This is a genomic window from Streptomyces sp. NPDC034099 (assembly GCF_055575415.1).
The window spans coordinates 7,727-123,069 of record NZ_JBVISR010000012.1; the positions used below are offsets into that span (position 1 = coordinate 7,727).

Sequence of the window (115,343 nt, forward strand, 5' to 3'; positions counted from 1 at the left end):
GTCGGGAGCGCCCGACCCTCGCGCGCCACAGTGACCGGCACCGCCCTCGGACCACTCCGCGCACCGACCCGCCCGACCCTCACCCGACCCCTCCCCGACGCCGGGAGCAGGCCACTCGACAGGACCCACGGCAACCGGGCCCGCACCGGAGACAACGGCGCCCGCCGAGTCGGGAGCGCCCGACCCTCGCGCGCCACAGTGACCGGCACCGCCCTCGGACCACTCCGCGCACCGACCCGCCCGACCCTCACCCGACCCGCCCCCGGCGTCGGGAGCGAGCCCCTCGACAGGACCCGCGGCGACCCGGTGGGCCGCACTCGCGCCGGGGACGGCGGCGTCCACGGTGTCGGGGGCGTCCTGGGGGCCCGGCTGGGCCGGGATGGCGCCCGGGGCCGGTGCGGGGGGCTTCCTCGCGTTCATGCCGCCCTCCCCGGTTCGCCCGGCAGCCGGCGCAGTACGCCGGCCAGGCTCTGGGCCGTGCTCGCCCAGCCGTTCAGGGCGGCACGGCGACCGCGGGCGGCGGCCTTCAGCCGGCGTCGCACGTCCGCCTCGCCGAACCAGCCGCGCAGCTCCGCGGCGAGCGCGACGGGGTCCTCCGGCGGGACGAGGATGCCGGGCACCCCGCCGTCGGGTGCGCGCCCGACCGCCTCCGGGAGGCCGCCGACGTCCGTGGCCAGCACGGGAATGCCGCGCGCGAGGGCCTCGGTCACCGCCATGCCGTACGTCTCGGCGTAGGAGGTGAGGACCATCAGGTCGGCGGAGGCGTAGGTGGCGTCCAGGTCGGCTCCGGCTCGCGGCCCGGCGAGCACCAGCCGCTCCTCCAGGCCGTGCCGTGCGATCAGCGACCGCAGGCGGTCGACGTACTCCGGGTCCTGTCCGAGCCCGCCGACGCACACACAGCTCCACGGCAGGTCGGCCACGGCCGCCAGCGCCTCCACCAGCCGGTGCTGGCCCTTGCGGGGCGTGACCGCGGCGACGCACACCAGCCGGGAGACGCCGTCGGTGCCGGGCGCGAGGGGCGCGATGTCGGCGCCGGGGGCGGCGACGTGGACCCGGCCCGGGTCGAGGCCGTGGTGGGAGACGAGGCGGCGCACCGCCCAGTCGCTGGTGGCGATGACGGCCGGGACGGCACGCAGCACCGTGCGCTCGCGGGCGTCCAGTTCGGCGGCCACCGCGGGATCGAGGCCGGTCTCGTCGCCGAGCGGGAGGTGGACGAGGACGGCCATGCGCAGCCGCTCGGCCTCCGGCACGACGATCTCCGGCACCCCGCAGGCGACCAGGCCGTCGAGGAGGACGACCGCGCCGTCCGGCAACCGCCGCAGGACGCGGGCGAGTTCCGTGCGGGCCGCGTCGTCCGGCCGGGGCCAGTCGCCGGGCACGGGCAGCCCCCGTACCCGCCAGCCGAAGCCGGGCAGGTCGAGCCGCACCCGCCGGTCGTAGGCGTTGCCGCCGCTCGGCGCGGCCGGGTCGTCGACCCCGCCCGGCATGACGAAGTGCACGGAGCGCAGGGACATGGGGACGATCCCCCCGTTCCTCGGAGCCGGGACCGGGACCGGAACAGCCCCGGACAACTGCGCGGGGACGTAGGCGAGCCGGGCCCGCCCGGCGGGCGCGCCGGTCGTCGCCTCCACGGAGGTACCGGTCGTCGCTTCCACGGACGCGCCGGTCACAGCGCACGCTCGTAACTCGCCCACGCCACGTGCGACTCGTGCAGCGTGACGGTGAGCCCGGCCAGGCTCTTGGCCCCCTCGCCGAGCGCGCCCTTGTGCACACGCTCGGCGAGCCGGTCGGCGATGACCTTGGCCAGGAACTCGGTGGAGGTGTTGAGGCCGGCGAAGTCGGGTTCGTTGTCGAGGTTGCGGTAGTTCAGTGCGCCCACGACGGCACCCAGCTCCTGGGTGGCCAGGCCGATGTCGACGACGATGTTGTCCTCGTCCAGCTGCTCGCGCCGGAAGGTGGCGTCCACCAGGAACGTCGCCCCGTGCAGGCGTTGCGCGGGCCCGAAGACGTCGCCGCGGAAGCTGTGGGCGATCATGATGTGATCGCGGACGGTGATGCTGAACAACGGACGACCCTCCAGGTGTGGCACGTCTGGTCCCCCGCCGGTCGCTGCGCGGGGTGCCGTCTATTACGGCTGGATGCCTTCCCCTGTTCAGTGGGCCGTACGTGTTTCCCGCAAGGTCAGGCGCCGGTGTCGGCGCCCGGGTCGGTCCCGGTGCCGGGCTCCTCCCGGTCGTAACGGATCCGGTGGCACAGTGCGGGGACCTCGCCGGAGGCCAACCGCGGCATCAGGTCCGGCAGTTCGGTGAACGCGGACTCGCCGGTGACGAGCGCGTCCAGCGCCGGGTCGGCGAGCAGTTCGAGGGCGAGGGCGAGCCGGTCGGCGTAGCCGCGGGTGGCGGCGCGGGCCGGGGAGACGGTGCCGACCTGGCTGCCGCGCAGGGTCAGCCGCCGGGAGTGGAAGGCCTCGCCGAGCGGCAGGGCGACGCGCCGGTCGCCGTACCAGCTCAGTTCGACGACGGTGCCTTCGGGGCGCAGCAGCTCCAGTGACCGGGCCAGCCCCGCTTCCGTCGCACTGGCGTGCACGACGAGATCACGGTCGCCGACGGCGTCGCCCGGGGAGGCGAAACCGACGCCGAGCGCCTCGGCGGCCTTCGCCCGGGTCGGGTCGGCGTCGACCAACTCGACGCGGACGCCGGGGAAACGGGCCAGCAGGGCCGCCACCGAGCAGCCGACCATGCCACCGCCGACCACGGTGACCCGGTCGCCGACCAGCGGTGCCGCGTCCCACAGGGCGTTGACGGCGGTCTCGACGGTGCCGGCGAGCACGGCCCGCCCGGCGGGGACCTCCGCGGGGACGGGGGTGACGGCGGCGGCCGGGACGACATACCGCGTCTGGTGCGGATGGAGACAGAACACGGTGCGCCCGACGAGACGCCCGGGCCCCTCTTCCACCACACCGACGCTGAGGTAGCCGTACTTCACCGGCCCGGGGAAGTCGCCCTCCTGGAACGGCGCGCGCATGGCCGTGTACTGGTTCCCGGGCACCCGGCCGTCGAAGACAAGGGTCTCGGTGCCGCGGCTGACCCCGCTGAAGAGCGTGCGCACCAGCACCTCGTCGGCGCCCGGTGCCGGCAGCTCCACCTCGCGGATCGCGCCCCGGCCCGGCGCTTCGAGCCAGAACGCACGTGCCCTGCGTGTCATCTCACGTCCTCCTGAACGATCGGGAAGCCACTCACGTACCGAGGGATGCACGAGCCGCGCACAAGGTAGCGGCGTTGATCGACTCTGTCACACGGCCGGAGGATGTTCGGTGGCCCTGAACAACACGTACGACGCGTGCGAGGCGTATGACGTCTGTGCCGCGAGGTCCGTACAGCAGGAGACGGCGGTGGGGGCCGGCGCGCAGGTCCTGCTGCTGGCGCTGCTCGGTACCGCGATCGGCATGGGCACGGCGGGCTGGCTGACCGGCCTGGTGTTCGCGTTCGCGAGCTGGGCGGTGCTCTCCCGGGCCCTGCACCGCTCCCGGCTGCCGGCGTTCGGCCCGGCCAACCGGGTCACCCTGGGCCGGGCCACCCTGGTCGGCGGGGTCACCGCCCTGGTCGCCGACTCCTTCCGCAGCGCGCCGCCGGTCTCCCTGCTCGTCGGTCTGACGGCCGTGGCCCTGGTCCTGGACGGCGTGGACGGCAAGGTCGCCCGCCGCACCGGCACGTCCACCCCGCTGGGCGCGCGCTTCGACATGGAGGTCGACGCGTTCCTGATCCTGGTGCTCAGCGTGTACGTCGCGATGGACCTGGGCCCGTGGGTGCTGCTGATCGGCGGCATGCGGTACGTGTTCGTGGCGGCGGCCCGGGTGTGGCCGTGGCTGACCGCCGCGCTGCCGCCGAGCACGGCCCGCAAGACGGTGGCCGCGCTGCAGGGCGTCCTGCTGCTCCTCGCGGGCGCGGACCTGCTGCCGCGCGGGGGGAACGCCGGGGTGGCCGCGGTGGCGCTGGGCCTGCTGGTGTGGTCGTTCGGGCGGGATGTGCGGTGGCTGTGGCGCCGGTCGCGGGTTCCCGCGGCGCCGGTCACGGCGCTGCGGGAACTCGTGGTCCAGTGAGGTCCGGCGGGGGCCGGTGGTCCCCCGTGTCGCCACCCGTACGCGTCAGCCGCGGCGGGGCAGCAGCCCCACCGCGCCCAGTGGTACGGCGGCCAGCACCAGCCACGGCACCGCGACCGGCAGCCCGTTGTCCATCAGCAGACCGGTCGCGGAGCTGCCGGCCAGCACGACGAGCCCGGAGACCGAGGACAGCGCCCCGGTGTACAGACCGAGCCGTCCGTCCTCGGCGAGGTCCGGCACCCAGGCGCGGGCGACGGGCGCGACGAGCATCTGCCCGAGGGTGAGCAGGACGACGAACCCGGCGGCGGGCACCAGCCCACCCGTCCCCGTCCACCCCGCGGGCCGCGCGAGGCCGACCACGGCGAACCCGACGGCGATGAGCACCAGCCCCGCCGCCATCGACCGGCGCGGCGCCAGCCGCTCCCCCGCCCACCGGGTCACCGGCAACTGCGCGGTCACCACCAGCAGCGACGACAGCGCGAACAGCCAGGCCAGCGGCGCCTGCGAACCGGCGGCCCGCTCCACCTCGGCGGGCAGGGCCAGGTAGAGCTGGTTGTAGGCGAGCAGGTAGGCGCCGTAGGCGCAACACAGGGCGAGGAAGCGCCGGTTGCGCAGCACCAGTCGCGCCCCGCCCTTCATCCGGACCTGGGCCCGCCCCGGCACGCGCTGCGGCAGCAGCCACGCGTGCCCGACGAGGACCAGCACGAAGACCCCGGCCCCGGCGAGGCAGGCGGTGCGGAAGTCGACGGCGAGCAGCAGCGCTCCCAGCAGCGGCCCGGCGAAGGCACCGGCCTGTCCGGCGACCGTGAACAGCGCGAGCACCCGCGTCCGGTCCCCGCCCCTTTCTTCCTCCCACACGACGGCCTGCCGGGCGACCTCGGACTCGACGGCCGGCGAGAAGAGCGCGGCGGCGAACCCGATCAGCAGCACGGCACCGACCACGGTCCAGATCCGCTCGGCGAACCCGAGCCAGACGAACCCGGCGATCCGCAGCAGGCACCCGGCGAGCACGACGGGCCGGATGCCGTACCGGTCGGCGAGCGCCCCGCCGACCACGAACAGCCCCTGCTGGCTGAAGGTACGCAGCCCGAGCACGAACCCGACCAGCCACCCCGCCACGCCGACGGACTGCCCCAGGTGCTCGGAGAGGAAGGGCAGTACGGCGAAGAAGCCGATGTTGAAGGCAAGTTGGGTGAGGATGAGCAGCCGGAGCAGCGGGGAGAGCGTGCCGAGCGGGGCGGTACGGCGGCCGGATGCCCGCCGGGATCGGGATCGCCCGGCGGAGGCGGGTGCGGAGGTCATGTCACCGGGCTCCGGCCGGTTCCGTCTCGGCAGCCGGGACGGGCCGCCGCTCGGCCCCGTTGCCGTTGTCGGCCCCGCCGGCGGACGGTGCGGGGCGTCGCCGGGCCGGTCGGCGTATTCCGCCCGCGGCGCTGACGGCCAGCGCGCCGAGCAGGGCGAGGACGGCGGCGGGGGCGAGGACGGCCCAGGGGGCGCGCTCGGCGTAGGGCTGGTTCTCGGCGAGGAGCAGGCCCCACTCGGGGGACGGCGGCTGGGCGCCGAGGCCGAGGAAGCCGAGCGAGGCGAGCGCGAGGGCGACACCGGGCAGCCGCAGCAGGGCGTGCCGGAGGACCGGCGGCACCACGGCGGGCAACAGCTCGTACCGCAGCAGATGGACCCGCCCCGCGCCCAGCCCCTTGGTGGCGGTGATGTGCAGCGTGGCGCGCTCCTGGCGCAGCAGGGAGGAGGTGTGCGCGGCGAGCGGTGCCCAGGCGACGGCGCCCACGGCGAGCGCGGGGGTGGCCGCTCCGCTCCCGGCGACAGCGGTGACGAGCAGCGCGACGAGCACCGGCGGTACGGCGTTGACCGTGTCGACGAGCGGCGCGGAGACCCGGGGCACGAGTCCGAGCAGTACGCCCGCGAGCAGGGCGGCGGCACTGATGGCGGCGGCGAGGAGCAGCGTGTCCAGCGCCCCGTGGCCGACGCGGGCGAGCAGGTCGCGCCCGAGGGCGTCGGTGCCGAAGGGATGGTCGAGGGAGGGTGCCCGCAGCCGCTGCCCCGTGTCGAGGGCGAGCGGATCACGGGCCAGCCCGCACCCGACGACGGCGAGCAGGAGGGCACCGTAGAGGAACGGCAGCAGCCCGCCGGCGGGCGGAGTGGGCCGGTGCAGCGAGGACAGGGCGCCGTCACGCAGCGCGGGCCCGGTGAGCAGCCGGGCGGCGACACGGGTGGCACCGGTCGCGAGCGCGGCGAGCAGGACGAGGACGAGGGTGCCGGCCTGGAGGACGGGGAGGTCCTGGGCGAGGGCGGCCTGGAGGGTGGTGCGCCCGAGCCCGGGGATGTCGAAGACCTGCTCGACGGCAACGGCCCCACCGGTCAACCCGACGACGAACAGTCCGAGGTTGGGCAGCAGCGCGGGCACGCACCGCCGTACGGCCTGGCGGGCGATGGACCGCCCGGTCAGCCCGCGGGCCGCGGCGGCCAGCGCCCAGGGCTCGCCGAAGGCACCGGGCAGCAGGTCGTCGAGCAGCCGTCCGAGCACGGCTCCCGCGGGCAGCCCGAGGGCGAGCGCGGGCAGCACGGTCCACTGGGGGCCGTACCATCCCAGCGCGGGCAGCCAGCCCAGCTGCACCCCGACGACGGTGGCGAGCACGGAGGCGACGAGGAACTCGGGCAGCGAGGCGAGTACGGCGGACAGGCTCCCGCCCCCGCGCCGCCCACCGAGCCGCCGCCGGGCCCCGAGCCGCAGGGTGCGCGCGCAGATCGCTCCGGCGGTGAGGACGGCGACGAGCAGCGCGACACACATGAGCAGCAGCGAGGCACCGAGCGCCCGGAGCACGTCGGGCAGTACGTCGGCCCCGGAGATCCACGACCGCCCGGCGTCCCCGCGCACGAGACCGCCCAGCCAGCCGGTGAGCACGTGCGCGGGCCCGCCGTCGATCCCGAGCTGCCGCCGGATGTCGGCGAGCACCTCGGGCGTGGGCTCACGCTCGGCGGACCGCGCCTTGAGGACGGTGTACGCGGGGTCGGTGCGGGTGAGCCAGGGCAACAGCCCGACCCCGCACACGAGCCCGCCGGCGAGCAGGACCCGCCACACCAGGGTGGCCACGCGCTGCCGCACGGTTCAGCGCCGGGTGCCGGTGCCGACGAGGGTGCGCTCGTACGGGTCGAGGATCACGCCCTGCACGGAGTCGGCGACGCCGGTGATGATGCGCTGGTGCACGAGCGGCACGACGGCGTCGCTGCCGAGGATGCGGGCCTCGGCGGCCATGGCGGCGTCCTGTCGCGCGGCGGTGTCGGCGGTCTTCTCGGCGTCGGCGACGGCACGGTCGACGCCCTTGTCGCAGAGCTGGGCGATGTTGAAGCCGCCGTCGCAGGTGTAGTCGCTGGCGAGGACGGCGACGGGGTCACCGGTGTCGAGGAGCGTGTTCCGGGCGAGCACGAAGGCGTCGAACTTCCCGTCCAGGGCGTCGCCTTCGAGCCGCGAGTACTCCCGCACGGTGAGCTTGACCGTGAACCCGGCCTTCTCCAGCTGCTGCTTGACCACCTGGGCGACCTCGGGCAGTTCGGGCCGGTTGTCGTAGGTGGCGAGGGTGATGGTGTCGCCGTCGGCCTTCTTGGCCGCCGCCCGCCCGACCGGCTTGCTCCGCTTCCCCTCCGCCCAGGTGACGGCCGGCCCGTAGACACCGGCACCGGGATCGCCGTACCCCTCGTACACGTCCTTGGCGAACACGGAGGCGTCGAGGCCCTTTCGGGCGGCGGCCCGCAGCCCGGCGTCCTTGAAGGGCCCGGAGGAGGCGTTGAGGAGCAGGCTGGTGGTCCGGGTGGTGGCGGTGTCGCGCCGCGTCTCCTTGTCGAGCGACGCCGCCTGGGCGACCGGAACGGCCTCGGCGATGTCGAGTTCCCCGGTCCGCAGGGCGTTGGCACGGGCGGTGCCGTCGGCGATGAAGCGCGCGTCGACGCCGGAGGCCTGCGCGCGACCGCCCCAGTAGTCGTCGAACCGGTCGAGGGAGGCGGAGGTGGCGCCGTTGACCTCGGTCAGCTCGAAGGGCCCGGTGGCGTGGCCGACGGGGTCGACGCGGTCGCTCTTGCCGTATGCGTCCTTGGACAGGATCGCGAGGCTGGGGCTGGAGAGCCGCAGCGGCAGTACCGGGTCGGGCTCGGCGGTGGTGATCCTCACGACCCGGTCGCCGCTCGCCTCGGCGCTGAGGGTGACACCGGCGAGGGCGGCGGGGGCCGGCGCGGCGTCGGTGGCGTGCGTGAGGGAGTCGGCGACGGAGGCGGGGGTCACTTCGCTGCCGTCCTGGAAGGTCGCGTCGCGGAGGCTGAACTCCCAGGTCTTCTCCCCGTCCCTGCGCCAGGACTCGGCGAGCGCGGGGGCGGCGGAGCCGTTGGCGTCGAGCGCGGTGAGGCCCTCGGTGACACCGAGACGGCTCAGCAGGGTGGCGTCGGCGCCGTACGGGGACAGGTTCTCGGCGGGCGGAAAGGCGAGGGCGACGCGCAGACGGGCGCCGTCACCGTCCTTGCCGCCACCGGATCCGGAATCGTCACCGCCTCCGGAGGCGAAGCAGCTCGATACGAGCGGGATCAGCAGGAGCGGGGCGAGCAGCCGGGGGCGGCGGTGGGAGCGCATGGTCCTCGGATCGATCAGGTTCGGGACGGGCGGGCGGACGAGGCAGGTAGGCGCGAAAGCGAACCGAGACTACATGAAAACGATTTCCATGCCTACCTCACCCCAGGGGAACATCGAAGTGCACGATCCCCTGCCCACCGCCCGCGTCCTCCCGCTCGTCGTGCACGACCTTGGCCAACGACCGCCAGAAGGGCTCCGCCCCGGTGACGGCGGGGTCGGTGTGCAGATAGACGGCCCGGTATCCCCCGTCGGCGAGGGCGAACGCCAGCAACTCGTCGACGAGCTTCCGCGCCAGCCCCCGCCTGCGGTGCTCGGGCCGTACGTACACGCGACGCAGCTGCGCGGTCACACCGGAGGGGTAGCGCTCGGCGACGTGCGCGGGATTCGGCGGGTGCGCGGGCCCCCGGGAGTCGAGCGCACCGGTACCCACGACCTCACCGTCCGCGTCGACGGCGACGAGGAGCGTATGCCGGGCGGGGGTCAGATAGGCCCCGGCCAGATCGATGACATCGGCATGCCAGCGCGGGACATACCCGGTACCGAAGTCCCGGTAGACGGTGTCGAGCATGACGGCCCGGGCGGAGTCCAGGTCGGCGGGGGTTGCTGTCCGGATGGTGTAGTCACTGGTGCGCACTTGCACATCGTACGCATTAACTGAAACCGGGCATCACCGGCCCCGTCGACCGCTTCGCCTTCGGCCGCACCAGTCACTCTCGCCCCTGGTGATCGCATCCAGCAGGGCGTGCCGCAGTGGCTCCCCGCCCCGCGTCCGGTCAGCGTGGCTTTCGGATGCTGTCGATGATGCGGGTCCAGTTGTCGCCGCCGTGGCCGTTCTCGATTGCTCGTCGGTAGTGGCTCTGGACGGCCGTCGGGAGGGCGAGGTCGAGGCCGAGTGATGTGCTGGTGTCGACGATGTGGTCGGACGTCGCGCCCATCATGGTGACCGTGCTGAGGTGGCCGGGGTGTTCGCCGGCGTCGAGCGCGGCGCCAGGGCGTTCCTCGCCCGCCCTCAGCATGTCGCCGATGGAGTCGGCGGTGGAGAGCAACTCCGGCAGCGCCTCCGCGGCCTCCATGCCCGCGGTGCCCAGCATCGCGGTGGCGTGCATCAGGCTGGACAAAGTGGTGAGGAACACCGCCAGTTGGGCCTGGTACATCAGCTGGGCGAGGCCCGGGTCCCCGCCCAGGTACTTTGGTGTGCCCAGCGGTTGCAGGGTGGCCCGGTGCCTGTCCAGCAGGTCCTCGGGGCCGCTGTAGTAGATGTGGGCCGCGTCGGTGCCGACCATGGGCGCGGGGACCATGATGCCGCCGGTGAGGAAGGCGGCGCCGTGGCCTGTGGCCCACGCTGCTGCCTCGCGGGTGCGATCGGGGGTGTCGGAGCTGAGGTTGACCAGGGTGCGTCCGGCGAGCGCTTCGGTGGCGTCGTCGAGGATGTCGTACATCGCCCGGTAGTCGGTCAGGCTGAGCAGCACCAGTTCGCTCGCTTCGACGGCCTCGCGGGGTGTCTTCGCGTGCGTCGCTCCCGCGTTGACGACGCCGTCGGCGCGGCTCGCGGTGCGGTTCCAGACGGTGACCGGGTGGCCCGCGGTGAGGAGGGTGTGTGCGATGGCCTGGCCCATGGGGCCCAGCCCGATCACGGAGACAGGGGTGTTGCGGCTGGTGGTGCGGTCCTTGTGTGCGTTCACTCCTTCATCCTCGGAGGGCGCCGGTAGTCTCGGAAGTACCCACTAATTACTGCGGTACTTACCATTTCGTAAGGGGCTGAGCGATGGCCAAGGCGCCGAGGTCCGGGCCGTACATCTGCGGCATCGACGCTGCGCTCGACGTCGTGAGCGGCAAGTGGAAGGGACTGATCCTCTGGGAGCTCGACGCCCATGGCGTACGCCGTTTCGCCGAGCTGCGTCGCGGGCTGCCGGGCGTCAGCGAGAAGATGCTCACCCAGCATCTGCGGGAAATGGAGGCGGACGGGCTCGTGCACCGGGAGGTGTACGCCGAGGTGCCGCCGCGAGTGGAGTACTCCCTGACCGAGCACGGCCGCACACTCAATCACGCGCTCGGACCGCTCGGCGCGTGGGGCACCGAGCGGATACGTCGCGAAGGCTGCGAGGCGGTCCAGGCAGCCGGGACTTCACCAGGGTGAACGTGCGGCACGTTTACCTCAAGAGCGCAGCCAGTCCAGTCTCTCCTCTGCGGCCCGCAGGCGGGGGTGTCCGGGGCCGTGCAGACGGCGGTAGTCGCGTACGCAGCGGTCGAGCAGTTCGGCGGCCTCCGCGTGGTGGCCGACGTCGATCAGGACGTTGGCGAGGTTGTCCCGGGTGGCGACCGTGATCGGATGGTCGTCCCCTTGGAGCGCGGCGCGTCCGCTCAGGATCGCGCGCAGGATGGGCACGGCTTCCTCGTAGCGCTCCTGGGCGTGCAGGACGGCCGCGAGATTGTTGCGTGCGGTGAAGGTGGTCTCGTGGTCCGGCCCCAGCGTGGCCTCGGTGGACCGTACGACGGCGCGGATCTGCTCCTCCGCCTCGGCATGGCGGTCCAGTCGGACCAGGACGGCGCCCAGGTTGCTGCGGGCCGCGATCGTCTTCTCGTGGTCCGGCCCGTAGCGGTCCACCAGTCGGGGCACGAGGGCGCGCAGGGCGCGCTCGGCCTCCTCGTGACGTCCGCACTTGAGCAGGGAGGCGGCGTGCGCGTTGGTGGCGGACAGGACGTCGGGGTGGTCACGGCCGAGCTGCCGGATGCGGCGTTCCAGGACGTCCCTCGCCAGCGGCTCCGCTTCGGGGGCCCGGCCGAGGTCCTCCAGGACCGCCGCGAGCCGGGTGGCGCTGCGCAGCGCGTCGGGGTGGTCGCGGCCGAGCGTCTCCGCCTGGGCACGGAAGGTGTCACGCCACGCTGTCTCGGCGAGGCTCAGTTGACCGGTGGTGTGCAGCGCGTCGGCCAACTCGGCGGAGGCACGCAGGGTTTCCTCGTGGCGGTCGCCGAGCGTGGTCCAGTGGGTGCGGGCCACATGCTGGTACAGCTCGACGGCTTCTTCGCCCCGTCCGGGGAGCGACACCAGGACCTGGGCGAGTTCGCGTATGGCGGTGAGGGCGTCCGGGTGCTCGGCGCCCAGGGTGTCGATGGCGGACCGGGCCCGCATGGTGTGGATCTCCTCCGCGGAGAGCTCCACGCGGGCGATCTCCTGCTCCGGCCGGCCCTCGGTGACCTCCGTGATGGTGATGTGTCCCCCGGTCAGTCGTCGCGGGTTCCCGGGGCCGCCCGCGGGTGCCTGCGCGTTCGGGTCCGGCGGCGGCTGCGCGCCGACGCCCTCGCCGTCTTCCGCGGCTCGTCGCCGCCACCATCGGGTCATCGTGACCGCCTCCTCGTTGCTGCCGGTCTCCTCGTTGCTGCCGGTCTCCTCCTTGTGCTGCCGGTGCCGTCAGGCGCCCGCGTGCACGTGTGCCGCCCACAGGCTGGGACTCGCCGCGAAGGCGGCGCGGCATCGGAGGACCGCCTGGTGCAGGGCGTGAGCCGTCCTGGTGTCGTCCAACTCCGGTCTGCCACCGGCTCCTTCGGTGCACAGCTCCCGGTAGAGGAAGCGGGTGACGCGGACGGCCACCGCGTCGTGCACCGGCCAGAGCGTCCCGACGGCGTTGGCGTACCCCGCGAGCTGGAAGGCGGAGGTGATGTGGATGGACTCGTCGGCCAGTTCCCCGCCGCCCCGCGCCGTCTCGCACGCGGACATCACCGCGAGCCGCGCCGCCGGCAGTTCCAGGTGGGAGATCGCACGGACCGTCAGCGGGCGGGTGGCGTGGTCGTGCACCAGGAGCCGGCCGTTCGAGGGGTCGGCGGGCTCGCTGACGCCGTGGCAGGCGAAGTGCACGCACGGGTGACGGGGCAGGGCGTCCATCACCTGTTCGAAGGTGGCTTGCTCCTCGGACAGTACCTCGGTGGGCAGGAGTCCGCGCAGGACCTCCACCTCGCGCCGTGCGCCGCGGAGTGGCCGGGCACCGGGCGTGTCGGGGAGCGCCACGGCGAGCACCGGGCCGTGCGGGCGGGGGGCGGCGGCCCGGGCCCGGGCGTACCCGAGAGCGGCCACGGTCGGCGTGTAGGAGGAGACCACCCGGTCCAGTACCGTCCGTGGTCCCGGCGCGTCTGGCGCCGGGTCTGGCGCCGGGCCGGACGCCGGGTCGTCGGGTTCGGGTCCGCCGTTCGGTACGGCGCCGGGGGTGCCGTAGTGGTGTCCCGCCGCGTGCAGGGGCAGCGAGGCCAGTGCGCCTCCCGGTGACCACCACAACCGCTGCCACTCGCCGTCGGGCGTGGGTCCGTGCACCCCGAGTCGGCCGAGCACGGGTCCGGTGACGTGGTCCCACGTCCAGGCCAGTACCTCGCCGACGGTCTGCTGGGCCGCCCGGTCGCGGGCGGGGTCGGCCGCGTCGGCGAGCGCCCGCTCGAGGCGGTCCGCCTGTTCGCCGACAGCCTCCGGGGTGGCGTGCGGCAGTGGGACGAGGAGGACTTCGCCGTCCCGCAGCACCAGGGCGTCGCTGCGGAAATCGCTGCAGTAGGCGAGCACCACCGGGCCCTGCTCCGCGCAGTCCAGGACCACCTCCATGCTCGGTGGGCCGAGGAAGTCGGAGAAGCCGGGCCGGGTGCGGATCTCGGCGACCAGGTGCTCCAGCTCGACGGCGAGGGCGTGCCGCAGATCGCTGGTGTCGGACGGCCGCCCGCCCTGAGCGGCGTCCGCTGCGTCCGCGGCCTCGAGGGCATCGAGCCGTTTCCGCAGGCGGGAGAAGTGGTCGGCGAGGGCCGGGTGGGCGCCGCGCAGCCGTCCGAGACCGTCGCGGGTGGCCATGGTCCGGCCCAGCAGGACGCCCCGGCCCTGTTCCAGCAGCAGCACCGCGTGTTCCGGCCGGCCGGCGTTGACGGCGCAGGCGGCGGCTTCGGCGGCCAGGCCCCGCACCCGGGACAGACCGCGTTCCTGGTCGCTGCGGACCAGTCGGCCGGACGCGGCGAACGGCAGGAGTTCCAGGGCGAGTTCGTAGCCCGGCAGAGCCTCGTCCCAACGGTTGTCGCCCCCGGCGGCGGCGCCCCATTCCCAGGCCGCGAGGACCCGTTCGTGGGCGGGCAGGGACCTGGTTCCGGCAGCCTGCCGGTAGGCGTCCTCGGCGGCACGGAGTACTCCCGGGTCACCGTCGCGGTGATACAGGGCGCGCAGCGCGTCGCCGTACGACTTGAGGTAGGTGCCGCGGGTCGAGGTGCCCTCGGCGACGGCCCATACGGCGCGGCCCAGTTCGCTGACGGCTTGCTGCAACTCGCTGTGTTCGCCGGTGGCGTGGTGCTTGGTGAGCCGGGCGGAGCCGAGGTTGGAGAGAATCAGAGCGAGCGACGGGTCGCCGTAGGGCACCTGCCGGGCAGCGTCCTCCAGGAGGCCGACGGCCTCGTCGAGGTCTGCGACGTCGGCGGTGGACGCGAACCGGGCCCGCAGGGCGTTGGCGAGGTGGTTCAGCCGGTCGGCGCGGGGCTGACCGGCCGGAGGGGCCAGTGCCAGTGCCCGGCGGGCGACGTCGATCGCCTCGTCGGCGGCCGTGGTGTCGCCGGTCGCGCCGTGCCAGTCCTGCAGGACCACGCCCAGATTGCCGAGTCGTCCGGCCTGGAGAACCTGGGGGTTCCGTGATGCGTGGAGCGCTTCCCTGGCCAGTCGGGCGGCTTCCCTCAGTGAGGTCAGATCGTCGGTCTGGAGAGCGCGCTCGCGCAGGGTGACGGCGAGGTTGGCCAGGGTCCCGGCGTACGCGTCCGTGCCGGGCTCCTCCTCGGCGAGGGCGCTGCGCAGGGTGGTGACGGCCTCGTCCAGCAGCGCCGGGTCACCGGTCCTCTGAGCCAGCCTGAGCAGGGTGTTTCCGAGGCTGTTCAGCCTCCTGGCGCGCTGCGGGGTGCCGGGACGCAGGAGGGGCAGGGCCTCGCGCAGCACGGCCGCGGACTCCTCGAGCAACGCCTGCTCGTCGGTGTCCTCGGCGGCCATGCGCAGGGCGACGCCGAGGCCGGCGAGCAGTTCGGCGCGCTCCGGGTGGCCCGGCGGGCATTCGGCCAGGGCCATGCGGTGGATCCGCAGCATCTCCTGCCGGTGGGCCTCCTCGGGGGCGTGCTCGTGCCGCTCACGCAGGGCCTGGGTGAGGTTGCGCAGGACGAGCGGGCGGCCCTGCCCACCCCGGGGGAAGGCTTCCAGTGCGGTGTTCCACAGGTCGAGTGCCTCTCCCAGCGCGCTGAAGTCTCCCTCGGACAGATACGCGTCGTGCCGCATCGCAGCCAGGTTGCTCAGGTAGCCGGGTCGGTCGTCCGATCCGGCCGACAGTGCGTGGAGCGCGCGCCGTTGGGCGTCCGTCGCGCGCAGGAGGTCCGTGGGCGCGGGTGCGGCGGAGTCCGGGGGCCGAGGTTGCGGGGCGTGGGGTTCCTCGCGGGCCGTGGCGCGGTCGACGGCGATCTTGTGCCGCATGTGCAGCACCTCCGCGAGGGCGCCGAGCGACTGCGCCGCGGTATCGGTCTCCTGGGGGAGGCGGGCGGCCCGGTCGAACGTGTCCACCGCTCGGTCGAGGTCGTCGGGCCGCCCGTACAGCGCGAATCTCTGTTGATACGCGAGACCCAGGAGCCGTACGTCCTGCGGGCGAGCCGGTTCGCACGCCGCGCGTTCACGGCCCAGGGCGACCAGCGCCTCCAGGTCGTCGGGCCACCCCAGCAGTTGGTAACGAGTCTGGAGGGCGACCATCAGGTTGGCGGCGGTTCGGGCGGCACTCCGTCCGGGGTCCGAGGCCGCCGCGGTGAGTACCTGCTGGTAGAGCGCGATCGCCTGGTCGAGGGTCTGCCGGTCGCCCGTCCTGAGGTGGTGGGAGAGCAGGTGATCGGCGCGCGACTCCTCGTCCTGTCCGTCCGCCGCTCGAGCGCGGCCCGCGTTGAACACGCCCACCCCCCGGTGTCACACCGCCGGGCCGAGGTCCCTCGGCACCGCGCGGCCCGTACTCACGATAGCGAACGTGCCGTGAATGCGACCGTGTACGGAGAACCGCGTCGTACGGCCGACCGCACGGGCGGATGCCGGCAGCCGACGTACAATCGCGGCCGACCGACATCGGCGTCCGAGGGGGAACGGTGGAGATCGAGGCTGACGGGGGAAGCGGGCCGCGAGGCGGTCACGCCCGGTTGGAGGAACTCTGCCGGCGGCTGACGGACGCGCCGGGATCGCTGGTGCTCGGTGAGCGGGGGCTGCGGCTCATCGAATCCATCACCTCCGAACTGCGGGCCGGCCGGGTTCCCGAAGAACTCGACGACGCTTTCGACGAGTTGGAGGAAGAGTTGCTCGCGGCCGGACACAGCGCCGGCTTGGGCTCCTACCGCACCACACCGACGCCGCTCACGCCCGGCTTCCAGCGACTCCCGGTCGCCGGGCAGGCCCGTCCGCCGCTGCACGTGCTCGCTTGCCCGCGGGGTCACTGCGGGCGTGTGGAGGCGCCGGACGACGACGGCCCGCACCCCGGCTGCCGGATCTTCGACCAGCCGCTGCGCGCGGTGCCCCTCCGGTGACCAGCGGCTTCCTCAGCGCGCTGGGCGGCCGGATCGCCGAACGGTGGCTGGCCGCGCTGGCCCTGCCCGGGCTGCTCTTCCTCTCCGCCGTCACCACGGCCATGGTGCTCGGCCACGAGCACTGGTCCGACCTGGAGCGGCTGCGGACCTGGCTCGACACGCTTGCCGGCTCCCCCGCGTCCCGCAGCGCCGGGACCGTCGTCCTGGTGGCGGCGGGCGTGCTGGCCGGTGCCGCGGTGGCCGGGGCGGCCGCCCAGTCCCTGGGCACGGGCGTGGAGCTTCTCTGGTGCGCGGAGCCGCACGGGCCTGTACTGCGGTACCTCGCCGACCGCCGGTCGCGCCGCTGGCGTGCGGCCGACGCGACCTTCCGCGCGGCGCTGGTGGCGGCGGGCCGGGCACGCATCGAAGGAGCGGACGACGCCGACCGGCTCGCCGACATCGCCGAACGTCGTTACGCCGACCGCGACCGCATCGGCGCGGTTCCGCCCCGCCACCCGTTCGGGATGGGCGACCGCTTGGCCGCACCCGGGCAACGGCTGTGGCGCGCCCACCGGTTGGACCTTGCGGCCGCCTGGCCTCACCTGTGGCTCCTGGCCTCCGACGGCACGCGTGCCGAACTGCAGGCTGCGCGACTCAGGTTGACCGCGTCGGCGCGCCTGTGCGCCTGGGGAGCGGGGTATCTGGTGCTGGCCCTGTGGTGGTGGCCCGCGGCACTGGCCGGGGTCGTCGCCGTCGCCTCGGGCGTACGGCGCGGCCGAGCGGCCGCAGAGGCCTTCGCCGAACTCACCGAGGCCTTGGCCGACCTCCATGTACGTGACGTGGCGACCGCGCTGGGCATCGAGCACGAGGGGGTCGACGACCGGGTGCTCGGCGAACGACTCACGCAGCTGCTGCGCAAGGAGAAGCGAGCAGCGTAGGGCGGTCCTGGCGACTGGCGCCATGGGCTCGCCGCACGCGGTCTCCCTCCCGGCCGGATCACGAGGGGCGCAGGTTGGTGTCAGTGGCCGCTCCCGAGGCCTAGGGCCTGTCGTTTAGATCATGCCGGTGTCGCGGGGCGTGGCACGCGCGGCTGGGCTGAAAGCGCAGTAACTCTCAGCCGACCTGATCCAAACGACAGGCCCTAGCCCGAGGAGGCGTCCTCCGCGCTTCGCTGATGGGCGCGGTCCACCTCGGCCATGTGCTTCTCGGCCCACTCGCGGAGTGCGGCCAGCGGTTCCTCCAGGGTCAGGCCGAGCGGGGTGAGCCGGTAGTACACGCGCGGCGGGACCGTCGCCTCCACCCGGCGGGCGACCAGGCCGTCGCGGGCCAGGCCCTGGAGCGTGACCGACAGCATCTTCTGCGAGATGCCGGGCATCCTGCGCTGCAGTTCCGCGAACCTCACCTCCTCCGGAAATGCCTCCGCCAGGACCTTGACGGCCATGGACGTCCACTTGGTCCCGATCCGGTCGAGCAGGCGGCGCGTGGGGCACTGCGGGTCGAACAGGTCTCCCCGGGCGCTGTCCGGGGATCGCGACGCCCTTGAGGTCGAGGAGGGGGTCACCTGTGGCTCACCACCTGTGGCAGAAGTGCGGTCTTGGCTCCCCCAGCCTAATTACCTACCGTTTTGTTGTCACCATTGGTAACCACCTCCGCTTCGTTTCAAGGGGATCCCTGTGCCTGTGCCCGCCACCTCCCGTCGCTCCCCCGGTCTCCGCCCCGCAGACGTCGAGCTTCGGCGCGTACCGGTCAACGGCATCGAATTCAACGTGGCTCTCCACGGCGAGGGCCCGGCCGTGCTACTGCTGCACGGCTTCCCGCACACCTGGCAGCTGTGGACCCACGTCATGGGCCCCCTCGCCGAACGCCACCGAGTGATCGCACCGGACATGCGAGGAGCGGGGGCCAGCACGCGTGCGGCGGACGGCTACGACGCCGGAACGCTCGCGTCGGACGCCGAGGCCCTGCTGGACGCCCTCGGAGTGCGCTCGGCCGCCGTCGTGGGCATCGACGCCGGAACCCCACCCGCGTTCCTTCTCGCCATGCGCCGGCCGGACCTCGTCAGGCGGCTCGTGGTCATGGAATCACTGCTGGGCGGCCTGCCGGGGGCCGAGGAGTTCCTCGCCCACGGGGCGCCCTGGTGGTTCGGTTTCCACGCGGTGCCCGGTCTCGCGGAGACGGTGCTGACCGGGCACGAGGACCGGTACGTCGACTGGTTCCTCGGCACCGGCTCCCTCGGGGAGGGCACCGACCCCACTGTCCGGGACGCTTTCGTCCGGGCCTACACCGGAAGCGACGCTCTACGCTGCGCCTTCTCCTACTACCGCGCACTGCCCACGAGCAGCAAGCAGATCGAGGAGGCCGTCGCTAACGGCCGGCTGACCGTCCCCACCATGGCCGTCGGCGCGCATCCGGTGGGCCGGGCTCTCGAACGGCAGCTGCGTCCGGTCACCGATCACCTCGTCGGCCACGTGATCGAGGACTGCGGGCACATCATCCCGCTGCACCGTCCCGATGAGCTGCTCCGCCTCCTCGAACCGTTCCTCGCCGCGCACCGGTCCGGCTGACGGAGGTACTCCCCTCGGGCGTACCGATGATTTCCGGGCCGGCTGGTGGTCGTTACTGTCAAGACGACAAGGAGATCCGCCATGTCCACGCAACGACCTGCCGCACAGCGGCCCACGACCGAACTCGACGCCCGCTACAGCTCCGCGCTGAACCCTCGTCCCGGCGCCGCAGGCGTCACCGCCACCGAGTGGGCCGAGGCCCAGCGGCGTCTGGAGGCCGCCGAGATCTTCTGGGTGGCCACGGTGCGGCCCGGCGGCGGGCCGCACCTCACGCCGGTGATCGCGGCGTGGCACGACGGTGTGCTGTATTTCTCCACCGGACCGGGCGAACAGAAGGCCCGGAACCTGGCGCGGGACGCGCACTGCGCGCTGATCACGGGCGGGAACTCGCTGACCGAGGGCTTCGACCTCGTCGTCGAGGGCGAGGCGGAACGGGTCGGCGATCCGGCGGTGCTGGAGGCGGTGATCGCGGCGTTCGAGGCGAAGTACGGGGCACACATCACGTCGGCCGAAGGCACCTTCCACGGCATCGGGGACGCGATGCGGCGCGGAGACGATGTGCTGTTCGCGGTGGCCCCCGTCACCGCGTACGGGTTCGGCCGGGACGACGGGGTCTACAGCCATACGCGGTGGGGGTTCTGAATCGCCGGGTCGGATCGGCGTACTGGACGGTGCGGGGCGTGAGCGACGTTCAGTTCGCTGTGGCGCCCGCCAAACTGCGGATGCAGCCACAACGGAGCGGCTCCTGCATCGTGCACGGCACCGTGCCCACGCGGAAACCCCTCGGCAAGACGGAGTTCCTTGGCAGATCACCATGGGCTCAGCGGCGATCCCGGCAGAGGTGCGAGAGGCCTACGCCCCGAACGAGGGAGCGACCACCGTCTCTGTCTCCTGGAACTGCGACGCCGGCTGAGGTCACAGCCGGGTCAGCCGGTGGTGTGCTGAGTGGCCCGGGTGCCGGTTCCGTGGCGGCGGACGTGGTGCGCCGCGCCCAACCGCCTCATGGTCCACCTGGCCATCAACGAAGCGGACGCCGACCACGACGTCGTGCACTGGCTGGCTCCCGTCACCGACGAGGAGTACGGCGCCGCTCCCGCCACCGACTGATCCCCCACCGCTTGGCCGGAGAACACCCACCCTGCGCGTGGGACGTCGGCCCGGCCCCGGAGGCGGGCCCCCGAGGCATACGCCCGGTAGACCGCGCAGACCGCCGTCCGTGCGCGTCAGCCCGGTTCAGCCGAGTTCGGTGCCGGTTTCCTCGGCGAGCACCTCCAGGAGGTGGTCCTGGAACGCCTCGTCGTGCACCGCCGCATGGGGCTGTCGCCGCTGTCGGTGGTACCAGTAGCCACCCGTGGTCATCGCCTCCGGGTCGTCGCCGACGGCGAGCCATTCCTGGGTCTGATGACCGAGCTCCAGGTCGTCCGGCGCGTTCGGGCCGCCCATCTTCGTCGGCACCCATCCCGGGTCCACGGCATGGCTGGGTGTGCCGGGCAGCAGCCGTGCGACCGCGGCCGCGAGGGTGGTCACGAAGAGCTTGCTGTCCTCGTACGAGCCCGGGCTCAGCCCCTGCCAGTCGACTCCGTCGAGGACGGGCCGGCCGCTGTAGTGCGAGCCGCTGCTCAGGTACACCAACCGGCCCGGTGCCGGCATCAGGGCCGTGAGCAGGTACGGGGCGACGACGTTGACGGGCATGACGGCCGGTCCGCTCCACACCCCGGCGTTGTGGATGACCGCGCCGAGCGGTGCGGCCGCGTCGAGTTCGACGGCCATGCGGCGTACGGCGTCGCGGTCGGTGAAGTCGGCCACCACCAGCTGGGCCCCGCGGGCCACCAAATCGCCCAGTTGCTCGGCCCGTTGAGGGCTGCGGGCGTGCACCACCACCTGGTGGCCGCGGGACAGCAGGGCTTCTGCCGCCGCACGTCCGAGACCGTCGGCGGAACCCGTCACCAGGATCCGGCTCATGACCGCACCATCCTCCACATCGACGTCAGGACTACCCGACCACTCCTCCCCCGTTTCCCAGACGGGCGGCATCCGCCGTACCCGACGTCGCCCGCATGGCCCCCTCGGCGGCCGGGCCACTGACATCGACGGAGGCGGTCCCGGTCAGCGGTCCGTTGCCAGTGCTCCCAGCAGCATCGGCAGTGACGCGTGCAGTTCCCGTTCCCAGTAGGCCCAGCCGTGGGTCCCCGGGCCGTAGAAGTTGGTCGTCACGTGCCTCGCGCCCACGCGCTTCAGTTCCGCCGCGAGCGCGTGGTTCTGGCGGTTGAAGTCGGCCTCCAGGGCGCTCGTGGCGCCCGGTGGGTCCAGGGGGCCGGTGGTGCCGTCGCCGCAGGACAGGTAGACCGGGATCGACCTGAGTCGCTTGGCGAGGTGGAAGGGGTCGTGGGCCTGCCAGATCCGGCGTTGGGCGACCGGGTCGCCCCAGACGCGGAGCGGGTCGTTGTTCTGACCGGCGAAGAAGCCCATGATGCGGTCGACCGACTCGTCGTTCAGGAGGGGATGGGCGGAGCCGGAGAACGCCGCCGTGGCCTTGAACATCCCCGGGTGCCGGGCGGCGTACAGCAGGGCGCCCTGGCCGCCCATCGACAGGCCGGCGACCACGCGGTCGGAGCCCGCGCCCCAGTCGCGTTCCAGGAGGTGGCGCAGTTCCTTGGTGTGGAAGGTCTCCCATGCCGGGTCGCCGCCCTCGCCGTGGTTCCACCAGTCGCTGTACCAGCCGTTCCAGCCCGCCTCGGGCATCACGACCAGGACGTCGCGCAGACTGTCCGTCTCCGCCACGTCGGTCATGCTCGTCCACGACGTGTAGTCGCCGCAGCAGCCGTGCAGGAGCCAGAGGGTGGGCCAGTGCTGCCGGTGGCGCCGGTCGTGCGGGTTCCAGCCGTCGGGGGTGAGCAGGCGGACGTTGACCGTGCGGCCGCCCAGGGCCGTCGACCGTACCGACAGGTCGACCTGGCGGTCCGCGACCTGGGTGACGGCGACGACCTCCGCGCCGGCACGGGTGGTCCCGCCCTTCCCGGCGGCCAGCGCCGGGGCGGTCGGTGTGAGGGTGGCCAGCAGTACGGCGAGGACGAGGAGGACTCTCACCCGCAGCGGGCTCAGGACGGTGGGCACGTTCGCGAACACGGCGGCTCCCTGGGTGGGTTGCTGTTCGACGCGCGGTGGTGCGGTGGGTGGGTGGTCGTGCGGGGGGGGGGGGGCGGCGGTCGGTGAGGGGCGTGCGTTCAGGTGCCGTTGCGGTGCGGCAGGACCAACAGGGCGTCGCCCACCGGGCGTTCGCCCTCGGCGTCGGACGGGGAGTTGAGTACGGCGCCGTCGGCCACCATCGTCGTCGAGCCTCCGCCGTCCAGGTTGACCGCGTCGCGCAGGCCGAGTGACCTCGCGACCTCGGCGCTCTCCACGATGCTGAGTCCGAGGGAGGCCGTGCTGCGTCCGTCGGCGGTGACGAGGACGGTGCGGCCCGCGGCGTCCACCCCGGCCAGGGTGCGCGGGTTGCGCTTGTGGACCCAGCCGTAGTACCAGCTCGGGTCGTCGGGGTGCACCATGCCGTCGGTGGCGGGGGTGACGTGGATACGGCCGTCGCGGACCAGTTCCGGGCCGGCGTTGACGATGTCGGTGCGGGGGGACGGAGAGATCCGGCGACCGCGGGCGTCCAGCAGAGTCGCGCCGACGTGCAGGCGGTCGCCCCCGTGGACCAGGGCGGTCAGGTCGGCGACGCGGTCGCCCGTGGCCTGGACGGAGCTGCCGCCCGGAGGGATCGTTCCGCCGCGCGGGGAGCGCAGCCGCACGACCCGGTCGTGGGCGTCCAGTACCGCTTCCACACCCTCTCCCCCGGGCGTCCGGCCGCCGTAGTCCGGGGTGAAGGCGACCAGTTCGTCGGGGTTGGTGCAGGTGACGTCGTGCAGCGGGCGCGAGGTCGGGGTGTCGCCCTCGGTGCCGCCGCAGTTCCTGATCAGGCCGGGGACGCGGTTGATGCCGTTGAGGGGGAGGGAGGAGGTACCGGTGGTGATCCGGCCCTGCCAGGTGAGGCGGGTGATCTCCGTGCGGCGGCCGTCGTCGTGGAGGACGAGGCCGGGGCGCCCGGCGACCGGTTCGCTCAGCAGGCGTCCGTCGTAGACGCCCACTCCGGCCGGGTCGCCCGGTGCGCCCGCCTTGGGGTCGAGGACGAAGAATCCGGCGTTGACCGCGGCGGTCGCGGCGGCCGGCGCCGAGAGCGCGCTGGTCGTCTCGCGCCTCTCCAGGTCCGGGCCGTACGACGCGTCCAGCATGCCGCGGAACGTGCGCGGGTCGATGGTGAGTACGTCGACGTGCCACGGGCCGCGGGCCGTCGTCTCGCCGTCCCAGCCGGTGTAGACGGCCGATCCGGTGTGGCCCGCCGCTCTCAGGCGGGTACGTTCGGCCGTCGCGGCGGTCTGCGAGTCGAAGCGTCCGACTCGGACCCGCCAGCCGAGGGTGCCGCCCGGGTAGTCGGCCGTTGCGGAGGTCCTCACCTCCTCCACCCGGGCTTCGAAGCCGTCCCGTCGCAGTTCGGCGGCGAGTTCGTCGGCGCTCGCCCGGTCCTTGAGGGCCGTCGGCGGCGCGTCGGGGTCCGGGGAGCCGTCGCCGCCGGGGATGGACAGCTCGACGGTCCAGTGGAGCGCCGGGGCGTCCGCGTTGCCGCGCGCGATGCGGGTGAGGGTGACGCCCGGCTGGAGGGTGGTCGTGGTGCGTGTCTCGGGGAGGTCGGCGGGCCCCAGGGGGAGCACGTGCCGGGTCGGCGAGGGGTGCCCGCCCGGGTTCGGGGACGCCGCTGCGGCCGGTGGAAGGGCGGCCAGTGTCGTGAGGACGCCGAGAAGGGCACCCGTGGCACACAGTCTCTTCTTCATCCGTCGTCCCGCCTCGCGCCGCCCCACGGACACCGACCGACCCGTGCTGCGCACAAGTATCGGCCGGTTCCGGCTCGCGTCAAGGCGGCCTCGGGAGGCGGCGGTTCCTCCGGGCCGCACCCCGGTCCGGCTCAGGGAACCCGTGCCACGCCCACGTAGAAGCCGCTGCGTTCCCGCACGGGGGCCGGTTCCTCCCGGTACCACTCGGTGGCGAACACCAGGCCTGGTGCGACGAGTTCGAGACCGGCGAAGAAGGGCTCGACCTCGCTCCGGGTGCGCATCCGCAGCGGGATGGCGCCCCTCTTGTACGCGGCCTCGGTCTCCTGCTTCAGCTCCGGGTGCTGGTCGGCGGTGCCGTGCGAGAGGAGCAGGTGGCTGCCGGGAGCGAGCGCGTCCACGAGGGTGCGCACGAGACGGTACGGGTCGTCGTCGTCCGGCAGGAAGTGCAGGAGCGCGATCAGGGAGAGGGCGACCGGCCGGTCGAAGTCCAGTACCTCACGCGCCCGTCCGAGGATGGTCTCGGGCTGCCGTACGTCCGCGTGGAGGAAGTCCGTGGCACCTTCCGGGGTGCTGGTCAGGAGTGCTTCCGCGTGCCGGAGGACGATCGGGTCGTTGTCCGCGTAGACGATCCGGGCTCTCGGGCTGATCGCCTGCACGATCTGGTGCAGGTTGGGTGCGGTGGGGATGCCGGTGCCGATGTCCAGGAACTGGTCGACGCCGTTCTTCGCCAGCCAGGCCGCCGCTCGGTGCATGAACGCCCGGTTGCGGGCCGCGTTGCCCCGGGCCTCCTCGGGGAGGGTCTCGCCGACCCGCTGGTCGACGGGGTAGTTGTCCTTGCCGCCCAGCAGCCAGTCGTAGACGCGGGCGGGGTGCGGCTTGCTCGTGTCGATGCGGGGTCTGGGTATACCGGCGGTCACGTGGCACTCCTCCGTACGCGGAACGGCACCGTCAGGGCGCCAGCCTATCCGGACTCGGTCCAGGTCACAGGGCGTTGTCAGTGGTCGCCGATAGATTCGATCTCGTTCCGCCGAGGTGGCGTGAACGCCCCCCTTTCGCATGCATGGGAGATGGTGCGTTGTCCGTCTGGGAGAAGTCGAGCACGGTGCGTGTGGTGCCGTCCGCGCGGCCGCGCAAGCTCGCCAAGGTGCCGTTCGTGGAGCTGGCCGACGGGCGGTTGCAGGGTGTGGTGTCCAGTGGGTCGGACATCGGGCGGGTGTACGTGTCCTCGGTCGCGGCGTCGTCCTACGCCTTCTCGTGCAGCACCAACAACAACCGTCCCTGCGGCGGGGCGCGCGGCTCGTTCTGCAACCACATCCGCGCCCTCGTCGGCGAGGCCGTGCTGCAGTACGGCGCCGAGCGCGTGGCCCGCTACCTGAAGGTCGAGGCGGGGGACGCCGCCGACGCGCAGGCCCTCGCCCACGCCATGACGGCGGCGCGGCCCGGGGCGGGGGACGCCTCGGCCGCGGCCCAGGTGTTCAGCCGGTTCCTGCGGCAGCTCGCCTATCTCGAACTGGCCCCCAGCACTGCCCCGTTGCCCGAGATGCACTGGTTCCCGACGACCGGGGCGGTGGCCGCCTGATGCGCGCCGACCTGCTGCTCGACGAGGTCGAAGGGCTCGACGAGGCCCTCGCGGCCGTGGACGGGTTCGACGCGGTGCTCCTCGGGGGTCTGCTCCGTCCGCAACCCGCGCAGGCGGTTGGGCTGTCGGGGCTCGCCGACGCCGTCGCCGGGACGCCGCTGGCCTCGCGGGTCGCCGAGGCCGCCGAGAAGACGTCCGCCGGGGGCGGGGACGAGGGGCACTTCGTCGCGCTCGCCGCCGCGCGCACCGCACTGCTCGGGTCCGTTCACGATGCACTGGTGGCGCGGGTGGACGAGGTCACCGGCCGCCCCGTCGCCGATACGGCGGGCGCCGCGGCGGGTGCCGGCGAGGACCGGACGGGGAATCTGCTCGTCGCCGCGCGCGGTTGGCTGTGCGATCTGGCCCGGGCCGGCTGGCAGGGCATCGACCACGAACTCGTGGGCGGGGCAGCGCCCGTCGTCTCCGCGATGCTGCCCGACCCGGCACAGCGTCGGCTCGCGACGCTGCTCGACGGGTTCGCCGCCGAGCTGGCCGCCTGCTGTCCCGGGGCGGCCCTGGAGCGGGTGCCGGTGCGCCGCTGGGCCGATCTGTGGGCGCGTGCCCTGTTGCTGACCCTGCCGGGGGCGGCGTCCGCGCCCGTGGTGGACGCGGTCAGCGGGCGGCTGCTGCCGCTCGGCGTCGACGTCCAGGAGCACGCCACCGCCGTACAGGCGCAGGTGCACGCGGTGTTCGAGCCCGCGGACGGGGGCGCGTCCCGGCTGGTGCGGGCCTCGGTGTCCGCGCCGAAGCCGGACACGATCGTCGGGGCCGGGCTGTGGCAGTTGCTGCGGCCGCACATGTCGCTGCTGGCGGCGGTGGGCGAGGGCCGCGCCGTCGAGCTCGACGCGATGCCGCTCACCGCCGAGGGCGACCTGCTGTGGGACGACGCCCGGGCCCGCGCGGGTGAGCCCGCCGACGCGTTCACCACCGCGCGGGTGGCCCTGCCCGCCGCCGCCGCGTGCGCCGCGTCGCCGCTGGACCGGCATCCGGCTCGGATCGCGGTGCCCGTACTGGTGGAGGGGTACGGCGTGGCGGATGCGGAGGAGGTGGCGGGCGAGGTCGTTCTCGACGTCGCCGGGTGCCGGCTGCGGGTCGACACGGACCGGATACCGGCCGCAGGGCCGCTCACCCCCGAGGCCGTGGCGTCGTCCGGCGCCTGCCTGGGGCTGCTGCGCTGGGACGCCGGTGAGTTCCTGCTCCAGCCGCTGGCCGTCGAGCGGACGGTACGCAAGAAGCCCGTCGCCGTGCATGCGGGGGCCTGGGCCGGGGGGACCACGGACAAGGCCGGGGTGCGGGCCGAGAAGGCCGCCACCGACGCCGTCACCGTGCTCCGCGAGCGCGCCGGAAAGCTGCTGCGGAAATGACCCACCGACCCCATGCCGAAGAACACGGTGCCGGCCCCGGGAGCGATGCCCAGGACAACCGCCGTCAGGTCCTCTACTGGCGCCTGCTGGCCCGGCTCTTCGACCCCGAGGAGCAGGCCGCGCTGGAGTCCGCGAGCCTCGCCGTCGTCGAGGACATCGGCCTGCCCTCCGCTCTGCTCGAACCAGGCGCCTCCGTCGACTCCGTCGTCCAGCGGCATCCGGAGCTGGCCGCCGAGCTAGAGGGGCTGATGGTGCCCGAGCCGGAGGAGGACGACGCGCGGGACCGGGCCGCCGAGGTGCGGCGGGCCGCGCTCGTGTCCAAGGTACTGCTGAACGTCTTCGCGACGGGCTCCGGCAACGTGACCGCCGAGCGGCTGGCCCGCTGGCAGTCCGACGCGGACTGGCTGGAGCGCGCCCTCGGCTGCCGGCCGGGTGAGCTGCGCGGCGGGAGGGGGCCCGCGGGCGGGACGGGCCGCTCCGGCGGCGGTGTCGGTCCCACGGGCACCGGCGTCGGCGGGCCAGCCCCGGACCTCAGTCGTCTCGTGCCCGCGATCGGTCCCGAACTCGGCTCGATCGAGGCCGACCTCGTCAAGCGGATGCACCTGCGCGAGGTGCTGGCCGACCCCGCGCTCGCCGCGCGGCTGACGCCGAGCATGTCGCTGATGGAGCAGTTGCTGCGCGACAAGGACAACCTCTCCGGTGTCGCGCTGGCCAACGCCAAGGCACTCATCCGCCGTTACGTCGACGAGGTCACCGAGGTGCTGCGCACCCAGGTGGAGAAGTCCACGGTCGGCGAACTCGACCGGTCCGTGCCGCCCAAACGCGTCTTCCGCAACCTCGACATCGACCGGACCATCTGGAAGAACCTCACCAACTGGAGCCCGGAGGAGGAGCGGCTCTACGTCGACCGGCTCTACTACCGGCACACCAGCCGCAAGACGACGCCCCAGCGGCTCGTCGTGGTCGTGGACCAGTCCGGTTCCATGGTCGACTCGATGGTCAACTGCACCATCCTGGCGTCCATATTCGCCGGGCTGCCGAAGGTGGACGTGCACCTCATCGCGTACGACACCCAGGCGCTGGACCTGACTCCCTGGGCGCACGACCCGTTCGAGACGCTGCTGCGCACCAAGCTCGGCGGCGGCACCGACGGCACGGTCGCCATGGCTCTCGCCCAGCCGAAGATCGCCGAGCCGCGCAACACCGTGGTGGTGTGGATCTCCGACTTCTACGAGTGGCGGCACCAGGAGCTGTTCGACTCCATGGCCGCCGTCCACCGCTCCGGCGCGAAGTTCATCCCCGTCGGGTCGGTGACCAGCTCAGGGCGCGGCAGCGTCAACCCGTGGTTCCGGGAGCGGTTCAAGGACCTCGGCACGCCGGTGATCTCCGGCCACATCAAGAAGCTCGTGCACGAACTCAAGACGTTTCTCACCTGATCACCGAAAGGTCTCCCCTCATGTCAGAACTGCTGCGCGCACCCGCCGAGATCAAGTACGCCGAGGAGCTCGACTGGCTGGAGTCGATCGACGACGGACCCAAGCCGTTCTCGTGGCGTCTGTCGCCGAAGATGGTCCGCCTGTTCATCCTGGGTTCCGAGCGTTCCGACGGGCTGGACCGGGAGGTGTCGCAGAAGTGGTTCGGTGACCGGAGCTTCGTCGAGCGGTCCATCGTCACCCTCGCCTCCGACCGCGGGCTGCTGCTCATCGGCGACCCGGGGACCGGCAAGAGCTGGCTGGCCGAGCTGTTGTCCGCCGCGATCAGCCGCAACTCCACGCTGGTGGTGCAGGGCACGGCCGGCACCACCGAGGACCACATCAAGTACTCGTGGAACGTCTCCATGGTCATCGCCAAGGGGCAGTCCAGGGAGTCGATGATCCCCTCGCCGATCATGACCGCGATGGAGGCCGGTTCCATCGGCCGCTTCGAGGAGCTGACCAGGTCCACGAGTGATGTGCAGGACGCGCTGATCTCGATCCTCTCCGAGAAGTACATCTCCGTTCCCGAACTGGAGAGCGGTGGCGGCGACGACAACATCGTCTTCGCCAAGCCGGGTTTCTCGGTCATCGCCACGGCCAACAGCCGCGACCGGGGTGTCAACGACCTGTCCTCCGCCCTCAAGCGGCGCTTCAACTTCGTGCGGATCCCCGTCGTGACGAACAAGAAGAGCGAGGCGGAGATCGTCCGCTTCCGCACCGAGGAGCTGCTGCGCCGGCACTCGATCGACCTGGAGGTGCCGCCGACCCTGCTCGACGTGCTGCTGCAGAGCTTCGCCGACCTGCGCCAGTCGGCCGCCGCGGCCGGCAGCGACGACGAGCGGCTGGAGTCCGCGCTGTCGACGGCCGAGCAGATCGGTGTGCTGGAGGACGCCGTGCTGCACAGCAACTTCTTCGGCGAGAGCGCCCTGACCGCCCGCACCCTCGCCTCCTCGCTCGTCGGCTCCCTCACCCGGCGCGAGCCCGAGGACCTCGCCATCTTCAACAAGTACCTGCACGGTGTGGTCGAGCCGCGCAGCAAGGAACAGGGCGGCTCCTGGCCCGAGTTCCTGGAGGGCGGCCGCGACGCGATCGCCACGCTGTCATGAGCGGGGGCCGGGAGAGCACCTCGTTCGCCGCGCTCCGCGGGCAGCTCCAGGAGGCCGCCGCCACGTTCGCGGGCGGGCCCGACGCCCTGGAGGGCATCCTCCTCGGCCTGGTCGACGACGTCGACCGTGCGGTGCGCGAGCCGCTGGAGATCTTCCCCGTCTGCCACCACTCCCCCGCCTCGGCCACCGCCATGGCCCGCCGACTGCGCGAGAAGCAGCCCAAGGTCGTCTATCTGGAGCTGTGCGAGGACATGGCGCCGCTCCTGGCCGAGCTGCGCAACTGCAGACTGCCGGTGGCGGTGCAGGCGTTCGCCGGTGACGTGGACGGCTTCCCGCGGGAGTGGGCCCCGCTGTCGGTCGTCGCGCCGATCACCGAGGCGTCCGCCGAGTACCAGGCCATCGCCTACGCGCTGGACACCCCGGGGGTGGAGCTGGTCCTCGTCGACCGGTCCTCGGACCATGTCTTCCAGTGGGACAGGCGGCACGAGGAGGTGGCGCCGGACGAGGGGGAAACCGCCGAGGGCGCCCAGGAGGACCCCCGGGTGCCCGAGGCCGGTCTGCACGGTGAGGCGGTCGGCGTCAAGATCGGTGACCTGCGGCCGCGCTTCGCCGAGCTGGAGGAGCACCTGCTGCGCCACGGCAAGGTGCGGCACTGGTCGGAGTGGTGGCACCAGTACGTGGAGGTGCCGCTCGGCGACAGCAGCGGGGACGCCGTCGTCGACCACGACACCTACCGTCAGGTCATGTTCCTCGTCGGCAGTCTGTTCCGGCGGCTGGCGCCCGGCGACGGGGCCCGGGTCCGCGTGGACGAGGACCGCGAGCGGTACATGTGGACCCGGATGCGCGAGCACCTCGACGCGACCGGCACCGATCCGGCGGACTGCCTGTACGTGTGCGGGGCCTTCCACGCGGCCAGCCGGGTCGAGGAGTTCGGCGTAGGGGGCAGGACGGGCACCTTCACCATCACCCCGCGCACCGCCACCTCCTGGCGGTACGGGCTGATCCCGTCCAGCCACGCGGCGATCGAGGCACAGTTCGGCCTGGCCGCGGGTTCGGTGTCGATCGCGTCGACGGAGTGGGCGAAGAGCCTGAAGCGGACCCGGGTCAAGCCGTACCGGCTGGCGGGCCAGGCGGGGGCGAAGAAGCCCACGGCCAAGAAGGCGGTGACGAAGAAGGCCGCCGCCGCTGCCCCGGCGGCGCCGGTCGCCGCACCGGCCGGCGCCGACCGGCTCTCGGGCTTCCTGCGCCGACCGCCCGTACTGGACTCGCTGGACGAGGCGGAGCTGCTCGGCTGGTCGGTGGACATCGTGCGCGCGGCCCGGCGCAGCGGCTATCTCGCCTCCACCGCCGACGCCGTCGCGGTCTTCGAGACGTCGATCCTGCTGGCCGGTATGCGGGACCGGGCCAAGCCCACGCCGTACGACTTCCAGGACGCGGCGGTCACCTGTATCGAGAAGGACGTCGTGCCGGGGCGGCGGGACGTGCGGCGCCTGGTCGAGATCATGATGGGCGGCGACCGGATCGGCCAGGTCGGCTACGAGGCGCTGCCGCCGCTCGCCCGTGACGTTCACGACCGGCTGGAACCGCTCGGGCTGCGGCTCCAGCAGCGCGGTGTGCGGCGGGCGCTGCTGGACATGGCGTCCCGGCCGGAGCTGCGGGCCTGCTCCGACGTGCTGTGGATGCTGCGTCGGCTGCTGCCGCACGGTGCTGCCCGGCCCATCATGGGTGAACGGCGGCTCGGTGAGCGGTCGATCCAGGAGTCGTGGGACCTCGCGCTCGGCACCCACCAGCGGGCGCTGATCGAGCTGGGCTACGAGGGTGTCAGCATCGAGCAGGTCCTGGAGCAGCGGCTGCGGCGGGACGCCTACGGTCCCGGAGCGACGACGGCGACGGTGCTGGCCGCGGTCGAGGACGCCACCCTGTACCTGGGCAGCCGTCGGCTCGCCGACGAACTGGGCACGCACGCGCTGAAGGTGCTGGCCGCCGAGCGCGGGGTCGACGGCGCGCCGGAGGTGCTGCGCCGGGTGCGCGCGCTGCTCGCGTACTACCGGACGAGCGAGCCGGTGCTGCCGTCGTGGATCGAGTCGTTCGTCAAGTCCGGTTACGCCCACTACTGCACGCTGCTGCCGACGGCGTTCCGGGACGAGGACGCGACGGTCGGGCAGGTCGCGGCGATGCTGGGCTTCCTGTTCAGCATGGAGGGTCTCGCGCTGTCGCTGGGCTGCGACCGGACCCAGCTGGAGCTGGCGGTCGGGCAGTCGCACCCCGAGGACCCGTCGAAGGCGGCCCTGCTGTGGGCGGCGCAGGTGCAGCTCGGCACCCTGTCGCGGGCCGAACTGCGGTCCCGTTGCGACGGGTTGCTGGCCGACCCGCTGGTGGTCCCCGCCTATCCGCGCTACCTCAGCGGTTTCGTGCATGCGCTGGAACCCGTGCCGGGGCTGGCGGACGTCGTGGTGGAGGCGGTGTCGAACGCCTTCGGGCGGTTGCCGGACGCGGTGCTGCTGCCGTGGCTGCCGCTGCTCATCACGACGTTGCGGTCGAACGCCGCGGAGCTGGCCCCGCTGCTGATCCGCGAGGCGGGCCGGATCTTCCCGGGGCGGCTCGCGGCGCTGGACGCCTGGGTGCCGCCGTGGCGGACGCCCCCGGTCGCGCCGGGCGTCCGCCGGGCGGACCTCGGCGGCCACGCACCGAGGGGCGCGGCCCTGCTGCCGTTGCATCCGGCGGCCTGCGACGCGGTGGCGGAGCTGCTGGGCTGCGCGCCGACGTGGGCGGACCCCGTAGAGCCTGCCGGGGCGTCCGGCGTCGCGTTGCTGGCCGCGCACCCGGCGGCCTGCGACGCGGTGGCCGGCCTGCTCGGGTGCGACGGCGGGTGGGCCACGGACAGCGGCGGTCCCTCGGGGCGCGGCGGCTCTGTACTGACGGTACGGCACCCCGAATCGGCGCAGGCGTGGGAGGCCGTACTGGCGCGGGGCTGACGGCGCACGGGCGGGTTCCGGCCCGGCCGGGCCCGCCGGGTCCTCACTCCCGTGCCAAGATGATGTTCCGACAGGCACTCACCCGGGTGCTCACCGCGCTTGTGCCGTGGGTGGCCCACGAGTTGAGGACGGAGTCAGGCCGCATGACCTCCCTGAGCAGTGGCGAGAGCGCCGCCCACCCCGACCGGATCGACACGAGCAGGCCCCATCCCGCCCGCATGTACGACTACTTCCTCGGCGGGAAGGACAACTACGAGGTCGACCAGCGGGCCGCCGAGCAGTTCATGAAGGCGGCGCCCGAGGTCCGCGAGGGGGTCCTGGCCAACCGGCACTTCATGCACCGCGCGGTGCGGCACGTGGTGGCCGAGGGCGGTGTCCGCCAGATACTCGACGTGGGCACGGGCCTGCCCACCGAGCCCAACGTGCACCAGATCGCGCGGTCCCTCGCCCCCGGGACCCGGGTCGCGTACGTCGACAACGACCCCATCGTCGCCACCCATTCCAGGGCCCTGTCGGACGACCCGGACACCGCCGTCGTCCTGGCCGACCTGCGCGACCCCCGCGCGATCCTCGACCACCCCGAGGTGCGCGCGGTCATCGACTTCGACCGGCCGGTGGCACTGCTGCTGGTGGCCGTCGTGCACTTCATCGCCGACGCGGAGGACCCGGCGGGCATCGTCGCCACGCTCCGCGACGCGCTGCCGGCCGGCTCCTACCTGGTCCTCTCGCACGCGACGGGCGACGTCCACGAGGACCGGCGCGAGGACGCGGCGGCCGTCTACAACAAGGCCACCGCCTCCCTCAACCTGCGGACGCACGCGGCGGTCCTCGACCTGTTCGGCGACTTCTCGATGGTCGAACCGGGCCTGGTCCGGGTCACCGACTGGCGCCCCGTCGAACCGGGCCTGGTCCGGGTCACCGACTGGCGCCCCGAGGAGGCACGGCGGCCCGACGCCCCGCCGATCGGCATCTACGGCGGCGTGGCGCGCAAGGGCGCCTGACGCGCGGGGGGGGCGGGCGGCCGTGGTGGGCGCGGACTCCCGCGTCCGCGCCCACCACGGGGACTCAGGCGGCCTTGCGCTCCCTCCCCCGGGCCCGGCCGATGAGGTCGGCGTAGTGGTGCCCGCTGCCCTTGACGGTGCGGACCTGTGTCGCGTAGTCGACGTGGACCAGGCCGAAGCGCTTGTCGTAGCCGTACGCCCACTCGAAGTTGTCCAGCAGCGACCAGGCGAAGTAGCCGGCCAGCGGGGCTCCCCTGCGGGCGGCGGAGGCGCAGGCCGCGAGGTGGGCCGTCAGGTACTCCTGGCGCTCGGGGTCGTCGATCGTGCCGTCGGGGCGGACCACGTCGGGGAAGCAGGAGCCGTTCTCGGTGACGTACAGCTTGCGTGCCCCGTAGTCCTCGGTCAGGCGCAGCAGCAGGTCCTCGATGCCGCCGGCGTCGATCTCCCAGTCCATGCCGGTGCGCGGGACGCCGACGCGGCGGACGGTGCGGACGTGCGGGGCGGGTTCGGTGGGGTCGGCGGCGACGGTCTGGGGGAAGTAGTAGTTCAGGCCCAGCCAGTCCAGTTCGGCGCCGATGACCTTCATGTCGCCGGGCTGCTCCGGAAGTTCGACGCCGTAGACCTCGCGCATGTCCGCGGGGAAGCCCCGGCCGTGGACCGGGTCGAGCCACCAGCGGTTGGTGTGGCCGTCCATGCGGCGGGCGGCGGCCAGGTCCTCGTCGCGGTCGGTGGCGGCGTGGATGGTGGAGAGGTTGTTGACGATGCCCACCTGGGCGTTCGGGGCCGCCGCGCGGATGGCCTCCATCGCCAGGCCGTGGCCGAGCAGCAGGTGGTAGGAGGCGCGGACGGCCGCCGTCAGGTCGGTCAGGCCGGGGGCCATCTTGCCCTCCAGGTGGCCGATCCAGGCCGAGCACAGCGGCTCGTTGAGGGTGGCCCAGTGACCGACGCGGTCGCCGAGGCGTTCGGCGACGACGGAGGCGTACGAGGCGAAGTGCTCGGCGGTCGCGCGCTCGGGCCAGCCGCCGCGGTCCTGGAGCACCTGCGGCAGGTCCCAGTGGTAGAGGGTGACGGACGGGGTGATGCCGGCCGCCAGCAGGTCGTCGACGAGCCGGTCGTAGAAGGCCAGGCCCTTGGCGTTGACCGGGCCGTCGCCGCCCGGCAGGACGCGCGGCCAGGCGACGGAGAGGCGGTAGGCGTTGGTGCCCAGCCGCCGCATCAGCTCGATGTCCTCGTGGGTGCGGTGGTAGTGGTCGCAGGCGACGTCGCCGTGGTCGTTGTTGTCGATCTTCCCGGGGGTGTGCGAGAAGGTGTCCCAGATCGACGGCGAACGTCCGTCCTCCGCCACGGCTCCCTCGATCTGGTACGCCGATGTGGCCGTGCCCCACAGGAAGTCGTCCGGGAGTGCGGCGAAGTCGATGGTCACGAAGGTCCTTTCGGGTTGGGGAAGGGTGCGCGCGGGAGCGGCGGTCACTTGACGGCACCGGCCGTCAGACCCGCCACGAGATAGCGCTGCAGGAGCAGGAAGCCCGCGACCACGGGGACGCTCACGACCAGCGAGGCGGCCATGATCTGGTTCCAGTACACGTCGTTCTGCGTGGAGTAGCCCTGGAGTCCGACCGCGAGGGTGCGGGTGGCTTCGTTGGTCATGACGGAGGCGAACAAAACCTCGCCCCAGGCGGTCATGAAGGCGTAGACGGCGACCGCGACGATGCCCGGGATCGCGGCGGGCACGACGACCTTGAACAGGGCGCGCAGCGGCCCGCAGCCGTCCACGAGGGCCGCCTCGTCCAGGTCCCGGGGGACCGAGTCGAAGTAGCCGATCAGCATCCAGATGGAGAAGGGCAGGGAGAAGGTCAGGTAGGTGAGGATGAGACCGCCGCGGGAGCCGAACAGGGCGATGCCGGTGGCGTTGCCGATGTTGACGTAGATCAGGAACAGGGGCAGCAGGAAGAGGATGCCCGGGAACATCTGCGTGGACAGCACGGTCACCGAGAAGACGCGCTTGCCGCGGAACTCGTAGCGGCTGACGGCGTAGGCGGCGAACACGGCGATGACGACGGAGCAGACGGTCGCCGCGCCCGCCACGATCAGCGAGTTCACGAAGTACTTGGCCAGCGGGACCGTCGACCAGATGTCGATGTAGGGGCGGACGGTCAGGTCGCTCGGCAGCCAGTGGAACTGGCCGGCGACGTCCTCGAGCGGCTTCAGCGAGCTGGAGACCATGACGTACACCGGCAGCAGGACGAAGCCGGTGAGCAGGGTGAGGAAGACGCGGCGGGTCCACATGAAGGAGCGCGGCGCCGCCATCGGGGACCTAGGCATCGGCCGTCTTCCTCTCCTGGGCGCTGCGGCGCACCCGCTCGGTCCGGGAGGTCAGGAACAGGTACACGCCCGTCACCAGCAGCAGGAAGAGCAGCAGCAGGACCGACATCGCGGAGCCGGTGCCGAAGTTCCAGGTGACGAACGACGATTGGTAGATGTGGATGGAGATCAGGTCGGCGGCCTCCGGCGCGGCCTTGCCGAACAGGACGAACGGTGTGTTGAAGTCGTTGAACGTCCACAGGAACAGCACCAGGACGAGAACCTGGTTGACGGGGCGCAGCGACGGAAGGGTGATGCGGCGGATCTGCTGCCAGACGCCGGCGCCGTCCAGGGCGGCGGCCTCGTACAGCTCCTTGGGGATGTTCTGCAGTCCGGCCATCACGATGAGGAAGGCGAACGGCCAGCCCTTCCACACCGACACCACGAGCAGCGCGACGAAGCTGTTGTCGCCGATCAGCCAGAAGGACGCCTTGTCGGTGAGGCCGAGCTGGTCGTGCAGGACGTGGTTCACCAGGCCGTTGTCGTGCTGGAACATGAACGCCCAGGTGATGACGGCCGCGTAGACCGGCAGGGCGTACGGCACCAGGAAGATCGCGCGGAGCAGGCCCCGGCCGCGGAAGGCGTCCTGCATGCAGATCGCGGCGGCGGAGCCGATCAGCCAGCACAGGCCGACGGAGAGGACCGTGAACGCGCAGGTGACGAGGAAGGAGTGGAGCAGTGCCTCGCCGACGGGGGCGTCGAAGTCCATCGACATCGTGAAGTTGTCGAGGCCGGTCCACGGGGCGGTGGTCCAGTCGCGGATGTAGAACTGGGTGAGTTCCTTGAAGCTCATCACGATGCCGATGACCATCGGCACCAGGTGGACGAGGAGTTCGAGCAGCAGGGCCGGCAGGAGCAGCAGGTAGGGCAGGCCGATGCGGCGGATCCGCCCGGGACGGCGGCGGGGTCCGCGCGCCGTCCCGGGGGAGCTCTCGCCGGCCGTCCGCTCGCCGGGCCGCGCCGAGGCGGTCGTGGTGGTCATGGCTGGGTCCGTGTCCGTGTCGGAGTCGGTGGGGCTTGGACGTTGGTCAGGGCGCTCACTTGTTGGGCATCTGCTGCTGTGCCTTGGCGAGCTTCTCCTTGACGGACTCGGTGGTCACCTCGCGGCCGGCCGCGGCGTCGGCGAACAGTTCCTTGACGGCGGTGCCGACCGCGGTCTCGAACTGCGACTCGTCGGGCACCTGGGGCAGCGCGGCGGCGCTGGTGGCGAGGGTCTCGCGCAGCACGGCGGTGGCCTGGGTGTTGAACGCCGGGTCGGTCTGGGCGGCCTTGACCGGCGGGATGGAGCCGTAGGCCTTGTTGAGGAGCTTCTGCTCGGCGTCGCTCGTCATGAACTTCACGAACTTCGTGGCGCCGTCGACGTTGTCGCTGTTCTTGAAGACGGCCATGTTGATGCCGGCGACCATGGAGTTGGTGGCCTTGCCGGCGCCGGGGGTGCCGGAGGGGACGGGGGCGGGGGCGACGCCCCACTCGTCGTCCTTCATGCCCATGGTCTTGAAGGTGGCGGAGGCGGTCTGCCACAGCACCATCGCGGTCCTGCCCTTGGCGAAGTCGCTCAGGGACTGGTTCTGCGCGTACTCGGCGTTGCCCGGCGCCACGACCTTGTCCTCGGCCATCAGGTCGACGTACTGCTTGACGGCGGCGACGGCGCCGTCGGAGGTGAAGTCGGGCTTGCCGTCGGCGGTGAAGAAGTCGGCGCCGTGCTGCTTGGCGAGGACGAAGACCTGGTGGATGTTGTTGGACAGGTTGGAACCCTCGGCGCCGAGGCCCCACTTGCCGCCCTTGGAGATTTTCTTGCCGGTCGCGACCAGCTCGTCCCAGGTGGCCGGGGGCTTGGTGATGCCGGCGTCGGCGAACATCTGCTTGTTGTAGTAGAGCGCGTACGCCATCGAGTACAGCGGGACCGCGGCGGGGTCCTGCCCCTCGACGCCGGTCGAGCCGAGCGCGGAGTCGACGAAGCGGTCCTTGCCGCCGATCTTGTCGAAGTTCTTCGCGTCCCAGGGCAGCAGGGCGCCGGTGGCCTGCAGGGAGGCGCTCCAGGTGTTGCCGATGTTCAGGACGTCGGGGCCCTGTCCCGAGGTGGTGGCGGTGAGGATCCGGTTCAGCAGGTCGGACCAGGGCACTACCTCCAGCTTGACCTTGATGCCGGTCTGCTTCTCGAACTTGTCGAGTTCGGGCTGGAGGACCTTCTTGTCGACCTCGACGCTGGCGCCCTGGTTGGACGCCCAGTAGGTGAGTTCCTTCGGCGAGTCGTTTGATCCGCCGCCCGAGGAGGAGCCCCCTCCGCAGGCCGTGGCGGCGAGTGCGAGAGACAGGGTGACGGCGCCTACGGCCGCGGCTCGGATGCTGCGCATGGCTCCTGGGTCCTTCCGGGAGTCGGTCGGGGAGTCCCGACGGCGGCTTCGGCTGTTTCCCTTCCGAAGCCCCTCATGGCTTAATTTAGGACGTGAGTTAAACCCCGAGAGAAAGACTCGTCAAGGTCTCGCGCAGGGTCGGCGGCCGCGCGAGGGCACGGAAGGAAGGGTCCGGATGGCCAGGCACGGCGGGCGTACGGTCCGTGACCTGCGGCGGGAGAGCCGCAGCGCCGTTCTGCAACGGTTGTATTTCGACGGGCCGATGAGCCGGCTCGCACTGGGCTCGGCGGCGGGCCTGAGTTCGGGCTCCGTCAGCAACGTGGTCGCCGAGCTGATGGCCGACGGACTGGTGGAGGAGGCGGGCAGCCTCGGCGCGGACGGCGGCCGCCCGCGCACCCTCGTCCGGGTCGCGGCGGACCGGGGGCGCCTCGTCGGGGTCGACGTCGGCGAGACCCGCGTACGCGTGGAGCTGTTCGACCTGTCGATGTCCGAACTGGCCCGCACCGAGCGCGCGTTGCCCGGTCACGGGTCGCGCTCCTACGACGTCGGCGTGGTCGCCGGGCACATCCTGGACGGCGTCGCGGAGGTGCTCGCCGCCGACGGTCCCGCGCCGGGCCCCGGCGAGCTGCTGGGCGTCGGCATCGGTGTCCCCGGCATCGTCGAGCGCACCGCCGAGGGCACCGTGGTGCACGGCCAGACCGTCGGTTGGGACGCGGTCCCGCTGGAGGCGCTGCTGCGCCGCTCGGGACGGCTGCCCCCGCACGTACCGCTGTTCATCGAGAACGGCGCCAGGACGCTGGGTCAGGCCGAGATGTGGTTCGGCGGCGGGCGCGGCGCGCACAACGCCGTGGTGGTGCTCTTCGGCTCCGGGGTCGGCGCGTGCGTCGTCACCGACGAGGTGGAGCAGGGGCGTGCGGTGGAGTGGGGACATCTGACGGTACGGGTGCGCGGGCGCCGCTGCCGGTGCGGTGCGCGGGGGTGCCTGGAGGCGTACGCCGGTGCGGAGGCGCTGCTCGCGCGGTGGCGGGAGGCGGGCGGTGAACCGCCGCCCGGCGCCGACGAGGAGGCCGCGCTGACCGCCATGCTGTCCGCGGCCCGGCCCGGGGACGGGGGCGCACCGGACCCGGTGGCGGCGCGGGTGCTCGCGGAGACCGCGGAGTACCTGGGCGCGGGACTGGCCGACCTGGTCAACCTCTTCCAGCCCGAGCGGATCCTGGTGGGCGGCTGGGCCGGACTCCAGCTCGGCCCCGCGTTCCTGGAGTCGGTACGCGCCCACACCCTGGCCCACGCCCTGCGGTACCCCGCCGGACGCGTGGGCATCGCGCTGGGCCGCCTCGGCCCCGACGCGGTGACGGTGGGCGCCGCGATCCTGCCGCTGGCGGCGTTCTTCGCCCGCGGCGGCCGGCGCCTGCCGGTCGACTCCCCCGCGCCGGCCCCGGCGTGGCGGGCGGCGCTCGGGGGGAGGCTGGCGGGGCAGTGGGGCGGGGGATGACGGGATGCGCGCGGCGCGTGCACCGGCAGGTGCGTCGACTAGGCTGGGCCGACCGGGGGGCGGGCGAGAGCGACAGGGAGAGCGGCGAAATGGCAGGCCGAAGGCGTTGGTCGACCGAGCAGATCCTGGACGCGGCGGCGGAGCTGCTGCTCGCGGGCGACGCCGAGACGTTCAGCGTGCGCAAGCTCGCGGCGGCGCTGGGGACCGACTCCTCCAGCCTCTACCGGCACTTCCGCAACAAGACGGAGCTGTTGCGGGCGGTAGCCGACCGGATCCTGCTGTCCGCCATGGACGGTTACCGGCCCGAGGGCGACTGGAAGCAGCGCCTCACCGCTGTGGCCGCGCGTCTGCGTGACGCCTTCGGGCAGCAGCCCCAACTCGCCGCGGTCTGGGGCCGCCACGGATCGGGCGGCACGGGTTCCCGGCTGATGATGGAAGAGGTGCTGCAGGCCCTGCGCGCCTCGGGGCTGCCCGACGAGGAGATCCCGGCGCGCTACCACCGGCTCGTGATCCTGATCGCCTCGCTGATCACCGCCGAGGGCGGCTTCGGTGCCGTCGGCGCCGAGGAGCACGAGCAGGGCATGGAGCAGTTCCGGGTCGCGGTCCTGGGCGCCGATCCCGAGCGCTTCCCCGCCCTGGCCCACTTCGCCCGCGAGATCCGCCCGCTCGGTGCGGACCGGGGCGCCGCCTTCGAGGAGATCCTCGCCGCGCACCTCGCCCACATCGAGGCCGCGCTCCCCTGACCCTCGCGGGGCCCACGCGCTACGCCGAATCCCGTACCACCAGTTCCGGGTCGAAGATCACCGACGTGGGTTCGGTGCGCGCGCCCCTGATGTGGTCGTCGAGGAGCCGTGCCATCGTGGCCGCCATCTCCTCCACCGGCTGTCGTACGGTGGTCAGCCGGGGCCGGCAGGTGACGGCCACGCTGGAGTCGTCGAAGCCGACGACCGCGACGTCCTGCGGCACCCGGCGGCCGTGGTCGCGCAGCACTTGGACGGCGCCCTGGGCCATCAGGTCGTTGGCGGTGAACACGCCGTCGGTGTCGGGGTGTTCGGCGAGCAGTGAGGTCATCGCGGCCATGCCGCTGTCCACGGTGAAGCCGCCCTCGGCCACCGGCACGCAGGGGTGCCCGTGCCGGGCGAGGGTGTCCCGGAAACCGGCCAGGCGCTCCTGGCTGGCCGCGACCGCCAGCGGGCCCGCGACGGTGGCTATCCGGCGGCACCCCCGCTCCAGCAGGTGCTCGGCGGCGAGCCGGCCGCCGTCGCGGTGGGCCAGGTCGACGTAGCTGAGCGGCACCGGGCGGCCCGGACGGGCGAACAGCACCGCCGGCAGTCCGGCGCCGGCGAGCAGGGCGGGCAGCGGGTCGTCGGGATGCGTGGACACCACCAGCGCACCGTCCGCGCCGCCCTGTCTGAGATAGGCCACGACCTCCTGCCGGGCCTCGGGCGTCTCCGCGAACATCAGCACCGGATGCATCCGGCGCGGCCGCAGATGTCCGACCACACCGCCGACGACACGGCCGAAGAACGGGTCGGCGAACACCCGCGTGGCGAACGCGTTCTGCTCCGAGTCCGAGGCGTCGCCCGCGCCCGAGACGACCAGGGCGACGGTCGTCGTGCGCCGGGTGACCAGCTGCCGGGCGGCCTGGTTGGGCGCGTACCCGGTCCGTTCGATGGCCCGGCGGACCAGGTCCTGGATGGCCGGGTCCACGTTGCGGACGCCGTTGACCACCCGGGAGACGGTGGCCCGGGAGACGCCGGCCTCCCGGGCCACGTCCTCCAGCGTCGGGGCCTGTCTGCTCATGCCCGCACCTTAACCGGCGGGGTCAGGCGCGTGGTAGAGCGCTCTCCACCGCTGCCTCACGCCGGAGGCGGGTGCACCACCTCCAGGTCCGCGACCAGCGGCAGGTCGCCCGCCGACCTCCCGGCCAGCACCCGGCAGGGCCCCGGCTCCGTGCGCCAGGCGTGGTCCGCCACCGACCAGTGGCTCAGCGACCGTGCCGGGACCCGTATTGTCGCCGTCGCCGTCTCCCCCGGGCGCGCCCGCACCGCCGCGTACCCGGCGAGCCACCGCGCGGGCCGGTCGAGCGCCGACGCGGGCCGGGCCAGGTACACCTGTACGACCTCCCGGCCCTCCCGGGCACCGGTGTTGCGCACCCGCACGCGCACGGTGAGGTCGTCGCCCGCGCGGGTCACCGGCGGGGCGGTCAGGGCCTCGTACGTCCACGTGGTGTAGCCGAGCCCGTGACCGAACCAGTACGCGGGCGTGCGGTGGTGGCGCAGCCAGCCCCGGTGGCCGAGGTGCAATCCCTCGTCGTAGTCGAGGCGGCCACCGTCGGGGCGGGTGCGGGTGACCGGGGCGTCGGCGAGGGCGGCCGGCCAGGTGGTGGGCAGCCGTCCGCCCGGCTCGGCCCGGCCGAAGAGCACGTCGGCGAGGCCGGCGCCGCCCTCCTGGCCGGGGAACCAGGCCAGCAGCACCGCGCCCGTCTCCTCCCGCCAGGGCAGCTCCACCGGTCCGCCGCTGTTGACGACGGCGACGGTGCGCGGGTTGGCGGCCGCGACGGCGCGGACCAGCGCGTCCTGGGTGGCGCCGAGCGCCAGGCTCGTACGGTCGTAGCCCTCCGACTCCCCGTGCTCGGTGGTGCCGACGACCACGATCGCGGCGTCCGCCGCACTCGCCGTGCGGGCGGCCTCGGACAGCGATGCGGCCACGTCCGGGGCGGGCGGCGCCGCGACGACGACGGTGGCCCGTCCGGTGCCGGGGGCCAGCTCGCGGCGGGCCACCAGCAGGGCGTCCCGGCCGACGGAGAGGTCGGCGGCGGCGTACTGGGCGGGCGGGTTGACGTGCACCACCGCCGGGTCGTCGGTCAGGGGCGGGAAGTCGCCCGCCAGGAGGGTGCGTCCGTCCAGGGCCAGGCTCATCCGTCCGAAGCCGGCCACGCCGAGGGTCCAGGAGCCTCCGGTACGGGGGCCGATCCGGGCGCGGATCTCGGCGGTGTGCGCGCCCGGCACCAGGCGGGGCTCCAGCAGGCGCCCGCCGCGACGCCGTTCGGCGTACAGCTCGCGGCCGGCCGCGTCCAGCATCCGCAGCAGCACGCCGGGCCGTCCGGAGCGCGGGTCGGTGCAGGTGTCCTGGTCCAGCGGGGGCGCGGGGCCGTCCGGCCGGGGCCCCGGGACGTGGACGACGCGGGCCCGGCCGCGCAGGGCGGCCCGGACGCCATCCAGGACGGACACCTCGCCCCGCGGGAAGACACCCGCGCTCCCGCCGCCCTGGGTACGGGTCCGCACGGCGTGCGTGCCGATCACGGCGATCGTCCCGAGGCGCTCGGAGTCGAACGGCAGCACGCCTCTGTTGGCCAGCAGGACGGTACCCGCGGCGACGGCCCGGCGGACCAGAGCCCGGGCGTCGCGGGTCCGTGACGGTTCCGGGGCGGTCGGTTCCGGGGCGGACGGCTCGGGGGCGGACGGCTCGGGGGCGGACGGTTCAGGGGCGGACGGTTCGGGGGCGGACGGTTCCGCGCCATGCGCCGGGTCCCGGCTCGGGGAACCCCACGGGCTATGCGCCGCGCCCGCGTCCTCGCCCTCGCCCGCAGAAACCTCCACACCGGGCGAGAGAGCCGACGGCGACCAGCCCCCCGCAGTGGGCGGCAAGCCCCAGCCCGGCAAACGCTCCACACCGGGTGACGAAGCCTGCCCCGATGCCTCCTCCGCGCCGGGCAGCAGAGGCGGGTCCTGAGGCTGGCCCTGTGCGCCGGACGCCCTGCCCGGGGTGCCCGGTCGGGGCGCGGCGCGCTCGTCCAGCGCGCCCAGCCATGCCGCGAGCCGCAGCAGGCGCCGCGCCTTGTCGTCGACGGCCGCCTCGGGCACCTCCCCGTCTGCCACCGCCCGTGCCAGCGCCTCGCCCCAGGGTCCGTCGGGCCCCGGCATGGCGAGGTCGAGACCGGCGCGGGCGGTGTCGACGGTGCCGCGCACCGCGCCCCAGTCGGAGACGACGACGCCGTCGAAGCCCCACTCGCTCTTCAGCGGATCGGTGAGCAGGGCGTTCGCGGTCATGGTGGTGCCGTTGACCGCGTTGTACCCCGCCATGACGAGCCGGACCCCCGCGGCCACCGCCGCCTCGAACGGGGCGAGGTAGACCTCCCGCAGCGCCCGCTCGCCCACCCGCACGTCGACGGTGAGGCGGTCGGTCTCGGAGTCGTTGGCCACGTAGTGCTTGGCGGTGGCGGCCACGCCGTGGGCCTGGACACCGCGGACGAGCGCGGCGCCGATGCGGCCGGTCAGCTCGGGGTCCTCGGAGAGGCACTCGAAGTGCCGGCCGCCCAGCGGGCTGCGGTGCAGGTTGAGAGTGGGGGCGAGGAGGACGTCCACGCCCTTGCGCCGGGCCTCGGCGGCGAGCAGGCCGCCGAGGCGTTCGACCAGTTCCTCGTCCCAGGTGGCGGCGAGCGCCGAGGCCGACGGCAGCAGGACGGAGGTGTTCCGCTCGTCCCAGACCTCGCCCCGTACCCCCGCCGGACCGTCCGACATCACCAACTCCCGCAGCCCCACGGCCGGTTCCGCCCGGGTGCGCCAGGTCGTGGCGCCGCCGAGCAGCAGTGCGCGGGCGCGTGGTGTCAGCTTGTCGAGCAGCCGGTCGATCTCTTCGTCACTCGTCCCCACCCGGGTCTCCCCCCTTCTCCGGCATGTCCCCCGGCGTCAGCTGTAGACGCCGAACTCGTACAGCGAGTAGCCGTAACCCGTGCCGCGCGAGGTGCCGTTGACGCGGACGTAGCGGCCGGTGCCGGACGCGTCGAGGGTGTCGACGCCGCCGTTGCCGTCGGTCACCGTGGACACGGTCCGCCAGTTCTGTCCGTCGTCGGAGGTCTGGACGGTGTAGGCCTTGGCGTAGGAGGCCTCCCAGTACAGCTGGACGTGCCGGAAGGCGGTGCGCGCGCCGAGGTCCACCTGGATCCACTGCGGGTCGCTCCAGTCACTGGCCCACCGGGTGTCCGCCTTTCCGTCCACGGCGTTGGCGGCGGTGCAGGGGCAGTCGCCGTAGCTGGGCTGGAAGGAGGAGGCGGTGGCCGGTTTGCCGAGGGCGACGTTGGTGCCGTCCACGGCGGGCGGCACGACCCGTGCCGAGAGGGTCTCGACGCCGACGTTCCCCTTGCCGTCGGTGGCCTTGGCGTACAGCTTCCACACGCCGGGCCGGTCGGGGGCGGTGACCTTGAGGCGTCCGCCGCCCAGGTCGGTGACGGGGAGCGGGGTCAACTGCTTGCTCTGGTCGATGTAGTTGCTGTTGGCGAGCACCTCGTACGCGATCGGGTCGCCGTCCGGGTCGGTGGCGCGCACGGTGAGGACCAGGTCCTTGCCGGCTTGCACCTTGCCCGCGTCGCCCTCGACGCCGAAGCCGGAGACGACGGGCGGCGTGTTGTCGTGCGAGGTGTCACCGCCGTAGGCCCGCTTCACGGCGTAGTACGACAGCCGCTTCTGTCCCGCGGGCAGCAGGTTGAACCAGATGCCGCCGAAGTCGTACTCGGTGCCGTAGTGGAACAGGGTCGCGCCCAGGGCGACGCCGCGGTGCCCGGTGACGCAGTTCCACGCGTCGGTGTACCCCTGTGCCTTGGCCTGGTCGGTGGGCTCCTTCGGTACGCCGTTGGCGTCGTCCGGCACCTCCCACTCACCGGCCGGTCCGGACTCGGTGACGATGTACGGCTTGGTGTAGCCGCCCTGTTCCCACGCGGAGCGCACGTCGCACACGGCGTCGTAGGAGTTGACGGCGTACAGGTCCAGGTCGGGGGCGTTCTTCTTGTAGTAGGGCCAGGCGCCGACCCAGGCGTCGGTGGAGGTGACCGGGTGGTTCGGGTCGACGGCGTGGATCTTCTTGGCGACGTCGTTGACGAAGGTGGTGTAGGCGTCGCGCTGGCGCTCCAGTTCGTCGCCGCCGTAGCAGTTCTGCAGGCCGAGCACCGACTCGTTGCCGACGTTCCACATCAGGACGCCCGGGTGGTCCTTGTACTCCTGGACCCAGCGCGGGAACTCGGCCAGCATCTGGTCCTTGTACGCGGTGTCGGTCAGGTAATTGACGCAGCCACCGCTGCCCGGGCCGCCGCCGGGCTGGAGCCAGAAGCCGGCGATGACCTTGACGCCGTGGGCGGCGGCGGAGTCGAGGAGCGGGCGGCTGCTCGCGTCGGTGCCCCAGGTGCGGATGGTGTTGACGCCCATGGATGCCAGGTCGGGCAGGTACCGGTCGGCGTCGGCGGGGGACGGCCCCCAGGTGAGGCCCTTGACCGTGTAGGGGCTGCCGTCCACGGTCAGTTGCCAGTTGCCCTGGCCGCCGGTGACCTTCACGACGCTGCCGGCGGCGTGCGCCTGCGCCGCGGGCAGGGCGGTGAGTGCGCCGAGCGTGAGCAGGCCGGCGGTCAGGGGGGCGGTGAGTCTGCGCGCGGGGGTGAGTCTGCGGGTGGGGGTGTGGGGTCGGCTCATCGGGGTGTGTCTCCGGTCTGCGGGGTCGGGGGGTGGGAGTCCTCTTTTTTCGGGGGGCGGACTCTCCTCTTTTCGGGGGCCCGGCCGTGGCGGGGCATGGACGGCCGGGCCGGTCTGCCGGGGAGGGCCGGGTCAGGGCAGCTCGTAGTCCTCGTTGAGCGCCGCTCCGGCCTCCGGATGTGTCTGGTCGTAGCCGCGCGCGTCGCACTGCAGCCCGCCGACGATGCAGTGGCCGACCATGGCGCCGAGGGTCGGCTCGTCCCAGGCGTTGAAGAAGTCGTAGTGGAACGAGTAGCTCGCGCCACTGGCCAGTCGCACCCGGGAGAGGTCGCCGTTGACCGGGAAGGCCATCTTGAACTCGATCATCGGCAGGGCGACCGGGTGGTCGGCCGGGCAGATGTTGTTGTTGGTCCCCGGGTTGACCACCGGATACGCCATGTGGCTCTTGTGGTCCGGCGTGTCCAGGTTCTTCCCGTCCCAGCAACTGGGCGCCTGGAAGCGGATGTTGACCTGGACGTCCTGCCGCTCGGGGCAGTCGGCCGGGAAGTCGACGTTGAAGAAGCTGTCGCCGCACTCCCAGCCCTCGACGAAGCCCGGGTGGTCGCGGAACTCCTGGGCGCTCTGCATCGGGCTGGCGACGACGTAGCGCAGCCCCTTCGGGAAGGGCCGCACGCTGGTGTAGTCGGTGACGCCGGCCTTGTAGTAGATGGTCTGGGGACCGACCGGGAGCACCGGGCGGTCGCCGTCGTACATGGTGGGCATCCAGTAGCCCGAGCGGTCGCCGGGCGCCAGACAGGTGGTGGACCCGGCGTCGAGCGAGGCGGTGGTGCTGTACGCGTTGGTCGTCGTGTTGCCCATGAAGGTGTGGTCGTGCGACTTCCCGGGCTGCTGCGCGTAGACGATCGGGTCGTCGGGCGCCGTGTGGCTGACCGCGCAGTTGGCCTGGAACTCGTGGAAGTAGCGGTGCGGCGGCTCCTTCGTGGACGGGGTGACGCCGGTGACCGGCGGGTTGGCGGGGATGTAGCCGTCGCCGTCCGGGTCCTCGGGCGAGGAGGCGGTCGAGGCCGCCATGGTGTGCCCGGTGTGCGCGGCCGACACCGGGGCGGAGGCGGCGGGGGCGTCCGCGTTGGCGGCGACCGTGCCGATGCCGATCGAGGTCAGCAGTAACGCGCTCGCGACGAGGGTGCCGGACAGAACTTTCGATCTCCGTGGCATGGAGACCTCCTGAGAAGGTCGGGGAAATTCTCGGAGAGCGCTCTCCCAAGTCGGAGTGTTGAGGGCACGCGGGAGGGTGTCAAGGGATTCGGCAGAAGGGACGGCGGGTGGACCAACACGCCTCGTTCCCCCACTTGTTGAACGCGGCACACAAGAAACCGTCGCGACTCTTGACGTCCCGCGGCGAGCGGATGAAGCATGCACACCCAGAGAGCGCTCCCCCACCCCCACTTCGTTCACTTTCCGAACAAGGAGAGCCGCCCGCATGCCCTCTTCCCCCACACCCTCCTCCGCGCCCGAGCCCTCCGGGGTACGCCGCCGCAGCATCCTCGGAGCGGCCGCGGCGGCGCCCGTACTGGCTTCCCTCGCCGGTGCGGGAGCCGCAGCCGCCTCCCCCGTCACCGCCTCCGCCGTCGACTCCCCCGGCGGCCCGCGTGCGCTGCCCGGCGGTGGCGACCTCGGGCCGAACGTCATCGTCTTCGACCCGTCCACGGCGAACATCCAGGGCAGACTGGACGAGATCTTCAAGCAGCAGGAGTCCGCCCAGTTCGGCACCGGCCGCTACGCCCTGCTGTTCAAGCCCGGCACCTACAACGGGCTCAACGCCCAGCTCGGCTTCTACACCTCCGTCGCGGGCCTCGGCCTCTCCCCCGACGACACCACCATCAACGGCGACGTCACGGTCGACGCCGGCTGGTTCGACGGCAACGCCACGCAGAACTTCTGGCGTTCGGCGGAGAACCTCGCCCTGGTCCCGGTCAGCGGCACCAACCGCTGGGCGGTCTCGCAGGCGGCGCCCTTCCGGCGCATGCACGTGCGCGGCGGTCTCAACCTCGCCCCCGACGGCTACGGCTGGGCCAGCGGCGGCTATATCGCCGACAGCCGGATCGACGGCACGGTCGGCCCGTACTCCCAGCAGCAGTGGTACACCCGGGACAGCTCGGTCGGCGGCTGGCTCAACGCCGTGTGGAACATGGTGTTCTCCGGCGTGGAGGGCGCGCCCGCGCAGAGCTTCCCCGAACCGCCCTACACGACGCTGGAGACGACGCCCGTCTCCCGGGAGAAGCCGTTCCTGTACCTGGACGGCGACGAGTACCGCGTCTTCCTGCCGGAGAAGCGCACCGACGCCCGCGGCGTCTCCTGGGGCAACGGCACCCCGCGCGGCACCTCGCTCCCGCTGTCCCAGTTCTACGTCGCCAAGCCCGGCGACCCGGCGGCCACCCTCAACCAGGCACTGGAGGAGGGCCTGCACCTGCTGCTGACGCCGGGGATCTACCACCTCGACCGGACCGTGGAGGTGAAGCGCGCGGGCACGGTCGTCCTGGGCCTCGGCTACGCCACGCTCATCCCCGAGGGCGGCGTCACCGCCCTGAAGGTCGCCGACGTGGACGGCGTCCGACTGGCGGGCTTCCTCGTGGACGCCGGCCCCGTCAACTCCCCGACGCTGCTGGAGATCGGGCCCGAGGGCGCGTCGGCGGACCACTCGGCCAACCCGACCACCGTGCAGGACGTGTTCGTCCGGATCGGCGGAGCGGGCCCCGGCAAGGCGACCACCAGCCTGGTCGTCAACAGCCGGCACACCATCGTCGACCACACCTGGGTGTGGCGCGCCGACCACGGCGACGGCGTCGGCTGGGAGACCAACCGCGCCGACTACGGCGTGGTCGTCAACGGCGACGACGTGCTGATGACCGGCCTGTTCGTGGAGCACTTCAACAAGTACGACGTGCAGTGGAACGGCGAGCGCGGCCGCACCGTCTTCTTCCAGAACGAGAAGGCCTACGACGCCCCCGACCAGGCCGCCATCCAGAACGGTTCGGTCAAGGGGTACGCCGCCTACAAGGTCGGGGACGACGTCACCGAGCACGAAGGCTGGGGCCTGGGCAGCTACTGCTACTACAACGTGAACCCGTCCATCGTGCAGCACCACGGTTTCGCCGCCCCGAACCGTTCCGGGGTGCGCTTCCACGGGCTGCTCGTCGTGTCGCTCGGCGGCAACGGACAGTACGAGTGCGTCATCAACGACACGGGTTCGCCCACGTCGGGGACGGACACCGTGCCGTCGAAGGTGGTGCAGTACCCCTGACGGCCGTGGGTGCCCCCGCCCGGGTGGGACGGGGGCACCACGCACGCGTGGCGCATGACCGGGGCATGCCTACCGCGCGGCTGTCGGGGCCGTCGTCGGCGCCGGCGCGTAGCCGGTGGGCCGGGCGGTGAAGGTGCCGCGGCCCTGGGTGCGGCTGCGCAGCCGGGTCGCGTAACCGAACAGCTCGGCCAGCGGGACCGTGGCCGTGACCACCGCCGCGCCGCCCCGCGCGTCGGAGCCGGTGACCCGGCCGCGACGCGCGGCGAGGTCGCCGAGCACGCCGCCGAGCCCGTCCTCGGGCACGGTGACCGTGACCTCCACGACCGGTTCCAGCAGGACCATCTCCGAGGCGCGCAGGGCGTCGCGGAGACCGAACCGGCCGGCGGTGCGGAAGGCCGTGTCCGAGGAGTCCTTCACGTGGGTCTGCCCGTCGGTGAGCGTGACCCTCAGGCCGGTCACCGGGTGCCCGCCGAGCGGACCCTCGGCGAGGGCGTCCCGGCAGCCCGCCTCGACGGCCCGGACGTACTCCTGCGGTACGCGTCCGCCGACGACCGTCGAACGGAACACGAAGCCGTCGCCGCCCCCGGTGTCCGGCTCCCAGGGCTCCACGTCGAGCACCACGTGCGCGAACTGGCCTGCGCCGCCGTCCTGTTTGACGTGCCGGTGGACGAAGCCGGTGACGCCTTCGCCGACCGTCTCCCGGTACGCCACACCGGGGCGGCCGACCGTGACCTCCAGCCCGTGCTCGCGCCGGACGCGCTCCACGGCGACCTCCAGGTGCAGTTCACCCATGCCCGACAGCACGGTCTGTCCCGTCTCCGGGTCGGTCCGCACGGCCAGCGAGGGGTCCTCCTCGGTCAGCCGGGCGAGCGCCGAGGCCAGCCGGTCGGTGTCGGTAAAACGCCGGGCCTCCACCGCCACGTGCACGACCGGTTCGGCCACGCCCGGGGGCTCCAGGAGCAAGGGGGCGCCCGGCGCGCACAGGGTCGAGCCGGCGCGGGCCGACTTCAGCCCGACCACGGCGACGATGTCCCCGGCGACCGCCCGTTCCAGGGGGTCGTGCCGGTCGGCCCGTACCCGCAGGATGCGGCCGACGCGCTCGGTGCGTCGCGCGCCCGCGTCCCACACGGTGTCTCCCTTCTCGATCGTGCCCGAGTACACCCTCAGGTACGTCAGCCGTCCCGTCGGGGTGGCGTTCACCTTGAACGCCAGTGCCGCCATCGGCGCCGCCGGGTCGGCGGGCCGCTCCTGCTCCGTGCCGTCGTGGGTGCCGCGCACCGCGGGCACGTCCAGCGGTGCGGGCAGGTACGCCACCACGGCGTCCAGCAGCGGTTCGACGCCGCGGTTGCGGTAGGCCGAGCCGCACAGCACGACCACGCCGTCGCCGGTGCGCGTCAGGTCGCGCAGGGCGCCGGTGAGGGTGGCCGCGGTGAGCGTCTCCCGGTCGCAGAACTCCTCCAGCGCGCCCGGATGGCGTTCGGCGACCACTTCCTCCAGCAGCCGCCGCCTGCGTGCCGCCTCCTCGCGCAGGGCGTCGGGCACCGGTCCCTCCTCGGCCGTGTCCACGCCGTCGGCCCACACCAGGGCGCGCATGCGCGGCAGGTCGACGACGCCGGTGAAGCCGTCCTCCGTGCCGATGGGCAGCTGCACGACCAGGGGTACGGGGTGCAGCCGCTCGCGGATGGCGGCGACGGCGGTGTCGAGGTCGGCGCCCGCCCGGTCCATCTTGTTGACGAACGCGATCCTGGGCACGCCGTGCCGGTCGGCCTGCCGCCACACGGACTCGCTCTGCGGTTCCACCCCCGCGACCGCGTCGAACACGGCGACGGCGCCGTCCAGCACCCGCAGGGAGCGTTCGACCTCGTCGGCGAAGTCGACGTGCCCCGGGGTGTCGATGAGGTTGATCCGGTGGCCCGCCCAGGTGCAGCTGACGGCCGCGGCGAAGATGGTGATGCCGCGATCGCGTTCCTGCGGGTCGAAGTCGGTGACGGTGGTGCCGTCGTGGACCTCGCCCCGCTTGTGGGTGGTGCCGGTGGTGTAGAGGATCCGCTCGGTGACGGTGGTCTTGCCCGCGTCGACGTGGGCGAGGATGCCCAGGTTGCGGACGGTGGTGAGCGGGTTGGTGCGCATGGCCCGAAGCCTTTCGGAGGACCGGAAAAGGGCAGCGCGATCCCCCGCGACGCACGCGCCGGACGCTCCCGGTGAGGGACGTCGGCTGTCAGAGGTGCGTGGCGGGCATCCGGTGTCGGCCGCGCAGCGGACACCGGACGGCCGAAGACACCAGGATCACCTCGTGCCGGGACGGGGGAACGACGGGTGCGGTGCGGATGCGCACGGCCCTGCTCCCCTCACTCGGTCTCGGTGTCACGGCGAGTGTAGGGAGGCCCGGACCGGCCGCGCACCGCATTTTCGGCGGCGTGGGATACGAGAAATGCCGGCCGGGACATCTCCCGGCCGGCATCTCGTCTGCCTGATCTTGCATCTTCTCTTGTTCTTGTGTCCGAGGGGGGACTTGAACCCCCACGCCCGATAAAGGGCACTAGCACCTCAAGCTAGCGCGTCTGCCATTCCGCCACCCGGACCAGGTGTCTGTCGCGGGGCGGGGGTGCTCCCCGCGGCGACATGGACAACCATACCAAGGTTTCGCGGTGCCTTTCACCTGCGTTTCCTTCCCCTGAGCGGCGTTCCGGGACCGGTGGCTCCGCTGCGCCTAGGGTCGCACCATGAGTGACTGGATGGTTGCGCAGGGTCCGCTCCCGCGTCGTCGGCCGCGGGCGTTGTCGCCGCTCAGGGAGCATCTGCGGGACACGTTCTGGTTCGCGCCCACGGCGGCCATGGTGGGGATCCTGGTGGTCTGGCTGGTGGCCCAGGAGCTCGACGCGGCGCTCGTCCGTTCGCTGCAGGACGACGGCGACTACGACACGCTCGCCGATCTGCTGCGGTTCGCGGACGACGCGAAGGCGGTGGTGTCGGCGGTCGGCTCGGCGATGATGACCTTCATCGGTGTGGTGTTCAGCATCTCGCTGGTCGCGGTGCAGATGGCGAGCGGGCAGTTCACCCCGCGGGTGGTGCGGCTCTTCGTCCGCAGCCGGATCACCAAGGCGACCTTCGCCGTCTTCCTCGCCACCTTCGTGCTGACGCTGCTCGTCCTGACCAGCTACGACAGCAAGGCCGACCCGCGTACCGCCACGTCCGTCCCGCTGGTGCAGTCGGTGCTCACCCTGGTCATGGTCGCGCTGAGCCTGCTGCTCTTCGTGCTGTACGTGAACGCCACCCTGCGGCTGATGCGGGTCAGCCACGTGATCGCCCGTATCGCCGCCGAGTCCTTCCGGGTGGCGGCGCTGATGCCCGTGCCGGCGGAGGGCGGCGGGGTGCCCGGGCTGGGGCCCGTGACGGCGTGGGTCGCCCACGACGGGCGGGGCGGTGTGCTGCGGGACGTGCACGTCGCCCGGTTGGTGCGGGTGGCCCGGGGGCACGGGGTGGTGCTGCGGCTGGTCCCGCGGATCGGTGACTTCCTGGTGCCGGGCACCCCGGTCCTGGCGGTGCACGGCGGGGCGGCTCCGCCGCGCCGGGCGCTGCGGTACGCCCTGTCCGTGGGGGTGGAGCGCACCTTCCACCAGGACCTGGCGTTCGGGCTGCGCCAGCTGTCCGACATCGGGCTGCGTGCCCTGTCCCCCGCGGTGAACGATCCGACGACCGCCGTTCAGGCGCTGGACCGGGTGGTGCAGATCCTGGCCACGCTGTCCCGGCGGCCGCTGGACGCCGTGCCGCACCGGGACCGGCGCGGCGTGGTCCGGCTGGTGCAGCCGGTGCCCGGCTGGGCCGAGCTGGTGGACCTGGGGTTCGCCGAAGTCCGTGCCTGCGCCACCGGGGCGCCGCAGGTCACGCGGCGCCTGATGGCCGGTCTCGACGACCTGCTGCGGCTCGCGCCGCCGGAGCGGCGCGCGCCGCTGCTGCGCCACCGCGAGCTGCTGCGGCAGGCCGTCGAGCGGACCGCGCCGACCCCGGCGGACCGGGCCTTCGCCCTGCGGCCGGACCGGCAGGGCATCGGCTGACCGGCCCGGCACGCCCAACGGGCCGGTTCGCCGTCCCGGCCCGTCTAGCGGGTGTCGTTTGGGTCAGGCCGGCTCCAGGCGACGGTGCCTTGTTGCCGACCCGAGTGGGGTCTGGTGCGTGCAACTGCATGGCGGAGGAGGGCGACAGGCGGAGCCCTGGCAACCGACGGCAACGCCGCTGGGGGCACCTCCCACGCCCTTCAGGCAGTGGGGGGAGTGCGTGCCAGGCCCCGCGACCCCGGCAAGATCCAAACGACAGCACACCTAGGGCATGAGGTGGTGGTCCGGGAAGTTCCCCGGCAGCCTCTCCCCCGCCGGGCCGCGCGTCACGGCGCGCACCAGCAGCTCGCCGCCCACGAAGGCGCCGCGCCAGGACCCCCCGTGCCCGCCGAACAGCTCGTCGCGGTCCCCGCGGGAGCGCGGTACGCCGTGGCCGACCTTGAACGCGCGGATCTGCGGCGCGAGCCTGTCGTACGTCGCCGGGTCGTCCGTGGACAGGGTGGCCACCAGCGCGCCGTTGGAGGCGTTCATCGCGGCGAGCAGCTCGGCCTCGGTGTCGACCAGGACGATGGTGTCGACCGGGCCGAAGGGTTCCGCGTGGTGCAGTGGCGAGGACCGGGGCGGGTTGAGCAGGGTGACCGGCTGGACGTAGGCCGAGGTGTCCTGGCCGGGCAGGAACCGGGCGTCGGCCGTGCTGCCCCGGTGCAGCGGGACGGCGCCGCGGTCGACGGCCTCGGCGACCTGGTCGTGGAGTTCCTTGGCCTTGGCCGCGTTGATCACCGGGCCGAAGTCGAGCGCCGGGTACGGGGCGTCCGGTGCGGCGACGGCGAGCGGGTGGCCGACGCGCAGGGTGCGCACGGCCGGGAGGTACGCCGCGAGGAACGTGTCGAACAGCTGTCGCTGGACGACGAACCGCGGGTAGGCGGTGCAGCGTTGCTTGCCGTAGTCGAAGAGCTTCGGGATCACCCGCGTGAGCGCGTCCCAGTCCGTGAAGTTCCAGATGCCCCAGGTGTTGAGTCCCTCCTGTTCGAGGATGTGCCGCTTGCCGAGGTCGGTGACGGCGGTGGCGACGGCGGCGCCCGCGTCCCGGCCGCCGACGAAGGAGACGCAGCCGATCTCGGGCGCGCGCACCAGTGCCTGGGACAGCTCGCCGCCGCTGCCGCTGACGAGGGTGACGGGAAGTCCCTCGCGGGCGGCGAGGGCGCAGGCCAGGGTCAGGCAGGCGACGCCGCCGTCGGTCGGGGTCTTGGCGATGACCGCGTTGCCCGCCAGTGCCTGCACCAGCAAGGCGTGAACGAGGACGCTCATCGGGTAGTTCCAGCTCGCGATGTTGGAGACCGGGCCGTCCAGCGGGGCGCGCCCGTCGAGCATGCGGTCGATGCCGTCGACGTACCAGCGCACGCCGTCGACGGCGCGGTCGACGTCGGCCCGGGCGGACCGCCAGGGTTTGCCGATCTCCCAGACCAGCAGCAGCGCGAGCAGTTCGCGGTGCTGGGCGAGGGCGTCGAGGGTGGCCGCGACGCGGGCGCGGCGTTCGGGCAGGGGGAGGTGGCGCCAGGCGCGGTGCTGGTCGAGCGAGGCGCGTACGGCGCGCTGGGCGGTGGCGGCGTCGATCCGGGGCGGTCCGGCGATCGGGGTGCCGTCGACCGGGCTGGTGGCCGGCAGGACCCGGCCGTCCGCGCGCCAGCCGGCGTCCCAGAGGTTGAGGACGCGGTCGTCGCGGAATGCCTCGGGCGCGACGGTGCGGCAGCGCCGCCAGGCGTCGGCCCAGGCGGTGCCGGACTTGAGGGTGAGGGCTTCGGTGCCCTGTGCGCCGGCCGCCGTCATGCGCGGGCTCCGTCGCGCGCCGCTCCGTCGAGTACGGCGAGCACGTGCCGTGCCGTCTCCGTCGGTGTGCTCCCGACCCGTACGCCGGCTGCCTCCAGTGCCTCCTTCTTCGCCCGCGCCGTGCCCGATGAGCCCGACACGATCGCGCCGGCGTGGCCCATGGTCCTGCCCTCGGGCGCGGTGAAGCCGGCGATGTAGCCGACGACGGGTTTGGTGACGTGCTCGCGGATGTGGGCGGCCGCGCGTTCTTCCGCGTCGCCGCCGATCTCGCCGATGAGGACGATCAGTTCGGTGTCGGGGTCGTCCTGGAAGGCGGTGAGGCAGTCGATGTGGCTGGTGCCGACGACCGGGTCGCCGCCGATGCCGACGCAGGTGGAGAAGCCGATGTCGCGCAGTTCGTGCATGAGTTGGTAGGTGAGCGTGCCCGACTTGGAGACCAGGCCGATGCGGCCGGGCTTGGTGATGTCGGGCGGGATGATGCCCGCGTTGGACTGGCCGGGGGTGATCAGGCCGGGGCAGTTGGGGCCGATGACGCGGGTGCCCCTGGCCCGGGCGTGGATGGTGAAGGCGACGGAGTCGTGCACGGGGATGCCCTCGGTGATGACGACCGCGAGGCCGATTCCGGCGTCGGCGGCTTCCACGACCGCGGCCTTGGCGAAGGCGGGCGGCACGAAGACGACGGTGACGTCGGCGCCCGTGTTCTCGACGCCCTCGCGGACCGAGCCGAAGACCGGGACGGCTCGTTCGTCGAAGTCGACGGTGCGGCCCGCCTTGCGCGGGTTGACGCCGCCGACGACGTCGGTGCCCGCGGCCAGCATGCGGCGGGTGTGCTTCATGCCCTCGGCGCCGGTCATGCCCTGGACGAGGACCTTGCTTTCCTTGGTGAGGTAGATCGCCATGTCGTCCTGTCTCCTTATCCGGCGGTGGGCGCCGCGGTGGCGAGTCGGGCGGCACGGCGGGCTGCGCCGTCCATGGTGGTGGCCTGTTCGACCAGGGGATGCGCGCGTGCGTCGAGCAGGGCCCGGCCGCGGGCGGCGTTGTTGCCGTCGAGGCGGACGACGAGCGGTTTGGTGAGCCGGACCTCGTCCAGGGCCCGGACGATGCCGTCGGCGACCGCGTCGCAGGCGGTGATGCCGCCGAAGACGTTGACGAGGACGGACTTCACGTCGGGGTCGGAGAGGATGACCGACAGCCCGTCGGCCATGACCCGGGCGGAGGCACCGCCGCCGATGTCGAGGAAGTTGGCGGGGCGGGCGCCGCAGCCGGCGACCACGTCGAGCGTCGACATGACCAGTCCGGCGCCGTTGCCGATGACGCCGACCTCGCCGTCGAGCTTGACGTAGTTGAGGCCCTTGGCACCGGCCCGGGCCTCCAGGGAGTCGGTGGCCGCCGGCCGCTCGTCGCCCCAGCGGGACTGCCGGAACCGGGCGTTGTCGTCGAGGGTGACCTTGCCGTCGAGGGCGACGATCCGGCCCTCGGCCGTTCTGACCAGCGGGTTGACCTCGACCAGGAGGGCGTCCTCGCGGACCAGTACCTTCCACAGCCGCACCAGGGTGTCGACGGTCTGCGGGGGCAGTCCCGCGGCGTCGGCGATGCGCACCGCGGTGGCCGTGTGCACGCCCGTGGCGGGGTCGACGGGGATGCGGGCCACGGCCTCGGGCCGCCGGGCGGCGACCTCCTCGATCTCCATGCCGCCTTCCGCGGAGGCGATGGCGAGGAAGCCCCCGGACGCCCGGTCGAGGACGTAGGAGACGTAGAACTCCCGCTCGACGGCGCAGGGTTCGGCGAGCATGACGGTGTCGACCCGGTGGCCCTTGATGTCCATGCCGAGGATGTGCCGTGCCGCCTCCTCGGCCTCGCCGGGGTCGGCGGCGAGCCGCACGCCGCCCGCCTTGCCGCGCCCGCCGGTCTTCACCTGCGCCTTGACGACCGCGCGTCCGCCGAGCGCGCGGGTGATCTCGCGGGCCCGTTCGGGCGAGTCGGTGACCTCGGCCCTCGGCACCACGATCCCGTGTTCCTCGAAGAGTTCCCTTGCCTGGTGTTCGTACAGGTCCATCTCGGCTCCTGACTGAAAGTGCCGCACGCCCCCTGGACACCACCCACCGGATGCGGGATAACAAGCTTCATACAGTATTCGTCGACTGTATGCAATGTACCGCGAGAGCGCCCCAACCCCTCGTGAAGGGACAGGACTTCGCCATGCCCGACGACACCCAGGACGTCATCTCCGGCGGCCACCTCGTTGCCAAGGCACTCAAGGCCGAGGGGGTCGACCGCATCTACACACTGTGCGGCGGCCACATCATCGACATCTACGACGGCTGCGTCGACGAGGGCATCGAGGTGGTCGACGTGCGCCACGAGCAGGTCGCCGCGCACGCCGCCGACGGCTACGCCCGCCTCACCGGCAGGCCCGGCTGCGCGGTGGTCACCGCGGGACCGGGCACGACCGACGCCGTCACCGGGGTCGCCAACGCCTTCCGCGCCGAGTCGCCCATGCTGCTGATCGGCGGCCAGGGCGCGCACACCCAGCACAAGATGGGGTCCCTCCAGGACCTGCCGCACGTCGACATGATGACGCCGATCACCAAGTTCGCGGCCACCGTGCCGGACACCGCGCGCGCCGCCGACATGGTGTCGATGGCGTTCCGCGAGTGCTACCACGGCGCGCCGGGGCCGTCCTTCCTGGAGATCCCGCGCGACGTGCTGGACGCCAAGGTGCCGACGGAGAGGGCGCGGGTGCCGCGGGCCGGGGCCTACCGCGCCTCCACCCGGTCGGCCGGGGATCCGGAGGCCGTCGAGAAGCTCGCCGACCTGCTGGTGCACGCCGAGAAGCCGGCCGTCCTGCTGGGCAGCCAGGTGTGGACGACCCGCGCGACCGAGGCCGCCGCCGAGCTGGTCCGCACGCTCAACGTTCCGGCGTACATGAACGGCGCCGGCCGCGGCACCCTGCCTCCGGGCGACCCTCACCACTTCCAGCTCTCCCGCCGCTACGCCTTCTCCAACGCCGACGTGATCGTGATCGTCGGCACGCCCTTCGACTTCCGGATGGGCTACGGCAAGCGGCTCTCCCCGGACGCGACCGTCGTGCAGATCGACCTCGACTACCGCACCGTCGGCAAGAACCGCGACATCGACCTCGGCATCGTCGGCGACGCGGGACTGGTGCTGAAGTCGGTGACCGAGGCCGCGTCCGGGCGGCTCAACGGCGGGGCGTCCAAGCGCAAGGAGTGGCTGGACGAGCTGCGCGCGGCCGAGCAGACGGCGCTGGACAAGCGGCTGCCGCAGCTCAGGTCGGACGCCTCCCCCATCCACCCCTACCGGCTGGTCAGCGAGATCAACGACTTCCTCACCGAGGACTCCGTCTACATCGGTGACGGCGGCGACATCGTCACCTTCTCCGGGCAGGTCGTGCAGCCCAAGTCACCCGGCCACTGGATGGACCCGGGACCGCTCGGCACGCTCGGCGTCGGGGTGCCCTTCGTGCTGGCCGCCAAGCAGGCGCGGCCCGACAAGGAGGTCGTCGCGCTCTTCGGCGACGGCGCCTTCTCGCTCACCGGCTGGGACTTCGAGACCCTGGTGCGCTACGACCTCCCCTTCGTCGGCATCGTCGGCAACAACTCCTCGATGAACCAGATCCGCTACGGCCAGGCCGTCAAGTACGGCAAGGAGCGCGAGCGGGTCGGCAACACGCTCGGCGACGTGCCCTACGACCAGTTCGCCCGGATGCTGGGCGGCCACGGCGAGGAGGTCCGCGACCCCGCCGACATCGGCCCCGCGCTGCGCCGGGCCCGCGAGTCCGGCAAGCCGTCCCTGATCAACGTCTGGGTGGATCCGGACGCGTACGCCCCCGGAACCATGAACCAGACGATGTACAAGTGAGGTGACCCCCATGACCGGCACGACCGGCACGACTGGCACGACTGGCACGACTGGCACGTCAGCGAAGGCCCTTGAGGGCATCCGCGTCCTGGACATGACGCATGTGCAGTCCGGGCCCTCGGCGACCCAGCTGCTCGCCTGGCTCGGCGCCGACGTCGTGAAGCTGGAGGCGCCGAGCGGCGACATCACGCGCGGGCAGCTGCGCGACCTGCCGGACGTCGACTCCCTCTACTTCACGATGCTCAACTGCAACAAGCGGAGCATCACCCTCAACACCAAGACCGAACGCGGCAAGGAGATCCTCACCGAGCTGATCCGGCGCTCGGACGTCATGGTCGAGAACTTCGGGCCGGGCGCGGTGGACCGGATGGGCTTCACCTGGGACCGCATCAAGGAGATCAATCCACGGATCGTCTACGCCTCCATCAAGGGGTTCGGCGAGGGCCCGTACACCGCGTTCAAGGCGTACGAGGTCGTCGCACAGGCCATGGGCGGATCGATGTCCACCACCGGCTTCGAGGACGGGCCGCCGCTGGCGACGGGGGCCCAGATCGGGGACTCGGGCACGGGCGTCCACGTCGTGGCGGGCATCCTCGCCGCCCTCTACCAGCGGGAGCACACCGGACGCGGTCAGCGGGTGAACGTGGCCATGCAGCACGCGGTGCTCAACCTCTGCCGGGTGAAGCTGCGCGACCAGCAGCGCCTGAGCCACGGTCCACTCGCCGAATATCCCAACGAGGACTTCGGCGACGAGGTTCCCAGGTCCGGGAACGCGTCCGGCGGCGGGCAGCCGGGGTGGGCGGTCAAGTGCGCGCCGGGCGGCCCCAACGACTACGTGTACGTCATCGTCCAGCCGGTCGGCTGGCGGCCGCTCAGTGAGCTGATCGGCCGGCCCGAGCTGGCCGACGATCCCGAGTGGGCGACCCCGAGGGCGCGGCTGCCGAAGCTGAACAAGATGTTCCAGCTGATCGAGGAGTGGTCGTCCACCCTGCCCAAGTGGGAGGTGCTGGAGCGGCTGAACGCCCACAACATCCCGTGCGGGCCGATCCTGTCCACCAAGGAGATCATCGAGGACGACTCCCTGGTCGCCAACGAGATGGTCGTCACCGTCCCGCACCCCGAGCGGGGCGAGTTCGTGACCGTGGGCAGTCCGCTCAAGCTCTCGGACTCTCCGGTGAAGGTGACCAGTTCGCCGCTGCTCGGCGAGCACAACGAAGAGGTCTACCTCGGCGAACTGGGCCTCGGCGACGAGGAACTGCGGCTGCTCAAGTCGAGCGGGGTGATCTGACGTGATGGCCGAGGACCGCCTGGCGCGGGTGCGCGGGCTCCTGGACGCCGTACGGGCCGAGGGGCGCACCGCGCTCACCGCTCCCGAGGGCAAGGTGCTCGCCGACGCCTACGGGATCGCCGTACCGGGTGAGGAGCTGGCGCGGGACGTCGACGAGGCGGTGGCGTGCGCGGCGCGGTTCGGCGGGCCGGTGGTGATGAAGATCGTCTCGCCGGACATCCTGCACAAGACCGACGCCGGTGGTGTGGTCGTCGGCGTGGAGGGCGCGGCGGACGTGCGGTCGGCCTTCTGCCGGATCGTCGACAACGCGCGCGCGTACGACGCCTCCGCGCGGATCGAGGGCGTGCAGATCCAGGAGCTGCTGCCGCAGGGGCAGGAGGTGATCGTCGGGGCGGTCACCGACCCGACGTTCGGGAAGGTGGTGGCGTTCGGGCTCGGCGGGGTGCTGGTCGAGGTGCTGAAGGACGTCACCTTCCGGCTCGCTCCCGTGGACGCCGACGAGGCGCTGTCCATGCTGGACTCGATCCGGGCGGCCGAGGTGCTGCGCGGGGTGCGCGGGCAGGCCGGGGTGGACCGGTGGGCGGTGGCGGAGCAGATCCGCCGGGTCTCCGAACTGGTCGCCGACTTCCCGGAGATCGCCGAGGTGGACCTCAACCCGGTGATCGCCACGCCCGGGGGTGCGGTCGCCGCCGACATCCGGGTGATCCTCGCGACCGACACGCCGAAGGAGCGGCGCCGGTACACGCGCGAGGAGATCCTCACCTCGATGCGGCGCCTGATGCAGCCCTCTTCGGTCGCGGTGATCGGCGCGTCGGGCGAGCCGGGGAAGATCGGCAACTCGGTGATGCGCAACCTCGTCGACGGCGGTTTCGCGGGCGAGATCCACCCGGTGAACCCCAAGGCCGATGACATCTTGGGCCGCAAGGCGTACAAGAGTGTCACCGACGTTCCCGGTGAGGTGGATGTGGCGGTCTTCGCGATCCCCGCGCGGTTCGTGGCGGCGGCCCTGGAGGAGGTGGGGCGCAAGCGGATCCCCAACGCCGTGCTCATCCCCTCCGGCTTCGCCGAGACCGGTGAGCAGGCGCTCCAGGACGAGATCGTGGCGGTCGCCGAACGGCACGGCGTCCGGCTGCTCGGCCCGAACATCTACGGCTACTACTCGACCTGGCAGGACCTGTGCGCCACGTTCTGCACGCCGTACGACGTCAAGGGCGGCGTCGCGCTGACCTCGCAGTCCGGCGGCATCGGGATGGCCATCCTGGGCTTCGCCCGGACCACGAAGACCGGCGTGTCGGCGATCGTGGGCCTCGGCAACAAGTCGGACCTGGACGAGGACGACCTGCTCACCTGGTTCGGCGAGGACCCGCACACCGAGTGCATCGCGATGCACCTGGAGGACCTCAAGGACGGCCGCGCCTTCGTCGAGGCCGCGCGGGCGACCGTGCCGAGGAAGCCGGTCGTGGTGCTCAAGGCGGGCCGTACGGCGGCGGGCGCCAGGGCGGCCGGATCGCACACCGGGGCGCTCGCCGGGGACGACGCCGTGTACGACGACGTGCTGAAGCAGGCCGGTGTCATCCGGGCGCCGGGGCTGAACGAGATGCTGGAGTACGCGCGCGCGTTGCCGGTGCTGCCCGCTCCCCGGGGCGACAACGTGGTCATCATCACCGGCGCCGGCGGCAGCGGTGTGCTGCTCTCCGACGCGGTGACGGACAACGGGCTGTCGCTCATGGAGATACCGCCCGACCTGGACACGGCGTTCCGCGCCTTCATCCCGCCCTTCGGAGCGGCGGGCAACCCGGTGGACATCACCGGGGGCGAGCCGCCGTCGACGTACGAGGCGACGATCCGGCTGGGCCTGGAGGACCCGCGCATCCACGCGCTGGTCCTCGGCTACTGGCACACCATCGTCACGCCGCCCATGGTGTTCGCCGAACTCACCGCGCGCGTGGTGGCCGAGTTCCGCGAACGCGGCATCGAGAAGCCGGTGGTGGCCTCCCTCGCGGGCGACGTGGAGGTGGAGGAGGCGTGCCAGTACCTCTTCGAGCGCGGGGTCGTGGCGTACCCGTACACGACCGAGAAGCCGGTGGCCGTCCTGGGCGCCAAGTACCGGTGGGCCCGTGCCGCGGGGGTGTTGGGGGGCGGTTCATGACGTGAGACGGCGAGGGCCGGCCGACGGGTGCGCGTCGGCCGGCCCGGGACCCGCGCGCGCACGGAAGGCATGGGACAGGGGGCGCTGGCCAGATCTTTCGACGCTAGGGGTGCAAACGACATGACAACCACCGATGTCACACGGGTCGCCGCCTACCGGGAGGTGACCGACAGGAACGGACGCGTCTACCGCGTGGGCGAGTCCGACATCGACATCATGGGACGCAAGCGCAAGTGGATGGTGATCCTGCCCTGGATCGGCATGATGGGCATCTCCTCCGCCGAGTACGCGTTCGCGTCCGCGGAGGACACGCTGCACGAGGCCCACCACTGGTCCAGCGGCAGCATCTACTGGATGATGACCGCCTGGGTGTTCTGCCAGGCCGCGGTCGCGTTCCCGGCGGGGCGGCTGCGGGAGAGCGGCAGGCTGCCGGCGCGCTGGGCGATGATGCTGGGGTCGGCCGGCACGCTGCTGGGCTATCTGTCGCTGGCGTTCGCGCCGCACGTCTCGCTCGCCTTCATCGGGTTCGGCGTGTTCAGCGGCATGGGCGCGGGCATGGTGTACGCGACCTGCGTCAACATGGTCGGCAAGTGGTACCCGGAGCGCAGGGGCGGGAAGACCGGCTTCGTCAACGGCGGCTTCGCCTACGGCTCGGTGCCGTTCGTCTTCATCTTCCACGGCTACATGGACACCTCCAACTTCCGCTGGGTGCTCATCTCCGCGGGTGTCTTCCTCGCGGCGATGGTGGCGATCGCCGGTTTCTACTTCCGGGACCCGCCGAAGAACTGGTGGCCGGCCGCCATCGACCCGCTGAACCCGCCGGCCGACCCGCGGGCCCGGCGTTCGCTGGAGAAGAACCCCCCGGCCGTCAAGCAGTACTCCCCGATGGAGGCGTGGAAGACCGGCCGGGTGGCGCTGATGTGGTTCTGTCTCGCCTGCACCTCCGGCGTGAACATCTTCGGCATCGCCTTCCAGGTCGACATCGGCGAGGAGGCGGGCTTCGCGGCCGGGATCGTGGCCGCCGCCATGTCGCTGAAGGCGATCGTCAACGGCACCGGGCGCGGGGTCATCGGCTGGCTCTCCGACCTCTACGGCCGCAAGCAGTGCCTGCTCTACGTGTGCGCGATCCTGGGCCTCGCCCAGTTCGGCATCATCTGGTCGGCCGCGATCGAGAACCTGCCGTTGTTCCTGCTCTTCTCGGCCGTCTCCGGTTTCGGCGGCGGCGCCATCTTCCCGATGTTCGCGGCGCTGACGGCGGACTACTTCGGTGAGAACAACAACGCCACCAACTACGGGATGGTCTACAGCTCCAAGCTCGTCTCCGGTCTCGGCGCGGGCATGGGTTCCGTGGTCGTCGGCGTCTGGGGCTACAACGGCGCCTTCAGCCTGGCGGGCAGCATCTCGATCTTCGCCGGGTTCGTGGCACTGTTCCTGCATCCGCCCGGACGCTCGAAGGACAAGCGCGTCACACCCAACCCCCAGCCGCTCGGAGAGGGGTGAACCGGCGATCCTTCCTCCGCACGGACCGGGCGGCCCCTCCCGCAGCGCGCGGGAGGGGCCGCCCGGTCCGTGCCCCGGTCAGTGACGCCGCTTGCGCAGGGCGGCCAGGTTGTCGTAGCTGATCTTGGCCTCCCGCAGCGACTGCGAGGGATCGGTCGCGCTCGGGGAGTTGTCGTCCTCGATCATCGGGTTGTGGTAGTTCCGCTGTCCGACCCGGGAGAAGAACGTCGTGTAGTCGATGACCCCGGTTCCGAAGGGCACCATGTCGTAGCCCATGCCGTTGGTCGTGCTGACGACGCCGTCCTTGGCGTGGAAGAGCGGGTAGCGCCGGTTGTTGCGGACGACCAGCCCGGCCGGGTCGAAGACGTTCTTCCTGGTGGAGCCGTCGTGGGCGGTGTACTCGTGGAACTTGTACTGGGCGACGTGCGCCCAGAAGATGTCCATCTCCAGCCACACGACCCTCGGGTCGGTGACCTTGAGGAAGTACTCCAGCTTCCGGATGCCCGAACTGCGGGTCGGCCGGCCCTGGTCGTCCAGCGGGCCGCCGTCGAGCAGGAAGCCGTAGGCGCTGTCGTGGTTGTGGGTGTAGAGCTTGATGCCCTCGCGGTGGGCGATCGCGCCGAGGGCGTTCCACTTGTCGGCGGCCACGTCCCAGTCTGCGCGGTAGGAGCTGCCGGTGGGGTCGCCGCCGGTGCCCATGTGGTCCATGCCGAGGATGTTGGCGATCTCCAGGTGCTTCTTGAAGGTGTCCTTGTCCGCCGTGGTCAGCGGCCAGGAGGACGGGATGAAGCCGTGGTTGCCCTGGGCGCGCAGACCGTAGTCGTCCAGCCAGGAGCGCAGCAGCCGGGCGCCCTGGACGGATTCCAGGCTGGCGCCGCCCGGTGCGTTGGCGTGCTGGTTGTAGCCGGCGAACTCCACCTGGCGGTAGCCGTGGCGGGACAGCTGCTTGAACACCTCGCGGAAGCCGGAGGGCAGGTCGGAGGCGAGGGGGTCGCGGGCGGTGGCGTCACGGACGGTGTAGAGGATGATGCCGCGCTTGTCCGCCGGGACGAGGATCTGCCCGTGGCCGTGTCCGTGGTCGTGGTCTCTGCCCCGGTCGTGGGCGAGGGCCGGGGAGGCGCCGAAGACGGGGGCCGCGACGGCTCCGGCGGCCACGGCGGTACAGGTGCTGAGGAAACGGCGCCGGTTCACGCCGAGGGCGCGGCGCAGGCTCTCGTCCGGGGCGTCGGCGGCCGTGCCGGCGTCGGTGCGGGAGGGGTCGGTGAACGGGGTCACGGGTGCCTGCCTTCTGGGGTCGTGGCCTGCGCCGATGCGGCTCGGGCGGGCCGTTGTCAGTGCCGTGTGTTTCACTCTCGGTAGTCGGATGTCGGAGGGCGTACCGGGTGGTGCGTCAGCCGAGTCCGGCCAGCCGGAGCAGGAGTTGTTTCACGTCGGTGGCCGCGACGCGGTCTCCGACAGCGCGGGGGGTGGAGCAGATGAGGAGCGGACCGTCGTCGTCGCTCGCGGGGAGGCGGCCGTGGCTGCCTCGAATAGGTGAGGGGTCCAGGGGCACGACCGCCATGCGGTAGCGCATGCCGAGCTTCTTGCGGGCCAGGGCGCCGGCCGCCTTGACCTTGACGTAGGGGTCGAGCGGGTCCATGAACAGCTCGACCGGGTCGTAGCCGGGTTTGCGGTGGATCTCGACGAGTTGCGCGAAGTCGGGCGCGCGGTCGTCGTCGAGCCAGTAGTAGTACGTGAACCAGGCGTCCGGCTCCGCCACGGCGACCAGTTCGCCGGCGCGCGGGTGGTCGAGGTGCTGGGCCTTCTTGCCCTCGTCGTCGAGGAGTTGCTCGATCCCGGGCAGTCCTTCCAGGGCGGCACGGGTCGCGTCGAGGTCCTCGGGGCGGCGGACGTACACGTGGGCGATCTGGTGGTCGGCGACCGCGAAGGCGCGGGAGGCCATCGGGTCGAGGTATTCCATGCCGTCCTGGGTGTGCACCTCGAGCAGTCCGGCGCGGCGCAGGGCGCGGTTGATGTCCACGGGCCGGCTGACGGGGGTGATGCCGTACTCGGACAGCGCGACGACGGTGCGGCCTTCGGCACGGGCGTCGTCGAGCAGCGGGGCCAGCGCCGTGTCGAGGTCGGCGGCGGCCTCCAGGGAGCGCGGGTCCTCGGGGCCGAAGCGCTGCAGGTCGTAGTCGAGGTGAGGGAGGTAGCAGAGGGTCAGGTCGGGATGCCGGGTGGCCATGATGTGCCGGGTGGCGTCGATGATCCACTGGCTGGAGACCAGGTCCGCGCCGGGGCCCCAGAAGTGGAAGAGGGGGAAGGTGCCGAGCTTGTCGGTGAGTTCGTCGTGCAGGGCCGGGGGCCTGGTGTAGCAGTCGGGTTCCTTGCGGCCGTCGGCGTAGTAGACGGGACGGGGGGTGACGGTGTAGTCGGTGTCGGCGCCCATGGCGTACCACCAGCAGATGTTGGCGACGGTGTAGCCGGGGTGGGCGCGGCGGGCGGCGTCCCAGAGTCGGTCGCCGGCGACGAGTCCGTTGTGCTGGCGCCACAGCAGGACGTCACCGAGTTCGCGGAAGTACCAGCCGTTGCCGACGATGCCGTGCTCGGAGGGCATGGTGCCGGTCAGGAAGGTGGACTGGGCGGCGCAGGTGACGGCGGGCAGGACGGTGCCGAGCGGGGCCCGGGAGCCGGACTGGCCGAGCTGCTTGAGGTGGGGCATGTGGTCGAGGAGACGGGGGGTGAGACCGACGACGTCCAGGACGAGGAGGGGGGTGGGTCGGTCGGAGGGGGTGGGTCGGGTCATGGCAGTTCCTTCAGGCCGAGGTCCGTCAACAGGTCGCGGGCGAGGGTCAGCTCGGCGGCGATGCCGTCGGTGAGCTGGGCGCGGGCGCGGGGCCGCAGCTCGGGCGGGAGGGCCTGCCAGGTGTAGGTCTCGACCTCCAGGTGCCGGGTGAGCGGGTGCGGGCCGCCGACGAGCCGGGTCAGCGCGGCCTTGAGTACCGGAAGGGTGGAGGTGAGGGGCGCGGCGGGGGCCGCGTGCAGGGGGACGTGGAAGTGGGCGCGCCAGGGCGCGGTGTCGGGCAGAGGGCCGCCGTCCGCGAGGGCCTCGTCGAGGTCGTCGGTGCCGTGCAGGCCGCCGGACGGGGTGGTGGTGCGGGTCTGGTGCAGGAAGCGCGGCTCGGCGAAGGCGGCGAGGGCTTCGCGGACCGCGGGGTCGGCTGGGTGTTCGGCGTGCAGTGCGGCGGACATCTGGGACTTGACGACGGGCACCCGGGCGGCCGTGAGGGCGTTCAGCGCGGTGTACGGGTCTTCGAAGGAGGTGGCGAGGTGGCAGGTGTCGACGCAGACGCCGATGCGGTCGTGGGCGATCGCGGACAGCGGGGCGAGGGCGTCGTGGGTGGTCTCGACGACGCAGCCGGGTTCCGGTTCCAGGCCGATGCGGATGGAGCGGCCGGTCAGTTCCTGGAGCGCGTCGAGGCGTTCGGCGAGGGTGACGAGGGCGGCGCGTGCCTTGTCGGCACGGGTGTCGTCGTAGGCGGTGCGCCAGGCGAGCGGCAGGGTGGAGATGGTGCCGTCCGTGACGTCGTCGGGCAGCAGTCCGGCGAGCAGCCGGGCCAGGGAGGTGGTGTGTTCGAGGCGTTCCGGGTCGGCCCAGTCCGGCTTGTAGACGCGGTACTTGACCTCCTCTGCGCCGAAGCCCTCATAGGGGAAGCCGTTGAGGGTGACGACCTCCAGGCCGCGCCGGTCGAGTTCGGTGCGCAGGCCGCGCAGGGCGGCGGGGTCGGTGACCAGCGCGTGGGCGGCGTCGCGGGCGAGCCAGAGCCCGATGCCGAGGCGGTCGCGGCCGAGGCGTCTGCGGACCGGCTCGCAGTGGTCGCGGAGCTGGGCGAGGACGCCGTCCAGGGTCTCGGCGGGGTGGACGTTGGTGCAGTAGGCGAGGTGGACGGTGGAGCCGTCGGGGTGCCGGAAGCGCATGGCTCACTCCCCGCCGCGCAGGATGGAGTTGCCCTCGTGGGTGGCCTCGCCGGAGGTCACGTCGAGTTCCAGCCGTCCGCTGAGCCCGTAGAAGGCGACGGGGTTGCGCCACAGCACCCGGTCCACGTCGTCCTCGGTGAAGCCCTCGGCGAGCATCAGGTCGCCGACCTTGCGGGTCTTGAGCGGGTCGCTCCTGCCCCAGTCGGCGGCGGAGTTCACCAGCACCTGTTCCGGGCCGTACTCGCGCAGCAGGGCGACCATCCGGGCCTCGTCCATCTTGGTGTCCGGATAGACGGAGAAGCCGAGCCAGGCGCCGCTGTCCTTGGCCTCCTTGACGGTGGTCTCGTTGAGGTGGTCGACCAGGACCCGTTCCGTCGGCAGTGCGGACTCCCGGACCGCGTCCAGGGTGCGGCGCAGACCGGCGAGCTTGTCGCGGTGCGGGGTGTGGACGAGGGCGGGCAGCCCGTGGTCGGCGGCGAGCTGGAGCTGGGTGGCCAGGGCGGTGTCCTCGGCGGGCGTCATCGAGTCGTAGCCGATCTCACCGACGGCCACCACCCGGTCCTTGACGAGATAGCGGGGCAGTTCGTCGAGGACGGGCAGGCACCGGGGGTCGTTGGCCTCCTTGGGGTTGAGGGCGATCGTGCAGTGGTGGGCGATGCCGTACTGGGCGGCTCGGAAGGGTTCCCAGCCGAGCAGGGCGTCGAAGTAGTCGCGGAAGGAGGCGGGAGAGGTGCGGGGCTGGCCGAGCCAGAAGGAGGGTTCGACGAGGGCGCGGACGCCTGCCGCGTACATGGCCTCGTAGTCGTCGGTGGTCCGGGAGGTCATGTGGATGTGGGGGTCGAAGATGCGCATCAGGACTCCTTGCCGTGGGGGCCGGCCGTGCCGGGCGCGGGGCGTCCGGACTCGGTCAGGGCCAGGACGCGGTGCAGGTCTTCGGGGACGGCGCGGTCCGCGGCGGTGCGTTCGGCGGCGTAGTCGGCGAGCATCCGGGCGAGTTCGTCGTCGCCGCGGGCCCGGCGGGCGAGGTCCGCCACGCTGTCCACGGGGACGCCGGTGAACAGGCACTTCAGTACGGCGTGCCGCCACTGGTGCGCGTCGAGGTGCCGGGCGGCGTACGGACCGAGGGCGGCGGCGACCAGCCGGGTGTCGTTGGTGCGCAGGGCGTCCTCGACGAGCGGGAGGGCGTCCGGTCCCGGCACCAGGTGGGGCAGGGCGTGCAGGACGGCGCGGCGTTCGTCGGCGGTGCCCTGGGTGTAGACCCGGGTCAGGGCGTCGGTGTCGGCGCGGGCGGCGTGCAGGACGAGGACGCGGGCGGCGTCGGCGTGGGCGGGGCCGCAGCGGCGGCCGGCCTCGGCGAGGCGCAGTTCCCACACCGAGATGGGGCCGTGGGTGCCGGGATGGGCGGCGGCCTCGTCGAGGGCCTGGTCCAGCCAGGCGCGGGCGGCTCCGCCGAGCTGGGCGGAGAGGGCGGTGCGCAGGTCGGCGGGCGGGACGTGGGCGGGGGTGGTGCCCTGGGTGTCCTGGCCGCCGGGAGTGCCTTCCGCGTCGTGGGTGTGGGGGGTGACGTGGGTGGCGTGTGGCTGCGTCATGGTGTGGCTCCCTTCAGTGGGTGGCGGAGGGCTCGCCCGAGCGGTTGGTGCGGCCCGGCGCCGGTGCGGCCCGGCGCAGGAACGGGAGGGAGCGTTCGGCGAAGTGGGGTCCCGCGTGGGAGTGGCGGGGCAGTTCGACGACGGTCAGGCCCTGGTAGCCGGTGGCGGCGAGGGCCTCCAGGACGGGCGGGAAGTCGATCTCGCCGTCACCGAAGGGGAGGTGTTCGTGGACACCGCGGCGCATGTCCTCGATCTGCACGTGGCGCAGCCAGGGGGCGGCGGCGCGCACGCAGTCGGCGGGAGGGAGCGGTTCGAGGCACTGGCAGTGGCCGATGTCCAGGGTGAGTCCGAGGTGTCCGGGGTCGCCGAGGGCGCGGCGCAGGGTGTGGAAGTCGGCGAGGGTGGCGACCAGGTGCCCGGGTTCGGGCTCCACCGCGAGGGGGACGCCCGCGGTGGCGGCGGCGTCCAGGACCGGGGCGAGGGCCTCGGCCAGCCGCTTCCACGCCGTGTCCTCGTCCGTGCCCGCCGGGGTCACGCCGCTGAAGCAGTGCACGGCGTGGGCCCCGAGGTCGGCGGCGACGCGGACGGCGCGCACCAGGAGGCCGGCGCGGCGGGCGCGGTCCTCCGGGTCAGGGTCGAGCAGGGAGGGGCCGTGCTTGCGGCGCGGGTCGAGCACGTAGCGGGCGCCGGTCTCCACGGTGACGCCCAGACCGAGCGCGTCCAGCCGCCGGGCGAGGCGGCGGGTGCGGGCGGCGAGGTCGTCGGCGAGCGGGTCGAGGTGCATGTGGTCGAGGGTCAGGCCGACGCCGTCGTAGCCGAGGTCGGCGAGGAGGGCGAGGGCGTCGTCGAGGCGGAGGTCGGCGAGGCCGTTGGTGCCGTAGCCGAAGCGGAGCGGCCGCGCGACGCCCCCGGCCCCGGCCCCGGCCCCGGCGTCGTCCGCTCCCGGGTTCGGCGCCTGCGTCGGCCCGTGGTTCGGGTTCCGGCTCATGTGATGCTCACCTTCCTCATGGCGGTCCTCCTCGCGAACAGCCGGCCTGCCGGTGCGAGGGCCGCGACCAGGAGAGACACGGCCCCCGCACCGGAGCGGGCGGCGAGCGCGGCCTGGAGCGGGACCGTGGCCCGGATGCCGCCGCCCACGGCACGTTGGGTGAGCGGGGGTGAGGGGTTGAGCGCGGCGTGGACGTAGGGGCGGGCGGCCGTCGCGGCGTAGGCGGCGCCCAGGGCGGCCGCGAGGACGTCGGTGGCGGCGGGTGCCGGGGTGGAGCCCGGCAGACCGGGGGCGGCTGCTGCCCGCCGGCCTGCCGGGAGTCGGGTGCGGCGGCGCGCGACCAGGCCGGTCAGCGCCCCCGTCGTCGCGAGGGCGGCCAGCGGGGCCAGGACGGAGCCGCCCGTGGTCTCCCGGCGGGAGACGGCCGTGACCGCGAGGGTGTGGCTGCCGAGCAGCGCGGCGGAGGGCAGCGCGGCACGGGTGCCGCCGCCGGTGGCGGCCGCGCCGAGGAGCAGGTCGAGGCCCCGGGCCGCCGCCATGGCCGCCGGACCGGCCGGGGTGTGCTTCAGGGCGAGGTCGTAGGCCCAGACGGTGGCCGCCAGCGGCGCCGCGACCGCGAGGGCCGGGCGTCCCGCACCGGCCGCCAGCGCCAGCCCGGCGCCGGTGAGGGCCCCGGCGGCGGTCAGCGCGGCGGCGGGGCGGATGCGGCCGGACGGCAGGGGGCGGTGGGGGCGTTCCGCGGCGTCCTCCGCGCGGTCGGCCCAGTCGTTGAGGGCCATGCCGGCCTCGTACAGACACAGGGAGGAGCCGATGGCGAGCAGGGTGCGGGGCCCGGGGCGCGCACCGGCCGCCGCCACACCGGCCAGGGCGTCGCCGGGGACGGTGAACAGGGCGGGCAGGCGCAGCAGTTCGGCCCAGGCACCGGCCCGGGAGGAGCGGGGGCCGGGTGTGCTCGGCCCAGGACGGCCGGAGGGCGGTGCGCCGGTCCGGGAGCCGGTGGCGTCCGTCGGCCGTGCTCCGGCCTCCCGCCGCGCTCCGGGCTCCCGTGCGGTCGTCTCCCTGCCGGTGGCGACGGTGCGGTTCATCGCCGCGCCCCGCGTTCGTCGGCGGTGTCGGCGGCTTCGGGCGCGGAGTCGGCACGGGCGCCGTCCGCCAGCCGCCCGGCGAAGCGTTTCAGCTCCGTGTACTGCTCGGCCAGGGACGACGGGCCGTCCCCCACCGGGTCCTTGAAGAAGAAGCCCAGTTCGCCCAGAGGGCCGGACAGGCCCCTCTCGTGGGCGCGGGCGACCAGGCGGGCCAGGTCGAGGACGAGCGGTGCGGCGAGGGACGAGTCGCAGCCCTGCCAGGTGGTCTGGAGGATCATGCGGGCGCCGAGGAAGCCGTCGAAGGCGATGTGGTCCCAGGCGGTCTTCCAGTCGCCGAGCGCGGGCACGTCGTCGATGTGGACCTCGCCCTCGACGGGGGCGCCCAGGGTGTCGGCGAGGACGCGTTCCTTGCCGGCGTTCTTCGCCGCGGCGGCCGCCGGGTCGGCGAGGGCGGCGCCGTCGCCGCCGCCCAGCAGGTTCGTGCCCGACCAGGCGCGCACCGCCAGCGCCCGCTGCGTGAACATCGGGCCCAGCACCGAGCGCAGCAGCGTCTGCCCGGTCTTGCCGTCCCGGCCCGCGTAGGGCAGCCCGCTCGCCGCGGCCGGTGCGGCCAGCGCCGGGTGGTGCAGGCCGGTCGACGGGGTGAAGTTGACGTACGGGCAGCCGGCGCGCAGGGCGGCGGCCGCGTACAGCGAGCTGGCGGGGAGGGCGTCCCCGGTGGGCGCGGGCTCGGTGGAGGCCACGTTCACCACCACGGTCCGCTCCGCTCCCGAGCGTAGTGCGAAGTCGGTGATGTCCGCGGCGAACGCGGCGATCAGCGTCTCCTCGTCACGGGTGTCGCCGGGCAGCGGGCCGCCCGGGCGGATCTCGCGGTCGGCCGCGGCCAGTTCGGCTCCGACGGCCGAGGGCAGTCCGTGCGGCAGCACGCCCCCCGCGGCCAGGGCCTCCGCCCGCTTGGGCAGGGGGCAGTCCACGGTGTCGTGACCGCCGAAGACGAGGGAGGAGAGCGCGGGCAGTGCGGTGCCGGCGAAGTCGGGGGTCTCGGTGACCATGCCGGTCGGGGGGTTCAGCCCCGCGGTCACGGCGGCGCAGCCCGCCACCACCGTGGTGGCGACGGAACCGCGGGCTCCGATCAGCCAGACACCGGTACGGGAGCCACGGGAGGAAGCAGAGGGGGACGCGGACATGGGCAGCCTCCTTGTCGAGCGCGTCGGGCACACACGAGCGGTGGTACAGCCGGGGGTGTTCGGGTGTTCCGTTCGGGGTGACGGCGGGCGGAGGTCCGGCGTCCTCCGCCCGCCGCCGTTCCGGTCGCCCCCTCAGGGGCGGGTTCGCCCTAGGAGGGCAGTTCCTTCAGCTGGATGTTGCGGAAGGAGACCTGGTCGTCGGCGCCGTGGTTCTGGAGGCCGATGTAACCGTCGGTCAGGCTCCGCTCGGGGTCCTTGTTGGTGAAGTCGTTGATCTTGACTCCGTTGAGGAACACCTGGAGGCGTTCGCCCTGGACCTTGATCTCGTAGGAGTTCCACTGGCCGGGCGGCCGCAGAACCTGGTCACGGGCCTTGATGTTCGCCGCCTTGAACGTGTAGATCGCACCGGTGGTGCGGTCCACGGCGTCCGTGGCGTCGATCTGGATCTCGTAGCCCTTGTTCACCGCGGACCAGGGGTCGTCGGAGGCCGGGAAGCCCACGAAGACACCGGAGTTGTCGTCGCCCCGCATCTTCCAGTCGAGCTTGAGGGAGTACGACTTCAGCTCCTTGGCCTGGTACCAGAGCAGGCCCATGCCGCCCTCGGACTCCAGGACGCCGTCCTTGACGTTGAACTTGCCGGGACCGGCCTGCTTCCAGCCTTCCAGGGTCTGGCCGTTGAAGATGTCCCGGTAGCCCTTGGCCGGCTTGCAGTCGGCCTTGGCCTGGCCGGTGGCGTACTGCATGCCGCCGAGCAGGTGGCCGCGGAAGGCCTCGTCCGCGTAGGACTCCTTGGTGTGGCCCATGCCGGTGTAGAAGGAGCGGCCGCCGCCGTAGCTCTGGCACCAGGCGATCGGGTGGTCGCCCTTCATGTTCCCGCCCTGGTAGGTGGTCTCGTCCAGGGTGGCGAGGACCTTGGCCTGCTCACGCGGGTTGGTGCGGTAGTTGTACCACTCGTCGGTGCGCTCCCAGGCGTCGTCCAGGTGCGCGGTGGCCGGGTGGTCGTGGTCCTCGACGCGGACGGTGGCCTTCTGGATGGCCGGGTGCGAGTCGAAGTAGGCGCCGACCAGGCCGCCGTAGAACTCCCAGTCGTACTCGGTGTCGGCGGCGGCGTGGATGCCCAGGTAGCCGCCGCCGTTCTTGACGTAGTTCTCGAACGCCTTCTGCTGGTCGGCGTTGAGGACGTCACCGGTGGTGGACAGGAAGGCGACCGCGTCGTACTTGGCGAGGTTGGCTGTGGTGAACTGTCCGGCCTCCTCGGTCGCGGTCACGGAGATGCCGGCCGGGGTGCCCAGCTCCTTCAGGGCGGCGATGCCCGCCGGGATGGAGTCGTGGCGGAAGCCCGCGGTCTTGGAGAAGACCAGGACCTTCTTGCCGGCCGTGAACGGCTCCTTGGAGAACTCGAAGTCGTCGATGTCGTACAGCGCGCCCTCGCCGCCCTTGAAGACCAGGTAGACGTCGGTGGTCTTCCTGGGCAGGGCCCGCAGCGGCACGTCGACGTTCTGGAAGGTCTCCCAGCTGCCGGTCGGCGGGATGTACGCCGAGCCGTGCAGCGGGCCGGTGGGCGATCCGGTGCGCACCTCGAGGTAACCGCCGGCGCCGCCGGAGGAGGCCCGTACGGTCAGCTTCTTCTGCCCGTCGAACTTGTAGGGGCTGAAGGAGATCCAGTCGCCGTCGTCGATGTTGCCGACGGTCTTGCCGCCGTTGGCGCCGGTCTTGTCGATCGGCGACACGCCCTGCTGGGCGGTGAAGTGCTCGGCCTGGCGGTGCGGCGGCTGGATCACGGTGCGGGCGGTGCCGGTCAGGGCCTCCTGGCCGTTGGCCCCGCCGTCGGTGTAGCTGGCGCCGACGACGCCGTAGATGTTGGCGTTGGGGTCGTGGCCGCCGTCGCCCGGCGGCGGGTTGAGGGTACCCTCACAGCCCATCTCGCTGGTCAGCTCGTGGGCGTGGGAGTCGTGGCCGAGGCTGTAGGCGACCTTGACCTTGGAGCAGTCGATCGTCTCCTCGGGGTCGGTGACCTTCACCTTGAAGGGGATGGGCTCCCCCATGGGAAGAAGGGTGCCGTTGCCGGGGGTCTCGATGACGACCTTGGGCTCGGTGTTGCCGACCACGATCCGGACGCTGGCGTGGCCGGTGTTGCCCTCGGGGTCCTTGGCGGTGAAGGTCGCGGAGTAGGTGCCGACCTTCTTGTACTGGTGGGTCGGAGTGAGGCCCTCGCCCTTGGTGCCGTCGCCGAAGTCCCAGCTGTAGGTGAGGTCCGGGGAGTCGGCGTCCTTGGCGGAGCCGGTGAAGGCCACCTTCAGCCCGGCCGCGCCGGAGGTCTTGTTGGCGCTGACCTCGGCGATCGGGGAGAAGCCGTCCGCGGCGTTCTCGATCCGGTACAGGGCGGAGTCCTTGTCGCCCTGGAACCAGGACAGGCCGTAGTCCAGAACGTAGAGCGCGCCGTCGGGGCCGAACTCCATGTCCATGATCTGGGTGCCGGTCCACGGGAAGTCGTTGATCTTCGAGACCGCGCCGTCCTCGGTCTGCTCGATCCGCTTGATCCAGCGGCGGCCGAACTCGCCGGCGAAGAAGTCGCCGTCGTACTCCTCGGGGAACTTGACCTTGGAGTCGAGGTCCGGGTCGTAGCGGTAGACCGGGCCGCCCATCGGGGACTCGGAGCCGCTGCCGAACTCGGGCACGGAGTCGTCGTCGTACGGGATCCACGCGGCCTGCGCGGGCGGCAGATCGGTGAGGCCGGTGTTGTGCGGGGAGGTGTTCTTCGGGGCCGCGCAGTCGAAGGTCTCGCCGGAGGTCTTGGTGGCGAAGTCGTAGTCGACGTACGGGTCGTTGTCACCGGTGCAGAAGGGCCAGCCGAAGTTGGCGGCCTTGGTGACCTTGGCGAACTCGACCTGTCCCGCCGGGCCGCGCTTCGGGTCGGCGGCACCCGCGTCGGGGCCGTAGTCGCCGACGTAGACCGTGCCGGTCTTCTTGTCGACGCTGATCCGGAACGGGTTGCGGAAGCCCATCGCGTAGATCTCGGGCCGGGTCTTCTCGGTGCCGGGCTCGAAGAGGTTGCCCTCCGGGATGGTGTACGAGCCGTCCTCGGCGACCTTGATGCGCAGCAGCTTGCCGCGCAGGTCGTTGGTGTTGCCCGCGCTGCGCCGGGCGTCGAAGGCCGGGTTGCGGTCCGCGCGCTCGTCGATCGGCGTGTAGCCGTCGGAGGCGAAGGGGTTGGTGTCGTCGCCGGTGGAGAGGTACAGGTTGCCTTCGGCGTCGAAGGCGATGTCGCCGCCGACGTGGCAGCAGGTGCCGCGGGAGGCCGCGACGTCCAGGACCTTCTTCTCGCTGGCCATGTCCAGCGTGCCGTTGGCGTTGAGGACGAAGCGGGAGAGGCGGTTGACGCCGTCGAACTTCTTGAAGTCCTCGGCGGTGCCGTTCTCCGGGGCGTCGCCCGCGGGGGTGTCGAGCGGCGGCGCGTAGTAGAGGTAGATCGCCCGGTTGTTCTCGAAGTCCGGGTCGATGCCTACGCCCTGGAGGCCCTCCTCGTCGTGGTTGTAGACGGGGATCTTGCCGGCGACCTTGGTGACACCGCCCTGGTCGGTCAGGCGCAGTGTGCCGTCGCGGGCGGTGTGCAGGACGCTGCGGTCCGGGAGCACCGCGAGCGACATCGGCTCGCCCATCTCGGGCTCGCCCTTGGCGAGCGGTACCTGCTGGAACTGTCCGTCGGCGGCGGCCGCCGTCTCGTCGTGCTCCGGGTGGCCGGGGTGGGCGCCGGCGACGGTGGCCGGGGTGCCCACGGCCAGCAGCAGGCCGGTGAACAGGGCGAGGGTGGTGCGAAGCCTGGGGCGCCTCGCGGTCGTGGTGCCTTTGAGTCTGGTTCTGTGCACGAAGTCCCTCCGGGAACGGGTGGGCCGTACGGGATGGGTGCGGTGACGTGCGATGCGGGCGCCGGGGTGCGCCGTCACCCCGGAGGCGTGAGTGTCCTGAACACTTCAGGGACGGTAACCGCGTTCTTCCGCGGCCAACACCCCTTGGGCCGAGACCCGTTGAACTTTTTCCCAACTCAGGACAAAGCGGGATACGGGCAGCCCGGACCGGGGACCGGCGGCTGCTCCGGTCCCCGTCCCGACCTGCGCGCAGCGCGCGGTCAGCTGTTGAACGCGGCGTCGAAGGACGTGCTGGGCGGCTCGAAGTCGAAGGCCTTGAGCCGGCTCAGGGCCTCGGGCGCGCCCTGGAGCCGGTCCATGCCGGCGTCCTCCCACTCGACGGAGACGGGTCCCTGGTAGTCGATGGAGCGCAGCATGCGGAACACGTCTTCCCAGGGGACGTCGCCGTGCCCGGCCGACACGAAGTCCCAGCCGCGCCGCGGATCGCCCCACGGCAGGTGCGAGCCGAGCCGTCCGTTGCGGCCGTCGAGGCGCTTGCGGGCCTCCTTGCAGTCGACGTGGTAGACGCGGTCGCGGAAGTCCCACAGGAACCCGACGGGGTCGAGGTCCTGCCACACGAAGTGCGAGGGGTCGAAGTTCAGGCCGAACGCGGGCCGGTGGTCGACCGCCTCCAGGGCGCGCTGCGTGGTCCAGTAGTCGTAGGCGATCTCGCTGGGGTGCACCTCGTGGGCGAACCGCACGCCCTCGGCGTCGAAGACGTCGAGGATCGGGTTCCAGCGGTCCGCGAAGTCCTGGTAGCCGCGCTCGATCATCGACTCGGGGGCGGGCGGGAACATGGCCACCAGGTGCCAGATCGCCGAGCCGGTGAAGCCGATGACGGTGTCGACGCCGAGGCGGGCGGCGGCACGTGCGGTGTCCTTGATCTCGGCCGCGGCGCGCTGCCGTACGCCCTCCGCGTCGCCGTCGCCCCAGATGCGCGCGGGCAGGATCGCCTCGTGGCGTTCGTCGATGATGGCGTCGCAGACGGCCTGGCCGACCAGGTGGTTGGACACGGCCCAGCACTTGAGGCCGTACTTGTCGAGCAGCTGGTGCCGGGATTCGACGTAGGAGGGGTCGGCCAGGGCCTTGTCGACCTCGAAGTGGTCGCCCCAGCAGGCGAGTTCCAGGCCGTCGTAGCCGAAGTCGCGGGCGAGGCGGCAGACCTCCTCCAGCGGCAGGTCCGCCCACTGTCCGGTGAAGAGCGTGAAGTTGCGTGGCATGTCGCTGCCGGCCTCCTCAGGGCATGATCGGGGTGTAGACGGAGTTCTTCTCGGCGCTCTCCTCCACGGCCGCCAGCACGCGCTGCACCTGCAGCCCGTCGGCGAAGGAGGGTTCGGGCCCGCGGCCCTCGGCGACGGCGTGGACGAGATCGCGCGCCTGGTGCACGAAGGTGTGCTCGTAGCCGAGTCCGTGGCCCGGCGGCCACCAGGCGTCCAGGTAGGGGTGTTCGGGTTCGGTGACGAGGATGCGGCGGAAGCCCGCGTGCTCCCCCGGCTCGGTGCCGTCGTGGTACTCCAGCTCGTTGAGCCGTTCCAGGTCGAAGGCGAGGGAGCCGCGCTCGCCGTTGAGTTCGATGCGCAGGGCGTTCTTGCGGCCGGTGGCGTACCGGGTGGCCTCGAAGGAGACCAGGGCGCCGGAGGTGAGGCGGCCGGTGAACACGGCGGCGTCGTCCACGGTGACCTGTCCCGTCACCCCGTCCGCCGAGCCCGCGGACAGCCCCCGGGAGGCGCCGGCGGGCAGCGGGCGTTCCCGTACGAAGGTCTCGGTGAGCGCGGAGACGCCCGCGATCCGCTCCCCCGACAGGTACTGGGCGAGGTCGACGATGTGGGCGCCGAGGTCGCCGAGCGCCCCCGATCCGGCCAGCTCCTTGCGCAGCCGCCAGGTGAGCGGGGCCTTCGGGTCGACCAGCCAGTCCTGGAGGTAGGTCACCCGCAGGTGCCGCAGCCGGCCGACGCGGCCCTCGGCGACCATCCGCCGGGCCAGCGCGGTGGCCGGCACCCGGCGGTAGTTGAAGCCGACCATCGCCAGCTGCCCGCGCGCCCCGGCCGCCTCGGCGGCACGGGTCATCTCCTGCGCCTCCTCGACGGTGTTGGCCAGCGGCTTCTCGCACAGGACGTGTTTCCCGGCGGCGAGCGCGGCCAGCGCGATCTCGGCGTGGCTGTCGCCCGGGGTGCAAATGTCGACGAGGTCGATGTCGTCCCGTTCGACCAGGGTCCGCCAGTCGGTCTCGGTGCTCGCCCAGCCGTGCCGGTCGGCCGCGAGGCGGACGGCGTCGGCGTCCCGCCCGCAGATCGCGGCCAGTACCGGGTTCAACGGCAGGTCGAAGACGCGGCCGGCGGTGCGCCAGCCCTGGGAGTGGGCGGCACCCATGAAGGCGTAGCCGACCATGCCGACGCGCAGGGGCGGTCTGGTCGCGGACGCCCCCGTCGCCGCCCCGGCCCCGGCGTCGGTCCCGGTATCGGTCCCGCTGTCGGTCCCGGCGGCTGCCTCCTCGGCGCCGGCCCCCTCGGGCTGCTGCGGCTGTCCCATGCGGATGTCCTCCTCGTCGTGGTGGCGCGGTGGGGGTGGGCCCCGCCCCGGCGGACCGGCTGGTCAGGCCGCCGCCGGGGCGGCGCCCGTCACTTGAAGCCGGTGGACATGTACTGGTCGACGTTGTCCTTGTCGACGACGGCCGAGTAGCAGGTGACGGTCGAGGGGATCTCGAACTCGGCGAGGCCGCTGACGCCCTTGCCCTGGCCGAGCGCGCGGGCCAGGTCGATCGCGGAGGCGGCCATGGTCGGCGGGTAGAGCACCGTCGCCTTCAGGACGCCGCGGTCGGCCTTGATGGCCTCGAAGGCGGAGAGCGCGCCCGCGCCGCCGACCATCAGGAAGTCGTCGCGGCCGGCCTGCTCGATGGCGCGCAGGGCGCCCACGCCCTGGTCGTCGTCGTGGTTCCACAGGGCGTCGAAGTCCGACTGGGCCTGGAGCAGCTGGGCCATCTTGGCCTGGCCGGACTCGACGGTGAACTCGGCGGCCTGGCGGGCCACCTTCTTGATGTTCGGGTAGTTCTTCAGTCCGTCGTCGAAGCCCTGGGTGCGCTGCTGAGTCAGTTCCAGGTTGTCGATTCCGGCCAGTTCTATGACCTTCGCGTTCGGCTTGTCCTTGAGCTTCTCGCCGATGTAATGGGCGGCGTTCAGGCCCATGCCGTAGTTGTCGCCGCCGACCCAGCAGCGGTACGCCTGGGGGCTGTTGAAGATGCGGTCCAGGTTGATGACGGGGATGCCGGCCCGCATCGCCTTCAGGCCGACCTGGGTGAGCGCCTTGCCGTCGGCGGGCAGCACCACCAGGACGTCGACCTTCTTGTTGATGAGGGTCTCGATCTGACCGATCTGCTGCGCGGTGTCGTTGGACCCCTCGGTGACCTCGAGGGTGACCTCCGGGTACTTCTCCGCGCGCTTCTTGGCCTGGTCGTTGATGGCGTTGAGCCAGCCGTGGTCGGCCTGCGGTCCCGCGTAGCCGATGGTGATCGGCTTGCCGGGCTTGTCGTCCGCGGCCGGCTGGGTGTCCGCGGCGGCCTTGTCGTCGCCGTTGTCGGGGTCGTTGCTGGTGCACCCCGTGAGGACGGCACCGGCGGACACGGCGGCGGCTCCGAAGAGCAGCCCTCTGCGACTCGTGAGCTTCGTCATGACGGTGAACCCTTTCCTCAATGCGTGCTTGCGGTACGGCGCTGGACCAGCACGGCGGCGACGATGATCGCGCCCTTGGCGATCTGCTGCACGTCGGTCTGCAGGTTGTTCAGGGCGAAGATGTTGGTGATCGTGGTGAAGATCAGGACGCCCAGCACGGAGCCGAGGATGTGGCCCCGGCCGCCGGTCAGCAGGGTTCCGCCGATGATCGCGGCGGCGATGGCGTCGAGTTCGTAGAGGTTGCCGTTGGTGTTCTGGCCGGAGCCGGCCAGGACGATCAGCAGGAAGGCCGCGATGCCGCAGCACAGCCCGGACAGCAGGTAGAGGTAGAGCCGCTGGCGGCGGACGTCGATGCCGGCGAGACGGGCGGCCTCCGCGTTGCCGCCGACGGCGACGGTGCGCCGCCCGAAGGTGGTCCGGTTGAGCACCAGCCAGCCGATGACGGTGACGGCCGCGAACACCAGGACCAGCGGCGGGATGCCGAGGACGTAGGCGTCGCGTTCGCCGAGGTCCAGGACGCTGGAGACGGTGACGACCTGGGTGCGGCCGTCGGTGATCTGGAGCGCGAGGCCGCGGGCCGAGGCCAGCATGGCGAGGGTGGCGATGAACGGGACCATCTGGCCGAAGGCGATGAGCACCCCGTTGACCAGGCCGCAGCCCACTCCCACCACGATCGCGGTGAACAGGATGCCGAAGAACCCGTACTCCTGGGTGGCGACCGTGGTCGCCCACACCGAGGCGAGGGCGACGATGGCACCGACCGACAGGTCGATGCCGCCAGAGACGATGACGAAGGTCATGCCGACGGTGACGACGCCGATCACGGACGCCTGGGTGAGCACCAGCTGGAGGTTGCGGGTGTCGAGGAACGAGTCGGGCTGGGTGATGCCGCCGATGAGGACCAGTACGGCGAGCACGCCGAGCAGGGTGAGGGTGCGGACGTCGGCGCGGCCCAGCCGGACCCGCCAGGCGGGAGGAGCGTCCACGGGTGCCGCCTTGCCGGTGCCGTCCCGCGGCGGGGACACGTGCTGCGTCATGACGCCGGACTTCCTTCCATCACGAGGTCGAGTACGCGGTGTTCGTCGAGTTCGCGGGCGGGGGCCTCGTGCACGACGCGGCCCTCGCGCAGTACCAGTACGCGGTCGGCGAGACCCAGTACCTCGGGCACCTCGCTGGAGACCAGCAGGACGGCCAGGCCCTCGTCGGCCAGACGCCGGATGACGGCGTACAGCTCGGCGCGGGCGCCGACGTCGACGCCGCGGGTGGGTTCGTCGAGCAGCAGGACCCGGCAGCCGCGCAGCAGCCAGCGGGCGAGCACCGCCTTCTGCTGGTTGCCGCCGGAGAGGGTGCGCACGGGCACCGACGGGTTGTCGGGCCGCAGCGACAGCTCGCGGGTGGCCTCGCGGGCCGCGCCGAGTTCGGCACCGCGGTCGATCCAGCCGCCGCGCGAGAAGCGGGACATGGCGGAGACCGACACGTTGCGGGTGACGGACTCCAGCATCAGCAGGGCCTGGGCCTTGCGTTCCTCGGGGGCCAGCCCGAGCCCGGCGCGCACCGCGGCGCGCACGCTGCCCGGCCTGAGCGGTCGCCCGTCGACGAGGACCTGGCCGGCGCTCGCCTTCCGGGCTCCGTAGACCGTCTCCAGGATCTCGGACCGGCCGGAGCCGACGAGCCCCGCGAGTCCGACGATCTCGCCGGGGCGCACCTCCAGGTCGAGCGGGGCGAACTCGCCCTGCCGGGCCAGTCCCCGGACGCTCAGCACGGGTTCGCCCGCGGGCGGTGCGGTGGGCCGGTCCGGGAAGACGTACTCGACGTTGCGTCCCGTCATCAGCGCCACCACCTCGCGGGTGGGCGTGGACTCGGCGGGCAGACCGCGGGCCACCGCCCGGCCGTCCTTGAGGACGGTGACCCGGTCGCCGATGCGGCGGATCTCCTCCAGGCGGTGCGAGATGTAGACGACGGCGACTCCGTCGGCGGTGAGGTCGGCGACGATGCGGAAGAGGTTGTCGACCTCGTCCGGGTCGAGCGCGGCGGACGGCTCGTCCATCACGATCAGCCGTACGTCGTGCGAGAGCGCCCGTGCCATCGACACGATCTGCTGCTGCGCCGCCGACAGGTCGCCGACCAGCCGCCCCGGGTCGACCTCGGGGTGCCCGAGCCGCTTGAGCAGCGCGGCCGTCGACGCCTTGGCCGCCCTGCCCCGTACGACGAAGCCGGCGGCGGTCGGCTCGTGTCCGAGGTGGACGTTCTCGGCGACCGACAGGTGCTCGACCAGGTCGAGTTCCTGGTAGATGGTGGCGATGCCCAGTCGCATGGCCGCGATGGGCGAGCGCAGGGTGACCTCCTCGCCGCGCCAGCGGATGGTGCCGGTGTCGGGCTGGTGGGCGCCGGCCAGCACCTTGATGAGGGTGGACTTCCCGGCGCCGTTCTGGCCGAGGAGGCAGTGCACCTCACCGGCCTGGACGTCGAGGTCGACGCCGTCCAGGGCCCGGACTCCGGGGAACGACTTGGTGATGCCGGACATGCTGAGCAGCGGTGGTTCTGGTGCCATGTGAGGTCCCCTCGGCGGGCGTGCGGGCCGGTGTCAGGGCAGAGCAGAGCAGGGCGTGGCGGATGGGGGCGTGACGGAACGGGACGGTACGGAGCAGGACAGGGCTGGGCAGAGCGCTGTGCTGGTGGAGCTCGTGAACCGAACGGTGGTTACGCGGGTGAGAACAGGTGGTCGCTGATCAGCCGGGCCGCGCCGATGACTCCGGCGGTGGGTCCCAGCTCCCCGAGGACGATGGGCAGGTTGCCGGTCGCCAGGGGCAGCGACTGGCGGTAGACCTGGGTGCGGATCGCGGCGAGCAGGTTGTGGCCGAGGCCGGTCACCCCACCGCCGATCACCACCAGGCCCGGGTTGAAGAAGCTGACCAGGCCGGCGATGACCTGGCCGGTGCTGCGGCCGCCCTCCCTGATCAGGTCCAGCGCGGTGGCGTCGCCCGCGGCGGCCGCGGCGGCGACGTCGGCGGCGCTGAGGCCCCCGTTCGCCTCCAGCCGGTTCGCGAGCTCGGCCGACTGGCCCTGCTGGGCGGCCTCCGTGGCGTCGCGGGCCAGGGCCGCGCCGCTGAAGTGGGCCTCCAGACAGCCACGGTTGCCGCAGGCGCACGGGCGTCCCTCGGGCACGGCCTGGATGTGCCCGATGTCGCCCGCGCTGCCCGTGGTCCCGCGGTAGACCTCCCCGCCGACGACGATGCCGCAGCCGATGCCGGTGCCGATCTTGACGACGAGGAAGTCGTGCTGGGTGCGGGCGACGCCCGCGTGCTGCTCGCCCAGCGCCATCAGGTTCACGTCGTTGTCGACCATGACCGGGCAGCCGAGTTCCTGGCTGAGTGCCTCCCGTACGGGGAAACCGTCCCAGCCCGGCATGATCGGCGGAGCCACCGGCACGCCCTCGGGGAAGCGGACCGGCCCCGGGACGCCGATGCCGGCGCCGTCGAAGCCCTCCGCGAGCCCGGAGGCGCGCAGTTTGGCGGCCATGGACAGCACCTGCTCGAAGACCGCGACCGGGCCCTCGCGCACGTCCATGGGCTGGTTGATGTGCCCGAGGATCTCCAGCTCGGCGTTGGTGACGGCGACGTCGACCGAGGTCGCGCCGATGTCGACGCCGAGGAAGCGCAGTTCGGGGTTGAGGCGGACGTTGTGGCTGCGGCGCCCGCCGCGCGAGGCGGCGAGTCCGTCGGCCACGACGAGACCGGTCTCCAGCAGCCGGTCCACCTCGACGGCCAGTTTGGACCTGGAGAGGTCGACCTGGTCGCCCAGCTGGGCGCGGGAGTTGGGCCCGCCGTCGCGCAACAGCTGGAGCAGTCGCGCTTGGTGGGCGTTCGCGGGTCGTGCGGTCATGCGTCTCACGAGCCCCTCCCCGCCTCAATCGGCCTTGAGTCCGCCGGTTTCCGGCCACGTCCCTGGCTTGCTCCCGTGGCGTGCTTTCGGAGGGAACGTAGCAGCGGGCGCCGGGTGTGGGAAGAAGTCACGCATGAATTGCTGCGAACTTTCTCCTCTGAGTGGACAAAGAAGTGCGCGGTATCCGACGGCCCCGGACACGGCGAGGCCGCCCGGCCGAGGTGCCGGACGGCCTGTGAACGCGTCCCGAGCGGACGCTGACCTCAGGATTCTCCGCGCTCGTGGTACGAGCGGCGGGTGTGCTCGGTGTGCTCGCGCATCAGCCGGGTCGCCGCCTGCTCGTCCCGTTCGGTGATGGCGGCGATCAGCTTGCGGTGCTCGATCCAGGACTGACGGCCGCGCTGCCGGGCGACCGGGGTGTAGTACCAGCGGACCCTGCGGTCGACCTGCGCGGCGAGTTCGGCCAGGACCGCGTTGCCCGCCAGCTCCATGACCTTGCCGTGGAAGCGGGCGTTGACGGCGACGGTGGCGTCCACGTCCTCGGCGGCGACGGCACGCTCCCCCTCCTCGCACAGCTCCTCCAGGGCGGCGATGCCGGCACTGGAGGCGTTGGCCGCGGCGAGCCGGGCCGCCTCGGCCTCCAGGAGCGTGCGCACCGTCAGGAGCTGGTCCGCCTCCTCCTCCGTCGGCTCGTGCACGAACGCCCCCTGCGCGGGGCGCAGATCGACCCAGCCCTCGGTGTTGAGCCGCTGCAGTGCCTCGCGCACCGGCTGCCTCGACACCCCGAGGTGACCGGCGAGTTCGCTCTCGACGAGGTGCTGGCCGGGCCGCAGGGCCCGGGTGGTGATGAGTTCGAGCAGCGCCTCGTAGACACGGTCCCGCAGCGGGCCGGGCCGTTCGAGCCTGGGCACCGCGCCCTGCGGCAGTCCTGCGGACAACATCGGTCCCCCCTCGACGGCCGGAACACAACCAGTACGCGAAGTATTGATTGTCTTTCGTCTACAGTCTACGGCGCGCTCGGCCGCGGGACCGGGGTGTAGGCCACCTCACATCGAGGGTGCCGGGGTCTTCAGGGGCAGCGGACGACCTGTCCGGCGTAGGAGAGGTTGCCGCCGAAGCCGAAGAGCAGCACCGGGTCGCCGGTGGTGATCTCGCCCCGCTCCACCAGCTTGGACAGCGCGAGCGGGATGCTCGCCGCGGAGGTGTTGCCGGACTCGACGACGTCGCGGGCGACCACGGCGTTGACGGCACCGATCTTCGCGGCGAGGGGTTCGATGATGCGCAGGTTGGCCTGGTGCAGGACGACCGCGGCGAGGTCGGCCGGTTCGAGGCCGGACCGCTCGCAGGCCCGGCGCGCGATGGCGGGCAGCTTGGTGGTCGCCCAGCGGTAGACGCTCTGTCCCTCCTGCGCGAACCGCGGCGGCGTTCCCTCGATGCGGACCGCGTTGCCCATCTCGGGCACCGACCCCCACAGCACGGGGCCGATCCCCGCCTCCTCGCCGGGCGCGCAGGCCTCGACGACGGCGGCCCCCGCCCCGTCACCGACCAGTACACAGGTGGTGCGGTCGGTCCAGTCGACGACCTCGGTCATCTTGTCCGCGCCGACGACCAGTGCCCGGGTCGAGGAGCCGGCCTGTACGGCGTGGTCGGCGGTGGCCAGGGCGTGGGTGAAGCCGGCGCACACCACGTTGAGGTCCAGCGCGGCGGGGCCGGGGATGCCGAGGCGGGCGGCGACGCGGGCCGCGGTGTTCGGGGAGCGGTCGATCGCGGTGGAGGTGGCGACCACGACCAGGTCCACGTCGGCGGGGGTCAGCCCGGCCGCCGCGAGCGCCTTCGCGGCGGCGTGGCCGGCCAGCTCGTCGACCGGCTCGTCGGGTCCGGCGATCCGGCGCGAACGAATGCCCACCCGGCTCCTGATCCACTCGTCGCTGGTGTCGACCATGCCCGCCAGGTCCTCGTTGGTGAGGATCCGGGCGGGCTGGTAGTGGCCGACGGCGGTGATGCGGGAGCCGTGGTGCATGGGTGGAGTCCTCGCTGCCTCGGGGTACGGGATCCACCAGTGTGATCAGTGACCGACGGGTACGGCGGCAGGTGATACGACAGGAAACCGCGGTCCGGCTTGTCGGCTTCGGTCAGCATCCTCCGCCGCCCCCGGCCGTCCCGCCCGCCGGCGTCCGCCCTCATCCGGTGAAGAGCTGGGTCGCCTTCCGCACGAGTTCGTACAGCCCGTAGGCGAGCGGCGCGCCCACCCAGAGCCAGGTGAAGGCGATCAGCGGCCGCCGGTCGGGCACCTCGGCCGCCTCAGGCGGACTCTGGCTGGTGTCGGGTGACATCGTTGCCCTCCTTCGGCGCGGGGGTGGTCGCGGGTTCGTGGTGCCGGGCGTGCACGGGGCGGACGAGTTCGTTGGCGACGAAGCCGACGACCAGCAGCCCGATCATGATGAGGAAGGAGGTGCCGTACAGGGCCGAGCCGTGCCGCCCCGCCTCCTCCTGGTGGTCGGCGATCCAGTTCACGATCAGCGGCCCGAGGACACCGGCGAGCGACCAGGCGGTGAGCAGCCGCCCGTGGATGGCGCCGACCTGGTAGGTGCCGAAGAGGTCCTTGAGGTAGGCGGGGGCGGTGGCGAAACCGCCGCCGTAGAAGGAGAGCACGACCAGGGCGCACAGGACGAACAGCGGCTTGGAGGAGTCGCCGAACAGCGCGATCAGGGTGTACATGAGCGCGCCGACGCCGAGGTAGACGCGGTAGATGTTCTTGCGTCCGATCAGGTCGGAGGCCGAGGACCAGCCGATCCGGCCCGCCATGTTGGCCGCCGACAGCAGGGCCACGAATCCGGCCGCCGCGGTCGCCGATACCGGGGTGGAGGTGTCGGCGAAGAAGTCCGTGATCATCGGCGCGGCCTTCTCCAGGATGCCGATACCGGCCGTGACGTTCATGCAGAGCACGATCCACAGCAGCCAGAACTGCGGGGTGCGCATGGCCGAACGCGCCGAGACCTGGACCCCTTCGAGCGGGGCGGGCCGGCCGTCCGCCCCCTCCCTGGGACGCGGCACCCGCACCAGGAGCACGCCGAGCAGCATGAAGACGGCGTACGTCAGGCCGTGGACGAGGAAGGCGAGGGCGATCCCCGAGCTGTCGGTGCCGAAGGACTTCAGCATCTGCGCCGACCAGGGCGAGGCGATGAGGGCGCCGCCGCCGAAGCCCATGATGGCGATGCCGGTGGCCATGCCGGGCCGGTCGGGGAACCACTTGATCAGCGTCGACACGGGCGAGATGTAGCCGATGCCGAGGCCGATCCCGCCGACGAAGCCGTAGCCGAGGACGATCAGCCAGTACTGCTCCACCGCCGCGCCGAGCGCGGAGAGCAGGAAGCCGGACGAGAAGCAGACCAGGGCGACGGTCATCGCCCAGCGCGGCCCGTGCCGTTCCACGAGCGTGCCGCCGAACGCGGCCGACAGGCCGAGCATGACGATGCCGAGCTGGAAGGGCAGCGCGCTCTGCGTGCCGCTGAGGCCGAGCGCGGACTCCAGGGGCGGTTTGAACACGGACCAGGCGTAGGCCTGGCCGATGGAGAGGTGGACCGAGAGAGCGGCCGGGGGTACGAGCCAGCGGCTCCAGCCCGGGGGTGCGACGGGGGGACTCATGGGTCCCCAACCGTAGGCATCCGGAAAGCGCTTGAGAAGACTGTTGAGCAGACAACTACAGAAGCCGATCACACGACTACGGACCACCACCACTACTGCACAAAGCCTTGCCGCCCCAACTTCCATACTGTAGACAATATTTCGTCGACATCATCGAGGCTTCCTCGACCGGTCTCTTCCCAGTTCCTCGGTATCCCTCGACCGAACGGAGCTCCCCCGCCATGAAAGTCGCAGTTCTCGGCGCCGGGGCGATCGGCGCCTACGTCGGCGCCGCGCTCCACCGTGCGGGCGCCGACGTGCATCTCATCGCCCGTGGACCGCATCTGGCGGCCATGAGGCAGTACGGAGTACGGGTGCGCAGCCCGCGCGGCGACTTCACCGCGCACCCGCGCGCCACCGACGACCCGGCCGAAGTCGGCCCGGTCGACTACGTCTTCCTGGGTCTGAAGGCCAACTCGTACGCGGCGTGCGGGCCGCTGATCGAGCCGCTGCTGCACGGGACCACGGCGGTCGTGGCCGCCCAGAACGGCATTCCCTGGTGGTACTTCCACCGGCACGGCGGCCCCTGGGACGGGCGCCGTCTGGAGAGCGTGGACCCGGCCGGCGCGGTCAGTGCGGTGCTCGCGCCCGAGCGGGCCGTCGGCTGCGTCGTGTACGCGGCCACCGAACTGGAACAGCCGGGCGTCGTACGGCATGTGGAAGGCACCCGGTTCTCGATCGGCGAGCCCGGCCGGGAGGTCTCGCCGCGGTGTCTGGCGCTCAGCGAGGCGATGCGGTCGGGCGGCCTGAAATGCCCGGTCGAGCCGGACCTGCGCAACGACATCTGGCTGAAGCTGCTGGGCAACATCTCCTTCAACCCGATCAGCGCCCTGGTCCGGGCCACCATGCGCCAGATGTGCCGGCACGGCGGCACCCGCGAGGTCATCGAGACCATGATGACCGAGACGCTGGCGGTCGCCGCGGCCCTCGGCTGCGAGGTCGGCGTCTCCATCGAACGCCGGCTCGCGGGCGCCGAGCGGGTCGGCGACCACCGCACCTCCACGCTCCAGGACCTGGAGCGCGGCAAGCCGCTCGAACTCGACGTCCTGCTCGCGGCGGTCGTCGAGCTGGCGGAGATCACCGGGGTCCCGGTGCCCACCCTGCGCACCGTGCACGCCCTGTCGGACCTGCTCGCGTCGAGGAGCGCCGCATGACGAAACGCGACCGAACACCCAAGACCTACACCCGCCTCACCCACCCTCTGGTGCGGGACTCGCGCGAGGAGCCCTTCCGCCGGGCGACCTGGGAGGAGGCCCTGGACCGCACCGCCCGGGGCCTGGCGGCGGCGCGCGGCGCGTTCGGAATGTTCTCCTGCGCGCGGGCGACCAACGAGATGAACTACGTGGCGCAGAAGTTCGCCCGGGTGGTCATGGGCACCCACAACGTCGACTCCTGCAACCGCACCTGTCACGCGCCGAGCGTCGCGGGCCTGTCGGCCGCCTTCGGCTCGGGCGGCGGCACCTCCTCCTACGAGGAGATCGAGCACACCGACGTCATCGTGATGTGGGGCTCCAACGCCCGCTTCGCGCACCCGATATTCTTCCAGCACGTGCTGAAGGGCATACGGGGCGGCGCCCGCATGTACGCCGTCGACCCGCGCCGCACCTCCACCGCCGAGTGGGCGGAGAGCTGGCTCGGGCCGAACGTGGGCACGGACATCCCGCTGGCACACGCGGTCGGCCGCGAGATCATCCACGCGGGACTGGCCAACGAGGCCTTCATCGAACGCGCGACGACGGGCTACGACGACTACAGGGCCCTGGTCGAACCCTGGACCCTCTCCCTCGCCGAAAAGGTGACGGGCGTACCGGCCGCCGCCATCCGGGAGCTGGCGCACGCCTACGCCCGCGCCGAGCGCGCCCAGCTGTGCTGGACCCTGGGCATCACCGAGCACCACAACGGCACGGACAACGTCCGCGCCCTGATCAACCTCTCCCTGCTCACCGGCCACGTCGGCCGCTACGGCTCCGGCCTCCAGCCCCTGCGCGGCCAGAACAACGTGCAGGGCGGCGGTGACATGGGCGCCATCCCCAACCGGCTCCCCGGTTTCCAGGACGTGCTCGACCCGGAGGTCCGCCGGAAGTTCGAGACGGCGTGGGACACGGTGGTCGAGCCGCGCCACGGGCTCACCCTGACGGAGATGTTCGAGGCGATGGACGAGGGCACGCTCCGCGCCGTCTACTGCATCGGCGAGAACCCGGCCCAGTCGGAGGCGGACGCCGAACAGGCGGTACGCCGCCTGAGCGCACTGGACTTCCTGGTGGTCCAGGACATCTTCCTCACGAAGACCGCCGAACTGGCCGACGTGGTCCTCCCGGCGACGGCCGGCTGGGCGGAGACCGAGGGCACCACCACCAACAGCGAACGACGCGTCCAACGCGTGCGACGGGCCGTGACCCCGCCCGGAGAGGCCCGCGAGGACATCGACATCCTCTGCGACCTCGCCGCCCGCCTCGGCCACGACTGGAAGTACGCCGACGCGGAGGCGGTCTGGAACGAGCTGCGCTCCCTCTCCCCCGACCACCACGGGATGACGTACACCCGCCTGGCGGAGCACCAGGGCATCCAGTGGCCGTGTCCGAGCACGGAGGAACTGGAACCGCCGTACCTGCACGGCAGGCTGTGGGCCCGGGACCCGGCCGCCCGTGGCCGCCTCGCACCCTTCGGCATCGTCCGGCACGACCCGCCCGTGGACCTCACCGACGAGCAGTACCCGATCCGGCTGACCACGGGGCGCCGCCTCGACTCCTACAACACGGGTGTGCAGAGCGGAAGTTACGCCTCCCCGCTGCGCCGCGGCGAGTCCGTCGAACTCTGCCCGGAGGACGCCGAACGCTACGGGGTCGTGGTCGGCGAGGAGGTCCGGGTGACCTCACGGCGCGGCTCGTTGCTGGCCCCCGTCTGGGTCGACACGGCCCTGCGTCCGGGCCTGGCCTTCATGAGCTTCCACTTTCCCGACGAGGTGGACACCAACCAGCTGACCATCGAGGCCAACTGCCCGATCGCCGGGACGGCGGAGTTCAAGGCCTCGGCGATCCGGATCGAGAAGGTGAGCACCGGTGGACCTGCGCTTCGGTGACGGCAAACCCACGGACGAGGAACGCGAGGCCGTGGACACCCTGCTCGGCCCGCCCGAGTCGTCCTGGGAGGGCGCGGCCCGCGACAGGACGGACGCCGCCGACCTCAGATGGGCCCGGGGCGGCCGAGAGGCCCGGGACCGCCGCGACCAGCTCCTCCCGGCCCTGCACGCGCTCAACGACCGGGTCGGCTGGATCAGCGAGGGCGCCCTGGACTACGTGTGCCGCCGCCTGACCGTCCCCCCGGCCGAGGCGTACGGGGTCGCCACCTTCTACGCCATGTTCTCGGTCCGCCCCCGCCCGGCGACCGTCCTGCACCTCTGCACGGACCTGGCGTGCACGGCGGCGGGGGCGAGCGACCTGTGCGCGGCCGTGGAAGCGCGGCTGGGCCCGGAGAGCGGCGTGAAGGTCGACCGCAGCCCCTGCCTGGGCCTGTGCGAACGCGCCCCGGCAACTCTGGTCGTCCGGGCGGGTGAATCAGCCCGTCCGGCGTTTGAGGACGAGGCCGTCCAGGCCGAAGGGGGGTCCGGGGGCGCAGCCCCCGGGGACGGTGGGGGCACCTCCCGCTCGAGCGAAGCCGAGGGGGGAGGGAAGGGGCGGCGGGGGCGAAACCCTCTCCACGCGACGGCCGTCTGCGCCCCCGCAACCCCAGAACAAGCAGTCCGCGCGGCCACCGCCCCGGAAGCCGCCCCCGCAGAACCCACCCCCGCGCTCGCCGTCCCCCAGACCGGCGACCCCACCCTCACCCTCCTCCACCGCATCGGCACCACCGACCCCACCTCCCTGGACGACTACCGCGCCCACGGCGGCTACACCGCCCTCCGCCGCGCCTTCGCACTCGGCCCCGCCGCCGTCATCCGCGAGGTCACCGACGCCGGCCTGGTCGGCCGCGGCGGCGCCGCCTTCCCCACCGGCCGCAAGTGGCAGGCGACGGCCGCCCAGCCCGACCACCCGCACTACCTGGTCTGCAACGCCGACGAATCCGAACCCGGCACCTTCAAGGACCGCGTCCTCATGGAGGGCGACCCGTACGCCCTGGTCGAGGCCATGACGATCGCGGCCTACGCGACCGGCGCCCACCGGGGTTACCTCTACCTCCGCGGCGAGTACCCCCGCGCCCTCGCCCGCCTCACCCACGCCGTCGGACAGGCCCGCACCCGCGGCCTGCTCGGCGACGACGTCCTCGGCCAGGGCTACGCCTTCGACATCGAGATCCGGCGCGGCGCCGGCGCGTACATCTGCGGCGAGGAGACGGCCCTGTTCAACTCCATCGAGGGCTACCGCGGCGAGCCCCGCTCCAAGCCCCCGTTCCCCGTCGAGAAGGGCCTGTTCGGCAAACCCACGGTCGAGAACAACGTGGAGACCCTGGTCAACGTCCTCCCCATCCTGACGATGGGCGCCGAGGCCTACGCCGCGATCGGCACCCCCACGTCCACCGGCCCGAAGCTGTTCTGCGTGTCGGGCACCGTGGCCCGCCCCGGCGTCTACGAACTCCCCTTCGGCGCCACGCTCGGCGAGCTGCTCACCCTCGCCGGGGTCCGCGACAACCTCCGCGCGGTCCTGCTCGGCGGTGCCGCCGGCGGCTTCGTCCGCCCCGACGAACTGGACATCCCGCTCACCTTCGAAGGCACCCGCGAGGCGGGCACGACCCTGGGCTCCGGCGTCGTCATGGCCTTCGACGACACGGTCCCGCTCCCCCGCGTCCTGATCCGGATCGCCGAGTTCTTCCGCGACGAGTCGTGCGGTCAGTGCGTGCCGTGCCGGGTCGGCACCGTCCGCCAGGAGGAGGCGCTGCACCGGATCGCCGACCGCACGGGCGCCGACGCCGCCTCCGACATCACCCTGCTGCGCGAGGTCGGCCGCGCGATGCGGGACGCCTCGATCTGCGGTCTGGGGCAGACCGCGTGGAACGCCGTGGAATCCGCCATCGACCGTCTGGGGGCGTACGAATGACCGCGATACCGCTCGGAGTGCCGCGCCGCCTGGTGGAGTTCACCCTCGACGGGCAGGAGGCCAGAGTCCCCGAGGGGTCGACGATCCTCGACGCCTGCCGGGCGGCCGGGAAGGACGTGCCGACGCTGTGCGAGGGCGACACGCTCACCCCGAAGAACGCCTGCCGCCTCTGCGTGGTGGACGTGGAGGGCGCCAGGACCCTCGCGCCGGCCTGCTCGCGCAGGGCGGAGCCCGGCATGGTGGTGCGCACGGACACCGAGCGCGCCCGGCACAGCCGCAAGGTCGTGCTCGAACTGCTCGCCTCCTCGGTCGACCTCTCCACGACTCCCTCGGTCGCGCAGTGGATCAAGGAGTACGAGGCGAAGCCCGACCGCTTCGGTCCGGACGCGGCGCGTGTCGACGAGGAACCGCGCGTCGACAACGACCTCTACGTCCGCGACTACGGCAAGTGCGTCCTCTGCTACAAGTGCGTGGACGCCTGCGGCGACCAGTGGCAGAACAGCTTCGCCATCTCCGTCTCCGGTCGCGGCTTCGACGCCCGGATCTCGGTCGAGCACGACGGCCCGCTGACCGACTCGGCGTGCGTCTACTGCGGCAACTGCATCGAGGTGTGCCCCACGGGGGCGCTGTCCTTCAAGTCGGAGTTCGACATGCGGGCGGCGGGCACCTGGGACGAGGAGCGGCAGACCGAGACGACGACGGTGTGCGCGTACTGCGGAGTGGGCTGCAATCTCACGCTCCATGTGCAGGACAATGAGATCGTGAAGGTCACCTCACCGCACGACAACCCGGTGACCCACGGCAACCTCTGCATCAAGGGCCGTTTCGGCTACCAGCACGTACAGAACCGGGACTGACCGGCACAAGGGGCACGACATGGGACGAGTCACGGAACGACGCAAGGTCATCCGCATCAGGGACGGGGCGGTCTCCTCCCGCCCGGACACGCTCGTCGCCGAGGAACCGCTGGAGATCCGGCTGAACGGCAAGCCGCTCGCCATCACGATGCGCACCCCCGGCGACGACTTCGCGCTGGCGGCGGGTTTCCTGGTGAGCGAGGGAGTGCTCGCCGAGCAGGCCGACCTCCAGAACATCGTGTACTGCGCGGGCGCGACCGTCGACGGGTCCAACACCTACAACGTGGTCGACGTGAAGACCGCCCCCGGCGTGCGGATCCCCGACATCACGCTGGAGCGGAACGTCTACACCACCTCGTCCTGCGGCCTGTGCGGCAAGGCGAGCCTGGACGCGGTGCGTACGACGGCCCGCTGGCCCATCGCCGACACTCCCCCGGTCCGCGTCACCCCGGAACTGCTGGCGGACCTGCCCGACCGGCTGCGCGCCTCCCAGCGGGTCTTCGACCGGACCGGCGGACTGCACGCGGCGGCCCTGTTCACCGAGGAGGGCGAACTGGTGGACGTACGGGAGGACGTGGGGCGGCACAACGCGGTGGACAAGCTGGTCGGGCGCGCCCTGCAGAACGGGGACCTCCCGTTGTCCCGGTCCGTGCTGCTGGTGTCGGGCCGGGCCTCCTTCGAGCTGGCGCAGAAGGCCGTGATGGCGGGCATCCCGGTGCTGGCCGCGGTGTCGGCGCCGTCCTCGCTGGCCGTGGACCTGGCCGCCGAGACCGGACTGACCCTGGTGGGCTTCCTGCGCGGCAGCTCCATGAACGTGTACGCGGGTGAGGACCGGGTCGCCCTGCGGGCCGCGGCCGTCCAGGGCTGACCAGCCTCCCCGCGACACGGCGGCGGGGCCCCTGGCGGCGGGGAGCGCCCCCTGCGCCCCGGGGGTCCCGCCTCAACCGCGCCGGCCGTCCGCGCCGGCCGTCCGCGTCAGACGTCGGGCTCCGTACCGGCGATCCTCCGGACCAGGTCGGTCAGCCGCGCCCGCTCGTCCTCGGTGAGCGGCGCGAGCAGCTCGTCGTTGGCCGCGCGCGCCGCCTCCTCGCAGCGCGCCAGGACCCGGCCGCCCTCCTCGGTGAGCGACACCGCGTTCTTGCGGCGGTCTCCGGGGTCCGGCACCCGGACGACGAGTGTGGCGGACTGCAGGTCGTTGAGGACGCCGACCAGATCCTTCGGATCGAGGCCGATGCCGCGCCCCAGGTCGGCCTGGGCGACGGGGGCGAGGTCGCGGACGGCGGAGAGCACCACGTGGTGCCACATCTTCAGACCCTCGGCCGCCAGCGCCTCGGCGACCAGGGCACGGCCGCGGGCGGCGGCGCGACCCAGCAGCCAGCTGGGGAGGGAGCGGATCTCGGGCAGGGGTGCGGAGGCCATGGAGCCCACCCTACCGAAAAGTCGTTGGACTTCCCCACGACTGCCCGCATATCGTTGGGACACCCAATGAGCCTCCTCGGCTCCCGACTTCCCGGAGGTGCGCTCCCATGCGCCGTGTCCGTTACGCGTCCACCGGTGGCCCGCTGTTCCTGGAGGAGGCGCCCGTCCCGCAGCCGGGCGCCGGTGAGGTCCTGGTGCGCTGCGAGGCGGTCGGTGTCACGCTGCCCGTCGTCCGCAAGGTCACCGAGGCGGCCGAGCCCGTACCGCTGGGCGGGGAGGTCGCCGGGGAGGTCGTGGCGCTCGGAACCGAGGTCACCGGCCTCGCGGTGGGCGACCGCGTGACGGGGCTGTGCTTCGGGCACGGGTACGCCGACTTCGCGGTCCTGCGCCAGGAGATGTCCTCACCCGTGCCGGCCGGGGTCGGCGCCGTCGACGCGGTCGCGCTGGTCCGCAGCGGCCTGGTGGCCCTCGGCGCCCTGACGGCCGCCCGCCCCTCGCCCGGCGAGACGGCACTCGTGACGGCCGCCGCGAGCGGGGTCGGCCACCTGGCCGTGCGGCTCGCCCGCATCCGTGGCGCCTCGCGCGTCGTGGGCGCCGTCTCCGACCCCGTGAAGGCGGACTTCGTGCGCGCCCTCGGCGCCGACGAGGTGGTGGCCTACGGCGACGACGGCTGGGGCGAGCCCGTCGACTACGTCCTCGACGGCGTGGGCGGCGACCTGCTCACCCCGGCGGTCGGCGCCCTCGCCCCGGGCGGCCGGCTGGTGGCGTACAGCTCGGGCGGCGGGACCGTGCGGGCGTACGACCTGCTGGTGGGGGCCAGGACGGTGACGGGGTTCCAGATGGCGCGGATCGCCCGCGAGACGCCGGAGGTGTACGACGGCTGGCGGCGCGAGCTGTGGCGCCTGTACGCGGAGGAAGGGCTGCGGCCCGCCGTGCACGGGCCCTTCGCCCTGGAGGACGCGGCGAAGGCGCACGAGGCCGTGACCTCGCGCGGCAACCTCGGGAAGGTCGTACTCGTCCCCTGAGCGCCGCACCCGCTCTTGCCCCCCGACACGCGGGCACCGGCGCGGTCCCCGCGGACACGGGACGCCTCTTGTACTCATGTCCGGACGGAGCAACCCCCTCCCACCAGCCGCCCGAAGGGCAGACCGCGCCATGCCGCCCCGACCTCTCCACTCCCTCTGGCTCGCCCTGGCCGCCTCGTGCGCGCTGGCCCTGTCCCCTCCCCCGGCGCACGCGCGACCCGACGTCCGCGCGGCCGGGTTCGAGGAGCAGGTGCTCTTCGACGCGGCCCGCGATCCCGGCGGTTACGCCTGCTTCCGCATCCCGGCGATCGTGCGCACCACGGACGGCACCCTGCTCGCCTTCGCCGAGGGCCGCGTCCTCGACTGCGGGGACGCCGGCGACATCGACGTCGTCCTCAAGCGCTCCACCGACGGCGGACGCACCTGGGGCCCGCTCCAGGTCGTCAACGACGGCGGCGGCGACACCCACGGCAACCCGGCCCCGGTCGTCGACCGTGCCACCGGCCGCGTCCTCCTGCTGGAGACGTACAACGCGGGCCGCACCGACGCCGCCAACTGCGCGGTGCCCTGCGCCCGCACACCGCACCTCCAGCACAGCGACGACGACGGCCGCACCTGGTCCGCGCCCCGCGACCTGGGCCCCGAGATCCTGCCGCCCGACTGGAACTCCTGGTACGCCACCGGCCCCGTGCACGGCGTCCAGCTCACCGGCGGCACCCACCCCGGCCGGCTCGTCGTCGGCGTCAACGCCGAGACCTGGGACGGCGAGCGAAGCGAGATGGGGGTCCCCCCGGCCGGAGGCTGGGGGAGGGTCACCGCCCACCACGCCGCCCTCGTGGTCAGCGACGACGGCGGCGAGCACTGGAGCACCGGCGCCACCGACACCTGGCCCGTCGCCGCCGACGGCACCTTCCGGCAGAAGCCCTCCGAACTGACCCTCACCGAACGTGCCGACGGCGCCCTCCTGGTCAGCGGCCGGGAGGAGAACGGCACCGACCTCGGCCACCGCACCCAGGCCCTCAGCCGCGACGGCGGCGACAGTTTCACGGCCCCCTTCCGGGCCCTGCCCGGCCTGTACGCCCCGCAGGTGCAGGGCGCGGTGCTGCGCCTCGGCGACCGCACCCTGCTGTCCGTACCGGCCGACCCCGACCGCCGCCGGACCATGACGGTCCGCTCCTCCTGGGACGGCGGCGCCACCTGGGACGGCGTGGACCGCGGCACGGTCGTCACCCGGGACTGGTCGGGCTACTCGGACCTGGTGGCCGTCGACGACGGCACCGTGGGCCTGCTGTACGAGGGCGGGGAGTCCGACGCCCGCGACGAGATCCGCTTCGCCCGCTTCACCGAGGACTGGCTCGCGCCGCGCCGGCCCGCCGACCCCACCACCCCCGACCTCGCGCCCGGTGCGACGCCCGCGGCCGTGCTCGGCGGCGCCGGGACGGCGGACGGCGCGGTGGGCGACGCGCTCGCGTTCGACGGCGCCGACGACGCCGTACGACTGCCCTACGACGGGCGTTTGGCGCTCGGGGAGGGGGACTTCACGGCGTCGCTGTGGTTCCGGTACTCGGGCGTCGGCGGGGAGCAGCCGCTGCTGTGGATGGGCGGCATCGGCACCACGCAGCCCCAGGTGTGGCTGCGCGCCGAGCCGGACCACGGGCGGGTGCAGGGGCTGATCACCGCGCGCGACGGCGCGGCGGCCCCGCGCTCGGCGTGGGTGCGCACCGACCGGGCCCTCGACGACGGGCAGTGGCACCGTCTGGCACTGCGCCGCGGCGGGGGCCGGCTCACGCTGTTCGTCGACGGTACGGCGACGGCGGAGGCGGCGGACGTGCCGGGTTCGGTCAGCCGGAACTCGCCCTTCGGGGTGCACATCGGCGAACGGATGGACGGCCGGGCCCGCTTCACCGGGGCCGTCGACGACGTACACGTGTGGAACCGGGCTCTGACGGACGCGGAGATCGCCGCGGGTGACCCGCCCGCCGCCACCGGGAACACCGTCCTGCACCTGCCCCTGGACCGGGTGGACGGGGCGGGCACCGGCGGCTGACCGGCACCGCGCGGGTGCGCGGGCCTCAGCCGGAACGGCTGCCGGTGCCGACCGCGGTGCGTTCCGGGGCGGCCTGCTCCTCGGACGCGACCGCCTCCGGGTCGCGCGACCGCCGCTTGGCGATCACCGCGCACACCATCAACTGCATCTGGTGGAAGAGCATCAGCGGCAGGACCGCCAGGGACGCCTGGGCGCCGAACAGGACGCTCGCCATGGGCAGTCCCGCGGCGAGCGACTTCTTGGACCCGGCGAACTGGATCGCGATCCGGTCCTCCCGCCCGAAGCCGAGCCCCTTCGCCCCGTACCAGGTCAGGAGCAGCATCACGGCCAGCAGTACCGCCTCGACGACCAGCAGCCCGGCCAGCCGCACCGGGCTCACCTGGTGCCAGATGCCCTGGACCATGCCCTCGCTGAACGCCGTGTAGACGACCAGGAGGATCGAGCCGCGGTCGACGAGCCCGAGCACCTTCTTGTGCCGGGCGACGAAACCCCCGATCCACCGGCGCAGCAGTTGCCCGGCCACGAACGGCACCAGCAGTTGCAGCACGATCTCCACCACCGAGTCGGCGGAGAACCCGCCCCCGCTGCCGCCCAGCAGGGCGGCGGCCAGCAGCGGGGTGACGACGATGCCGACCAGCGAGGAGAAGGACCCGGCGCAGATGGCGGCGGGCACGTTGCCGCGGGCGATGGAGGTGAAGGCGATCGACGACTGGATGGTCGACGGGACCAGGGTGAGGAACAGCAGGCCCTGGTGGAGGGGGTCGGTCAGGAAGACCGGGACCAGACCGCGCGACGCCAGGCCGAGCAGCGGGAAGACCACGAAGGTGCAGGCCAGCACGGTGACGTGGAGCCGCCAGTGCCGTACGCCGTCCATCGCCTCACGGGTGGACAGCCGGGCGCCGTAGAGGAAGAAGAGGAACGCGATCGCGCCGGTCGAGGCGCCGGAGGCGACGTCCGCACCCGTGCCGCGGGCCGGCAGCAGCGCCGCGAGGCCCACCGTGCCGAGCAGCAGCAGGATGTACGGGTCGATCGGCATCCAACGCGGCCAACGCAGGCGTTTCACGGTGCTCCACTTGCTCGCTGCTCACTCGTTCTGCTCGTTCGGCGGGGTCACGGGTCCCCGCTCCATCGTGCTCCCCCACCCGGCGATCGGGAATCCGGTACACCGCTCTGACTGTCATCACGAACACCGATGACCACGCTAGTCTGGCCGCATGTACGACCCCTCCCACCTGCGTACCTTCCTGTCGGTGGCCCAGACGCTGAGCTTCACGCAGGCCGCCCGGCGGCTCGGGCTGCGCCAGTCGACGGTGAGCCAGCACGTGCGGCGCCTGGAGGACGCCACCGGACGGCAGCTGTTCAGCCGGGACACGCACTCCGTGGAGCTGACGGAGGACGGGGAGGCGATGCTCGGGTTCGCGCGCCGGATCCTGGAGGTGCACGAGCAGGCGACGGCCTTCTTCACGGGCACCCGGCTGCGCGGGCGGCTGCGGTTCGGCGCGTCCGAGGACTTCGTGCTGACCCGGCTGCCGGAGATCCTGGAGGCCTTCCGGCACGACCACCCCGAGGTCGACCTGGAGCTGACGGTGGAGCTGTCGGGCACGCTGCACGAGCAGCTGGCGGCCGGGGAGCTGGACCTGGTGCTGGCCAAGCGGCGGCCCGAGGACCCGCGCGGCGAGCCGGTGTGGAGCGACCGGCTGGTGTGGATCGGAGCGCCGCGGCTGCGCCTGGACCCGGACCGGCCGGTGCCGCTCATCGTCTATCCGCCGCCGGGCATCACCCGTGCGCTGGCCCTGGACGCCCTGCAGCGCCAGGGCAGGGCCTGGCACGTCGCGTGCACCAGCGGCAGCCTCAACGGCCTGATCGCCGCCGCCCGCGCGGGCCTGGGCGTGATGGCGCACTCCCGCGGCCTCGTCCCGCCCGGTCTCGTCCGGGTGCCGGACCGTGCCGGGCTGCCCGAGCTGGGCCGGGTCGACTTCGTCCTGGTGCACGGTCGGCGCCGTCCCTCGGCGCAGGGCGCGGCGGCCGCCCTGGCGGCGGCGATCCTGGCGGGCGGCGACCGGCTGCACCGGCCTCAGCGCACCGGCCTCGGATAGGTGAGCTGCTTGACCCGGCGCAGGAACGGCGACGCCTCCACGTGCTGGAGGCCCTCCAGGCGGCCGAGCGGACCGCTGAGGTAGGCGTAGAGGTCGGCGGTGTTGCGGGCGACCGCGGTGGCGACGATGTTGGACGGGCCCGCGGTGGCGGCGGCGTGGGCGATCTCGTCGTGTGCGGCGAGGGCCTCGCCGACCCGGTGCAGCGCGGCCGGGGTGGTGGTGAGCCACAGCACGGCGGCGGTGGGATGGCCGAGGATCTCCGAGTCGTACTCCACGTCGATGTACACGGCGCCGGAGCCGAGCAGCGCGGCCAGGCGGCGTTTGACCGCGGACTCGGAGCGGCCGGTGGCGCGCTGGAGTTCGGGGTGTCCGGCGCGTCCGTCGCGCTCCAGGACGTCGAGCAGCGGCTCGTCCTCGGGGTCGATACGGGCCGGCCCCGAGGGGCGGGGGGCGGTCTGCGGCCGCAGCGCCGCGATCTGGTCGTCGTCGAGGACGCCGAACTTGCGGAGCCAGCCGCTCGGTCCGCCGTAGTAGCGGTGCAGGATCTGGTGGGCGTGGATCTCCAGGACGCGCGGGGTGCGCGGCAGCTTGCCGAGGAGCAGGTCGTCCCGGTCGCCGGGATTGCGCGGCCGGGTGCCGAAGACGACCTCGGTGCCGCCCGCGGCCAGCCCGATCCAGTTGGTGTCGGGCCGCTTGGCGAGGGCGTCCGCGATGGCGAGGGCGCTGTCGGGGACGCAGCGCAGCCGCAGTGTCCAGTGGTCCTGGCCGAGCCGCTCGGCGTCCCGGACGGCGACCACCCGCAGCCCGCCCCCGGCGCAGAGCCTGCGGTAGCGGCGGGCGACGGTCTGGTCGGAGACGCCGAGCACGGCCCCGATGCGGCTGAAGGAGGCGCGGCCGTTCACTTCCAGCGCGGCGAGCACGCTCAGGTCGAGTCCGTCGAAGGTGTCGGATTCCATCCGCAACATGCGCCCTCCCGTCGGGTTCCGTCACACGAGCGCCGTTGACGGGGTCAAACTGCCGGTGCCGGTCCATCGTACGGGGGCACGGACACTCGTAGCACACAGGAAGAAGACGGAACATGCGTACATGGGGGCCGCTCACGGCGGTGTGCCTGGGGACGTTCATGCTGCTGCTGGACGTGACGATCGCGGTCGTCGCACTGCCGGACATGGCCAGGGGGCTGCACGCGTCACTGAGCGATCTGCAGTGGGTGATGGACGGCTACGCGCTGGCGCTGGCCGCGCTGCTGCTGGGGCTGGGCGCCGCGGCCGACGTCCTGGGACGGCGCCGGGTGCACGTGGCGGGCGTGGTGCTGTTCGCGGCGGCGTCGCTGCTGTGCGGGCTGGCCACCGGGCCGGGGATGCTGGTCGCCGCGCGCGGACTGCAGGGAGTGGGCGCGGCGGCGATGTTCGCCACCACGCTGCCGCTGCTCGGCTCGGTCTACCAGGGGCGCCGGCGGTCGATGGCGCTCGGGGTGTGGGGCGCGGTCAGCGGGGCGGCGGCGGCCGTGGGCCCCGTGCTGGGCGGGCTGCTCACCGACGGTCCGGGCTGGCGCTGGATCTTCTGGGTGAACCTGCCGGTGAGCGTGGCGGCGGTCTGGCTGACGCTGCGCGTGGTGCCGGAGTCCCGCGGGGCGGCCGGACGCCGCGTGGACTGGGCGGGCACGGCCACGTTCGCGGCGTTCGCCGGGGCGGTGACGTACGGGGCGGTGCGGGCCGGGTCGCACGGGTGGACGGAGGGCGGCACGCTCGCCTCCTTCGTGCTCGCGGCGGTGGCGCTGAGCGCGTTCGTCGCCGTGGAGCGCCGGGTCGCCGATCCGCTGCTCGACCCGCGGCTGTTCCTGCGGCCCGCCTTCTCGGGCGTGCTGCTGGGCGGGCTGGCCTTCAACGCGGCGGCGTTCGGGGTGATGGCGTACACCTCCATATGGCTGCAGACGCTGCTGGGGATGAGCCCGGTGCGGGGCGGTCTGGTGTTCGTGTGGCTGTCGCTGGCGTCGTTCCTGGTGGCCGCGGCGGGCGGGCGGCTGCTGCACGGGGTGCCGGCGCGGCTGACCATCGGGGGCGGGCTGCTGCTGATCGCGGCGGGCCAGTTCTGCATGGCGTTCCTGGACGCGGGCTCGACCGCGTCCGCCCTGGTGCCGGGACTGCTCCTGGTGGGTGTCGGAACGGGGCTGGTGTCGCCCGGCATCGCGGGCGCGGCGCTGGCGTCGGTCCCGGCGGAGCGGTCCGGCATGGCCGGGGGCGCGGTCAACACCTTCCGGCAGCTCGGGTACGCGCTCGGCATCGCCGTGTTCGGCACGGTGCTGACCTCGCGGATGGAGGACACGCTGCCGCACGACGCGGCGCACGGTCTGGCGGGCGGTGCGGCGGGGGCCCTGCGGGGCGTGTTCGGCGAGCCCGCGCTGCGGGCCGCGTTCGCCTCCGGGCTGAACGCGGCGGCGGTGGCCGCGGGCGCTGTCGCGGCGGTCGCCGGGGTGCTGGTGCTCGTCCTGGTCAGGGCCGACCGGGGCGGCCGGGATGCCGGTGTGACACTTTCCGCGAAGCCCGCGCTGAAAGAGGAGGGGGCCGTTCCGGCGCCCCCGTACCGGCGGTAAGCGGGTCGTACAGATTCGGTGGAGATTACGGCACCGAAACTTACTCAACCGTCAGGAATCTGTCCGACCCTTCCCCATGTGAGCGCATTTTCTCTCGCTGACCAGCGCGAACATGAGCCCTGTTCGATTTTGGCGCCCCTCCCGTCCCCGCGTCGGGTGGGGTAGCTTTCACCGCGCTGTGCGGGGGCCATCGAAAAGCGGGGAGCGGGGTTTGCGCGAGTTCACCAGTCCTCCGTTGACGTTGGCACCGCCGGTGGGCGGTCTGGCCGACGTCGTCTTCGAGCATGCCCAGGAGGATCCGCGGCACATCGCGCTCGGCCGCAAGGACGAGGCCGGGCAGTGGCGGGACGTCACCGCCGGCGCCTTCCGCGACGAGGTGCTGGCCCTCGCCAAGGGGCTGCTGGCCCAGGGCATCCGCTTCGGCGACCGGGTCGCCATCATGTCCCGCACCCGCTACGAGTGGACCCTCTTCGACTTCGCCCTGTGGACGATCGGCGCCCAGGTGGTGCCCGTCTACCCCACCTCCTCGGCCGAGCAGTGCATGTGGATGCTCTACGACGCCGAGGTGACGGCCGCGGTCGTGGAGCACGAGGACCACGCGATGACGATCGCCACCGTCATCGACCGGCTGCCGCACCTGCGCGGCCTGTGGCAGCTGGACTCCGGCGCCGTGCAGGAGCTGTACGACGCGGGCGCGCACCTCGACGACGAGGTGGTCCACCGGCACCGCAAGGCGGTCACCCCGGAGTCGGTGGCCACCGTCATCTACACCTCGGGCACCACCGGCCGCCCCAAGGGCTGCGTGCTGACCCACGGCAACTTCATGTACGAGGCGGACACCGTCATCGCGCGCTGGGAGCCGGTGTTCCACTCCAAGCGGGGCGACGAGGCGGCGACCCTGCTGTTCCTGCCGCTGGCACACGTCTTCGGGCGGATGGTGGAGGTCGCGGCCATCCGCGGCCGGGTCCGCTTCGGTCACCAGCCGCAGCTCAACGCCGCGGCCCTCCTGCCCGACCTGGCCGCCTTCCGGCCGACCTTCATCCTGGCGGTGCCGTACATCTTCGAGAAGGTGTTCAACTCGGCGCGGCGCAAGGCCGAGAAGGAGGGGAAGGCCGGCCCCTTCGAGAAGGCCGTCGACGTGGCCGTGAAGTACGCGGAGGCGGTGGAGGCGAAGGCCTGGGGCGACGGCCCCGGCCCGTCGGCGGGCCTGCGCATGCAGCACCAGCTCTTCGACAAGCTCGTCTACTCCAAGGTGCGCGCCGCGATGGGCGGACGCCTCCGCAACGCCATGTCGGGCGGCTCGGCGATGGACCGGCGCCTCGGACTGTTCTTCGCGGGCGCGGGCGTGCAGATCTACGAGGGCTACGGCCTGACCGAGTCCACGGCGGCCGCCACCGCCAACCCGCCCGAGCGGACCCGCTACGGCACCGTGGGGCAGCCCGTGCCGGGCGTCACCGTGCACATCGCGGACGACGGCGAGATCTGGCTCAACGGCGACAACGTCTTCGAGGGCTACCTGAACAACCCCAAGGCCACCGACGAGACCCTGCACGACGGCTGGCTGGCCACCGGAGACCTGGGCGCCCTGGACGAGGACGGCTACCTCACCATCACCGGCCGCAAGAAGGAGATCCTGGTGACCTCCGGCGGCAAGAGCGTCTCCCCCGGGCTCCTCGAGGAGCGGGTGCGCGACCATCCGCTGGTCAACCAGTGCATCGTCGTCGGCAACGACCGCCCCTACGTGGCCGCCCTCATCACCCTCGACCAGGAGGCGGTCGAGCACTGGCTGACGATGCGCAACAAGCCGCGGATGTCGCCGGCCGACCTGGTGCACGACTCCGACCTGGAGACGGAGGTCCGGCGCGCGGTCGTCGCGGCCAACACGCTGGTGTCGCAGGCCGAGTCGATCCGCACCTTCCGCATCCTCGCCCAGCCGTTCACCGAGGAGCACGGGCTGCTGACCCCCTCGCTGAAGCTGAAGCGCAAGGCCATCGAGAACGCCTACGGCACCGAGGTCGAGGCGCTTTACACCGCGTGAGTTCCACGGTCAGGAATGCGTCGGGGCTCGTGATCGTTGACGATATGAGTACCACCTGACCACAACCGAAGGATCAAGAGCTCGTGAGCAGCAAGGTCCCCCCGATCATCCTGAACAACGGCGTCGAGATGCCCCAGCTGGGTTTCGGCGTCTGGCAGGTGCCGGACGACGAGGCCGAGACGGCGGTCGCCCAGGCGCTGGAGGCCGGGTACCGCAGCATCGACACAGCGGCGATCTACGGCAATGAAGAGGGCACCGGCAGGGCGATCGCCTCCTCCGGGCTGGCCCGCGAGGACCTCTTCGTCACCACCAAGCTCTGGAACAGCGACCAGGGGTACGACTCCACCCTCCGCGCCTTCGACACCTCGATGGCGAAGCTCGGTCTGGAGTACCTCGACCTCTACCTGATCCACTGGCCCATGCCGGCCAAGGAGAGGTACGTCGACACCTACAAGGCGTTCGAGAAGCTCCTGGCCGACGGACGGGTCCGTGCCATCGGCGTCTCCAACTTCCTGCCGGAGCACCTGGAGCGGCTGACCGCCGAGACCTCCGTGATCCCGGCCGTCAACCAGATCGAGCTGCACCCCCACCTCCAGCAGCACGCCGCCCGCGAGGCGCACGCGGAGCAGGGCATCGCCACCGAGGCCTGGTCGCCGCTCGGCTCCGGCAAGGGCATCCTGGACATCCCGGCGATCGTCGCGATCGCCCAGAAGCACGGGCGCACCCCGGCCCAGGTCGTGCTGCGCTGGCACCTCCAGCTGGGCAACGTGGTGATTCCGAAGTCCGTGACCCCGTCCCGGATCAAGGAGAACATCGACGTGTTCGACTTCACCCTGGACACCGAGGACCTCGCGGCGATCAGCGCGCTGAACGAGGACCGGCGCCTCGGCTCGGACCCGGCGGACGTCAACTCCTGAGCGGTGCCGCACACGGGAGGGGCCCGGCCGCGCTCGCGGACCGGGCCCCTCCCCCATGTCCCGCGTGTGTCAGTTGGGCTGCCCCAGCGGCCGTACGACCACGGTGTTGACGTCGACCCCGGCGGGCTGGGTCATGGCCCAGACGACCGAGTCTGCGATCTGGTCGGCGGTGAGCAGCTCGCCGGGCGGCAGACCGCCGGTGGCGTCCCAGAACGGGGTCTCCACCCGGCCGGGCGCGATCAGGGTCACGCCCACGCCCCACTGCGTCACCTCGCGCCGGGTGTTCTCGGCGAGGCCGGTCACCGCCCACTTGGTGGCGCCGTAGATGTTGCCCGGCGTGTTCACGAAGCCGGCGACGCTGCCCACCAGCACGATCCGCCCGCGGGTCTCCTTGAGCGCGTCGATGGACGCCCTGATCAGCAGGGCCGGTCCCAGCACGTTGGTCAGCACCATCTCGGTCCAGCCCGCGGGGTCGCCCTCGGCGACCGAGTCGTGGGTGGCGAAACCGGCGTTGGCGACGACCGTGTCGAGACGGCCGAACTCCTTGAGCGTGGCCTCGACCGCGGAGACCACCTGGGCGTGCTCGGCGGCACTGCCCTGGATCGTCAGCAGGCCCGCCGGGTCACCCAGCTCCGCGCTGAACTCCCGCAGCCTCGCCTCCCCGCGTCCCGTGACGGCCACCCGCTGCCCCGCGTCCAGCAGCCGCCGGGCGACAGCGGCCCCGATGCCGCTGCCGCCGCCGGTGATGAGCGTGACGGGTGTGTCGGTCATGAGTCCCCCTGTGTCTGTTCCTGCTTCTCGCACGGACAGCGGGGATTCCATCACTTGGAGCGCTCTCGAAGTCAAGCCCCGGCCTCAGACCGGCCGGACCGCCGTGTACACGGTGTGCGCCACCAGCACGAACACGTCCTGACGCCGGTGCACGCCCGCCTCGTCGGCGGGGTCGAGCAGCCGGTCCAGGGCGGCGCGGTCCTCGGCGTCGAGACGCTCGCCGATCCGCTCGCGCAGCCGGGACAGTGACGTGGTGACGTAGTCGCGGGCGGCGTCGGAGAGGGGCGCGGGCAGGTCGAGGAGGAAGCTGCGGGTGCCGGTGTGCTTCAGTCCCGCGGCGGTCAGCATCGCGGGCCAGTCCTCGGTCTCGGCCACGGAGTCCGGCAGGTCCGCGCGCATCTCGGCGAACACGTCCTCCTCCACGGCGCGGATCCTGGCCTGGAGCCCGGGACGCCCGATCCCGATGTCACGGGGCAGGAAGCGGGCGGGCAGTCCGCCCTCCAGGATCGCCAGGGTGCCGCCGGGTGCGAGGTGCCCGCCGAGGGCGGCGAGGGCCGCGCGCTGGTCGGGCAGATGGTGCAGGCTCTGGCTGGCCCACATCAGGTCGGCGGGGTAGTCCAGCTCGGACAGTGCGCCGGGCAGGTCCCCGGCGAGGGTGCCGAAGCGGTCGGCGAACCCGAGGCGTCCGGCACGGGCACTGGCCCGTTCGAGCAGCGGTCCGGCGCCGTCGGCGGCGACGACCCGGGCGCCGGGGAAGGTCTCGGCGAACAGGCAGGAGACGACGCCGGGTCCGCTGCCGACGTCGACGACCAGTCCGGGTTCGGTCACCTCCCGGGCCAGCCAGTCCAGGGCCTGCCGGTACAACGGCGTGTACAGCTCGGCCTGCGCCTCCAGGTGCGGGGCCATCTCGGCCCAGTCGATGTCGGCGTGGTCGTGGGTGTGTCCGTGCGTGTGCCCGTGCTCGTGGGCGGGGCCGTGGGTGTCGTGGTGATGGTGGTCGTGCGCCATGCCGGTCAGCCTCCCGTTCGCGGTGCCGTCAGGGTGCGACGACTCACCGGGCGGGCGCAACAGGTGTTGCCGCTCCCGCAAAAAAGGGGAGGCCACCGGGGCCCGGCCCGCAAGGACCGGACCCCGACGGCTCACCCGCGCGGCGGGCGCGGGAATCCGCTCACGACAGGGGCGGGTAGGCGTTCTTCATGAGCTCCTGGAACTGCGCGGAGAACCACTTCCCGGAGAGCGGGGCGTCCGGGAGGGCACCGGACATGCTGTTGCCGTTGCGCGCGTTACCGGTGTACGTCGGGTCGCACATCCGGTCGAATCCCTTGCCCTCGTCGTTCGGGATCTCCTTGCTCGCGCCGTCCGACTCACCCGGCGGCTTCATCCACACGTAGGCGTCGATGCCCGGCTCGGGGTTGGCCTTGGGCCGCTCACCGAGGCCCGCCCCGGACTGGTTGCACCAGTTGCCGAGGTGGATGCGGCGGTCGTACTTGCCGCCGTTGACGTAGGTGTCGACGTTCGTCGTGGCGCCGGGACCGGTGGGCCGCTGGGTGCCGCCCCAGCCGTTGCGGGAGGTGTCGATCAGCATGCCGATCTTCGAGTCGAAGCCGATCGAGACCAGCTTGTCGCGCATGGCCTGGGCATAGGACAGCTCGTCGGTGTAGCGGTTCCAGTCGACCCACTTGGACTGGCGCACGGACGTGCCGTTCACACTGTCCGTGATCTTGAAGTTGTCCTCCTTCAGCGCGCTGTAGTTGGCGGTGTTGACGATGAAGCCGTGGACGTCGTCGACGGTCGCGCCCTCGGTGGTGGCCGCCGTCTTGAACATGTCGGCCGAGGCGCCGAAGTTGTCGTCCCAGCCGAGCCAGCCGTGGTGGCCGGCGTCGATGTAGTTGTAGACGTTGCCGATGTCACCGAGCTTGTTCAGGGCGTAGCCGACGCCCTTCTGGTAGTTGCCGTTGGCCTTCATCACGTCGCAGTTGGGGACGGCGGTCGGCCGGCCCGAGACGTTGGTGACGAGGTTGGGCAGCGAGTCGATCTCGACCGTGGTGACGATCCGGAGGTCCGCGTACTTCGAGTCCGAGAGGATCTCGGCGATCGGGTCGATGTACTCGGTCTTGTACCGGTCGATCTCCGTCGGGCCCAGTTCGCCGTTGGAGGCGAGGGCGGAGCAGTCACGTCCCGGCAGGTTGTAGATGACGAGCTGGATGTACAGGTCGTCGGAGCCCTTCTGCCTCAGCGCCTCGTCGAGGTGGTCGCGCAGGCCCATGCCGCCGTTGGCGCCCTCGATGGCCGCGATCCGGTCCAGCCAGACGCCGGTGGGCTGGTTGGCGATCCGGCTGCCGCCGGGTTCGGCCGCCGCCTTCTCGGACCACTCCGGGTTCACGTATCCCTTGGCGCCGGCGTAGGGGTTGTCCACCCGGTCGGACGGACCGGTGGGGTCGGTCGGGTCCGTGGGATCGGTCGGGTCGGTGGGGTCGGTGGGCCCGCCGTCCACGTTGCAGGTCACGCCGTTGAGGGTGAAGGTGGCCGGGACGGCGTTGCTGCCGCTGTAGGTGGCCTGGAAGCCGAAGCTCGCCGAACCGCCGGTGGACAGGGTGCCGTTGTAGGACTCGTTGCTCGCGGTGACGGCGGCACCGCTCTGACTGACCTTCGCGTTCCAGCCGTTGGTGACCTTCTGGCTGCCTGCGTAGGTCCATCCCAGCGACCAGTTGGACGTGGCGGCACCGTTGTTGGTGACGGTCACGGCAGCGGTGAATCCGCTTCCCCAGTCGTTCTGCACCTTGTAGTCGACGGTGCAGGCGGCGGCCGCGGCTCCGGCGCTCGCGGAATGGGCGGCCAGTGCCGTGCCGGAGGCGCCGGCGACCAGCGTCAGGGCGGCGAGCATCGCGGTTCTGGTACGGGTCATGAGTGCGGGTTCCTTCTTTCGTGGGGGTGCTGCTGTCGTCCCGGGACGCGCTCGTATCGGCGCGGCCCGCTGCCGATCGGCATGGGGGTGCCGTGGTGATCGGAGGTCAGGAACGGCCCGCGGGCACGGCGGAGCGGCCCGAGGGGTGAGCGATCCGGCGCAGCGGCCGGCAGGGCGTCGGACAGGTAGCGGCCACGGCTGCGGCAACGGCTAAAAGTCCTGAACGCGGGGGGTGGAACGGGGGGTGGCGCATGAGCGACTCCTTGCAGTTCGGACGCGCCGTGACGGACGCGTCGACTGATGGAACCGCTCCCACTGGTGCAGCGAAGGTAGCGCCAAGTGACGGCAAAGAACAGAGGAGTTACCGACTTTCTCCGCGCCGGACCCGTCGAATCTTTTCGACTCTCCACACATCTTGACCGCACCAGGCACCCTCCCCACTATGGGAGCGCTCCCACTGGTTCAAGGCTTGTTGCTCCTCCCCCACCCCCTCCCCGAGCCGCAAGGAGGAACCAGCACCATGCACTCAGGACACAGACCCAGACGCCGCACCGCGCGGCGCTGGTGGACCGCCGCATTGGCGGCGCTCGCACTTCCCCTCACGATGCTGGGCACAGGTTCAACTCCGGCCCAGGCGGCCGCACTGCGGTGCAGCGTGGACTACAAGACCAACGACTGGGGTGCCGGCTTCACCGCGGAGCTGACGCTGACCAACCACGGCACGGACGCCATCGACGGCTGGACACTGACGTACTCCTACGCGGGCAACCAGAAGCTCACGAACGGCTGGAACGGCGCCTGGTCCCAGTCCGGCCGGAACGTCACCGTGAAGAACGCCTCGTACAACGCGCGGATCGCCGCCGGGGCCGCCGTCTCCACCGGCGGGCAGTTCACGTACAGCGGCAGCAACGCCGCGCCGGCCGACTTCGCGGTCAACGGCACCTCCTGCACCGGCGCGCACCAGCCGCCGATCACCGTGCTGACCAGCCCCGAGGCGGGCGCCGTCTACTCGCAGGGCGAGGCGGTGCCGCTGGCGGCCACGGCGGCCGCCGCCGACGGCGCCACCATCAGCAAGGTGGAGTTCTACGACGACACCAAGCTGCTGGGCACCGACACCAGCTCGCCCTACACGTACTCGGCCACTGGCTTGACCGTGGGCAGTCATTCCCTGGTGGCGAAGGCCTACGACAGCATGGGCGCCTCCGCGGACTCGACCCCCGTCGGCGTCACGGTGGCCGCCGGACCGGCCGTGGTCGCCTCGTCGAACCAACTGGGCGTCCAGCAGGGCGAGTCGGGGACGTACGAGGTCAAGCTGTCCAAGCAGCCGACGGCGAACGTGACCGTCACGACCTCCCGGGCGAGCGGCAACACGGGCCTGACGCTGACCGGCGGGGCGAGCCTCACCTTCACCCCGTCGAACTGGGACACCGCCCAGCGGGTGACCGTCTCGGCGGACGCCTCCGGCAGCGGGTCGGCGGTCTTCGAGTCGACGGCCCCCGGCCACGGCAAGGCCGCGGTCACCGTGACTCAGCTGGCCGCGGCGAAGGACTACGACGCCCGCTTCCTGGAGCTGTACGGCAAGATCACCGACCCGGCGAACGGCTACTTCTCGCCCGAGGGCATCCCGTACCACTCGGTGGAGACCCTCATCGTCGAGGCGCCGGACCACGGCCACGAGACCACGTCGGAGGCATACAGCTACCTGCTGTGGCTCCAGGCCATGTACGGCAAGGTGACCGGCGACTGGACGAAGTTCAACAACGCCTGGGAGATCATGGAGACGTACATGATCCCCACCCACGCCGACCAGCCGACCAACTCCTCCTACAACGCCTCGAAGCCGGCGACCTACGCGCCCGAGCTGGACACGCCGAACGAGTACCCGGCGCCGCTGGACGGCTCCGTGTCGGTCGGCGCGGACCCGATCGCCGGCGAGCTGAAGTCGGCGTACGGCACGGACGACGTCTACGGCATGCACTGGCTCCAGGACGTCGACAACACCTACGGCTACGGCAACTCGCCCGGCAAGTGCGAGGCGGGGCCCTCCGACACCGGCCCGTCCTACATCAACACCTTCCAGCGCGGCGCGCAGGAGTCGGTGTGGGAGACGGTGCCGCAGCCGACCTGCGACGCGTTCAAGTACGGCGGGAAGAACGGCTACCTGGACCTGTTCACCGGTGACGCCTCCTACGCGAAGCAGTGGAAGTTCACCAACGCCCCGGACGCCGACGCGCGCGCCGTGCAGGCCGCGTACTGGGCGGACATCTGGGCCGGTGAGCAGGGCAAGAGCGACGAGATCTCCGCGACCCTGGACAAGGCCGCGAAGATGGGCGACTACCTGCGCTACGCCATGTTCGACAAGTACTTCAAGAAGATCGGCAACTGCGTCGGTCCGTCGAGCTGCCCGGCCGGCAGCGGCAAGGACTCGTCCCACTACCTGCTGTCCTGGTACTACGCCTGGGGCGGCGCGGTGGACACCTCGGCGGGCTGGGCCTGGCGCATCGGCTCCAGCCACACCCACGGCGGCTACCAGAACCCGCTGGCCGCCTACGCGCTGAGCACCGACGCCGACCTGAAGCCGAAGTCGGCGACGGGCCAGTCGGACTGGGCCAAGTCCCTCGACCGGCAGGTGGAGTTCTACCGCTGGCTGCAGTCCAACGAGGGTGCCATCGCGGGCGGCGCGACCAACAGCTGGGCGGGCCGGTACGCGACGCCGCCGGCCGGTACGCCGACCTTCTACGGCATGTACTACGACGAGAAGCCCGTGTACCACGACCCGCCGTCCAACCAGTGGTTCGGCTTCCAGGCGTGGTCCATGGAGCGGGTCGCCGAGTACTACCAGCAGAGCGGTGACGCCGACGCCAAGGCGGTCCTGGACAAGTGGGTCGACTGGGCGCTGTCGGAGACGACCGTCAACCCGGACGGCACCTTCCGGATCCCGTCGACGCTCCAGTGGTCGGGGCAGCCCGACACCTGGAACGCCTCGTCCCCGGGTGACAACGGCGGCCTGCACGTCACGGTCGCGGACTACACCAACGACGTCGGCGTGGCGGCGGCCTACGCCAAGACCCTGACGTACTACGCCGACCGCTCGGGCGACACCGAGGCGGCCTCGACCGCCAAGGCGCTGCTCGACGGCATGTGGGAGAACAACCAGGACGCGCTCGGCATCGCCGTCCCGGAGACCCGCGCCGACTACAACCGCTTCGACGACGGCGTCCACGTCCCGAGCGGCTGGAGCGGCACCATGCCGAACGGCGACACGATCGACGCGTCGTCGACCTTCGCCTCGATCCGCTCCTTCTACCAGGACGACCCGGCCTGGTCGAAGATCGAGAGCTACCTCAAGGGCGGTGCCGCGCCCACGTTCACGTACCACCGGTTCTGGGCCCAGGCGGACATAGCCCTCGCCATGGGTTCGTACGCGGAGCTACTGGAATAGCCCCCGCGAAGCGCTCCGCGGGTTGGGCGGTTTTGGCTGCGGGCTGAGTGTGGCTGGTCGCGCAGTTCCCCGCGCCCCTGACGGGGCGCTGTGGGCACCGTCTTTTTCCCGGTAGCGCTTGACGGCTCCGCGTGCACGGTCTCGTCACCGGACGACGGGACCAACCGACCGGGCGGCCCCTGCCCACGCCTGGGGCCGCCCGGTCCTCGCATGTGTTCTGTTCCTGACGGAAGGACGGTTCCCCACCGTGCGAAGAACCCGGATCCTCACCGTTCTCCTGGCCCTCGCGGCCGGGCTGCTGGCGGGCAGCCCGCCCACCGCGCTGGCTGCTCAGCCCCCCGAGCCGGCCGTCGCCGCCGACAGTTACACCTGGAGGAACGCCCGCATCGACGGGGGCGGCTTCGTCCCCGGCATCGTCTTCAACCGCACCGAGAAGGACCTGGCCTACGCCCGCACCGACATCGGCGGCGCCTACCGCTGGCAGGAGGCGTCCCACACCTGGACGCCGCTGCTCGACCACGTCGGCTGGGACGACTGGGGCCACACCGGCGTGGTCAGTGTCGCCTCCGACTCCGTCGACCCCGACCGGGTGTACGCGGCGGTCGGCACGTACACCAACGACTGGGACCCGACGAACGGCGCGGTGCTGCGCTCCGCCGACCGGGGCGCGAGCTGGGAGAAGACGGACCTGCCGTTCAAGCTGGGCGGCAACATGCCGGGCCGCGGCATGGGCGAGCGCCTGGCCGTCGACCCGCACGACAACGACGTGCTGTACCTGGGCGCGCCCAGCGGACACGGCCTGTGGCGGTCCACCGACGCGGGCGTCACCTGGTCCGAGGTGACGGCCTTCCCGAACCCGGGCGACTACGCGCAGGACCCGGGCGACACGTCCGGCTACGCCTCCGACAACCAGGGCATCACCTGGGTCACCTTCGACGAGTCGACGGGCGGCGCGGGCACGGCGACGAAGACGGTCTACGTCGGGGTCGCCGACAAGGAGAACGCGGTCTACCGCTCGACGGACGCGGGCGCGAGCTGGGAGCGGCTCGCCGGGCAGCCGACGGGCTATCTGGCCCACAAGGGCGTGCTGGACGCCGAGAACGGCTACCTCTACCTGGCCTACAGCGACACGGGCGGCCCGTACGACGGCGGCAAGGGCCGGCTGTACCGGTACGCGACGGCGACCGGTACCTGGACGGACATCAGCCCGGTCGCGGAGGCGGACACCTCCTACGGCTTCAGCGGCCTGACCGTCGACCGGCAGCACCCGGGGACGGTGATGGCGACCGCGTACAGCTCGTGGTGGCCGGACACGCAGATCTTCCGCTCGACGGACAGCGGCGCGGCCTGGACCCAGGCGTGGAGCTACACGTCGTACCCGGACCGCGAGAACCGCTACACGATGGACGTGTCGTCGTCCCCGTGGCTCACCTGGGGCGCGAACCCCGCGCCGCCCGAGCAGACGCCGAAGCTGGGCTGGATGACGGAGGCGCTGGAGATCGACCCGTTCGACTCGGACCGGATGATGTACGGCACGGGCGCCACGATCTACGGCACGGAGGATCTGACCGACTGGGACGACGCGGGCGGCACCTTCGGCATCGAGCCGATGGTGCGGGGCCTGGAGGAGACGGCGGTCAACGACCTGGCCTCGCCCCCGTCGGGTGCCCCGCTGCTCAGCGCGCTCGGTGACGTCGGCGGCTTCCGGCACACCAGCCTGACCGAGGTCCCGTCGATGATGTACACCTCGCCGAACTTCACCACCACGACGAGCCTGGACTTCGCGGAGAAGAACCCGGACACGGTGGTCCGGGCCGGCAACCTCGACTCGGGCCCGCACATCGCGTTCTCCACGGATAACGGCGCCAACTGGTTCGGCGGCACCGACCCGTCGGGGGTGAGCGGCGGCGGCACGGTGGCGGCGGGCGCGGACGGCAGCCGCTTCGTGTGGAGCCCGGAGGGCGCGGGCGTCCAGTACACGACGGGCTTCGGCACCTCGTGGCAGGCGTCGTCCGGTATCCCGGCGGGCGCGGTCGTCGAGTCCGACCGTGTGGACCCGGCGACCTTCTACGGCTTCAAGTCCGGGAAGTTCTACGTGAGTACGGACGGCGGCGCGACCTTCACCGCCTCGGCGGCGACCGGGCTGCCCGCCGGTGACAGCGTCCGTTTCAAGGCGCTGCCGGGCGGGGCGGGCGACGTCTGGCTGGCGGGCGGGGCGGCGGGCGGCCCGTACGGTCTGTGGCACTCGACGGACAGCGGCAAGACCTTCGCCAAGCTGCCGGGTGTCGACGCGGCCGACACCGTCGGCTTCGGCAAGGCGGCCCCGGGCGCCTCCTACCAGACCCTCTTCACCAGCGCGGAGATCGG

General features: G+C 72.5%; 86 protein-coding genes and 1 tRNA gene (1 of these 87 cut by a window edge). 34 read left to right on the forward strand and 53 right to left on the reverse strand.

The genetic code is table 11. The features are described from left to right. Window positions 1-416: 416 nt before the first annotated feature. The 3 genes from ACZ56V_RS29815 to ACZ56V_RS29825 all read right to left on the reverse strand — a co-directional run bounded on the left by ACZ56V_RS29815 (window position 417) and on the right by ACZ56V_RS29825 (window position 3,204). Window positions 417-1,655 (reverse strand): glycosyltransferase family 4 protein, encoded by a 1,239-nt coding sequence (locus ACZ56V_RS29815; protein WP_468946546.1) that lies wholly within the window; start codon window positions 1,653-1,655, stop codon window positions 417-419. An 11-nt stretch (window positions 1,656-1,666) separates the two neighbouring features. Next, complete coding sequence (locus ACZ56V_RS29820; RefSeq protein WP_467382901.1) at window positions 1,667-2,065, reverse strand: 6-pyruvoyl trahydropterin synthase family protein; 399 nt, start codon at window positions 2,063-2,065, stop codon at window positions 1,667-1,669. Window positions 2,066-2,181: 116 nt separating this feature from the next. After that, complete coding sequence (locus ACZ56V_RS29825) at window positions 2,182-3,204, reverse strand: zinc-dependent alcohol dehydrogenase (RefSeq protein WP_468946549.1); 1,023 nt, start codon at window positions 3,202-3,204, stop codon at window positions 2,182-2,184. 109 nt (window positions 3,205-3,313) lie between these two features. On the opposite strand from ACZ56V_RS29825, the gene ACZ56V_RS29830 reads away from it, so the two are divergent. After that, window positions 3,314-4,099 carry a CDP-alcohol phosphatidyltransferase family protein gene (locus ACZ56V_RS29830; RefSeq protein WP_398918195.1) on the forward strand — a complete coding sequence of 262 codons (786 nt, stop codon included), beginning with the start codon at window positions 3,314-3,316 and terminating at the stop codon, window positions 4,097-4,099. A 45-nt stretch (window positions 4,100-4,144) separates the two neighbouring features. Here the strand turns inward: ACZ56V_RS29830 and ACZ56V_RS29835 are convergent, their stop codons facing one another. The 5 genes from ACZ56V_RS29835 to ACZ56V_RS29855 form a co-directional block, all read right to left on the reverse strand. After that, on the reverse strand, window positions 4,145-5,401 hold the full coding sequence (locus ACZ56V_RS29835; RefSeq protein WP_468946551.1) for an MDR family MFS transporter: 1,257 nt from the start codon (window positions 5,399-5,401) through the stop codon (window positions 4,145-4,147). Window position 5,402: 1 nt separating this feature from the next. Next, a complete protein-coding gene (locus tag ACZ56V_RS29840; protein WP_467382894.1) occupies window positions 5,403-7,220 on the reverse strand; it encodes an ABC transporter permease subunit in 1,818 nt (605 codons plus the stop codon). A 3-nt stretch (window positions 7,221-7,223) separates the two neighbouring features. After that, window positions 7,224-8,732, reverse strand: a complete 1,509-nt coding sequence (locus ACZ56V_RS29845; RefSeq protein WP_468946555.1) for an ABC transporter substrate-binding protein — start codon at window positions 8,730-8,732, stop codon at window positions 7,224-7,226. Between the two features lie 97 nt (window positions 8,733-8,829). Next, a complete protein-coding gene (locus ACZ56V_RS29850; protein ID WP_398918187.1) occupies window positions 8,830-9,366 on the reverse strand; it encodes a GNAT family N-acetyltransferase in 537 nt (178 codons plus the stop codon). A 139-nt stretch (window positions 9,367-9,505) separates the two neighbouring features. After that, on the reverse strand, window positions 9,506-10,414 hold the full coding sequence (locus ACZ56V_RS29855; protein WP_468946558.1) for an NAD(P)-dependent oxidoreductase: 909 nt from the start codon (window positions 10,412-10,414) through the stop codon (window positions 9,506-9,508). Window positions 10,415-10,497: 83 nt separating this feature from the next. Between ACZ56V_RS29855 and ACZ56V_RS29860 the strand changes: the two genes are divergently transcribed. Further along, the gene (locus ACZ56V_RS29860; protein WP_467382887.1) at window positions 10,498-10,869 is read left to right on the forward strand and encodes a winged helix-turn-helix transcriptional regulator; all 372 of its coding nucleotides are present in this window, start codon (window positions 10,498-10,500) and stop codon (window positions 10,867-10,869) included. 18 nt (window positions 10,870-10,887) lie between these two features. Here ACZ56V_RS29860 and ACZ56V_RS29865 read toward each other — a convergent pair whose 3' ends face one another. Both ACZ56V_RS29865 and ACZ56V_RS29870 read right to left on the reverse strand, forming a co-directional pair. Next, complete coding sequence (locus ACZ56V_RS29865) at window positions 10,888-12,072, reverse strand: tetratricopeptide repeat protein (RefSeq protein ID WP_398918183.1); 1,185 nt, start codon at window positions 12,070-12,072, stop codon at window positions 10,888-10,890. 69 nt (window positions 12,073-12,141) lie between these two features. Beyond that, on the reverse strand, window positions 12,142-15,654 hold the full coding sequence (locus tag ACZ56V_RS29870) for a CHAT domain-containing protein (RefSeq protein WP_468946563.1): 3,513 nt from the start codon (window positions 15,652-15,654) through the stop codon (window positions 12,142-12,144). A gap of 188 nt (window positions 15,655-15,842) precedes the next feature. On the opposite strand from ACZ56V_RS29870, the gene ACZ56V_RS29875 reads away from it, so the two are divergent. Beyond that, a complete protein-coding gene (locus ACZ56V_RS29875) occupies window positions 15,843-16,274 on the forward strand; it encodes a hypothetical protein (protein WP_467382883.1) in 432 nt (143 codons plus the stop codon). Then, the gene (locus ACZ56V_RS29880) at window positions 16,271-17,191 is read left to right on the forward strand and encodes a hypothetical protein (protein ID WP_467382881.1); all 921 of its coding nucleotides are present in this window, start codon (window positions 16,271-16,273) and stop codon (window positions 17,189-17,191) included. Before ACZ56V_RS29875 ends, ACZ56V_RS29880 begins: the two co-directional genes overlap by 4 nt. A gap of 203 nt (window positions 17,192-17,394) precedes the next feature. Here the strand turns inward: ACZ56V_RS29880 and ACZ56V_RS29885 are convergent, their stop codons facing one another. Then, window positions 17,395-17,814: a winged helix-turn-helix transcriptional regulator gene (locus ACZ56V_RS29885; protein WP_468946567.1), complete on the reverse strand. Its 420-nt coding sequence runs from the start codon at window positions 17,812-17,814 to the stop codon at window positions 17,395-17,397. A gap of 205 nt (window positions 17,815-18,019) precedes the next feature. Between ACZ56V_RS29885 and ACZ56V_RS29890 the strand changes: the two genes are divergently transcribed. From ACZ56V_RS29890 to ACZ56V_RS29900, 3 genes are all read left to right on the forward strand, one after another. Beyond that, complete coding sequence (locus tag ACZ56V_RS29890; protein WP_468946570.1) at window positions 18,020-18,817, forward strand: alpha/beta fold hydrolase; 798 nt, start codon at window positions 18,020-18,022, stop codon at window positions 18,815-18,817. An 81-nt stretch (window positions 18,818-18,898) separates the two neighbouring features. After that, entirely contained in the window at window positions 18,899-19,459 is a 561-nt protein-coding gene (locus ACZ56V_RS29895) for a pyridoxamine 5'-phosphate oxidase family protein (protein WP_398916083.1), read from the forward strand. Window positions 19,460-19,762: 303 nt separating this feature from the next. Then, window positions 19,763-19,924, forward strand: coding sequence for a hypothetical protein (locus ACZ56V_RS29900; RefSeq protein WP_398916081.1), 162 nt, complete (start codon window positions 19,763-19,765; stop codon window positions 19,922-19,924). A 126-nt stretch (window positions 19,925-20,050) separates the two neighbouring features. Here the strand turns inward: ACZ56V_RS29900 and ACZ56V_RS29905 are convergent, their stop codons facing one another. From ACZ56V_RS29905 to ACZ56V_RS29920, 4 genes are all read right to left on the reverse strand, one after another. Further along, window positions 20,051-20,779, reverse strand: a complete 729-nt coding sequence (locus ACZ56V_RS29905; protein ID WP_468946573.1) for an SDR family NAD(P)-dependent oxidoreductase — start codon at window positions 20,777-20,779, stop codon at window positions 20,051-20,053. Between the two features lie 144 nt (window positions 20,780-20,923). Next, the gene (locus ACZ56V_RS29910) at window positions 20,924-21,943 is read right to left on the reverse strand and encodes an alpha/beta hydrolase (RefSeq protein ID WP_398916078.1); all 1,020 of its coding nucleotides are present in this window, start codon (window positions 21,941-21,943) and stop codon (window positions 20,924-20,926) included. 98 nt (window positions 21,944-22,041) lie between these two features. Next, window positions 22,042-23,682 carry a phosphodiester glycosidase family protein gene (locus ACZ56V_RS29915; RefSeq protein ID WP_398916076.1) on the reverse strand — a complete coding sequence of 547 codons (1,641 nt, stop codon included), beginning with the start codon at window positions 23,680-23,682 and terminating at the stop codon, window positions 22,042-22,044. A gap of 131 nt (window positions 23,683-23,813) precedes the next feature. Next, the gene (locus tag ACZ56V_RS29920) at window positions 23,814-24,599 is read right to left on the reverse strand and encodes an SAM-dependent methyltransferase (protein ID WP_468946576.1); all 786 of its coding nucleotides are present in this window, start codon (window positions 24,597-24,599) and stop codon (window positions 23,814-23,816) included. A 143-nt stretch (window positions 24,600-24,742) separates the two neighbouring features. Between ACZ56V_RS29920 and ACZ56V_RS29925 the strand changes: the two genes are divergently transcribed. The 6 genes from ACZ56V_RS29925 (at window position 24,743) to ACZ56V_RS29950 (ending at window position 33,221) form a co-directional block, all read left to right on the forward strand. Continuing rightward, window positions 24,743-25,261: a hypothetical protein gene (locus ACZ56V_RS29925; protein WP_398916072.1), complete on the forward strand. Its 519-nt coding sequence runs from the start codon at window positions 24,743-24,745 to the stop codon at window positions 25,259-25,261. After that, entirely contained in the window at window positions 25,261-26,664 is a 1,404-nt protein-coding gene (locus tag ACZ56V_RS29930; protein ID WP_467382871.1) for a hypothetical protein, read from the forward strand. The genes ACZ56V_RS29925 and ACZ56V_RS29930 overlap by 1 nt, the downstream gene beginning before the upstream one ends. Continuing rightward, entirely contained in the window at window positions 26,661-28,100 is a 1,440-nt protein-coding gene (locus tag ACZ56V_RS29935; RefSeq protein WP_467382870.1) for a vWA domain-containing protein, read from the forward strand. Before ACZ56V_RS29930 ends, ACZ56V_RS29935 begins: the two co-directional genes overlap by 4 nt. 20 nt (window positions 28,101-28,120) lie before the next feature. Next, window positions 28,121-29,245 carry an ATP-binding protein gene (locus ACZ56V_RS29940; RefSeq protein WP_467382868.1) on the forward strand — a complete coding sequence of 375 codons (1,125 nt, stop codon included), beginning with the start codon at window positions 28,121-28,123 and terminating at the stop codon, window positions 29,243-29,245. Next, complete coding sequence (locus ACZ56V_RS29945; RefSeq protein ID WP_468946582.1) at window positions 29,242-32,220, forward strand: DUF5682 family protein; 2,979 nt, start codon at window positions 29,242-29,244, stop codon at window positions 32,218-32,220. Before ACZ56V_RS29940 ends, ACZ56V_RS29945 begins: the two co-directional genes overlap by 4 nt. 143 nt (window positions 32,221-32,363) lie before the next feature. Further along, window positions 32,364-33,221: an SAM-dependent methyltransferase gene (locus ACZ56V_RS29950; protein WP_468946584.1), complete on the forward strand. Its 858-nt coding sequence runs from the start codon at window positions 32,364-32,366 to the stop codon at window positions 33,219-33,221. A gap of 64 nt (window positions 33,222-33,285) precedes the next feature. On the opposite strand, the gene ACZ56V_RS29955 is transcribed toward ACZ56V_RS29950, so the two are convergent. Genes ACZ56V_RS29955 through ACZ56V_RS29970 form a run of 4 tightly spaced genes read right to left on the reverse strand, consistent with a single transcriptional unit; the run spans window position 33,286 to window position 37,936 of the window. After that, window positions 33,286-34,644, reverse strand: coding sequence for a GH1 family beta-glucosidase (locus ACZ56V_RS29955; protein WP_467382863.1), 1,359 nt, complete (start codon window positions 34,642-34,644; stop codon window positions 33,286-33,288). A 44-nt stretch (window positions 34,645-34,688) separates the two neighbouring features. After that, on the reverse strand, window positions 34,689-35,528 hold the full coding sequence (locus ACZ56V_RS29960) for a carbohydrate ABC transporter permease (protein WP_398916100.1): 840 nt from the start codon (window positions 35,526-35,528) through the stop codon (window positions 34,689-34,691). A gap of 7 nt (window positions 35,529-35,535) precedes the next feature. Next, window positions 35,536-36,564, reverse strand: a complete 1,029-nt coding sequence (locus tag ACZ56V_RS29965) for a carbohydrate ABC transporter permease (protein WP_398916059.1) — start codon at window positions 36,562-36,564, stop codon at window positions 35,536-35,538. A gap of 55 nt (window positions 36,565-36,619) precedes the next feature. Next, window positions 36,620-37,936: an ABC transporter substrate-binding protein gene (locus ACZ56V_RS29970; RefSeq protein WP_467382860.1), complete on the reverse strand. Its 1,317-nt coding sequence runs from the start codon at window positions 37,934-37,936 to the stop codon at window positions 36,620-36,622. Between the two features lie 175 nt (window positions 37,937-38,111). On the opposite strand from ACZ56V_RS29970, the gene ACZ56V_RS29975 reads away from it, so the two are divergent. Then, the gene (locus ACZ56V_RS29975) at window positions 38,112-39,428 is read left to right on the forward strand and encodes an ROK family protein (protein WP_468946587.1); all 1,317 of its coding nucleotides are present in this window, start codon (window positions 38,112-38,114) and stop codon (window positions 39,426-39,428) included. Window positions 39,429-39,517: 89 nt separating this feature from the next. Next, entirely contained in the window at window positions 39,518-40,171 is a 654-nt protein-coding gene (locus ACZ56V_RS29980; RefSeq protein WP_467382858.1) for a TetR/AcrR family transcriptional regulator, read from the forward strand. Window positions 40,172-40,190: 19 nt separating this feature from the next. On the opposite strand, the gene ACZ56V_RS29985 is transcribed toward ACZ56V_RS29980, so the two are convergent. The 4 genes from ACZ56V_RS29985 to ACZ56V_RS30000 form a co-directional block, all read right to left on the reverse strand. Further along, window positions 40,191-41,231 (reverse strand): LacI family DNA-binding transcriptional regulator, encoded by a 1,041-nt coding sequence (locus ACZ56V_RS29985; protein ID WP_398916052.1) that lies wholly within the window; start codon window positions 41,229-41,231, stop codon window positions 40,191-40,193. Between the two features lie 56 nt (window positions 41,232-41,287). After that, a complete protein-coding gene (locus ACZ56V_RS29990; RefSeq protein ID WP_468946592.1) occupies window positions 41,288-44,083 on the reverse strand; it encodes a glycoside hydrolase family 3 C-terminal domain-containing protein in 2,796 nt (931 codons plus the stop codon). 36 nt (window positions 44,084-44,119) lie between these two features. Continuing rightward, window positions 44,120-45,889 carry a discoidin domain-containing protein gene (locus tag ACZ56V_RS29995; RefSeq protein WP_468946595.1) on the reverse strand — a complete coding sequence of 590 codons (1,770 nt, stop codon included), beginning with the start codon at window positions 45,887-45,889 and terminating at the stop codon, window positions 44,120-44,122. Window positions 45,890-46,021: 132 nt separating this feature from the next. Next, entirely contained in the window at window positions 46,022-47,104 is a 1,083-nt protein-coding gene (locus tag ACZ56V_RS30000; RefSeq protein ID WP_398916047.1) for a DUF1996 domain-containing protein, read from the reverse strand. Window positions 47,105-47,369: 265 nt separating this feature from the next. Between ACZ56V_RS30000 and ACZ56V_RS30005 the strand changes: the two genes are divergently transcribed. After that, the gene (locus ACZ56V_RS30005) at window positions 47,370-49,190 is read left to right on the forward strand and encodes a coagulation factor 5/8 type domain-containing protein (protein WP_467382852.1); all 1,821 of its coding nucleotides are present in this window, start codon (window positions 47,370-47,372) and stop codon (window positions 49,188-49,190) included. Between the two features lie 69 nt (window positions 49,191-49,259). On the opposite strand, the gene fusA is transcribed toward ACZ56V_RS30005, so the two are convergent. Beyond that, entirely contained in the window at window positions 49,260-51,320 is a 2,061-nt protein-coding gene (gene fusA / locus ACZ56V_RS30010; RefSeq protein WP_468946600.1) for an elongation factor G, read from the reverse strand. Window positions 51,321-51,687: 367 nt separating this feature from the next. Further along, window positions 51,688-51,772 (reverse strand) — tRNA-Leu (locus tag ACZ56V_RS30015). A 141-nt stretch (window positions 51,773-51,913) separates the two neighbouring features. Here ACZ56V_RS30015 and ACZ56V_RS30020 point away from each other — a divergent pair. Then, window positions 51,914-53,245: a DUF2254 domain-containing protein gene (locus tag ACZ56V_RS30020; RefSeq protein WP_398916042.1), complete on the forward strand. Its 1,332-nt coding sequence runs from the start codon at window positions 51,914-51,916 to the stop codon at window positions 53,243-53,245. 264 nt (window positions 53,246-53,509) lie between these two features. On the opposite strand, the gene ACZ56V_RS30025 is transcribed toward ACZ56V_RS30020, so the two are convergent. From ACZ56V_RS30025 to sucC, 3 genes are read right to left on the reverse strand one after another with little or no spacing between them, the layout of a single operon-like run. Continuing rightward, a complete protein-coding gene (locus tag ACZ56V_RS30025) occupies window positions 53,510-55,072 on the reverse strand; it encodes an aldehyde dehydrogenase family protein (RefSeq protein WP_468946602.1) in 1,563 nt (520 codons plus the stop codon). Then, a complete protein-coding gene (gene sucD, locus ACZ56V_RS30030) occupies window positions 55,069-55,971 on the reverse strand; it encodes a succinate--CoA ligase subunit alpha (RefSeq protein WP_468946604.1) in 903 nt (300 codons plus the stop codon). The genes ACZ56V_RS30025 and sucD overlap by 4 nt, the downstream gene beginning before the upstream one ends. Window positions 55,972-55,985: 14 nt before the next feature. Beyond that, window positions 55,986-57,128: an ADP-forming succinate--CoA ligase subunit beta gene (sucC, locus tag ACZ56V_RS30035; RefSeq protein WP_468946607.1), complete on the reverse strand. Its 1,143-nt coding sequence runs from the start codon at window positions 57,126-57,128 to the stop codon at window positions 55,986-55,988. A gap of 143 nt (window positions 57,129-57,271) precedes the next feature. Here sucC and ACZ56V_RS30040 point away from each other — a divergent pair, with 143 nt between their 5' ends. The 4 genes from ACZ56V_RS30040 (at window position 57,272) to ACZ56V_RS30055 (ending at window position 63,891) form a co-directional block, all read left to right on the forward strand. Further along, window positions 57,272-58,954, forward strand: coding sequence for a thiamine pyrophosphate-binding protein (locus ACZ56V_RS30040; RefSeq protein WP_398916034.1), 1,683 nt, complete (start codon window positions 57,272-57,274; stop codon window positions 58,952-58,954). Window positions 58,955-58,964: 10 nt separating this feature from the next. Further along, window positions 58,965-60,242 carry a formyl-CoA transferase gene (frc, locus tag ACZ56V_RS30045; protein WP_468946610.1) on the forward strand — a complete coding sequence of 426 codons (1,278 nt, stop codon included), beginning with the start codon at window positions 58,965-58,967 and terminating at the stop codon, window positions 60,240-60,242. 4 nt (window positions 60,243-60,246) lie between these two features. Then, window positions 60,247-62,391 carry an acetate--CoA ligase family protein gene (locus ACZ56V_RS30050; RefSeq protein ID WP_398916030.1) on the forward strand — a complete coding sequence of 715 codons (2,145 nt, stop codon included), beginning with the start codon at window positions 60,247-60,249 and terminating at the stop codon, window positions 62,389-62,391. A 120-nt stretch (window positions 62,392-62,511) separates the two neighbouring features. Then, entirely contained in the window at window positions 62,512-63,891 is a 1,380-nt protein-coding gene (locus ACZ56V_RS30055) for an OFA family MFS transporter (protein ID WP_398916029.1), read from the forward strand. Between the two features lie 78 nt (window positions 63,892-63,969). Here the strand turns inward: ACZ56V_RS30055 and ACZ56V_RS30060 are convergent, their stop codons facing one another. The 19 genes from ACZ56V_RS30060 to ACZ56V_RS30150 all read right to left on the reverse strand — a co-directional run bounded on the left by ACZ56V_RS30060 (window position 63,970) and on the right by ACZ56V_RS30150 (window position 87,797). Beyond that, window positions 63,970-65,166, reverse strand: a complete 1,197-nt coding sequence (locus ACZ56V_RS30060) for a sugar phosphate isomerase/epimerase family protein (protein WP_468946615.1) — start codon at window positions 65,164-65,166, stop codon at window positions 63,970-63,972. Window positions 65,167-65,281: 115 nt separating this feature from the next. Beyond that, complete coding sequence (locus ACZ56V_RS30065) at window positions 65,282-66,679, reverse strand: nucleotide pyrophosphatase/phosphodiesterase family protein (RefSeq protein WP_468946618.1); 1,398 nt, start codon at window positions 66,677-66,679, stop codon at window positions 65,282-65,284. Beyond that, complete coding sequence (eboE, locus tag ACZ56V_RS30070; RefSeq protein WP_468946620.1) at window positions 66,676-67,851, reverse strand: metabolite traffic protein EboE; 1,176 nt, start codon at window positions 67,849-67,851, stop codon at window positions 66,676-66,678. Before eboE ends, ACZ56V_RS30065 begins: the two co-directional genes overlap by 4 nt. A gap of 3 nt (window positions 67,852-67,854) precedes the next feature. After that, window positions 67,855-68,703: a TatD family hydrolase gene (locus tag ACZ56V_RS30075; protein ID WP_104632374.1), complete on the reverse strand. Its 849-nt coding sequence runs from the start codon at window positions 68,701-68,703 to the stop codon at window positions 67,855-67,857. Then, complete coding sequence (locus ACZ56V_RS30080; protein WP_398916020.1) at window positions 68,703-69,440, reverse strand: EboA domain-containing protein; 738 nt, start codon at window positions 69,438-69,440, stop codon at window positions 68,703-68,705. The genes ACZ56V_RS30075 and ACZ56V_RS30080 overlap by 1 nt, the downstream gene beginning before the upstream one ends. 13 nt (window positions 69,441-69,453) lie before the next feature. After that, window positions 69,454-70,428, reverse strand: a complete 975-nt coding sequence (locus ACZ56V_RS30085; RefSeq protein WP_468946625.1) for a sugar phosphate isomerase/epimerase family protein — start codon at window positions 70,426-70,428, stop codon at window positions 69,454-69,456. Next, window positions 70,425-71,513: an SCO3242 family prenyltransferase gene (locus ACZ56V_RS30090; protein WP_468946628.1), complete on the reverse strand. Its 1,089-nt coding sequence runs from the start codon at window positions 71,511-71,513 to the stop codon at window positions 70,425-70,427. The genes ACZ56V_RS30085 and ACZ56V_RS30090 overlap by 4 nt, the downstream gene beginning before the upstream one ends. Then, complete coding sequence (locus tag ACZ56V_RS30095) at window positions 71,510-72,700, reverse strand: inositol-3-phosphate synthase (RefSeq protein WP_468946631.1); 1,191 nt, start codon at window positions 72,698-72,700, stop codon at window positions 71,510-71,512. Before ACZ56V_RS30095 ends, ACZ56V_RS30090 begins: the two co-directional genes overlap by 4 nt. A gap of 149 nt (window positions 72,701-72,849) precedes the next feature. Continuing rightward, complete coding sequence (locus ACZ56V_RS30100; RefSeq protein WP_468946634.1) at window positions 72,850-76,566, reverse strand: ThuA domain-containing protein; 3,717 nt, start codon at window positions 76,564-76,566, stop codon at window positions 72,850-72,852. 260 nt (window positions 76,567-76,826) lie between these two features. Next, window positions 76,827-77,825: a sugar phosphate isomerase/epimerase family protein gene (locus tag ACZ56V_RS30105; RefSeq protein ID WP_468946637.1), complete on the reverse strand. Its 999-nt coding sequence runs from the start codon at window positions 77,823-77,825 to the stop codon at window positions 76,827-76,829. Between the two features lie 16 nt (window positions 77,826-77,841). Further along, the gene (locus ACZ56V_RS30110; protein WP_356365809.1) at window positions 77,842-79,134 is read right to left on the reverse strand and encodes a Gfo/Idh/MocA family protein; all 1,293 of its coding nucleotides are present in this window, start codon (window positions 79,132-79,134) and stop codon (window positions 77,842-77,844) included. A gap of 89 nt (window positions 79,135-79,223) precedes the next feature. Next, complete coding sequence (locus ACZ56V_RS30115) at window positions 79,224-80,270, reverse strand: substrate-binding domain-containing protein (protein ID WP_468946641.1); 1,047 nt, start codon at window positions 80,268-80,270, stop codon at window positions 79,224-79,226. A 17-nt stretch (window positions 80,271-80,287) separates the two neighbouring features. Next, window positions 80,288-81,307 carry an ABC transporter permease gene (locus ACZ56V_RS30120; RefSeq protein ID WP_226029951.1) on the reverse strand — a complete coding sequence of 340 codons (1,020 nt, stop codon included), beginning with the start codon at window positions 81,305-81,307 and terminating at the stop codon, window positions 80,288-80,290. Continuing rightward, the gene (locus ACZ56V_RS30125) at window positions 81,304-82,821 is read right to left on the reverse strand and encodes a sugar ABC transporter ATP-binding protein (RefSeq protein ID WP_356365804.1); all 1,518 of its coding nucleotides are present in this window, start codon (window positions 82,819-82,821) and stop codon (window positions 81,304-81,306) included. Before ACZ56V_RS30125 ends, ACZ56V_RS30120 begins: the two co-directional genes overlap by 4 nt. A 149-nt stretch (window positions 82,822-82,970) precedes the next feature. Continuing rightward, window positions 82,971-84,152 (reverse strand): ROK family transcriptional regulator, encoded by a 1,182-nt coding sequence (locus ACZ56V_RS30130; RefSeq protein ID WP_356365802.1) that lies wholly within the window; start codon window positions 84,150-84,152, stop codon window positions 82,971-82,973. A 263-nt stretch (window positions 84,153-84,415) separates the two neighbouring features. Beyond that, window positions 84,416-85,093 carry a GntR family transcriptional regulator gene (locus ACZ56V_RS30135; RefSeq protein WP_104634058.1) on the reverse strand — a complete coding sequence of 226 codons (678 nt, stop codon included), beginning with the start codon at window positions 85,091-85,093 and terminating at the stop codon, window positions 84,416-84,418. A 128-nt stretch (window positions 85,094-85,221) separates the two neighbouring features. Further along, window positions 85,222-86,172 carry a beta-ketoacyl-ACP synthase III gene (locus ACZ56V_RS30140; protein WP_398916000.1) on the reverse strand — a complete coding sequence of 317 codons (951 nt, stop codon included), beginning with the start codon at window positions 86,170-86,172 and terminating at the stop codon, window positions 85,222-85,224. A gap of 160 nt (window positions 86,173-86,332) precedes the next feature. Further along, entirely contained in the window at window positions 86,333-86,485 is a 153-nt protein-coding gene (locus ACZ56V_RS30145) for an MFS transporter small subunit (RefSeq protein ID WP_198601631.1), read from the reverse strand. After that, window positions 86,454-87,797 (reverse strand): OFA family MFS transporter, encoded by a 1,344-nt coding sequence (locus tag ACZ56V_RS30150; protein WP_356365795.1) that lies wholly within the window; start codon window positions 87,795-87,797, stop codon window positions 86,454-86,456. The genes ACZ56V_RS30145 and ACZ56V_RS30150 overlap by 32 nt, the downstream gene beginning before the upstream one ends. Before the next feature lie 221 nt (window positions 87,798-88,018). On the opposite strand from ACZ56V_RS30150, the gene ACZ56V_RS30155 reads away from it, so the two are divergent. Genes ACZ56V_RS30155 through fdhD form a run of 5 tightly spaced genes read left to right on the forward strand, consistent with a single transcriptional unit; the run spans window position 88,019 to window position 94,591 of the window. Next, window positions 88,019-88,990, forward strand: a complete 972-nt coding sequence (locus ACZ56V_RS30155) for a 2-dehydropantoate 2-reductase (protein ID WP_104634061.1) — start codon at window positions 88,019-88,021, stop codon at window positions 88,988-88,990. Further along, entirely contained in the window at window positions 88,987-90,915 is a 1,929-nt protein-coding gene (locus ACZ56V_RS30160; protein WP_468946649.1) for a molybdopterin oxidoreductase family protein, read from the forward strand. The genes ACZ56V_RS30155 and ACZ56V_RS30160 overlap by 4 nt, the downstream gene beginning before the upstream one ends. Continuing rightward, window positions 90,896-92,866, forward strand: coding sequence for an NAD(P)H-dependent oxidoreductase subunit E (locus ACZ56V_RS30165; RefSeq protein WP_468946652.1), 1,971 nt, complete (start codon window positions 90,896-90,898; stop codon window positions 92,864-92,866). Before ACZ56V_RS30160 ends, ACZ56V_RS30165 begins: the two co-directional genes overlap by 20 nt. After that, a complete protein-coding gene (locus tag ACZ56V_RS30170) occupies window positions 92,863-93,723 on the forward strand; it encodes a 2Fe-2S iron-sulfur cluster-binding protein (RefSeq protein WP_398915992.1) in 861 nt (286 codons plus the stop codon). The genes ACZ56V_RS30165 and ACZ56V_RS30170 overlap by 4 nt, the downstream gene beginning before the upstream one ends. Before the next feature lie 19 nt (window positions 93,724-93,742). Next, window positions 93,743-94,591, forward strand: a complete 849-nt coding sequence (gene fdhD, locus ACZ56V_RS30175) for a formate dehydrogenase accessory sulfurtransferase FdhD (RefSeq protein WP_398915990.1) — start codon at window positions 93,743-93,745, stop codon at window positions 94,589-94,591. A gap of 107 nt (window positions 94,592-94,698) precedes the next feature. On the opposite strand, the gene ACZ56V_RS30180 is transcribed toward fdhD, so the two are convergent. Next, on the reverse strand, window positions 94,699-95,142 hold the full coding sequence (locus ACZ56V_RS30180) for a MarR family winged helix-turn-helix transcriptional regulator (protein ID WP_467382813.1): 444 nt from the start codon (window positions 95,140-95,142) through the stop codon (window positions 94,699-94,701). A gap of 107 nt (window positions 95,143-95,249) precedes the next feature. Here ACZ56V_RS30180 and ACZ56V_RS30185 point away from each other — a divergent pair, with 107 nt between their 5' ends. Then, window positions 95,250-96,167 (forward strand): quinone oxidoreductase family protein, encoded by a 918-nt coding sequence (locus ACZ56V_RS30185; protein ID WP_468946656.1) that lies wholly within the window; start codon window positions 95,250-95,252, stop codon window positions 96,165-96,167. A gap of 130 nt (window positions 96,168-96,297) precedes the next feature. After that, the gene (locus ACZ56V_RS30190) at window positions 96,298-98,214 is read left to right on the forward strand and encodes an exo-alpha-sialidase (protein WP_468946658.1); all 1,917 of its coding nucleotides are present in this window, start codon (window positions 96,298-96,300) and stop codon (window positions 98,212-98,214) included. Between the two features lie 25 nt (window positions 98,215-98,239). Here ACZ56V_RS30190 and ACZ56V_RS30195 read toward each other — a convergent pair whose 3' ends face one another. Then, entirely contained in the window at window positions 98,240-99,250 is a 1,011-nt protein-coding gene (locus ACZ56V_RS30195) for a bile acid:sodium symporter family protein (RefSeq protein WP_468946661.1), read from the reverse strand. 178 nt (window positions 99,251-99,428) lie between these two features. On the opposite strand from ACZ56V_RS30195, the gene ACZ56V_RS30200 reads away from it, so the two are divergent. Beyond that, window positions 99,429-100,310 (forward strand): LysR substrate-binding domain-containing protein, encoded by an 882-nt coding sequence (locus tag ACZ56V_RS30200; RefSeq protein WP_468946664.1) that lies wholly within the window; start codon window positions 99,429-99,431, stop codon window positions 100,308-100,310. On the opposite strand, the gene ACZ56V_RS30205 is transcribed toward ACZ56V_RS30200, so the two are convergent. Beyond that, the gene (locus ACZ56V_RS30205; protein WP_468946666.1) at window positions 100,289-101,275 is read right to left on the reverse strand and encodes an Lrp/AsnC family transcriptional regulator; all 987 of its coding nucleotides are present in this window, start codon (window positions 101,273-101,275) and stop codon (window positions 100,289-100,291) included. The two genes, ACZ56V_RS30200 and ACZ56V_RS30205, sit on opposite strands and share 22 nt — an antisense overlap. Before the next feature lie 113 nt (window positions 101,276-101,388). Between ACZ56V_RS30205 and ACZ56V_RS30210 the strand changes: the two genes are divergently transcribed. From ACZ56V_RS30210 to ACZ56V_RS30220, 3 genes are all read left to right on the forward strand, one after another. Then, on the forward strand, window positions 101,389-102,903 hold the full coding sequence (locus tag ACZ56V_RS30210) for an MFS transporter (RefSeq protein ID WP_468946668.1): 1,515 nt from the start codon (window positions 101,389-101,391) through the stop codon (window positions 102,901-102,903). A 211-nt stretch (window positions 102,904-103,114) separates the two neighbouring features. Next, complete coding sequence (locus ACZ56V_RS30215; RefSeq protein ID WP_356365775.1) at window positions 103,115-104,941, forward strand: AMP-dependent synthetase/ligase; 1,827 nt, start codon at window positions 103,115-103,117, stop codon at window positions 104,939-104,941. Window positions 104,942-105,024: 83 nt separating this feature from the next. After that, entirely contained in the window at window positions 105,025-105,858 is an 834-nt protein-coding gene (locus tag ACZ56V_RS30220; RefSeq protein WP_398915976.1) for an aldo/keto reductase, read from the forward strand. A gap of 69 nt (window positions 105,859-105,927) precedes the next feature. Here ACZ56V_RS30220 and ACZ56V_RS30225 read toward each other — a convergent pair whose 3' ends face one another. The 3 genes from ACZ56V_RS30225 to ACZ56V_RS30235 all read right to left on the reverse strand — a co-directional run bounded on the left by ACZ56V_RS30225 (window position 105,928) and on the right by ACZ56V_RS30235 (window position 109,534). Then, the gene (locus ACZ56V_RS30225; protein ID WP_398915974.1) at window positions 105,928-106,629 is read right to left on the reverse strand and encodes an SDR family oxidoreductase; all 702 of its coding nucleotides are present in this window, start codon (window positions 106,627-106,629) and stop codon (window positions 105,928-105,930) included. A gap of 84 nt (window positions 106,630-106,713) precedes the next feature. After that, window positions 106,714-107,637 carry a class I SAM-dependent methyltransferase gene (locus ACZ56V_RS30230; RefSeq protein WP_468946674.1) on the reverse strand — a complete coding sequence of 308 codons (924 nt, stop codon included), beginning with the start codon at window positions 107,635-107,637 and terminating at the stop codon, window positions 106,714-106,716. A 160-nt stretch (window positions 107,638-107,797) separates the two neighbouring features. Then, window positions 107,798-109,534: a glycoside hydrolase family 6 protein gene (locus tag ACZ56V_RS30235; protein ID WP_398915970.1), complete on the reverse strand. Its 1,737-nt coding sequence runs from the start codon at window positions 109,532-109,534 to the stop codon at window positions 107,798-107,800. A 520-nt stretch (window positions 109,535-110,054) separates the two neighbouring features. Here ACZ56V_RS30235 and ACZ56V_RS30240 point away from each other — a divergent pair. Together ACZ56V_RS30240 and ACZ56V_RS30245 are read left to right on the forward strand one after the other, a co-directional pair. After that, on the forward strand, window positions 110,055-112,976 hold the full coding sequence (locus ACZ56V_RS30240; RefSeq protein WP_468946678.1) for a glycoside hydrolase family 48 protein: 2,922 nt from the start codon (window positions 110,055-110,057) through the stop codon (window positions 112,974-112,976). A gap of 247 nt (window positions 112,977-113,223) precedes the next feature. Then, window positions 113,224-115,343, forward strand: partial view of a cellulose binding domain-containing protein gene (locus ACZ56V_RS30245; protein WP_468946681.1) — the 5' portion only. Its footprint extends 529 nt past the window's final position; only the first 2,120 of its 2,649 coding nucleotides appear in the window; its start codon is at window positions 113,224-113,226; its stop codon lies beyond the right edge, outside the window.

Coding starts and splice junctions, on each gene's coding strand:
- ACZ56V_RS29975 (WP_468946587.1), top strand. CDS start 38,112: ATGGCCAGGCACGGCGGGCGTACGGTCCGTGACCTGCGGCGGGAGAGC.
- fusA (WP_468946600.1), bottom strand. CDS start 51,320: ATGCGCACCAACCCGCTCACCACCGTCCGCAACCTGGGCATCCTCGCC.
- ACZ56V_RS29970 (WP_467382860.1), bottom strand. CDS start 37,936: ATGCGCAGCATCCGAGCCGCGGCCGTAGGCGCCGTCACCCTGTCTCTC.
- ACZ56V_RS30180 (WP_467382813.1), bottom strand. CDS start 95,142: ATGGCCTCCGCACCCCTGCCCGAGATCCGCTCCCTCCCCAGCTGGCTG.
- ACZ56V_RS30235 (WP_398915970.1), bottom strand. CDS start 109,534: ATGACCCGTACCAGAACCGCGATGCTCGCCGCCCTGACGCTGGTCGCC.
- sucC (WP_468946607.1), bottom strand. CDS start 57,128: ATGGACCTGTACGAACACCAGGCAAGGGAACTCTTCGAGGAACACGGG.
- ACZ56V_RS30170 (WP_398915992.1), top strand. CDS start 92,863: ATGACCGCGATACCGCTCGGAGTGCCGCGCCGCCTGGTGGAGTTCACC.
- ACZ56V_RS29905 (WP_468946573.1), bottom strand. CDS start 20,779: ATGAGCCGGATCCTGGTGACGGGTTCCGCCGACGGTCTCGGACGTGCG.
- frc (WP_468946610.1), top strand. CDS start 58,965: ATGACCGGCACGACCGGCACGACTGGCACGACTGGCACGACTGGCACG.
- ACZ56V_RS30210 (WP_468946668.1), top strand. CDS start 101,389: ATGCGTACATGGGGGCCGCTCACGGCGGTGTGCCTGGGGACGTTCATG.
- fdhD (WP_398915990.1), top strand. CDS start 93,743: ATGGGACGAGTCACGGAACGACGCAAGGTCATCCGCATCAGGGACGGG.
- ACZ56V_RS30190 (WP_468946658.1), top strand. CDS start 96,298: ATGCCGCCCCGACCTCTCCACTCCCTCTGGCTCGCCCTGGCCGCCTCG.
- ACZ56V_RS29965 (WP_398916059.1), bottom strand. CDS start 36,564: ATGACCACCACGACCGCCTCGGCGCGGCCCGGCGAGCGGACGGCCGGC.
- ACZ56V_RS30095 (WP_468946631.1), bottom strand. CDS start 72,700: ATGTCCGCGTCCCCCTCTGCTTCCTCCCGTGGCTCCCGTACCGGTGTC.
- ACZ56V_RS30145 (WP_198601631.1), bottom strand. CDS start 86,485: ATGTCACCCGACACCAGCCAGAGTCCGCCTGAGGCGGCCGAGGTGCCC.
- ACZ56V_RS30075 (WP_104632374.1), bottom strand. CDS start 68,703: ATGCGCATCTTCGACCCCCACATCCACATGACCTCCCGGACCACCGAC.
- ACZ56V_RS29930 (WP_467382871.1), top strand. CDS start 25,261: ATGCGCGCCGACCTGCTGCTCGACGAGGTCGAAGGGCTCGACGAGGCC.
- ACZ56V_RS29895 (WP_398916083.1), top strand. CDS start 18,899: ATGTCCACGCAACGACCTGCCGCACAGCGGCCCACGACCGAACTCGAC.
- ACZ56V_RS30195 (WP_468946661.1), bottom strand. CDS start 99,250: ATGCCGATCGACCCGTACATCCTGCTGCTGCTCGGCACGGTGGGCCTC.
- ACZ56V_RS29915 (WP_398916076.1), bottom strand. CDS start 23,682: ATGAAGAAGAGACTGTGTGCCACGGGTGCCCTTCTCGGCGTCCTCACG.
- ACZ56V_RS30230 (WP_468946674.1), bottom strand. CDS start 107,637: ATGGCGCACGACCACCATCACCACGACACCCACGGCCCCGCCCACGAG.
- ACZ56V_RS30080 (WP_398916020.1), bottom strand. CDS start 69,440: ATGACGCAGCCACACGCCACCCACGTCACCCCCCACACCCACGACGCG.
- ACZ56V_RS29925 (WP_398916072.1), top strand. CDS start 24,743: ATGGGAGATGGTGCGTTGTCCGTCTGGGAGAAGTCGAGCACGGTGCGT.
- ACZ56V_RS30025 (WP_468946602.1), bottom strand. CDS start 55,072: ATGACGGCGGCCGGCGCACAGGGCACCGAAGCCCTCACCCTCAAGTCC.
- ACZ56V_RS30120 (WP_226029951.1), bottom strand. CDS start 81,307: ATGACGCAGCACGTGTCCCCGCCGCGGGACGGCACCGGCAAGGCGGCA.
- ACZ56V_RS30105 (WP_468946637.1), bottom strand. CDS start 77,825: ATGCCACGCAACTTCACGCTCTTCACCGGACAGTGGGCGGACCTGCCG.
- ACZ56V_RS29865 (WP_398918183.1), bottom strand. CDS start 12,072: ATGACCCGATGGTGGCGGCGACGAGCCGCGGAAGACGGCGAGGGCGTC.
- ACZ56V_RS30115 (WP_468946641.1), bottom strand. CDS start 80,270: ATGACGAAGCTCACGAGTCGCAGAGGGCTGCTCTTCGGAGCCGCCGCC.
- ACZ56V_RS30240 (WP_468946678.1), top strand. CDS start 110,055: ATGCACTCAGGACACAGACCCAGACGCCGCACCGCGCGGCGCTGGTGG.
- ACZ56V_RS29980 (WP_467382858.1), top strand. CDS start 39,518: ATGGCAGGCCGAAGGCGTTGGTCGACCGAGCAGATCCTGGACGCGGCG.
- ACZ56V_RS30090 (WP_468946628.1), bottom strand. CDS start 71,513: ATGAACCGCACCGTCGCCACCGGCAGGGAGACGACCGCACGGGAGCCC.
- sucD (WP_468946604.1), bottom strand. CDS start 55,971: ATGGCGATCTACCTCACCAAGGAAAGCAAGGTCCTCGTCCAGGGCATG.
- ACZ56V_RS30050 (WP_398916030.1), top strand. CDS start 60,247: ATGGCCGAGGACCGCCTGGCGCGGGTGCGCGGGCTCCTGGACGCCGTA.
- ACZ56V_RS30150 (WP_356365795.1), bottom strand. CDS start 87,797: ATGAGTCCCCCCGTCGCACCCCCGGGCTGGAGCCGCTGGCTCGTACCC.
- ACZ56V_RS29960 (WP_398916100.1), bottom strand. CDS start 35,528: ATGGCGGCGCCGCGCTCCTTCATGTGGACCCGCCGCGTCTTCCTCACC.
- ACZ56V_RS30110 (WP_356365809.1), bottom strand. CDS start 79,134: ATGGGACAGCCGCAGCAGCCCGAGGGGGCCGGCGCCGAGGAGGCAGCC.
- ACZ56V_RS29995 (WP_468946595.1), bottom strand. CDS start 45,889: ATGAGCCGACCCCACACCCCCACCCGCAGACTCACCCCCGCGCGCAGA.
- ACZ56V_RS29860 (WP_467382887.1), top strand. CDS start 10,498: ATGGCCAAGGCGCCGAGGTCCGGGCCGTACATCTGCGGCATCGACGCT.
- ACZ56V_RS30000 (WP_398916047.1), bottom strand. CDS start 47,104: ATGCCACGGAGATCGAAAGTTCTGTCCGGCACCCTCGTCGCGAGCGCG.
- ACZ56V_RS30135 (WP_104634058.1), bottom strand. CDS start 85,093: ATGTTGTCCGCAGGACTGCCGCAGGGCGCGGTGCCCAGGCTCGAACGG.
- ACZ56V_RS29945 (WP_468946582.1), top strand. CDS start 29,242: ATGAGCGGGGGCCGGGAGAGCACCTCGTTCGCCGCGCTCCGCGGGCAG.
- ACZ56V_RS30200 (WP_468946664.1), top strand. CDS start 99,429: ATGTACGACCCCTCCCACCTGCGTACCTTCCTGTCGGTGGCCCAGACG.
- ACZ56V_RS30055 (WP_398916029.1), top strand. CDS start 62,512: ATGACAACCACCGATGTCACACGGGTCGCCGCCTACCGGGAGGTGACC.
- ACZ56V_RS29835 (WP_468946551.1), bottom strand. CDS start 5,401: ATGACCTCCGCACCCGCCTCCGCCGGGCGATCCCGATCCCGGCGGGCA.
- ACZ56V_RS30130 (WP_356365802.1), bottom strand. CDS start 84,152: ATGACCGCACGACCCGCGAACGCCCACCAAGCGCGACTGCTCCAGCTG.
- ACZ56V_RS29985 (WP_398916052.1), bottom strand. CDS start 41,231: ATGAGCAGACAGGCCCCGACGCTGGAGGACGTGGCCCGGGAGGCCGGC.
- ACZ56V_RS30020 (WP_398916042.1), top strand. CDS start 51,914: ATGAGTGACTGGATGGTTGCGCAGGGTCCGCTCCCGCGTCGTCGGCCG.
- ACZ56V_RS30140 (WP_398916000.1), bottom strand. CDS start 86,172: ATGCACCACGGCTCCCGCATCACCGCCGTCGGCCACTACCAGCCCGCC.
- ACZ56V_RS29845 (WP_468946555.1), bottom strand. CDS start 8,732: ATGCGCTCCCACCGCCGCCCCCGGCTGCTCGCCCCGCTCCTGCTGATC.
- ACZ56V_RS30185 (WP_468946656.1), top strand. CDS start 95,250: ATGCGCCGTGTCCGTTACGCGTCCACCGGTGGCCCGCTGTTCCTGGAG.
- ACZ56V_RS29950 (WP_468946584.1), top strand. CDS start 32,364: ATGACCTCCCTGAGCAGTGGCGAGAGCGCCGCCCACCCCGACCGGATC.
- ACZ56V_RS30155 (WP_104634061.1), top strand. CDS start 88,019: ATGAAAGTCGCAGTTCTCGGCGCCGGGGCGATCGGCGCCTACGTCGGC.
- ACZ56V_RS30085 (WP_468946625.1), bottom strand. CDS start 70,428: ATGAGCCGGAACCCGAACCACGGGCCGACGCAGGCGCCGAACCCGGGA.
- ACZ56V_RS29935 (WP_467382870.1), top strand. CDS start 26,661: ATGACCCACCGACCCCATGCCGAAGAACACGGTGCCGGCCCCGGGAGC.
- ACZ56V_RS30205 (WP_468946666.1), bottom strand. CDS start 101,275: ATGTTGCGGATGGAATCCGACACCTTCGACGGACTCGACCTGAGCGTG.
- ACZ56V_RS30225 (WP_398915974.1), bottom strand. CDS start 106,629: ATGACCGACACACCCGTCACGCTCATCACCGGCGGCGGCAGCGGCATC.
- ACZ56V_RS29825 (WP_468946549.1), bottom strand. CDS start 3,204: ATGACACGCAGGGCACGTGCGTTCTGGCTCGAAGCGCCGGGCCGGGGC.
- eboE (WP_468946620.1), bottom strand. CDS start 67,851: ATGCGCTTCCGGCACCCCGACGGCTCCACCGTCCACCTCGCCTACTGC.
- ACZ56V_RS30005 (WP_467382852.1), top strand. CDS start 47,370: ATGCCCTCTTCCCCCACACCCTCCTCCGCGCCCGAGCCCTCCGGGGTA.
- ACZ56V_RS29940 (WP_467382868.1), top strand. CDS start 28,121: ATGTCAGAACTGCTGCGCGCACCCGCCGAGATCAAGTACGCCGAGGAG.
- ACZ56V_RS30125 (WP_356365804.1), bottom strand. CDS start 82,821: ATGGCACCAGAACCACCGCTGCTCAGCATGTCCGGCATCACCAAGTCG.
- ACZ56V_RS30065 (WP_468946618.1), bottom strand. CDS start 66,679: ATGACCCGACCCACCCCCTCCGACCGACCCACCCCCCTCCTCGTCCTG.
- ACZ56V_RS30160 (WP_468946649.1), top strand. CDS start 88,987: ATGACGAAACGCGACCGAACACCCAAGACCTACACCCGCCTCACCCAC.
- ACZ56V_RS30040 (WP_398916034.1), top strand. CDS start 57,272: ATGCCCGACGACACCCAGGACGTCATCTCCGGCGGCCACCTCGTTGCC.